Annotated in this window: 103 protein-coding genes and 1 pseudogene (1 of these 104 running past the window's edge); 59 read left to right on the forward strand and 45 right to left on the reverse strand. The window is 70.5% G+C overall.

The features are described from left to right. Together ngg and RC1_RS16965 are read right to left on the reverse strand one after the other, a co-directional pair. Nucleotides 1-1,320, reverse strand: the 5' portion of a protein-coding gene (gene ngg, locus RC1_RS16960; protein ID WP_184446455.1) for an N-acetylglutaminylglutamine synthetase. It extends 507 nt beyond the left edge of the window; 1,320 of the gene's 1,827 nt are visible here — the first part of the coding sequence; its start codon is at nt 1,318-1,320; its stop codon lies beyond the left edge, outside the window. Next, a complete protein-coding gene (locus RC1_RS16965; RefSeq protein WP_012568675.1) occupies nt 1,317-3,095 on the reverse strand; it encodes an N-acetylglutaminylglutamine amidotransferase in 1,779 nt (592 codons plus the stop codon). The genes ngg and RC1_RS16965 overlap by 4 nt, the downstream gene beginning before the upstream one ends. A gap of 298 nt (nt 3,096-3,393) precedes the next feature. On the opposite strand from RC1_RS16965, the gene RC1_RS21880 reads away from it, so the two are divergent. Together RC1_RS21880 and hemH are read left to right on the forward strand one after the other, a co-directional pair. Beyond that, nucleotides 3,394-3,564 carry a hypothetical protein gene (locus RC1_RS21880; RefSeq protein ID WP_184446457.1) on the forward strand — a complete coding sequence of 57 codons (171 nt, stop codon included), beginning with the start codon at nt 3,394-3,396 and terminating at the stop codon, nt 3,562-3,564. A gap of 69 nt (nt 3,565-3,633) precedes the next feature. Continuing rightward, on the forward strand, nt 3,634-4,785 hold the full coding sequence (hemH, locus tag RC1_RS16970) for a ferrochelatase (protein ID WP_012568678.1): 1,152 nt from the start codon (nt 3,634-3,636) through the stop codon (nt 4,783-4,785). 507 nt (nt 4,786-5,292) lie between these two features. Here hemH and RC1_RS16975 read toward each other — a convergent pair. Beyond that, nucleotides 5,293-6,756, reverse strand: a complete 1,464-nt coding sequence (locus RC1_RS16975) for a catalase (RefSeq protein WP_012568679.1) — start codon at nt 6,754-6,756, stop codon at nt 5,293-5,295. Nucleotides 6,757-6,946: 190 nt separating this feature from the next. On the opposite strand from RC1_RS16975, the gene RC1_RS16980 reads away from it, so the two are divergent. The 5 genes from RC1_RS16980 (at nt 6,947) to RC1_RS17005 (ending at nt 14,235) form a co-directional block, all read left to right on the forward strand. Further along, nucleotides 6,947-7,885, forward strand: a complete 939-nt coding sequence (locus RC1_RS16980) for a LysR substrate-binding domain-containing protein (RefSeq protein ID WP_012568680.1) — start codon at nt 6,947-6,949, stop codon at nt 7,883-7,885. A gap of 82 nt (nt 7,886-7,967) precedes the next feature. Beyond that, nucleotides 7,968-8,714 (forward strand): phosphatase PAP2 family protein, encoded by a 747-nt coding sequence (locus RC1_RS16985; RefSeq protein ID WP_012568681.1) that lies wholly within the window; start codon nt 7,968-7,970, stop codon nt 8,712-8,714. A gap of 643 nt (nt 8,715-9,357) precedes the next feature. Then, nucleotides 9,358-11,304, forward strand: a complete 1,947-nt coding sequence (locus tag RC1_RS16995) for a PrkA family serine protein kinase (protein WP_012568683.1) — start codon at nt 9,358-9,360, stop codon at nt 11,302-11,304. 52 nt (nt 11,305-11,356) lie between these two features. Further along, nucleotides 11,357-12,673: a YeaH/YhbH family protein gene (locus tag RC1_RS17000; protein ID WP_012568684.1), complete on the forward strand. Its 1,317-nt coding sequence runs from the start codon at nt 11,357-11,359 to the stop codon at nt 12,671-12,673. Further along, nucleotides 12,670-14,235 (forward strand): SpoVR family protein, encoded by a 1,566-nt coding sequence (locus RC1_RS17005; RefSeq protein ID WP_012568685.1) that lies wholly within the window; start codon nt 12,670-12,672, stop codon nt 14,233-14,235. The genes RC1_RS17000 and RC1_RS17005 overlap by 4 nt, the downstream gene beginning before the upstream one ends. Nucleotides 14,236-14,284: 49 nt before the next feature. On the opposite strand, the gene RC1_RS17010 is transcribed toward RC1_RS17005, so the two are convergent. Together RC1_RS17010 and RC1_RS17015 are read right to left on the reverse strand one after the other, a co-directional pair. Further along, a complete protein-coding gene (locus RC1_RS17010; RefSeq protein WP_012568686.1) occupies nt 14,285-15,061 on the reverse strand; it encodes an enoyl-CoA hydratase-related protein in 777 nt (258 codons plus the stop codon). A 242-nt stretch (nt 15,062-15,303) separates the two neighbouring features. Further along, nucleotides 15,304-16,644, reverse strand: a complete 1,341-nt coding sequence (locus tag RC1_RS17015) for a DUF1329 domain-containing protein (RefSeq protein WP_012568687.1) — start codon at nt 16,642-16,644, stop codon at nt 15,304-15,306. Between the two features lie 237 nt (nt 16,645-16,881). Between RC1_RS17015 and RC1_RS17020 the strand changes: the two genes are divergently transcribed. Continuing rightward, complete coding sequence (locus RC1_RS17020; RefSeq protein WP_012568688.1) at nt 16,882-17,121, forward strand: hypothetical protein; 240 nt, start codon at nt 16,882-16,884, stop codon at nt 17,119-17,121. 11 nt (nt 17,122-17,132) lie between these two features. Then, nucleotides 17,133-18,068 (forward strand): NAD(P)/FAD-dependent oxidoreductase, encoded by a 936-nt coding sequence (locus tag RC1_RS17025; protein WP_012568689.1) that lies wholly within the window; start codon nt 17,133-17,135, stop codon nt 18,066-18,068. Between the two features lie 10 nt (nt 18,069-18,078). Here RC1_RS17025 and RC1_RS17030 read toward each other — a convergent pair whose 3' ends face one another. The 7 genes from RC1_RS17030 to trxC form a co-directional block, all read right to left on the reverse strand. Then, nucleotides 18,079-21,054 carry a tetratricopeptide repeat protein gene (locus RC1_RS17030; RefSeq protein ID WP_012568690.1) on the reverse strand — a complete coding sequence of 992 codons (2,976 nt, stop codon included), beginning with the start codon at nt 21,052-21,054 and terminating at the stop codon, nt 18,079-18,081. A 112-nt stretch (nt 21,055-21,166) separates the two neighbouring features. After that, nucleotides 21,167-22,381, reverse strand: coding sequence for an SAM-dependent methyltransferase (locus RC1_RS20415; protein ID WP_012568691.1), 1,215 nt, complete (start codon nt 22,379-22,381; stop codon nt 21,167-21,169). 109 nt (nt 22,382-22,490) lie between these two features. Continuing rightward, nucleotides 22,491-22,868, reverse strand: a complete 378-nt coding sequence (locus RC1_RS20420) for a hypothetical protein (RefSeq protein ID WP_012568692.1) — start codon at nt 22,866-22,868, stop codon at nt 22,491-22,493. 410 nt (nt 22,869-23,278) lie between these two features. Beyond that, on the reverse strand, nt 23,279-25,705 hold the full coding sequence (gene ppsA / locus RC1_RS17045; protein WP_012568693.1) for a phosphoenolpyruvate synthase: 2,427 nt from the start codon (nt 25,703-25,705) through the stop codon (nt 23,279-23,281). Between the two features lie 238 nt (nt 25,706-25,943). Beyond that, entirely contained in the window at nt 25,944-26,300 is a 357-nt protein-coding gene (locus tag RC1_RS17050; RefSeq protein WP_012568694.1) for a chaperone modulator CbpM, read from the reverse strand. Beyond that, on the reverse strand, nt 26,297-27,262 hold the full coding sequence (locus RC1_RS17055) for a DnaJ C-terminal domain-containing protein (protein WP_012568695.1): 966 nt from the start codon (nt 27,260-27,262) through the stop codon (nt 26,297-26,299). Before RC1_RS17055 ends, RC1_RS17050 begins: the two co-directional genes overlap by 4 nt. A gap of 39 nt (nt 27,263-27,301) precedes the next feature. Then, nucleotides 27,302-27,790: a thioredoxin TrxC gene (gene trxC / locus RC1_RS17060; RefSeq protein ID WP_012568696.1), complete on the reverse strand. Its 489-nt coding sequence runs from the start codon at nt 27,788-27,790 to the stop codon at nt 27,302-27,304. Nucleotides 27,791-28,226: 436 nt separating this feature from the next. Between trxC and RC1_RS20425 the strand changes: the two genes are divergently transcribed. After that, the gene (locus RC1_RS20425) at nt 28,227-28,649 is read left to right on the forward strand and encodes an RT0821/Lpp0805 family surface protein (protein WP_049766749.1); all 423 of its coding nucleotides are present in this window, start codon (nt 28,227-28,229) and stop codon (nt 28,647-28,649) included. Between the two features lie 31 nt (nt 28,650-28,680). Then, nucleotides 28,681-29,934, forward strand: a complete 1,254-nt coding sequence (locus RC1_RS17070) for a serine hydrolase domain-containing protein (protein ID WP_012568698.1) — start codon at nt 28,681-28,683, stop codon at nt 29,932-29,934. A 50-nt stretch (nt 29,935-29,984) separates the two neighbouring features. Here RC1_RS17070 and RC1_RS17075 read toward each other — a convergent pair whose 3' ends face one another. Both RC1_RS17075 and RC1_RS17080 read right to left on the reverse strand, forming a co-directional pair. Continuing rightward, on the reverse strand, nt 29,985-30,857 hold the full coding sequence (locus tag RC1_RS17075) for a helix-turn-helix domain-containing protein (RefSeq protein WP_012568699.1): 873 nt from the start codon (nt 30,855-30,857) through the stop codon (nt 29,985-29,987). A 102-nt stretch (nt 30,858-30,959) separates the two neighbouring features. After that, nucleotides 30,960-31,274 carry a hypothetical protein gene (locus RC1_RS17080; protein WP_012568700.1) on the reverse strand — a complete coding sequence of 105 codons (315 nt, stop codon included), beginning with the start codon at nt 31,272-31,274 and terminating at the stop codon, nt 30,960-30,962. 489 nt (nt 31,275-31,763) lie between these two features. Between RC1_RS17080 and RC1_RS17085 the strand changes: the two genes are divergently transcribed. After that, complete coding sequence (locus RC1_RS17085) at nt 31,764-33,287, forward strand: methyl-accepting chemotaxis protein (RefSeq protein ID WP_234703791.1); 1,524 nt, start codon at nt 31,764-31,766, stop codon at nt 33,285-33,287. Nucleotides 33,288-33,465: 178 nt separating this feature from the next. Further along, a complete protein-coding gene (locus RC1_RS17090; protein ID WP_012568702.1) occupies nt 33,466-34,080 on the forward strand; it encodes a hypothetical protein in 615 nt (204 codons plus the stop codon). 100 nt (nt 34,081-34,180) lie between these two features. Here RC1_RS17090 and RC1_RS17095 read toward each other — a convergent pair whose 3' ends face one another. After that, nucleotides 34,181-34,855, reverse strand: a complete 675-nt coding sequence (locus tag RC1_RS17095; protein WP_012568703.1) for an orotate phosphoribosyltransferase — start codon at nt 34,853-34,855, stop codon at nt 34,181-34,183. A 93-nt stretch (nt 34,856-34,948) separates the two neighbouring features. After that, the gene (gene pyrC, locus RC1_RS17100) at nt 34,949-36,007 is read right to left on the reverse strand and encodes a dihydroorotase (protein WP_012568704.1); all 1,059 of its coding nucleotides are present in this window, start codon (nt 36,005-36,007) and stop codon (nt 34,949-34,951) included. A 170-nt stretch (nt 36,008-36,177) separates the two neighbouring features. Here pyrC and hisS point away from each other — a divergent pair, with 170 nt between their 5' ends. The 3 genes from hisS (at nt 36,178) to RC1_RS22305 (ending at nt 40,794) form a co-directional block, all read left to right on the forward strand. Further along, on the forward strand, nt 36,178-37,530 hold the full coding sequence (hisS, locus tag RC1_RS17105; RefSeq protein WP_012568706.1) for a histidine--tRNA ligase: 1,353 nt from the start codon (nt 36,178-36,180) through the stop codon (nt 37,528-37,530). 233 nt (nt 37,531-37,763) lie between these two features. Further along, nucleotides 37,764-39,323 carry a transglycosylase domain-containing protein gene (locus RC1_RS22560; RefSeq protein ID WP_272912048.1) on the forward strand — a complete coding sequence of 520 codons (1,560 nt, stop codon included), beginning with the start codon at nt 37,764-37,766 and terminating at the stop codon, nt 39,321-39,323. A 4-nt stretch (nt 39,324-39,327) separates the two neighbouring features. After that, nucleotides 39,328-40,794: a penicillin-binding transpeptidase domain-containing protein gene (locus tag RC1_RS22305; protein WP_234703792.1), complete on the forward strand. Its 1,467-nt coding sequence runs from the start codon at nt 39,328-39,330 to the stop codon at nt 40,792-40,794. Nucleotides 40,795-40,802: 8 nt separating this feature from the next. Here RC1_RS22305 and RC1_RS17115 read toward each other — a convergent pair whose 3' ends face one another. Next, the gene (locus RC1_RS17115) at nt 40,803-41,801 is read right to left on the reverse strand and encodes an alpha/beta fold hydrolase (RefSeq protein WP_012568708.1); all 999 of its coding nucleotides are present in this window, start codon (nt 41,799-41,801) and stop codon (nt 40,803-40,805) included. Nucleotides 41,802-41,989: 188 nt separating this feature from the next. On the opposite strand from RC1_RS17115, the gene RC1_RS17120 reads away from it, so the two are divergent. After that, nucleotides 41,990-42,469, forward strand: a complete 480-nt coding sequence (locus tag RC1_RS17120; protein WP_012568709.1) for a MaoC family dehydratase — start codon at nt 41,990-41,992, stop codon at nt 42,467-42,469. Between the two features lie 24 nt (nt 42,470-42,493). Here RC1_RS17120 and RC1_RS17125 read toward each other — a convergent pair whose 3' ends face one another. Continuing rightward, the gene (locus tag RC1_RS17125) at nt 42,494-43,651 is read right to left on the reverse strand and encodes an ISAs1-like element ISRce1 family transposase (protein WP_012566211.1); all 1,158 of its coding nucleotides are present in this window, start codon (nt 43,649-43,651) and stop codon (nt 42,494-42,496) included. Nucleotides 43,652-43,825: 174 nt separating this feature from the next. On the opposite strand from RC1_RS17125, the gene RC1_RS17130 reads away from it, so the two are divergent. The 9 genes from RC1_RS17130 (at nt 43,826) to RC1_RS17170 (ending at nt 53,326) form a co-directional block, all read left to right on the forward strand. Continuing rightward, nucleotides 43,826-44,770 carry a bifunctional riboflavin kinase/FAD synthetase gene (locus RC1_RS17130; protein WP_012568710.1) on the forward strand — a complete coding sequence of 315 codons (945 nt, stop codon included), beginning with the start codon at nt 43,826-43,828 and terminating at the stop codon, nt 44,768-44,770. A gap of 165 nt (nt 44,771-44,935) precedes the next feature. Then, nucleotides 44,936-45,178: a hypothetical protein gene (locus tag RC1_RS17135; RefSeq protein ID WP_012568711.1), complete on the forward strand. Its 243-nt coding sequence runs from the start codon at nt 44,936-44,938 to the stop codon at nt 45,176-45,178. 18 nt (nt 45,179-45,196) lie between these two features. Then, nucleotides 45,197-45,637, forward strand: a complete 441-nt coding sequence (locus tag RC1_RS17140; protein WP_012568712.1) for a type II toxin-antitoxin system VapC family toxin — start codon at nt 45,197-45,199, stop codon at nt 45,635-45,637. Nucleotides 45,638-45,865: 228 nt separating this feature from the next. After that, nucleotides 45,866-48,754, forward strand: a complete 2,889-nt coding sequence (ileS, locus tag RC1_RS17145) for an isoleucine--tRNA ligase (RefSeq protein WP_012568713.1) — start codon at nt 45,866-45,868, stop codon at nt 48,752-48,754. Continuing rightward, nucleotides 48,751-49,296, forward strand: a complete 546-nt coding sequence (lspA, locus tag RC1_RS17150; RefSeq protein ID WP_012568714.1) for a signal peptidase II — start codon at nt 48,751-48,753, stop codon at nt 49,294-49,296. Before ileS ends, lspA begins: the two co-directional genes overlap by 4 nt. A gap of 44 nt (nt 49,297-49,340) precedes the next feature. After that, nucleotides 49,341-49,958 (forward strand): DUF3035 domain-containing protein, encoded by a 618-nt coding sequence (locus RC1_RS17155; protein ID WP_184446473.1) that lies wholly within the window; start codon nt 49,341-49,343, stop codon nt 49,956-49,958. A 166-nt stretch (nt 49,959-50,124) separates the two neighbouring features. Further along, nucleotides 50,125-51,570 carry a M16 family metallopeptidase gene (locus RC1_RS17160; RefSeq protein WP_012568715.1) on the forward strand — a complete coding sequence of 482 codons (1,446 nt, stop codon included), beginning with the start codon at nt 50,125-50,127 and terminating at the stop codon, nt 51,568-51,570. Next, nucleotides 51,567-52,922, forward strand: a complete 1,356-nt coding sequence (locus RC1_RS17165; protein ID WP_012568716.1) for a M16 family metallopeptidase — start codon at nt 51,567-51,569, stop codon at nt 52,920-52,922. Before RC1_RS17160 ends, RC1_RS17165 begins: the two co-directional genes overlap by 4 nt. A gap of 65 nt (nt 52,923-52,987) precedes the next feature. Beyond that, nucleotides 52,988-53,326, forward strand: a complete 339-nt coding sequence (locus RC1_RS17170; protein ID WP_012568717.1) for a hypothetical protein — start codon at nt 52,988-52,990, stop codon at nt 53,324-53,326. Nucleotides 53,327-53,336: 10 nt separating this feature from the next. Here the strand turns inward: RC1_RS17170 and RC1_RS17175 are convergent, their stop codons facing one another. Continuing rightward, nucleotides 53,337-54,272, reverse strand: coding sequence for an SMP-30/gluconolactonase/LRE family protein (locus RC1_RS17175; protein ID WP_012568718.1), 936 nt, complete (start codon nt 54,270-54,272; stop codon nt 53,337-53,339). Between the two features lie 221 nt (nt 54,273-54,493). Here RC1_RS17175 and pgi point away from each other — a divergent pair, with 221 nt between their 5' ends. After that, on the forward strand, nt 54,494-56,140 hold the full coding sequence (pgi, locus tag RC1_RS17180) for a glucose-6-phosphate isomerase (protein WP_012568719.1): 1,647 nt from the start codon (nt 54,494-54,496) through the stop codon (nt 56,138-56,140). 115 nt (nt 56,141-56,255) lie between these two features. Beyond that, nucleotides 56,256-57,569 carry a pentapeptide repeat-containing protein gene (locus tag RC1_RS17185; RefSeq protein ID WP_012568720.1) on the forward strand — a complete coding sequence of 438 codons (1,314 nt, stop codon included), beginning with the start codon at nt 56,256-56,258 and terminating at the stop codon, nt 57,567-57,569. A 15-nt stretch (nt 57,570-57,584) separates the two neighbouring features. Here the strand turns inward: RC1_RS17185 and RC1_RS17190 are convergent, their stop codons facing one another. Continuing rightward, nucleotides 57,585-58,061 carry a nucleoside deaminase gene (locus tag RC1_RS17190; RefSeq protein ID WP_012568721.1) on the reverse strand — a complete coding sequence of 159 codons (477 nt, stop codon included), beginning with the start codon at nt 58,059-58,061 and terminating at the stop codon, nt 57,585-57,587. A 62-nt stretch (nt 58,062-58,123) separates the two neighbouring features. After that, nucleotides 58,124-59,245, reverse strand: coding sequence for an ISAs1 family transposase (locus tag RC1_RS17195; RefSeq protein ID WP_012565724.1), 1,122 nt, complete (start codon nt 59,243-59,245; stop codon nt 58,124-58,126). A 156-nt stretch (nt 59,246-59,401) separates the two neighbouring features. On the opposite strand from RC1_RS17195, the gene RC1_RS17200 reads away from it, so the two are divergent. The 5 genes from RC1_RS17200 (at nt 59,402) to RC1_RS17220 (ending at nt 63,199) form a co-directional block, all read left to right on the forward strand. Further along, nucleotides 59,402-59,956, forward strand: a complete 555-nt coding sequence (locus tag RC1_RS17200) for a pyridoxamine 5'-phosphate oxidase family protein (RefSeq protein ID WP_012568722.1) — start codon at nt 59,402-59,404, stop codon at nt 59,954-59,956. Nucleotides 59,957-60,030: 74 nt separating this feature from the next. Next, a complete protein-coding gene (locus RC1_RS22660; protein ID WP_012568723.1) occupies nt 60,031-61,686 on the forward strand; it encodes a pseudouridine synthase in 1,656 nt (551 codons plus the stop codon). Then, nucleotides 61,667-62,230: an RsmD family RNA methyltransferase gene (locus RC1_RS17210; protein ID WP_012568724.1), complete on the forward strand. Its 564-nt coding sequence runs from the start codon at nt 61,667-61,669 to the stop codon at nt 62,228-62,230. The genes RC1_RS22660 and RC1_RS17210 overlap by 20 nt, the downstream gene beginning before the upstream one ends. Before the next feature lie 92 nt (nt 62,231-62,322). Next, entirely contained in the window at nt 62,323-62,763 is a 441-nt protein-coding gene (locus RC1_RS20430; protein ID WP_012568725.1) for a hypothetical protein, read from the forward strand. A 10-nt stretch (nt 62,764-62,773) separates the two neighbouring features. After that, nucleotides 62,774-63,199 (forward strand): DUF2442 domain-containing protein, encoded by a 426-nt coding sequence (locus RC1_RS17220; RefSeq protein WP_012568726.1) that lies wholly within the window; start codon nt 62,774-62,776, stop codon nt 63,197-63,199. 7 nt (nt 63,200-63,206) lie between these two features. On the opposite strand, the gene mutL is transcribed toward RC1_RS17220, so the two are convergent. The 5 genes and pseudogenes from mutL to RC1_RS17245 all read right to left on the reverse strand — a co-directional run bounded on the left by mutL (nt 63,207) and on the right by RC1_RS17245 (nt 69,542). After that, entirely contained in the window at nt 63,207-65,060 is a 1,854-nt protein-coding gene (mutL, locus tag RC1_RS17225; RefSeq protein WP_012568727.1) for a DNA mismatch repair endonuclease MutL, read from the reverse strand. Nucleotides 65,061-65,158: 98 nt separating this feature from the next. Beyond that, complete coding sequence (locus RC1_RS22315) at nt 65,159-65,842, reverse strand: class I SAM-dependent DNA methyltransferase (protein WP_049766752.1); 684 nt, start codon at nt 65,840-65,842, stop codon at nt 65,159-65,161. A 139-nt stretch (nt 65,843-65,981) separates the two neighbouring features. Continuing rightward, nucleotides 65,982-66,692: pseudogene (locus RC1_RS22320) on the reverse strand (tetratricopeptide repeat protein); the annotation flags it as partial. Nucleotides 66,693-67,102: 410 nt separating this feature from the next. Further along, the gene (purD, locus tag RC1_RS17240) at nt 67,103-68,395 is read right to left on the reverse strand and encodes a phosphoribosylamine--glycine ligase (RefSeq protein ID WP_012568729.1); all 1,293 of its coding nucleotides are present in this window, start codon (nt 68,393-68,395) and stop codon (nt 67,103-67,105) included. Nucleotides 68,396-68,450: 55 nt separating this feature from the next. Further along, nucleotides 68,451-69,542, reverse strand: a complete 1,092-nt coding sequence (locus RC1_RS17245) for a threonine aldolase family protein (protein WP_012568730.1) — start codon at nt 69,540-69,542, stop codon at nt 68,451-68,453. A gap of 154 nt (nt 69,543-69,696) precedes the next feature. Here RC1_RS17245 and RC1_RS17250 point away from each other — a divergent pair, with 154 nt between their 5' ends. The 5 genes from RC1_RS17250 (at nt 69,697) to RC1_RS17270 (ending at nt 75,645) form a co-directional block, all read left to right on the forward strand. After that, nucleotides 69,697-70,050: a zinc ribbon domain-containing protein YjdM gene (locus tag RC1_RS17250; RefSeq protein WP_012568731.1), complete on the forward strand. Its 354-nt coding sequence runs from the start codon at nt 69,697-69,699 to the stop codon at nt 70,048-70,050. Nucleotides 70,051-70,567: 517 nt separating this feature from the next. After that, the gene (locus RC1_RS17255) at nt 70,568-70,915 is read left to right on the forward strand and encodes a helix-turn-helix domain-containing protein (protein ID WP_012568732.1); all 348 of its coding nucleotides are present in this window, start codon (nt 70,568-70,570) and stop codon (nt 70,913-70,915) included. 51 nt (nt 70,916-70,966) lie between these two features. Beyond that, the gene (locus RC1_RS22565) at nt 70,967-72,433 is read left to right on the forward strand and encodes a calcium-binding protein (RefSeq protein WP_012568733.1); all 1,467 of its coding nucleotides are present in this window, start codon (nt 70,967-70,969) and stop codon (nt 72,431-72,433) included. A 129-nt stretch (nt 72,434-72,562) separates the two neighbouring features. Further along, nucleotides 72,563-74,134, forward strand: coding sequence for an exodeoxyribonuclease VII large subunit (gene xseA, locus RC1_RS17265; RefSeq protein ID WP_012568734.1), 1,572 nt, complete (start codon nt 72,563-72,565; stop codon nt 74,132-74,134). A gap of 98 nt (nt 74,135-74,232) precedes the next feature. Beyond that, entirely contained in the window at nt 74,233-75,645 is a 1,413-nt protein-coding gene (locus RC1_RS17270; protein ID WP_012568735.1) for a carotenoid oxygenase family protein, read from the forward strand. Between the two features lie 34 nt (nt 75,646-75,679). On the opposite strand, the gene RC1_RS17275 is transcribed toward RC1_RS17270, so the two are convergent. The 4 genes from RC1_RS17275 to RC1_RS17290 form a co-directional block, all read right to left on the reverse strand. Next, a complete protein-coding gene (locus RC1_RS17275) occupies nt 75,680-76,033 on the reverse strand; it encodes a cupin domain-containing protein (protein WP_012568736.1) in 354 nt (117 codons plus the stop codon). A 96-nt stretch (nt 76,034-76,129) separates the two neighbouring features. Beyond that, entirely contained in the window at nt 76,130-77,032 is a 903-nt protein-coding gene (locus RC1_RS17280) for an LpxL/LpxP family acyltransferase (protein ID WP_012568737.1), read from the reverse strand. Beyond that, complete coding sequence (gene lpxK / locus RC1_RS17285) at nt 77,016-78,029, reverse strand: tetraacyldisaccharide 4'-kinase (protein WP_012568738.1); 1,014 nt, start codon at nt 78,027-78,029, stop codon at nt 77,016-77,018. Before lpxK ends, RC1_RS17280 begins: the two co-directional genes overlap by 17 nt. Next, the gene (locus RC1_RS17290) at nt 78,026-79,312 is read right to left on the reverse strand and encodes a 3-deoxy-D-manno-octulosonic acid transferase (RefSeq protein ID WP_012568739.1); all 1,287 of its coding nucleotides are present in this window, start codon (nt 79,310-79,312) and stop codon (nt 78,026-78,028) included. The genes lpxK and RC1_RS17290 overlap by 4 nt, the downstream gene beginning before the upstream one ends. Before the next feature lie 188 nt (nt 79,313-79,500). Between RC1_RS17290 and RC1_RS21195 the strand changes: the two genes are divergently transcribed. The 3 genes from RC1_RS21195 to RC1_RS17305 all read left to right on the forward strand — a co-directional run bounded on the left by RC1_RS21195 (nt 79,501) and on the right by RC1_RS17305 (nt 81,459). Next, on the forward strand, nt 79,501-80,319 hold the full coding sequence (locus tag RC1_RS21195; RefSeq protein ID WP_012568741.1) for a glycine zipper 2TM domain-containing protein: 819 nt from the start codon (nt 79,501-79,503) through the stop codon (nt 80,317-80,319). 109 nt (nt 80,320-80,428) lie between these two features. After that, complete coding sequence (locus RC1_RS17300; protein ID WP_012568742.1) at nt 80,429-80,905, forward strand: hypothetical protein; 477 nt, start codon at nt 80,429-80,431, stop codon at nt 80,903-80,905. Further along, on the forward strand, nt 80,902-81,459 hold the full coding sequence (locus RC1_RS17305) for a hypothetical protein (protein ID WP_012568743.1): 558 nt from the start codon (nt 80,902-80,904) through the stop codon (nt 81,457-81,459). The genes RC1_RS17300 and RC1_RS17305 overlap by 4 nt, the downstream gene beginning before the upstream one ends. 79 nt (nt 81,460-81,538) lie before the next feature. Here RC1_RS17305 and RC1_RS17310 read toward each other — a convergent pair whose 3' ends face one another. Beyond that, nucleotides 81,539-82,894 (reverse strand): TldD/PmbA family protein, encoded by a 1,356-nt coding sequence (locus tag RC1_RS17310; protein WP_012568744.1) that lies wholly within the window; start codon nt 82,892-82,894, stop codon nt 81,539-81,541. An 89-nt stretch (nt 82,895-82,983) separates the two neighbouring features. After that, nucleotides 82,984-84,180: a DUF3616 domain-containing protein gene (locus RC1_RS17315; protein ID WP_012568745.1), complete on the reverse strand. Its 1,197-nt coding sequence runs from the start codon at nt 84,178-84,180 to the stop codon at nt 82,984-82,986. Nucleotides 84,181-84,334: 154 nt separating this feature from the next. Between RC1_RS17315 and RC1_RS17320 the strand changes: the two genes are divergently transcribed. Beyond that, nucleotides 84,335-84,616 carry a type II toxin-antitoxin system Phd/YefM family antitoxin gene (locus tag RC1_RS17320; RefSeq protein WP_012568746.1) on the forward strand — a complete coding sequence of 94 codons (282 nt, stop codon included), beginning with the start codon at nt 84,335-84,337 and terminating at the stop codon, nt 84,614-84,616. Here the strand turns inward: RC1_RS17320 and RC1_RS21580 are convergent. The 3 genes from RC1_RS21580 to RC1_RS17330 form a co-directional block, all read right to left on the reverse strand. Continuing rightward, nucleotides 84,613-85,293 carry an AbiU2 domain-containing protein gene (locus RC1_RS21580; protein ID WP_148213493.1) on the reverse strand — a complete coding sequence of 227 codons (681 nt, stop codon included), beginning with the start codon at nt 85,291-85,293 and terminating at the stop codon, nt 84,613-84,615. The genes RC1_RS17320 and RC1_RS21580 overlap by 4 nt on opposite strands. 12 nt (nt 85,294-85,305) lie before the next feature. Beyond that, nucleotides 85,306-86,817 (reverse strand): UbiD family decarboxylase, encoded by a 1,512-nt coding sequence (locus RC1_RS17325; protein ID WP_041786836.1) that lies wholly within the window; start codon nt 86,815-86,817, stop codon nt 85,306-85,308. A gap of 79 nt (nt 86,818-86,896) precedes the next feature. Beyond that, on the reverse strand, nt 86,897-87,556 hold the full coding sequence (locus tag RC1_RS17330; RefSeq protein WP_012568748.1) for a class I SAM-dependent methyltransferase: 660 nt from the start codon (nt 87,554-87,556) through the stop codon (nt 86,897-86,899). A gap of 152 nt (nt 87,557-87,708) precedes the next feature. Between RC1_RS17330 and RC1_RS17335 the strand changes: the two genes are divergently transcribed. Beyond that, nucleotides 87,709-88,152, forward strand: a complete 444-nt coding sequence (locus RC1_RS17335) for a VOC family protein (protein WP_012568749.1) — start codon at nt 87,709-87,711, stop codon at nt 88,150-88,152. Between the two features lie 60 nt (nt 88,153-88,212). Here the strand turns inward: RC1_RS17335 and ubiA are convergent, their stop codons facing one another. Then, the gene (gene ubiA, locus RC1_RS17340) at nt 88,213-89,274 is read right to left on the reverse strand and encodes a 4-hydroxybenzoate octaprenyltransferase (RefSeq protein WP_012568750.1); all 1,062 of its coding nucleotides are present in this window, start codon (nt 89,272-89,274) and stop codon (nt 88,213-88,215) included. A 263-nt stretch (nt 89,275-89,537) separates the two neighbouring features. Here ubiA and RC1_RS17345 point away from each other — a divergent pair, with 263 nt between their 5' ends. The 3 genes from RC1_RS17345 to RC1_RS17355 all read left to right on the forward strand — a co-directional run bounded on the left by RC1_RS17345 (nt 89,538) and on the right by RC1_RS17355 (nt 92,934). Then, nucleotides 89,538-90,701: an MFS transporter gene (locus RC1_RS17345; protein WP_041785508.1), complete on the forward strand. Its 1,164-nt coding sequence runs from the start codon at nt 89,538-89,540 to the stop codon at nt 90,699-90,701. Next, nucleotides 90,698-91,480: a 16S rRNA (uracil(1498)-N(3))-methyltransferase gene (locus tag RC1_RS17350; protein ID WP_012568752.1), complete on the forward strand. Its 783-nt coding sequence runs from the start codon at nt 90,698-90,700 to the stop codon at nt 91,478-91,480. Before RC1_RS17345 ends, RC1_RS17350 begins: the two co-directional genes overlap by 4 nt. An 86-nt stretch (nt 91,481-91,566) precedes the next feature. Next, nucleotides 91,567-92,934 (forward strand): glutamate--cysteine ligase, encoded by a 1,368-nt coding sequence (locus RC1_RS17355; protein WP_012568753.1) that lies wholly within the window; start codon nt 91,567-91,569, stop codon nt 92,932-92,934. Nucleotides 92,935-92,953: 19 nt separating this feature from the next. On the opposite strand, the gene tldD is transcribed toward RC1_RS17355, so the two are convergent. Then, nucleotides 92,954-94,390, reverse strand: coding sequence for a metalloprotease TldD (tldD, locus tag RC1_RS17360; protein WP_012568754.1), 1,437 nt, complete (start codon nt 94,388-94,390; stop codon nt 92,954-92,956). Between the two features lie 432 nt (nt 94,391-94,822). On the opposite strand from tldD, the gene coxB reads away from it, so the two are divergent. From coxB to RC1_RS17400, 8 genes are all read left to right on the forward strand, one after another. Next, nucleotides 94,823-95,680, forward strand: coding sequence for a cytochrome c oxidase subunit II (coxB, locus tag RC1_RS17365; RefSeq protein WP_012568755.1), 858 nt, complete (start codon nt 94,823-94,825; stop codon nt 95,678-95,680). Nucleotides 95,681-95,708: 28 nt separating this feature from the next. Then, nucleotides 95,709-97,316: a cytochrome c oxidase subunit I gene (gene ctaD / locus RC1_RS17370; RefSeq protein ID WP_012568756.1), complete on the forward strand. Its 1,608-nt coding sequence runs from the start codon at nt 95,709-95,711 to the stop codon at nt 97,314-97,316. A 108-nt stretch (nt 97,317-97,424) separates the two neighbouring features. After that, on the forward strand, nt 97,425-98,333 hold the full coding sequence (gene cyoE, locus RC1_RS17375) for a heme o synthase (protein ID WP_012568757.1): 909 nt from the start codon (nt 97,425-97,427) through the stop codon (nt 98,331-98,333). Between the two features lie 14 nt (nt 98,334-98,347). After that, nucleotides 98,348-98,536: a hypothetical protein gene (locus tag RC1_RS17380; RefSeq protein ID WP_012568758.1), complete on the forward strand. Its 189-nt coding sequence runs from the start codon at nt 98,348-98,350 to the stop codon at nt 98,534-98,536. Beyond that, a complete protein-coding gene (locus tag RC1_RS17385) occupies nt 98,533-99,180 on the forward strand; it encodes a cytochrome c oxidase assembly protein (RefSeq protein WP_012568759.1) in 648 nt (215 codons plus the stop codon). The genes RC1_RS17380 and RC1_RS17385 overlap by 4 nt, the downstream gene beginning before the upstream one ends. After that, on the forward strand, nt 99,173-100,045 hold the full coding sequence (locus tag RC1_RS17390) for a cytochrome c oxidase subunit 3 (RefSeq protein ID WP_012568760.1): 873 nt from the start codon (nt 99,173-99,175) through the stop codon (nt 100,043-100,045). The genes RC1_RS17385 and RC1_RS17390 overlap by 8 nt, the downstream gene beginning before the upstream one ends. Next, entirely contained in the window at nt 100,023-100,424 is a 402-nt protein-coding gene (locus RC1_RS17395; protein ID WP_012568761.1) for a DUF983 domain-containing protein, read from the forward strand. The genes RC1_RS17390 and RC1_RS17395 overlap by 23 nt, the downstream gene beginning before the upstream one ends. Then, complete coding sequence (locus tag RC1_RS17400) at nt 100,421-101,188, forward strand: SURF1 family protein (protein WP_012568762.1); 768 nt, start codon at nt 100,421-100,423, stop codon at nt 101,186-101,188. Before RC1_RS17395 ends, RC1_RS17400 begins: the two co-directional genes overlap by 4 nt. A gap of 24 nt (nt 101,189-101,212) precedes the next feature. On the opposite strand, the gene RC1_RS17405 is transcribed toward RC1_RS17400, so the two are convergent. The 3 genes from RC1_RS17405 to RC1_RS17415 all read right to left on the reverse strand — a co-directional run bounded on the left by RC1_RS17405 (nt 101,213) and on the right by RC1_RS17415 (nt 103,163). After that, on the reverse strand, nt 101,213-101,752 hold the full coding sequence (locus tag RC1_RS17405) for a hypothetical protein (RefSeq protein WP_012568763.1): 540 nt from the start codon (nt 101,750-101,752) through the stop codon (nt 101,213-101,215). Then, nucleotides 101,739-102,341, reverse strand: coding sequence for a hypothetical protein (locus tag RC1_RS17410; protein WP_012568764.1), 603 nt, complete (start codon nt 102,339-102,341; stop codon nt 101,739-101,741). The genes RC1_RS17405 and RC1_RS17410 overlap by 14 nt, the downstream gene beginning before the upstream one ends. Nucleotides 102,342-102,584: 243 nt before the next feature. Next, the gene (locus tag RC1_RS17415; protein ID WP_012568765.1) at nt 102,585-103,163 is read right to left on the reverse strand and encodes a hypothetical protein; all 579 of its coding nucleotides are present in this window, start codon (nt 103,161-103,163) and stop codon (nt 102,585-102,587) included. A gap of 213 nt (nt 103,164-103,376) precedes the next feature. On the opposite strand from RC1_RS17415, the gene thrC reads away from it, so the two are divergent. From thrC to RC1_RS17430, 3 genes are all read left to right on the forward strand, one after another. Further along, nucleotides 103,377-104,792: a threonine synthase gene (thrC, locus tag RC1_RS17420; protein WP_012568767.1), complete on the forward strand. Its 1,416-nt coding sequence runs from the start codon at nt 103,377-103,379 to the stop codon at nt 104,790-104,792. An 80-nt stretch (nt 104,793-104,872) separates the two neighbouring features. Beyond that, nucleotides 104,873-106,132, forward strand: a complete 1,260-nt coding sequence (locus RC1_RS17425; protein ID WP_012568768.1) for a M16 family metallopeptidase — start codon at nt 104,873-104,875, stop codon at nt 106,130-106,132. Then, nucleotides 106,129-106,743, forward strand: coding sequence for a GNAT family N-acetyltransferase (locus RC1_RS17430; protein ID WP_234703793.1), 615 nt, complete (start codon nt 106,129-106,131; stop codon nt 106,741-106,743). Before RC1_RS17425 ends, RC1_RS17430 begins: the two co-directional genes overlap by 4 nt. A 19-nt stretch (nt 106,744-106,762) precedes the next feature. Here RC1_RS17430 and RC1_RS17435 read toward each other — a convergent pair whose 3' ends face one another. Then, nucleotides 106,763-107,335 carry a YqgE/AlgH family protein gene (locus RC1_RS17435; protein ID WP_012568770.1) on the reverse strand — a complete coding sequence of 191 codons (573 nt, stop codon included), beginning with the start codon at nt 107,333-107,335 and terminating at the stop codon, nt 106,763-106,765. 321 nt (nt 107,336-107,656) lie between these two features. On the opposite strand from RC1_RS17435, the gene RC1_RS17440 reads away from it, so the two are divergent. Then, nucleotides 107,657-108,139 carry a peroxiredoxin gene (locus RC1_RS17440; RefSeq protein ID WP_012568771.1) on the forward strand — a complete coding sequence of 161 codons (483 nt, stop codon included), beginning with the start codon at nt 107,657-107,659 and terminating at the stop codon, nt 108,137-108,139. Between the two features lie 190 nt (nt 108,140-108,329). On the opposite strand, the gene RC1_RS21590 is transcribed toward RC1_RS17440, so the two are convergent. The 4 genes from RC1_RS21590 to RC1_RS17450 all read right to left on the reverse strand — a co-directional run bounded on the left by RC1_RS21590 (nt 108,330) and on the right by RC1_RS17450 (nt 112,060). Then, nucleotides 108,330-109,448 (reverse strand): nucleotidyltransferase-like protein, encoded by a 1,119-nt coding sequence (locus RC1_RS21590; protein WP_148213494.1) that lies wholly within the window; start codon nt 109,446-109,448, stop codon nt 108,330-108,332. Next, nucleotides 109,438-110,067 (reverse strand): Cap15 family cyclic dinucleotide receptor domain-containing protein, encoded by a 630-nt coding sequence (locus RC1_RS21595; protein WP_148213495.1) that lies wholly within the window; start codon nt 110,065-110,067, stop codon nt 109,438-109,440. Before RC1_RS21595 ends, RC1_RS21590 begins: the two co-directional genes overlap by 11 nt. A 554-nt stretch (nt 110,068-110,621) precedes the next feature. Further along, on the reverse strand, nt 110,622-111,083 hold the full coding sequence (rnhA, locus tag RC1_RS17445; protein ID WP_012568772.1) for a ribonuclease HI: 462 nt from the start codon (nt 111,081-111,083) through the stop codon (nt 110,622-110,624). Further along, on the reverse strand, nt 111,080-112,060 hold the full coding sequence (locus tag RC1_RS17450) for a homoserine kinase (RefSeq protein WP_041786842.1): 981 nt from the start codon (nt 112,058-112,060) through the stop codon (nt 111,080-111,082). The genes rnhA and RC1_RS17450 overlap by 4 nt, the downstream gene beginning before the upstream one ends. A 321-nt stretch (nt 112,061-112,381) precedes the next feature. Here RC1_RS17450 and RC1_RS21890 point away from each other — a divergent pair, with 321 nt between their 5' ends. Continuing rightward, complete coding sequence (locus tag RC1_RS21890) at nt 112,382-112,549, forward strand: hypothetical protein (RefSeq protein WP_184446427.1); 168 nt, start codon at nt 112,382-112,384, stop codon at nt 112,547-112,549. Nucleotides 112,550-112,591 lie beyond the last annotated feature (42 nt).

The raw sequence follows: 112,591 nt of genomic DNA on the forward strand, positions 1-112,591 counted from the left end.
GACGACGATGCGCAGATCCTGCCCCTCGACGAACTCCTCCAGCAGCACGGTCGCATCCTGCCGCCGGGCCTCCTCGATGGCGCGGGTCATGGCGCCCGGGTCGCGCACGTCCACGGTGATGCCGCGCCCCTGTTCACCGCGGGCCGGCTTCACGACGATGCGGCCGTACCGGGCCAGGAAGGCGGCATCGGCGCCCGCATCGCCTGCCACCTGCTGCGCCGGCACCGACAGGCCGGCGCGGGCCAGGACGCGCCGGGTCACCGCCTTGTCGTCGCAGCGGCTCATGGCGACGGCGCTGGTCAACTCGCTCAGGGATTCGCGGCAGACGATGCTGCGGCCCCCGGCGGTCAGGCTGACATAGCCCGCCTCGGCGTCCAGGACCTCGACCCCGATCCCCCGCCGGCGCGCCTCGCGCACGATGATCCCGGCATAGGGGTTCAGCCGGTCCTCCCCGTCGCAGGCGGGACCGATGAACAGCGGCTCGTTGATCGGGCTGCGCGTCTTCACGGCGAAGGCCGGGATGCGGCGGAATCCCAGCTTCTCGTAGAGTGCGATGGCGTGCTCGTTGTCATGCAGGACGGACAGATCCATGAAGGACCGGCCGCGCTCCCGGAACCGCGCCGCCAGCCCGCGCACCAGCCCCTCGCCGATGCCGGGCAGCGAGGCCTGGGGATCGACGGCCAGGCACCAGAGGGAACTGCCGTTCTCCGGATCGGCGAAGGCGCCGTGATGGTCCACGCCGGTGACGCAGCCGAGCACCTGCCCGGTCGCATCGTCCAGCGCCACCAGATGCAGCAGCGCGCCTCCGTTCCGGGATCGCGGGCTGTGCCGGGCCTCCAGCAGGAACGCCGGCGATGGCGCCACCATGCCGCGGCTGGCATGGATGCGGGCGACGGCCTCGGCCTCCGCGGCGGTCTCCAGGGGGCGGAGGGCGCAGCCGGGCGGGCGGCGCTCCTCCGGCATGCCGGGGCCGAGATCCAGCCGGAAGGTGTGCGAGGGGTCGAGGAACAGCTCCTGCGGCGCCAGCGCCAGCGCCACATGCGGGTCCTGGAGGTAGAGCGCGATGTCGCGCTTGCCCGGCTCCTCCGCGCGCAGGCAGCGGACCAGCCGGTCCAGGTCGGTGAAGGTCTGGGCGAAGACCAGCCGCCCCCAGCCGCAGTCGATCCAGGCTTCGGCGCGGGCATCCTCGGGTGCGGTCGCGGCCGGGGATGCCTCGTCCCCAGCCGGCCGGGCGCCGGCGGCGGGGCGGGCGGCAGAGGGCGACAGCGACGGGGGCGAGGGGGGCGGGACATCGGTCCCGGGCATCCGCAGGACACTCATAGGCCATGCTCCTGGAACCAGAATTCCAGCAGGGCGACCTGCCAGAGCTTCGATCCGCGCAAGGGCGTGAGATGGGCTTCGGGATCGGCCAGCAGGCGCTCGACATGGGCCGGATTGAACAGGCCGCGCCGCCGCGCCCGTTCCCCCGTCGCCAGATCGCGCACCCGTTCCAGGAAGGGGCCGCGCAGGTACTTCAGCGCCGGAACGGGGAAATAGCCCTTGGGCCGGTCGATCACCTCGGCCGGAAGGACGCGCCGGGCCGCCTCCTTCAGCACATGCTTGCCGCCACCGGCCAGCTTCAGTTCGGCCGGGATGCGGGCGGCCAGTTCCACCAGTTCGTGGTCCAGGAAGGGGACGCGCGCCTCCAGCCCGGCCGCCATGGTCATGGTGTCCACCCGCTTCACCGGGTCGTCCACCAGCATCACCGTGGTGTCCAGGCGCAGCGCCTTGTCCACGGGACGCTCGGCGCCGGGCCGGGCGAAGTGCGCGGCGACGAAGGCCCGCGCCTCGTCCTCCCCGGACAGCAGGCCGGGGGACAGGATGTCGGCCATCTCCGCCCGGTCGCGGTCGAAGAAGACGCGCGCATAGTCGTCCACCGCGTCGCGGCTCTCCAGCAGCGGCGGATACCAGTGATAGCCGCCGAACACCTCGTCCGCCCCCTGGCCGGACTGCACCACCTTCACGTGGCGGGCGACCTCGCGGGACAGCAGGAAGAAGCCGATGCAGTCGTGACTGACCATCGGCTCGGCCATGGCGCGGACGCAGTCGGTCAGCGCGGGCAGGGCCTCGGCGCTGTCCACGAACAGGCGGGTGTGGTCGGTGCCGAAGCGCCGGGCCACGATGTCGGAATACTGGAACTCGTCACCGGCCTCGCCGCCGACGCTCTCAAACCCGATGGAGAAGGTCTTGAGGCCGGTCTGGCCCTGTTCGGCCAGCAGTGCGGTGATGAGGGAGCTGTCCAGCCCGCCGGACAGCAGCACCCCCACCGGCACGTCCGCCACCGTGCGGCGGCGCACCGCCGTGCGCAGGGCGTCCAGCACCGCCTCCTGCCACTCGGCCGCGCTGCGTCGGGCATCCCCGTCGTGCGGGCCGAAGGTCAGCGACCAGTACGGCGTCTCCCGCCGGGAGCCATCGGGCTCCAGCGTCAGCAGGGTGGCCGGCGGCAGCTTGCGCACGCCCTTCAGGATGGTGCGGGGCGCCGGCACGACGGCATGGAAGCTCATGTAGTGCTGCAACGCCACCGGATCGACGGCGGTGTCGATCCCGCCGCCCGCCAGCAGGGCCGGCAGGGTGGAGGCGAAGCGGAAGGCGCCGTCCACCTCCGCCCAGTAGAGCGGTTTGATGCCCAGCCGGTCGCGTCCCAGGACGGCACGGCCGCTGTCGCGTTCCACGATGGCGAAGGCGAACATGCCGTGCAGCCGCTCGACGAAGCGGTCGCCCCAGGCGTGATACGCCTTCACCAGGACTTCGGTGTCGCCCTTGGAGAAGAAGCGGTATCCCTTCGCCTCCAGTTCGGCGCGCAGGTCGGCATGGTTGTAGATGCAGCCGTTGAAGACGATGGCGAGCCCCAGTTCCGGGTCCACCATCGGTTGCTGCGACGCCTCGGACAGATCGATGATCTTCAGGCGCCGGTGCCCCAGGGCGGCGCGCCCCTGCACATGAAGGCCGTGGCCGTCCGGCCCCCGGTCCGTCATCCGGCCGCTCATGGCGGCAACGGCTGTCACGTTCGGAGGCCCCGCGTCGGCGCCCCGGATCTCCCCACTTATTCCACACATCGGCGGTCAGTTCCCCGGCCGGTTCCAGAAACGGACCATGGCGGCGTTCTGGGCGCCGGCATGGTCTGGCTCGTGACGCGGAACGGCCTCAGGACGGTTCAGCCGGGAGCCTGCCGACCGATGCGGCCGTCCGGAGGCGGTGCCGCGCCGGGGAAGAAACAGCCGAAAGTCGGATTTGTGCCCCGAAAGGTGCAAACGATAGGCGGAAACGATTACAGGGATCGTGACAATCGATTTCACCCTTGATCCGGGTCCCGGTAGGCTGATGGGGTGGATAACCGCCAGGGGCAATGCAGCCATGTCACCGCGCAAGCAAGTCCGCGAGCTGATCGACCGACTGGAGACCGCCGGGGTCCGACTCGAGGTCACCGGCGAGCGCCTTCTCATTCATGGCGATGCCCCGCCGGCCCTGCTGATGCGGGTGCAGCGTCACCGCCGGGCCTTGCTGGCTGCGGCGCGGAGGACCTGACCGATGGATACTCTTGCTTTTCCGCGGGAATGCCCAATCTCTGAACGGTCCTCGGATAGAATCAGGACCATGGCCGATCTCCGCACCCACCCCACCGCCGCCGAAACCCGGCACCGCCCGCCCGGTCATGTGACCGTGCCGGCCCGCCGTATCGGCGTCCTGCTGCTGAACCTCGGCACGCCGGAGGGCACCGACTACTGGTCGATGCGGCGCTATCTCAAGGAATTCCTGTCCGATCCGCGGGTCATCGAGATCCCGAAGCTGATCTGGCAGCCGCTGCTCCAGACGCTGGTCCTGACCACCCGCCCGCAGAAGAGCGGCAAGGCCTACGCCTCCATCTGGAACCGGGAGCGCAACGAATCCCCGCTCAAGACCATCACCCGCGATCAGGCCGACGGCCTGCGCGCCGCCATCCAGGCGCAGTACGGGGAGACGGTGGTGGTGGACTGGGCCATGCGCTACGGCCAGCCGGCCATCCAGCCGGCGGTGCAGCGGCTGAAGGACGCAGGCTGTGACCGCATCCTGCTGTTCCCGCTCTACCCGCAGTACAGCGCCACGACCACGGCGACGGCCTGCGATCAGGCTTTCCGCAAGCTCATGTCCATGCGCTGGCAGCCGGCCATCCGCACGGTGCCCAGCTATCACGACGATCCCGCCTACATCGACGCGCTGGCGCGCTCGGTGGAGCGGCATCTGACAGAGCTGCCGTGGGTGCCGGACATGCTGCTGGTCTCCTTCCACGGCCTGCCCGAGCGCAACCTGGAACTGGGCGACCCGTACTACTGCTTCTGCCTGAAGACGGCGCGCCTGCTGCGGGAGCGGCTGGGCTGGCCGGAGACGCGGGTGCGCCACAGCTTCCAGTCCCGTTTCGGCCGGACCGAGTGGCTGAAGCCCTACACCGACGCGACGGTGACGGCTCTGGCGGAGGAGGGGGTGAAGCGGCTGGCCGTGATCGCTCCCGGCTTCGCGGCCGACTGCGTCGAGACGCTGGAGGAGCTGGACGGTGAGAACCGGGAGCTGTTCCTGGAGCATGGCGGGGAGGCTTTCTCCTTCGTTCCCTGCCTTAACGCCCATCCGGACCATATCGAGATGCTGAAGGGCATCGTGGAGCGGGAGCTGTCCGGCTGGCTGCCCGCGGCGCGTCAGGCGGCCCACCATCCGGTGGTCCATCCCGTGCCCGCCCAGGCCCTGCCGCGACCCTTGCGCGCCGCCCACGGCTGACGCTCCTCCGCGTCCCTTCCGATCCCGGCCCGACGCCCTTCCCCTCGCGGGGGAGGGCGTTGTGCTGTCTGCCACCGGACAGCGGCGAGCCCGATCCCCGGGGACCTGCCCGGCGCCCACCTGTCGGGGGGCTGGCCAGCCTGGTCCCGGGAGGGGCGCAGGCGCCCTCCGCGGACACGCCCCCCTCGCATCCCTTCGGAAGTCTTCTTGACGACCATCGCTCCCTGGATCGGCTCTGCCCTGCCTCCGCTGCGGCAGGCACCGCCAGGACAGGATGAGACGGGGCAGGAAGGAGCGGGATGGAGTTTGAAGGGGCAAAAGGCCGTCTGCCCGCGGAGCCATGGCGCCGGTCCGGTCCCGGGGGCTGCAAAAGCGAAAGGGGACCGGCGCTGCTGCCGGTCCCCCGTCTCTCAACCCAATGCCTGATACTGACCAATGCCTGACGATGAACTCTTTATCGGGCGGCCTCTGGCGGGCCGTTTCCTCCCCTGCTGGTGACGGGCCGGATCACTCCGCCGCCATCGGGGCCGTCGAGCGGCCGAGGGCGCGGCGGACGCCGGCGCCGTAGGCCGGATCGACGCGGTCGAAATGGCCGAGCTGGCGCTCGATGATGAAGTCCGGAACGCCCGCCATGGCGGCGGCGATGTTCCTGAACAGCCGCTCCTTCTGGTCGGGCGTGAACAGGCGGAAGAGTGCGGCGGGCTGGGTGTAGTCGTCGTTGCCCTCGCGGTGGCTCCAGCGGTCGGCGTCGCCCACGAGGCGGAGCGGCGGCTCCGCCACCGACGGGTCCTGGGCCGGGCCGTTGAAGCTGTTCGGCTCGTAGAAGGCGTCGGGGTTGCCCGGATCGTTGCGGAAGAACCGCATCGCGCCGTCCTTGTGGTAGTGGTGGACGGGGCAGCGCGGCGCGTTGACCGGCAGCGCCTCGTAATGCGTGCCCAGCCGGTAGCGGTGCGCGTCGGCGTAGGAGAAGATGCGGGCCTGGAGCATCCGGTCCGGGCTGAAGCCGATGCCGGGCACGATGTTCGACGGGCTGAAGGCGGCCTGCTCGATCTCCGCGAAATAGTTCTCCGCGTTCCGGTTCAGCTCCATCACGCCGACCTCGATCAGCGGATAGTCGGCATGCGGCCAGACCTTGGTCAGATCGAACGGGTTATAGGGCGTCTTCTCCGCGTCCATCTCCGGCATGACCTGCACGAACAGCGTCCAGCGCGGGAAGTCGCCGCCGGCGATGGCGCCGAACAGGTCTTCCTGGTAGGTCTCGCGGCTTCTGCCGATCACCTCGGCCGACTCCTCGTTCGTCAGGAAGCGGTGGCCCTGCCGGGTCTTGAAGTGGAACTTCACCCAGAACCGCTCGCCGTCCGCGTTCCAGAAGCTGTAGGTGTGGCTGCCGTAGCCGTTCATGAAGCGGGGGCTGGGGGGCAGGCCGCGGTCGCTGAACAGGATGGTGAGCTGGTGCAGGCTCTCCGGGCTGAGCGACCAGAAATCCCACATCGCCGTCGGGCTGCGCAGGTTGGTCTGCGGATGCCGCTTCTGGGTGTGGATGAAATCCGGGAACTTCAGCGGATCGCGGACGAAGAAGACCGGCGTGTTGTTGCCCACCAGGTCCCAGTTGCCCTCCTCGGTGTAGAATTTGAGGGCGAAGCCGCGCACGTCGCGCTCGGCATCCGCGGCGCCCTGCTCACCGGCGACGGTGGAGAAGCGCGCCAGCATCGGCGTCGTCTTGCCCACGCTGTCGAAGATGCGGGCACGGGTGTAGCGGCTGACGTCGTTGGTGACGGTGAAGGTGCCGAAAGCGCCCCAGCCCTTGGCATGCACCACCCGCTCGGGGATGCGCTCGCGGTTCTGATGCGCCAGCTTCTCGATGAGCTGCCAGTCCTGCATCAGGACGGGGCCGCGCGGACCCGCGGTGAGGCTGTTCTGATTGTCGGCGACGGGGGCGCCGGCGGTCGTGGTCAGCCGCGTCGTGCTCATGGCCGTTCTCCCTGTGGTTCTGCGGTTGCGCCTGTGGCGAAATGGAGTGTGGCGTTGTGGCGTGTGGCGTTGGAGAAAGGCTAAGGGAGACGGCGCCTACCGGGAAATCGATAGTTGGGATTGTTGCGATAGTTCCTGCCTATCGAATATGCTGTCGGCCTTCGGGTAATGGTGGGACGGAACGGGTTTCGTGAATCTGCGTGATCTCCGCTATGTCGTGGCGATCGCCGAGCATCGCCATTTCGGCCGGGCGTCGGAGGCCTGCCATGTCAGCCAGCCGACGCTGAGCGGTCAGCTCCGCAAGCTGGAAGACCGGCTGGGCGCGCCCCTGTTCGAGCGCACCAGCAAATGGGTGGTCCCCACCGCGCTGGGCCAGCAGGTGGTGCGCCATGCGCGCGCCGCGCTGGAGCAGGCGGACGCGATCGAGGCGCTGGCCCGCGCCGCCCGCGATCCCCTTGCGGGGCCGCTGCGCCTGGGCGTGATCCCGACCCTGTCGCCCTATCTGATGCCGCTGGTGCTGCCGGAGCTGCGCCAGCGCCATCCGGGCCTGACCCTGGTCCTGTGGGAGGACCTGACCGCCAATCTGATCGAGCGGCTGCGCCGGCACGAGCTGGACGCCGCCCTGATCGCCACCGGCACCGACGGCGAGGACCTGATCGGGGTTGACCTGTTCGTCGAGCCCTTCCTGGCGGCCGTGCCGACGGGGCATCCGCTGGCGGCGCGCGACTGGGTGTCGGAGGACGACCTGCAGCGGGCCGACATGCTGGTGCTGGCGGACGGCCACTGTCTGCGCGAACAGGCGCTGGGCGTCTGCGGGGCGCCGCCGCCGGGCGGCGACGATCTGCGCGCTGCCAGCCTGGACACGCTGGTCAGCATGGTGTCCGCGGGCTATGGCTGCACCCTGGTCCCGGCCCTGGCGGCACCGGGGCTGGAGCGCCGCGGGCTGGTGCTGCGGCCGGTGGATTCTTTCGGGGCCTGCCGCACCGTGCGGCTGGTCTGGCGGCCGACCTTCCCGCGCCAGAAGGCGCTGGACGCCCTGGCGGAGCTGGTGCGCAGCGTGGTCCCGGCGGACCTTGCGGACGGCAGTCCCGAGGACTGCGTGAGCAGCCACGCCCTGGCCCGGGACTGACGCGCCGCCGGCCGGAGCCGGTCCGACTCCCCTCCGGTGGGGTTATGATGCCTGTGTCTCCCCGCTGCCGTCCGTGCCGACCATGCCCCTGCTTCCCGTCCTGTCCCCCTCGGGCCGCCTGATCGATCTGGCCCGCCGCGAGATCGTGCTGCTGGCTGCCGTGCTGATCGCGGCGGCGACGCTGCTGCTGTTCCTGGAGGTGGCGGAGTCCGTGCAGGAGGGGGAGACCCACGCCATCGACCGCGCCCTGATGCTGGCTCTGCGCGACCCGGCCGACCCGGCGGTGCCGCTGGGACCATCCTGGCTGCATGAGGTCGGGCGCGACATCACCGCCCTGGGCGGCAACGCCGTCCTGACACTGGTGACGGCCGGATCGACCCTGTACCTGCTGCTGGTGCGCAAGCGGGCGGCGGCGGTCCTGCTGCTGGTCTCGGTGCTGGGGGGCATGCTGCTCAGCACGACCCTGAAGCTGGGCTTCGACCGGCCGCGGCCCGACCTCGTGCCCCACGGGATGGAGGTCTTCACCGCCAGCTTCCCCAGCGGCCATGCCCTGCTGTCCGCCGTCACCTATCTGACGCTGGGGACGCTGCTGGCCCGGTTGCAGCCGCGCCGGCGGCTGAAGGCCTTCTTCCTGGGTGTCGCCGTCCTGATCGCCGGCATGGTCGGCGTCAGCCGGGTCTATCTGGGCGTCCACTGGCCCAGCGACGTGCTGGCCGGCTGGTGCATCGGGGCGGCCTGGGCCATGCTGTGCTGGACGGTGGCGCTGCTGCTCCAGCGGCGCGGCACGGTGGAGCCGACACCCGCCACCCTGCCCGACGACAGTCCCTGACGGCAGCCCCAGACGGCAGCGCCAAGGCCCGAGTCGCGGCCTCGTTCGCGGGGGCATCGCGGCTCGGGACAACCCGGCGCCGGTGCGGCGGAAATGACGCGGCGGCCGGGATTCGGCAGGGGCGGGGGAGCCGCCGCCGCTTGCCGGGCTGCGCCGGTGCCCCCACTTCGCCATCATGTACTGCGCACGATCATGCATGCGGTCAGGCCGGAGGGCGGAACAGTTCTGCTTCCTTAACCATCCCCCGGCAACATGGTGTCGTGCAGACACGGGAGGCTGGTCCGGTGCCGGAAACGGAAGACCCAGGAGAGCCACGCCGTCCCCGCGGGGGGACCGGACCGATCGGAGCGTGCCATGAGCGGCGCGATCCGCGGTGCCCATCCGAATTCCGGGCCCCGGTAGTCCGCCGGGCAGGCTGCACCGTTTTTATCCAGGAGACCGCGAACCTCCCGGGGTTGCCGTCGTTGTCCAGACAGAGGGACGGGACGTGCCGCGCCTGGACCGGCCAGGACCCGGACGTCCCGGCGTCCTCTCTGGCCCGGCGTCCGGTCCGGCCCGGCCGATGCAAAGCAGGAGCCGCGACGTCCACAGGACGGCCCCCGACGGATACCTCCGCGACACGCCCGCCTAGAGGAGAGTGCCCATGAGCCCGGCCGAAGACCTGTTCAGGAGCTATTCCCAGACCTACGAGACCAGACGCGACGTCGAGATGTCGCTCATTGAATATCTCGAAGGATGCCGCGACGACCCGATGATGTTCGCCACCGCCGCCGAACGCATACTGGAGGCGATCGGCGAGCCCGAAGTGGTCGATACGTCGCGCGACGCGCGCATGGCGCGCATCTTCATGAACCGCACGATCAAGATCTATCCAGCCTTCTCCGAATTCTACGGCATGGAGGAGACGATCGAGCGCATCGTCGGCTTCTTCCGCCATGCCGCCCAGGGGCTGGAGGAACGCAAGCAGATCCTCTACCTGCTCGGCCCCGTCGGCGGCGGCAAATCCTCCATGGCGGAGCGGCTGAAGGCGCTGATGGAGGAATGCCCGATCTATGTGCTGAAAGCCGGCGATCAGGTCAGCCCCGTGTTCGAAAGCCCCCTGGGGCTGTTCGACCCCTCGCAGATGGGGGCGGTGCTGGAGGAACGCTACGGCATCCCGCGCCGCCGCCTGACCGGGCTGATGAGCCCGTGGGCGATCAAGCGGCTGGACGAGTTCGACGGCGACATCCGCCGCTTCAAGGTCGTGAAGCTGCGCCCGTCGCGGCTGCGCCAGATCGCAGTGTCGAAGACCGAACCGGGCGACGAGAACAACCAGGACATCTCTTCGCTGGTCGGCAAGGTCGATATCCGGAAGCTGGAGCTGTACCCGCAGAACGATCCCGACGCCTACAGCTACTCCGGCGGCCTGAACCGGGCGAACCAGGGCATCCTGGAGTTCGTCGAGATGTTCAAGGCGCCGATCAAGATGCTGCACCCGCTGCTGACGGCGACCCAGGAAGGCAACTACATCGGCACCGAGAACATCGGGGCGCTGCCCTACCAGGGCATCATCATGGCGCACTCGAACGAGGCCGAGTGGCAGAGCTTCAAGAACAACAAGAACAACGAAGCCTTCATCGACCGCATCTGCGTCATCAAGGTCCCGTACTGCCTGCGGGTGACGGAGGAGCAGCGCATCTACGAGAAGCTGATCCGCGGCTCCGAACTGGCGGCGGCGCCCTGCGCCCCGGCCACGCTGGAGATGCTGGCCCGCTTCACCGTGCTGTCCCGCCTGCGTGAGCATGAGAACTCCAACCTGTTCTCGAAGATGCGCATCTATGACGGCGAGAGCCTGAAGGAGACGGATCCGAAGGCGAAGACCTTGCAGGAATACAAGGACGCCGCCGGCGTGGACGAGGGCATGACCGGCGTCTCCACCCGTTTCGCCTTCAAGGTCCTGGCCTCCACCTTCAACTACGACAACAACGAGGTCGCGGCCGATCCGGTGCATCTCATGTACGTGCTGGAACAGGCCATCCGGCGCGAGCAGTTCCCGGATGAGACCGAGAAGCGCTATGTCGAGTTCATCAAGGCGGAGCTGGCGCCGCGCTATGCCGAGTTCATCGGCAACGAGATCCAGAAGGCCTATCTGGAATCCTACCACGACTATGGCCAGAACCTGTTCGACCGCTATGTCGATTACGCCGACGCCTGGATCGAGGACCAGGACTTCAAGGACCCCGATACGGGCCAGCTCCTGAACCGCGACCTGCTGAACCAGGAGCTGACGAAGATCGAGAAGCCGGCCGGGATCGCCAACCCGAAGGACTTCCGCAACGAGGTCGTGAAGTTCGTCCTGCGCGCCCGCGCCGCCAACGGCGGCCGCAACCCGCCCTGGACCAGCTACGAGAAGCTCCGCGACGTCATCGAGAAGCGGATGTTCAGCCAGGTCGAGGAACTGCTGCCGGTGATCAGCTTCGGCAGCAAGAAGGACAGCGATACCGAGAAGAAGCACACGGAGTTCCTGTCCCGGATGACCCGCCGGGGCTACACGGAGCGCCAGGTGCGCCGTCTGGTGGAATGGTACATGCGCGTGAAGCAGGCAGGCTGACGGCGGCCGGCGGCGGCACGCCTTACCCGAACTCTTGGGGGCGACCCACGTGATGAACATCATCGACCGGCGGCTGAACCCGAAGGGCAAGAGCCTGGCCAACCGCCAGCGCTTCCTCCGCCGTGCCAAGGCCCAGGTCATGCGCGCGGTGCGGGATGCTTCGGGCAAGCGCCGCATCCGGGACATCGACACGGGCGGCGACGTGACCATCGCCCCGGACGGGGTGAAGGAGCCGACCTTCCACCGGGCCTCGTCGGGCGGCATCCGCGACGTGGTGGTGCCGGGCAACAAGGACTTCATCGAAGGCGACCGGATTCCCCGGCCCCCCTCCGGCGGGGGGCGGGGCGGGCGCGAGGGCAGCCCCGACGGGGAGGGCGAGGACGAGTTCCGCTTCGTCCTCAGCCGCGAGGAATTCATTGACATGTTCCTGGAGGACCTGGAACTGCCCGATCTGGCCAAGCGCAAGCTGGCCACCATCGAGGATTATTCCTGGAGCCGGGCGGGCTATTCGGTCACCGGCTCGCCGGCCAACCTCAACCTCGTGCGCACCATGCGCAACAGCCTGTCGCGCCGGATCGCGCTGAAGCGCCCCAAAGCCGACGAGGTGCAGCGCCTGCGCGAGGAGATCGACGCGCTGGAACGCGCGGACAGCCATGACGCCGAGGCCCTGTCCACGCTGCGCGCGGAGCTGGAGCTGCTGCTCCGGCGCAGCCAGCGCATCCCCTACATCGACCCGATCGACGTCCGCTACAACCGCTTCCAGGCGACGCCGAAGCCGGTGGCGCAGGCGGTGATGTTCTGCCTGATGGATGTCTCGGGCTCCATGACCGAGCACATGAAGGATCTGGCGAAGCGCTTCTTCATGCTGCTCTACCTGTTCCTGACCCGCCGCTACAAGAACGTGGAGGTGGTCTTCATCCGCCATACGCACCGGGCGCAGGAGGTGGACGAGGACACCTTCTTCTACAGCACGGAGACGGGCGGCACCGTCGTCTCCACCGCGCTGGAGGAGATGCTGCGGGTGCTGCGCGAGCGCTACCCGCCGGACGACTGGAACATCTATGCCGCGCAGGCGTCGGACGGCGACAACACCAGCTACGACAACGCCCGCACCCTGCATCTCCTGTCCGAGGAGATCCTGCCGCTCTGCCAGTACTATGCCTATATCGAGGTCGGTTCCGATCCCGAGATGGTGCCGGTGAGCTTCAGCTCCTCCGGCCGCGAGTCCGACCTCTGGCAGACCTACAAGGGCCTGCAACAGTCCGGTGGCCCCTTCGCGATGAAGCGGGTGCGCCACCGGCGCGAGATCTACCCCGTCTTCCGCGAATTGTTCGCCCGCGATCAGGCCGCCACGGGAGTGTCCGCATGACCACCACCGATCTGGCCGTCCGCCCGCTGTATGAGGGCGCAGACTGGGATTTCGACCGGCTGCACACCGTCTTCGCCGCCATCGAGGAAGTGGGGCTGAAGGACCTGGGTCTCGACATCTATCCGAACCAGATCGAGGTCATCACGTCCGAGCAGATGCTGGACGCCTATTCCTCCATCGGCATGCCGCTGCTCTACCGGCACTGGTCGTTCGGCAAGCACTTCGCCCGCGATGAGGTGCTGTACCGCAAGGGCCTGCGCGGTCTGGCCTATGAGATCGTCATCAATTCCAACCCCTGCATCAGCTACATCATGGAAGAGAACACCATGACGATGCAGGCGCTGGTCATCGCGCACGCCGCGTTCGGGCATAACCACTTCTTCAAGAACAACTATCTGTTCAAGCAGTGGACGGATGCCGACGGCATCCTGGATTATCTCAGCTTCGCCAAGGAGTATGTCTCCCGCTGCGAGGAACGCTACGGTCTGACGGCGGTGGAGCGGGTGCTGGACGCCGCGCACGCCCTGATGAACCACGGCGTCCACCGCTATCCGCGGCGCCGCGCTCTGGATCTCCGGCTGGAGGAGAAGCGCCAGAAGGAACGGCGCGAGCACGAGGAGCGGATGTTCAACGACCTCTGGCGGACGGTGCCCGCCAAGGCCGATACCTTCAGCCCCTTCAGCGACCGCGACCGGCGCCGCGCCCTGCTCGGCCTGCCGGAAGAGAACATCCTCTATTTCCTGGAGAAGCGGGCGCCGCGGCTGCAATCCTGGCAGCGGGAGCTGCTGCGCATCGTCCGCCATCTGTCGCAGTATTTCTACCCGCAGCGCCAGACCAAGGTGATGAACGAGGGCTGTGCCACCTACTGCCACTACCGCATCCTGGGCCTGATGCATGAGCGCGGGCTGATCACGGACGGCGCCTGGCTGGAGGTGCTGCACTCCCACACCAACGTGATCTTCCAGCCCGAGTTCGACGACCCGCGCTATGGCGGCATCAATCCCTATGCGCTGGGCTTCGCCATGATGCAGGACATCGAGCGCATCGCCACCGCCCCCACGGCCGAGGACCGCGAGTGGTTCCCGGACTTCGCCGGCCACGGCGACGCCATGGCCGTGCTGCGCGACGCCTGGGCCAACTTCCGCGACGAGAGCTTCGTGCTCCAGTACCTCAGCCCGGCCCTGATCCGGAAGCTGAAGCTCTTCCATGTGCAGGACAATGCCCGCGAACCGACCATGGTGGTGGAGGCGATCCACAACGAGCGGGGGTACCGGGAAATCCGCAAGTCCCTGGCGCGGCAGTACGATATCGCCTGGGCGGAGGCCGATCTCCAGATCGTGGACGTGGACCTGTCCGGCGACCGCAAGCTGGTGCTGGAGCACCGGGCGATGAACCAGGTCGTGCTGGACGAGGACGATGCCCGCGCCGTCCTCCAGCACCTTGCCGACCTCTGGGGCTACGAGGTGGTGCTGGAGGAGATCGACAGCGCCAGCGGGGCGCGGCTGAAGAAGCACACGGTCGGCCCCCGCACCATCATCGGGCAGGCCACCGTCGGGGCCTGATGCGACTGCCGCCGGCCGCCGTCCACCCGGGACGGGGCCGGCGGGTCGATCAGCCCTTCGCGGCGGCCTTCATGAAGAAGGCCTGGAAGGCGGCGACCGCTTCCGGGGAGCGCAGCAGTTCACCGAAGATGCGCCCTTCCGTGGCCATGGTCGCCAGCACGGCGTCGCGGTCGTGCGCGCGCATCAGCGCCTTGGTCCGGCGCAGCGCACCGGGCGGCTTCGCGGCCAGTGCCGCGGCCTTGGCGCGGGCGGTCGCCAGCAGGTCCCCCGACGGGACCACGGCGTTGACCAGCCCGACCGCTGCCGCCTGCTCGCCGCTCAGCGGCTCGCCCAGCATCAGCATCTGCGCCGCCCGCTGGTGGCCGATCAGCTTCGGCAGCAACAGGCTGCTGCCCGCCTCCGGCACCAGACCCAGGTCGATGAAGGGCAGGTGCAGCCGGGCGTCCGGCGTGGCGTAGACCAGATCGCAGTGCAGCAGCATCGTCGTGCCGACGCCCACGGCCGGCCCCTCCACCGCGGCCACGATCGGCACGGCGCAGGTGGCGATGGCCTGGAGGAAGCGGGAGACGGCGCTGTCCTCCGCGATCGGCGGGTTGTTCAGGAAGTCCTTCAGGTCGTTGCCGCCGGTGAAGGCGCCGCCGGCGCCGGCGATCAGCACCACCCGCACGCCCTCGGCGCTGTCGGCACCGGCCAGGGCCGCGGCCAGGGTTTCGTACATCTCCACGGTCAGCGCGTTGCGCTTGTCCGGGCGGTTCAGGGTGATGCTGCGGATGCCGTCGGCATCCTCGACACGCACATGCCCGGTGGCGGACGTCACGGTGGTCATTCGGCGGTTTCCTCCCTTGCTTCGCGCAGAGGAGGCCGCAGGCCCGGCGGGGGCGTCAAGCCCGTTCCGCGTCGGCCGGTGCCCGCCAGGCCGGGCGATCCGCCCTGCGGTGCGGGCCCGTGCAGAGGTGGGAAAAGAGACGGGCGGCCGGTTGTCCGGCCGCCCGCGAGGTTGCGGCTCCTGCCTCTGATCCCAGTGGCCCCTCTGACCTCAGCGGTCTCGGGGTCCAGCGACCTCTGATCTCAACGGATGCCCGCCCGGCGCAGCGAGTCGGGCGAGAAGTCCGACTTGGTGAAGCGCTTGTCCAGCGAGAAGACCTGATCCTCGTTGTCCAGCCCGAAGGCCCAGTAGCGGCCGGACTGGAGATCGTAGCTGGTGACCACGGTCTGCCAGAAGGTCGGGACCTCGTAGTAGTTGATCGCGTGCATCTCCCCCACGCGCCACAGCTCGCCGCGGCCGTCATAGTGATCGGCCACCATGATCTGCCAGCTGTCCTCGTCGATGTAGAAGACGCGGCGGGCATAGATGTGGCTGGTCCCCTGGCGCAGCTTGCCCTCGACCACATGCACACGGTGCAGCTCGTAGCGGGCCAGATCCTGATTGATATGGCGCGGCTTGATCATGTCCGTGTACTTCACGTCCGCGCTGTGCATCTTGTAGGAGTTGTAGGGGATGTACATCTCCCTGGTGCCCAGAAAGGTCCACTCGTAGCGGTCGGGGGCGCCGTTGAACATGTCGAGCTGGTCGGAGGTGCGCAGCCCGTCCGAGGCCGTACCGGGATTGTCGTAGGCGACGTTCGGGGCGCGGCGCACGCGGCGCTGGCCCGGATTGTAGGTCCAGGCCGAGCGCGGTTCCGCCACCTGGTTGATGGTGTCATGGACCAGCAGCATCTCGCCCGCCAGCCGTGCGGGGGAGAGGATCTCCTCCAGGAAGTAGATGGAGGTGTTGCCGTCCGGCCCGTTCTCGGAGGCGTAGACGAAGTCCACCGACTGCTTGACCTTGATCAGGGTGTAGGCCCCGTCGGCCTGCGGGTTGGCGACGCCGATGATCCCTTCACCGGCCACGCCACGCCAGCGCAGCAGGTGGTTCCAGACCATCTCGATCCCGGTTTCCGCCAGCGGGAACGGGATGCCGATCTTGGCGCCGGTCACCCCGTTGCCGCCGTCGGCCAGTTTGGCCCGGGTGGCGTTCGCCTTCGTCTCGTCATAGACGAACTGCGGGGCGGAGGTGGTCCGGCGCGACGGGTAGACGGGCAGCCTGTAGGTATCCGGATAGGCCCGGAGCATGGCCTTCAGCCCCTCCGGCAGCTTGTCCGCATACTGGTCCATGTTCTGTGCCGTGATGGTGAACAGGACCTTGTCGTCGGGGAAGGGATCGGGGTGGTGCGTTCCCTTCACATAGGTCGGCGGCGGCGCGGTGATGCCGCCGGTCCATTCCGGAATGCTGCCGTCGGCATTGCCGGCCCGCTGCGCCCCGAAGGGGGTGAGCGTCTTGCCGAGATCGTCAGCACTCTTGGACCAGGCGGGGAAGGCAAGGCATAGAGCAACGACACCGCCCAGCAGGGCGGTCTTGGCACGGGTCATTGGTTCCTCCCTGTTCACCGCGGCTCTTGAGGCCGCGCATCAGTGGATCATTGAACACGTTGCCCGCGAAGTCATCCCCATCTTTGTGCGTCTCCTGTCCACGCTGCGGTGCCGGCGCGGATTTTCGCGGGCTGTCCACCCAGCGGCGACCCGCGCCGGGGCGCCCCCCGAGACCTTGCCGCCGGCCGGCTGTTGTCCCGCACCATCCGATGACTGGAACCGACAGGAGACCCCCCCATGAGCGAAGCGACGGGAAAGACCGGCAGCGAAGCGACGGGAAAGACCGACAGCGAAGCGACGGGACATCCCGCCAGCGGGAAGCACAAGCCCGGCCCCCCGGCCCGCGACGACGGGCGCCGCCCCGCGGACACCTCCGCCGGGGACGGGGCCATCGGGGACGCGGCCCTGACCGAGAAGTCCGGCCAGGACCCCGAGGTGGACCGGTCGAAGACGCCCGGCCGCGACTACGACGTCTAGGGCGCCGGCCGATGCCCGGTGACGTCCTTGACGCCCTTGTCATCGGTGGCGGTCCGGCCGGGCTGACCGCCGCCATCTATCTGGCCCGCTACCGGCGCAACTTCCTGGTGGTCGATGCCGCCAACGCCCGTTGCGCCTGGATACCGCGCAGCCACAACCATCCGGGATTCCCCGACGGGATCAACGGGGTGGAACTCATCCAGCGGATGCGCTGCCAGGCCGAACGCTACGGTGCCGCCGTGCAGCGGGGCCGTATCGTCCGGCTGGACCGGACGTCAGACGGCTTCGTGGCGGAGGCGGCGGACGGCGATGTCTGGCGGGCGCCGCTGGTGCTGCTGGCCACCGGCGTCATCGACATCGACCCCGGCCTGCCGGACCAGTATGAGAGCGTGCGTAAGGGGCTGGTGCGCTACTGTCCGATCTGCGACGGCTACGAGGTGACGGGAGAGCGGGTCGCCGTCGTCGGCAGCGGCGAGCACGCCGTCCGCGAAGCGGAGTTCATCCGGCCCTATGCCGGCACGCTGACCCTGCTGACCCTGGGCGGGCGTCTGACCGCCGGGCAGCACGACCGGCTGGTCGCCGCCGGGATCGGGCTGGAGCAGGGGCGCCCCCTGCGCGTGACGGTCGAGGCGGGGCGGGTGGAGGCGTTCCATTTCCCCGGCGGCCGCTGTCTGGATTTCGACAGCGTCTATTCCGCCATGGGCATCGCCCCCCGCAACGAACTGGCGCGCGGGCTCGGCGCCGATCTGGCCGAGGACGGGCGGGTGCGGGCCGACCCGCACCAGGAGACCAGCATCCCCGGCCTGTTCGCCGCGGGGGACATCGCCCCCGGTCTGAACCAGATCACCATCGCCCAGGCCCAGGGCGCCATCGCGGCCACCGCCATGCATAACCGCCTGCGGGAGCATCCACGGGGGCGCCTGCGGGAGCATCCGCGGGGGCGGTAGACGCGGCCGGTCAGGCCGCGGGCCGGCGGGGTGGCCGCAGGGCCGCGGAGGCGCTGACCGCGGGGGGCAGGCGCAGGATGACGCAGAGCCTGCCGCAGCCCGTCTCTCCCAGTTCCATCTGTCCCTGCAAGGGACCGGTGACGACGGCGTGGACGATCTGGAGGTCCAGAAGACCGCCGGTGATTTCTCCGTTCAGGGCCCCCGAGGCCAGGGCCCCCGAGGCCAGGACAGAGGCCGCCCCCCCCGGGACCGTTGCCTCCGGGGCCAGCGTGGAGAAGAGGGGGTCGAAGGCACGGGCACGGTTCTCCCGCACCGGGTCCTCGTCGGTGACGGCACCGTCGTCGGCCATGGTGATGCTGGCGCCACCGTCGGGGGTCGGGGTGACGGTCACGCTCAGCACCTGGCTGCCGCTTCCGGGCAATCCGTCGGTTCCGGACAGAGCGCGGCCGGCCGCGTTCTGCACCAGACTGGCCACGGCCTGCGCCAGCAGTCCGGGGCAGGTGGTGATCCGCAGCCCCTCCGGCCCGGCGAGCCGGATCTCCGCGCCCGCGGGACGCAGCAGCGGTTCCGCTGTCGCCAGCACTTCGCGCAGATAGTCCGTCAGGTCGATCTCCCGCGCCCCGTCACTGCCACGGTCGGCAGCGACAGTGTGGAAGGCGTCCAGCAGGCCGATGACGCGGCGGGCGGTGGCGGCCATCATGCGGCTGCTCTCCTCCACCGTGTCCAGGAACTCGCGCAGCACCGGCCGCGGCACCGGACCGGCTCCCGCCCGGTTGCGCAGGCGTCCCACCTCTGCCGCGACGAACCCGGCGAGCCCGGCCACGGTGCCGACCGGCGTCGCCACCTCGCGCGCCATGCCGGCGACGAGCTGGCCGAGCGAGGCCAGCCGCTCCTGCTGCATCAGCCGGCCGCGGGCGTCGCGCAGATCCGCCACCACGGCATCGAGCGAGCGATAGGCTTCGGCGTTCGCCAGCGCGATGGCGCCGTAGGCGCCCAGGGTCCGGATGATCTGAAGCTCGCGCGGGCCATAGGCTTCCGGCCGGTCGGACTGGACCGACAGCACGCCCATCACCCGGTCGCCGACGGCCAGGGGCCGGAACAGCATCGTCAGCATTGCCCGGGTGCCGGGAATGTGGCTGGCTTCCTCGATACCGCGGCCGCGTTTCAGCAGGATCTCCCGGTTCTCCCGCACCGACAGCACGGAATAGGAGATGGGATCGTCCAGTGCCAGGGTGCTGGGCGGCAGCCGCCGCCCGTCCTCGATGCGGAAGCGCATCTCCAGCCGCCGGCTTTCCGGGTCGATCAGCCCGATCAGCATGGCCGGGGCGTGCAGCAGCTCGTTCATGTGCCGGTGCAGCGCCTCGAACACCGCCTCGGTATCCAGGCTCGCGGTGATCGCCTGTCCGATCCGGCCCAGCAGTTCCAGCGTCGTGTTCGCCTCGTCCAGCATGGCCGCCCGCGCCGTCTCGGCCTGGGCCAGGGCCTTCAGGTGCTCGGCCTCCTCGCGGGCCCGCTGCGTCTCGAAACGGAGCTGGGCCGCCAGCAGCCGGTCGTTGGTCTCCTGGTTGTAGACGGCCTGGAAGGACTGCCGCGCCCGCCGTTCGTAGTGCAGAGCCCGGTCCAGGTCGCCGCGCCGCTCATGGTCCGCGGACAGCTCCGCCAGGACCTCCGCCGGCACCGTATAGCCCTCCAGCGTTTCCCCGATGGCGATGGCGCGCTCCAGGTGCTCGGTCGCCTGCCGGGCGGGGTCGGGCACCGCGGGGCCGGGCGGCAGGCGCCGGAGAATGTCCGCCGTCACCCGCAGCACGGCGATTTCCTGATAGCGGTTGTCGTTCTGCCGCGCCCGGTCGAGCGCGGTCCGTGCCGGAACCAGCGCCTCGGCCGGGCGGTCCAGCCGGGCCAGCGCCTCGGCCGTGCCGCGCACGGCGTTCAGTTCCACGTCCGGGTGGCCCAGCTTCACCGCCGTGTCGCGCGCCGTCTCGAACCAGTCCAGCGCCTCCTGGTGCCGGCCGCAGGCCAGATGCAGGTTGCCCAGGGCGATCCCGGTGATGACATAGCGCCGGCTGCGGGACAGCGGCTCCAGATAGTCCAGGGCCCGGTCGAACAGGGTGCGGGCGCGGTCGTGCTGGCCCAGCGCCACCGTCGTCTCTGCCAGTGAGCCCAGGGTGGAGCCCATCAGTTCCGGCCAGCCGGTGTCCAGGGCGACGGCGTGCGCCTTTTCCTTCCATTCGATGGCACTGGCATAGTCGTGCAGGTTGGCGAAGGCCGCCCCGATCACGTTCATGGTGTTGACGGCCAGCCAGAGCTGGCCGATCTCCGTCGCCGCCTCCACGACGCGCTGCCAGTGCCGGATGGCACCGACAAAGTCGCTGCGCTGGAAGCACTGGCCGCCCTCGAAGTTGGCGATCTGCGCCAGCACGGCGGGGTGGCGCACATCGTCGGGACGGTGCAGGTGGTTCCACCAGCGCTGGTACGCCTGCGCCGCGTTGGCATAGGTCTCCAGCCGGGCCGTCCAGGCCTCGACACAGCGCAGCCGCACCGGGTCGCGCGCTGCCCGGAAGAACCCCTGAGCCCGCGCCAGATGGTGGTCCTGGCCGATCCGGTCGCCCTTGAAGGTGCAGAGGTCGGCCATGAAGGTTTCGGTGTCCCCCTGGCCCGTGGGGTCGGAAATGGCGGCGAAGCCGTCGCGCGCCTCCCGCACCGCGGTTTCCGCGTCCTCCAGCCGGGCCAGCAGCCGGTAGGTTTCGGCCGTCGTCAGGCAGAGCCGGCTCGTCATCCGCAGCCGCTCGATCGGCGGTACGTCGGGGCTCAGCGCCAGACGGTGCTGGGTTTCCGCCGCCAGCGCCAGCGCCCGCCGGGTATCCCGCTGGCGCAGATACCAGGACAGGGCGACGCCGGCCCGCAACCCCTCCAGCCCGGACTGTTCCTGCCGGAGCCGGGCTTCCAGGTGCGAAACCTGATCGGGAAGACCGAACGGGTCGAGCATGGCACTCCAGTCGGGCGGACACTCGGGGCCGGGGCGGTCCGCGGGTCGCCCCCCTCTGCCTGAGTATCCTACCCAAGCATCGGGCTTCCACGAACAGACTTTCCCTGTCCGGTCAGGCGGTTTCCCCCTCTGACGGGGCGTCGCCGCCATTGCCGTTGCCTGCTTCGTCCACCGTGGGGGGCGCCCCTTCCGGCGGCGGCGCCGTCACCGCGTTCAGCGGTCCGGCCCGGCGCGAGAGCAGGGCCTTGCGTTCGGCCGGGGTCAGGTCGGGGTGCAGATCCACCAGCCGGGCCGGGTCCTTGCGGTAGACGGCGGCGACCGACGGCGTTCCGGCCAGCAGCGTCATCACCCGTTGCAGCGCCTTCGATGCCGTGCGGGGGCGCCAGGTCGGGGAAGGACGGTAATGGTCCAGCGCGGCGATGGCCTGCGCCTCGAACGGGCCGTAACTGTCGGGGCCGGCGGGGACCGGCGCGTCGGGGCCGACCAGGGCGGACATGCCCAGCTTCTCCGCCATCGCCATGTCGGTCGGCAGCATGTCCTTCGCCGGGATGTAGAGCGTGCCGGCCGGCGGCACCGAGGCCAGCACCTTTGGATCGCGGTAGGCCCCCAGCGGCCGCACCACGGCCTGCCCGTCGAGACCCGGATATGTCGCCGCCAGATAGAGGACGCTGCGGTGTTCCTCGCCATAGGCCTCGATCAGCCGCTCGAACAGCACGGCCCGCTTGGCATGGCGGAAGCCGGCCGTGAAGGAGAAGGCCGAATCGCCCACCGACCCCACCTGGAGGATGATGACGTGGCCGGAGGTGATGATGGGCCGGTTGCGCAGCAGCAGGTCCGTCGCCTCCAGGATCTGGCAGCCGTTGACGCTGGGATCGACCCGCAGGTCGGCCATCAGGCAGTCCAGGGAGGAGATGCCCGGCAGCATCACCGCCCGGTAGCCCTCCTTGCGGGCGATCGAGAGGATGCGACGCGCGGGAAAGACGAAGAAACCCGGATGGCCGTAGAAGACGGCGGTGACGGCGCTGCCCGCGCGCACCTCGCGCAGGATCACCTCCGACATCTGGACATAGGTCTGCTTCCGCCGCTTGTCCTCGCCGTAATACTGCGTCAGGTCCACGGCTTCCGGATTGATGTCCCGGATCTGCCGGGCGGTTACGCCGTCCGGCACGCTGAAGAAGACGCGGTCGGCGTCGCGGATGTGGGAGATCGCCTCCAGCGTCATGTGCGAGAGGGCGCGCAGGCCGGTGCCGACAACGGTCAGGCTGCCGCGGGGCCGCTCGGGCGCCGACGGGGAGGGGGCGGCGGGGGGTGTCTCTGTCTCGGCCATCGGGGCGGCTCTCATGGGGACGGATGATGCAGAAAGGGCGCCCGCAGGGGCGCCCTTCCGTTCATTACGGTGACTCAGTCGGGCCGCACGGCGGGACGGCCGGCCGGTGTCAGAGATCGAAGGTGTTGATGATGCCGATCTCGGCCACGTCCAGCTCGCCGCCGGAGAGTTCGGCCACGTCCAGCTCGCCGCCGGAGAGTTCGGCCACGTCCAGCTCACCGCCGGAAAGCTCGGCCACGTCCAGCTCACCGCCGGAAAGCTCGGCAACATCCAGCTCGCCGCCGGAAAGCTCGGCCACGTCCAGCTCGCCGCCGGAAAGCTCGGCCACGTCCAGCTCGCCACCGGAGAGTTCGGCCACGTCCAGCTCGCCGCCGAAGAGTTCGGCCACGTCCAGCTCGCCACCGGAAAGCTCGGCAACATCCAGCTCGCCGCCGGAGAGTTCGATGACGTCGGGCTGGTCGAGTTCGGTCGGGACGATGGTCGTCATGGGCGCGCTCCGGAGCGAGGGTTCAGCAGGGATGCGCCGGCCGCTTCCTGCAGGGCCGTCCGCGGAAGGGCCGGACCCGTCAGGGCCGTCCGGCCTCTGACCCAGCGCTATACACTCGCCCCCCGTGTAGCGGCAAGTGGATTCACGCGAAAGAGGGTGCGGTTTTCGTGCGGATGGCGAGAAGCCGACCGCTTTGCACGCAACTGTGTGCGGCGACCCTGCGTCCTCGCCTGTCCCTGACCGTCACGGCCGGCGGGGACCCGCAGGGTTCTGGCTGGCTTCTGGCAGGGCCGGGCTGGCAGGGCCGGGCGGCCGGGAGCGGCGGAAGCGCCGACCCGGCCCCGGGGGGACCAACAGGACCGCCGGGCGGGGAAGGTTCCCCGCCCGGACCGGCCTCCCGGTCCTTCAGGTCATCCGGCTGCCTGCGTCCGCGGGGCGATGCCCAGTTCGCGCTCGATCTCCAGGATCGCCGGCAGGGTGCGCAGCACGCTGTCCGGGGTCAGGCTGATGCTGTCGATGCCGTGGCGCACCAGGAACTTGGCGATCTCCGGATAGTCGCTGGGCGCCTGTCCGCAGATGCCGCTGTGCCGGTGGTTGCGCTTGCAGCCCTCCACCGCCAGCCGCAGCATCTCCATCACGCCGGGGTCGTTCTCGTCGAAGCTGGGAGCGACCAGCGGGCTGTCGCGGTCCACGCCGAGCGTGAGCTGCGTCAGGTCGTTCGACCCGATGGAGAAGCCGTCGAACAGCCGGGCGAAGGCGTCGATCTGGATGACGTTGTTAGGGATCTCGCACATCACGTAGATCTCCAGCCCGTCCGCCCCGCGCTTCAGCCCGTGCTGCTCCAGCGTGGCCAGCACCTTCTCCCCTTCCGTCACGGTGCGGCAGAAGGGAACCATCAGCTTCAGGTTGGTCAGGCCCATCTCGTTGCGCACCCGGGCCAGCGCCTTGCATTCCAGCGCGAAGCCGTCGGCATAGGCCGGGTGGGCATAGCGCGAGGCGCCACGGAACCCGATCATCGGGTTCTCCTCGTCCGGCTCGAAGCCGCGGCCGCCGAGCAGGGCGGCATACTCGTTCGACTTGAAGTCGGACAGCCGGATGATGACCGGGCGCGGCCAGAAGGCGGCGCAGATGGTGCCCACGCCCTCCGACAGCTTCTGCACGAAATAGGCCTCGCCCGACGGATAGCCGCGGGTGACGGCGGCGATGGCGGCGCGGTCGGCCGGGTCGGTCACCCGGTCCGGGTGGGCGAGCGCCATCGGGTGGACCTTGATGCTCTCGCTGACGATGAACTCCATGCGCGCGAGGCCGACACCGTCCACCGGCAGGAAGCTGGTCTGGAAGGCCAGTTCCGGGTTGCCCAGATTGACCATCACATGGGTGCGCGGCCGGCCCAGTTTCGACAGGTCCGTCCGCACCACCTCGAAGGGCAGTATGCCTTCGTAGACACGGCCCGCATCGCCCTCGGCACAGGAGATGGTGACCTCCTGCCCGTCGCACAGGGTCTCGGTCGCCGCTTCCGCCCCGACCACGGCGGCGATGCCCAGCTCGCGGCTGACGATGGCCGCGTGGCAGGTGCGGCCGCCCCGGTTGGTGACGATGGCGGCGGCCTTCTTCATCACCGGCTCCCAGTCCGGCGTCGTCGTGTCGGCCACCAGCACCTCGCCGGGCCGGAAGGCGCTCAGCTCCTTGGCGGAGCGCACGATCCGCACGCGGCCCGTCGTGATGCGGGTGCCGACGGCGCGGCCGGTGACCAGCACGGGGCCCTGACCCCGCATCTCATAGGTCTCCAGCACCGCCCCGGTCTTCTGCGAGGCCACCGTCTCCGGTCGCGCCTGGACGATGTAGAGCTGTCCGTCCGTGCCGTCGAGCGCCCATTCCATGTCCATGGGCATCGCGTGGCCGCGGCGGCGGGTATAGTGGTCCTCGATCTTGATGGCATAGTCGGCCAGCGTCAGCACCTGCTCGTCCGTCAGGCAGAAGCGCTGGCGGTCGGCCTTCGGTGTCGGGCGGTTGACCACGGGTTCGCGGGTGCGGCCCTGGGCATAGACCATCTTCATCTGCTTCTCGCCCAGCACCCGCCGCAGCACGGCGCGGTGGCCGCTGCGGAAGGCGGGCTTGTGGACATAGAACTCGTCCACGTCCACGGCGCCCTGCACGACGTTCTCACCCAGGCCCCAGGCGCCGGTGACGAACACCGCGTCCTGGAAACCCGTCTCGGTGTCGATGGAGAACATGACACCGGCGGCCGCGAGGTCGGAGCGCACCATCTTCTGCACACAGACCGACAGCGCCACCTTGAAGTGGTCGAAGCCCTTGTCGATGCGGTAGCTGATGGCGCGGTCGGTGAACAGGCTGGCGTTGCAGCGCTTCACCGCGTCGATCAGCATCTCCTCGCCGTGGATGTTCAGGTAGGTGTCGTGCTGCCCGGCGAAGCTGGCGTTGGGCAGATCCTCCGCCGTGGCGCTGGAGCGCACGGCGACCGACAGCTCGTCCCCGTACTCCTCCCGCATGGTGCGGTAGGCACGCAGGATCTGGTCGCGCGTCTCGTCCGTCAGGCCGGCGGCGTAGACCAGTTCGCGCGCCCGCTGCCCGGCCCGGGCCAGGGCGTCGGTGTCATTCTTGTCCAGCCGGTCGAGCAGCCGGTGCAGCTCGTCCCAGGCCCCGGCGGCCGTCACCGCGGTGCGGTAGGCGTCCGCGATCACGGCGAAGCCATTCGCCTGGCGGACCCCCAGCGGCGTCAGCTCGCGGTACATTTCGCCCAGCGAGGCGTTCTTGCCGCCCACCAGCGGCACGTCGTCGATGGTGAGGTCCTTGAACCAGCGGATGTAGTCGGTCATGGGGGGAACTCCGGGTCAGCTCTATGGATGCCGCAGACGGCACCGGGGGCACTCCCTGTCCGGTGACACCGCCCGACCCCGGTCCAGCCCTGGACCCTTCCCCCGGCGGTGTCTCCGGCGCCGTCCCTCCGGACGCTGCTGACCCCAGCACAGTTGCGAAGGACTTGCGGCCCCGCCTTGACCTGGGTCAAGACGGCCGGCGATCCTCCGGTGCGCGGTTCCCGCCGGGGACCGGCGCTCAGGCCCTGTCCCCGCCGCTGTCCCCGCCGTTGTCCGGGTCGGCCTCCAGCAGGCGGCGGCAGAGTGCCGTCCGGTGCGGTTCCGGCAGCTCCATCAGCGCCTCCGTCAGAAGCCTCATCCGGCGGCGCAGGCCGTGGACCTGATCCAGCAGCGACAGCACCACGGGCATCGCCTCGGGGTCGATGCCCAGGTCCCGCTCCAGCTCGACGATCAACCGGGCGCGGGCCAGATCGGTCTCGCTGAAGCTCGGGCCGGTCTCGTCGCGCAGGGGCAGCAGCCAGCGCCGCTCCACCCAGATGTCCACGTCGCCGGCGGCGACCCCGCAGCGGGCGGCGAATTCCATGATCCGGATCATGGCCTGGTCCCCCCTCCGGACAGTTCCGAGCGGACATCCTGGTCGCCGCCGGCCCAGCCTTCGACGAAGCGGATCAGCTCGGGATCGGGCCTTTCCGGCAGCATCACCTTCAGCCGCACATACTGGTCACCGCCGGGCTGATTCCCGGAAGGCTGGCCGCCCGCCGGTCCGCCTGCGCGGCCGGGCACGCCCTTGCCGCGCAGGCGCAGGGTGGTGCCGGTGTTCGATCCCCTGGGCACGGTCAGCATCACCGGGCCGCTTACCGTGGGCACCTGGATGCGGGCGCCCAGCACCGCCTCCTTCAGGGTCACCGGCACCTCGACATGGATGTCGGAATCCTTGCGGGTGAAGACGGCATGCGGCTGCACATGCACCTCGACATAGGCGTCCCCGGCTGGCCCCCCGCCGAAGCCGGGCTGGCCCTGGCCCTTCAGGCGCAGGGTCTGGCGGTCGTGGGTGCCGGGCGGGATCGCCACCTCCAGTTCCCGCCCGTCGGGCAGGGTCAGCCGCCGCCGGCCGCCGTTCACGGCATCCAGGAAATCGACCCGCAGGGTATAGGACACGTCCGCGCCGCGGGCCTTCACCCCTGCACGCCCGCCGGCCCCGCCCATGCGTCCGAACAGTTCGGCGAACAGGTCCTCGGCCGACAGGTCGGGGCCGCCGGTATAGGTCGCCCCGCCCGGCCCCTCCGCGAAGTCGCGGTAGAAGCCACGGGCCGGCCGTTCCTGCCCGTCCTGGTCGATCTCGCCGCGGTCGAAGCGGGCGCGTTTCTCCGGATCGGAGAGCAGGTCGTGGGCGGCGGCGATCTCGCGGAAACGGTCGGCCGCCGCCGTATCGCCCGGATTCAGGTCGGGATGGTGCTTCTTGGCCAGCTTGCGGTAGGCGGCCTTGATCTGTTCGGGCGTGGCATCGCGCGCCAGCCCCAGCACCGTATAGGGATCGGTCATCGTCGGTCCGGCCATGGGCTTCCGCCCTCCTGCCTTTCTGCCTCTGCTCTGGTGTCAGAGCGTGACGCCGGCCCGGCTCAGCTCCTGCCGGGTCCAGGCGATCAGATGGGCGGCGGGCAGGGCGCCGCTGCTGCGCGCCAGCTCCCGCCCGCCGTGGAACAGCACCAGCGTGGGGATGCTGCGGATACCGAGCTGCTGTGCCGCCGCGGGTTCGGCATCCGAGTCGAGCTTGCCCAGCCGGACATGCGGCTCCAGCTCCGCCGCGGCACGGGCGAAGTCCGGCGCCATGGCCCGGCAGGGACCGCACCAGGGCGCCCACACGTCCAGCAGCAGGGGGATGTCGTCCACCTTCAGGTGATGGACCAGGGCGGCGGCGGTCAGATCGACGGGCCGCCCCTGGAACAACGGCGCCTTGCAGCTTCCGCAGTGACCGCCGGAGTCGAGCCGGTCACGGGGCAGGCGGTTGGTCGTGCCGCAGGACGGGCAGACCAGATGAAGCCGGTCCGCCCTGGGCGGATGGGGGGCAGGGTGATTGTCGCTCATGGCCGTGTCCCCTTCATCGCGCTTCCGGCCTGTCCGCCGTGCCCGTGCCTACCGTGCCCGTGTCTACCGTTCCCGTGTCTACCGCACGGGGCCTGCCGCACGGGGCCGGCCACTCTGCCGCCTTTCTCTCGCCGCCTTCATCCCGCTAAGGATAGACGGTGGCCGGTCGAACCGGCCGGCCCGGCGGCTGCCGGGTCTCCAGTTTCACGAGCGGAATCTATGCCGTCCAGATCGAGCCCGTCCACCCCGGCGTTCCCCGCCTCCCGGTCGCAGGGGGGCTGTGCCGTACCGGCCCGGGGGCCGCATGCCGCCGGTTCCGCTGCGACCGATGCTGTGACCGATGCGGTCCGGGACAGTGGTGCGACCTTGCGCGCCAGGGGTCGGCTGGGGCAAACAGACCCCGGCTTCCAGTGCGCAACAGCGGATGACGGCGACCATGGCATGGCGTCCTGGCCGGGGCGGAGCGATCCCGGCGGCGGTCCTTCTCTTCCTTCTGGCCGGCTGCGCCTCGCGCCCGCCGGAGGCGCCTCCGGCACCGCCGCCCGCGCCGGCGGCACCGACCGCGATCGTGATGGATGCGGCGGACAATGCCGGCCTGCAAGGCGCCCTGCGGCAGGTTGCCGCAAAGCCGGTGGACGAGGTCGTCGGCTGGGCCAACCCGGACAGCGGCAAGCGCGGTGCGGTCAAGATTCTGCGCGACGGCTACGATTCCGACAACCGGCCCTGCCGCGAGTTCCATTCGGTGGTCATCCTGGACAAGCTGTACCAGCACGCCACGGGCTTCCTCTGCCGCCAGCCCGACGGGGCCTGGGAGGTCGCGGACCTGCGCGAATTCCCGCTGTTCCGTCGCCCGGACTGATGGTTCCGGCCTCCGCACGGGGGGGACGGGCATGAGACGGGGGATCATCGGCGCTGCTGCCGTTCTTGCCGCGGGCGCTGCGGCCGCCCTGCTGCTGTGGGAGCGGGGGGACGGGGGGCCGCGGCCGCAAGGTCCGCAGGGAGCCTCGACCGCCATCGTGCTGCCACCCGGCCCGGTGCTGCCGGACGCTGCCTCCGGCCCGGCCCTGGCCGAGGTCGCGGGAACGGAAGGCGCGCTGCTGCCCGTCGCCGCCCCCGATGCCCGCAGCCTGGACGCGGCGGGGCTGGCCGCCATCGCCGAGACTGCCCGGCGCACCGGCACGGATGCCCTGCTGATCTGGCACGACGGCGCCCTGCAGCTTGAACAGTACGGGCCGAACGTCCGCCCCTTCGACCGGCTGCCCGGCCGCGGTCTGGAAGGGGCCGTGCTGGCCATGCTGGCCGGCCGTGCCGTCGCCGACGGGCTGCTGCCCTCGCTGGACGAGCCGCTCTCGCGCTGGCTGCCCGAATGGGCGTCCGATCCGCGCGGGCGGATCACGGTGCGCCAGCTCGCGCTGGGGACCAGCGGCCTCGGCCCGGCCCCGGCGGACCCGGCGGACGATCTCACGGCACGGCTGCTGGCGGCACCGTTGCAGGTGGTGCCCGGCAGCCGTTTCGCGCCCGCCGCGGTGGAGACGGACCTGCTGGGGCTGGTGCTGGCCCGCGCCGGTGGCCGCCCCCTGGCGGATCATCTCTCGGATACGCTGTGGCGGCCGCTGGGGGCCCGCACCGCCGGAATGCGCCTGGACCGGGCCGGGGGCACGGCGCAGGCATCCAGCCTCCAGGCAACGCCGCGCGACTGGCTGCGGCTGGGTCTGCTGTTGCTGGAGGACGGTGCCGTCGGGGGTGCCCCCCTGGTGCCGGCCGACTGGCTGGCAGAGATGCAGCGCCCCACTCCCTATGCCCGCAACGACGGTTACCGGGTGCGACTCGGCTGGCCCCACGACCGTAACGGTCCGCTGCACGCCGCCGAGCCCTTCATCGAGCCCGACATGGTGTTCCTGGCGGGGGAGGGGGGGCAGCGCCTCTATGTCTCCCGCGCGGCGGGACTGGTCGTGCTGCGCCTGGGCGGGCCGGTGGCCGGCTGGGACGAATCGGCGCTGCCGAACCTGATCGCGCGCGCCGTGGTGGCGACGCCCGGCCGGAAGACCTCTGCCCGGCCCGGTGCCGGGCAGGAACTGCCGCCGATCACGAAGCCCCCGCCGGTGCCGGCCGTCGAGGCGGTGCCGCTGGACCCGCAGCCCTGATCCGGGGCCGACGCGTCTCCGACCGGGGCCGACCCGTCAGGAACCGGCGATCAGGCGCGGACGCCTTCGCCCCACTCCGGGTTGGGAATGGTGGCGAGCGCCTCGCCGATGCCGGTCGCCGTCTCCCGCAGGCGGGGGAGATAGGTCGTCACCAGATCCTTGGAGGTGACGGCCGAGGCGATGTACCGCATGGCGAGATAGCCGATCGGGCTGTCTGCGACATGGATCGGCACCGATACCGTCGCCTCCTTGTTGGGCGGACGGTGATAGATGGCGTAGCCCTGGCTGCGGGACAGGTCCAGTTCGCGTTCGAACTCGCCCCGGTTCCGCAGCGGGCTGTCGGGGCGAGTGGACATCCGCTCCAGGATGTCCAGCATCGCCTGCCGGTGGGAGGGCGCGCTGAGCGCCAGATGCAGGCGGCCGGAGGCCGAATAGATCATCGGCACCCGCACGCCTGCGGAATAGCGCTCCAGCGCCAGCGGACTCTGCCTGTCCGTCGTCTCCCGCACCAGCATGGTGAGGCCGGACGGTGTGGCCAGGGCCATCGGGTAGAGCACCTGTCGGCACAAGGCATCCAGGGCCGGCTTGGCGATCTCCCGCACCCAGCTCTGGTCACCGAACCCGTCGGACAGGGACCGCACCAGGATGGTGGCGCGGTAGCGTTCATCCAGCGGGTCACGGATGACATAGCCGCCGTCGCACAGAGTCTCCAGGATCCGGTGGGCGGTGGTGCGGGGCAGCTTCGCCGCGCGGGCGATTTCGCTGACCGTCACACCGTCCCTGGTGTTCAGCACCATCAGACACTGAAGCCCGCGCAACAGCGACCGGATGGGACGCAACGACGGACGTCCCTCGTCGTCGTCGTCCGCATCGCGGCTGTTCGCAGGAAGATCGTCCAAAGCCTTCGGCAGCCGCACGTCCATTGAAAGACCCCTAACCGCAGCAGGAGACTGGATATTTAGCGAGAAGCTTAACCAGTTTCCAGTGCGGTGCGGGACGGTCGTGCGTCCATCCCCCCAGAACGGTCAGCGTGACTTGAAGACCTTGAGCTGCTTGTTGAAATTGGAGGCCAGCTTCTCCATGCGTTCGGATGCTTCGTTGTAGCGGCGGGTCGCGTCGCCCGTCGGCCGTCCCTTGCTCTCGAACTCGATGCACTGCAGGAATTCCTGCGTCTCCGCAACGTAGGCTTTAATGGCCTGCTGCGCGGAGACCATTTCGGCTTCCGTCGCGGAGGTCCCGTCCGGAACGGTAGGCGGATCGCCCACGGTGCAGTCGGCGGCAGCGGTGCCGGCGAATCCGAGCGTCAGCAGCATGGCAGTCGTCGCAAGAGTCTTCTTCACGGTCTTCTCCTCGTCAGCCCTCGCAGAAGCAGACTGCCGCAGAAGTCAGCAACGGCAGTCAATCTTCGCACTCCAGTAGATATCTAAAATTGCAGGTAATGCCCCCGCATTCCTCAAGCGGCTGTCCCGTCGGCGGGTTGCTAACCGCAATCAGATTTTCCTAACATTCTGAGGTATAGCTATGCGAAAGTGGTACACGCAGGCAAGGGCTTCTTGGTGAGCCCTTCTCCTGCACTTTAAGAAGAATTTTATAGGTTGGCTGATCGAACGATCCGCGGTAGGTGCGCTCCCGCTGGTCGGTGCAGACGGAAGACGAGGCGAAAAACTATGGCGACTGTTGCGAACGGTTTGGCAAACAAGGCTGCCGCAGCGGCGGGCGGCGGATTCCTGGGGACCGGAAAATGGTCCATCAGCAAGAAGATCGCTGTCGCGATCGCCATCCCCATCATCCTCGGCCTTGTCCTCGTCATCGTGATGAGCGCATCAGCCATGCGCGGATCGATGCTCAGGCAGGCGGAACTGTCCGACCAGCTCGTGACCGAGATGATGGCCGCGCAGATGAGCGCGGCGGTCCGGTTCAAGCAGCAGGCGGCCATCGCCGACAGCTATGCCGACCTTGCAAAGGCCAAGAGCGCCAGCCTGGCCAGCCTCCAGGTCTATGACGCCGACGGCGAACTGCTGGACGAGTTCAAGTCCACCGCCATCACGCCGGTGGACATCGCCGGTTCCGGTCTGCCCAAGACGGTGAAGGAGATGACCTCGGTCGAACGCGACGGGGTCATGATCATTTCCGCCCCGGTCCGGGCCGGCGCCAACCGCGATCTGGTCGGCACCGTGACCGTGGCCTGGAGCCGCGCCAGCCTGGAGGAGACGATCTCCGGCACCGTGCTGCAGAACGCCATCGTCTCGGTGATCGTGCTGGTGGGCCTGATCGGGCTGCTGGTCTTCCTGCTGCACCGCATGGTCGGCACGCCGCTGAAGACCCTCCAGACGGCCATGACGACGCTCGCCAACGGCGATCTGAGCGTTCAGGTCACCGGCACCGAGCGCGGTGACGAGGTCGGCGCCATGGCCCGGTCGGTCCAGGTGTTCAAGGAGAACGCGCTGGAGGTCGAGCGCCTGAAGCGGGTGCAGCAGGAGGCCGAGCGCCGCGCGGCGGAGGAGAAGCGCCAGTCCATGCAGAAGCTGGCCGGCGCCTTCGAGGCCAGCGTGAAGGGCGTCGTCGCCGAACTGTCCTCCGCGTCGGACCGGATGCAGGAGACGGCGGAAGCCCTATCCACCTCGGCCGAGCAGAGCCGCTCGCAGACCAGCGCCGTCGCCGCTGCCACGCAGCAGGCCAGCGCCAACGTGCAGTCCGTCGCCAGCGCCACCGAGGAACTGGCCGGCTCGCTTGCCGAGATCAGCACCCAGGTCGGCCAGTCCGCCCGCATCGCCAAGGCCGCTGCCGCCACCGCCGAGAAGACCAACGGCACCGTGCAGTCGCTGGCCAGCCGGGCGCAGAGCATCGGCGACGTCGTGAAGCTGATCTCCGACATCGCCAGCCAGACGAACCTGCTGGCGCTGAACGCGACCATCGAGGCCGCCCGCGCCGGCGAGGCCGGCAAGGGTTTCGCCGTCGTGGCGAGCGAAGTGAAGAGCCTTGCCAACCAGACGGCGAAGGCCACGGAGGAGATCGCCTCGCAGATCACCACCATGCAGGATGCGACGCGCGAGGCGGTGGACGCGATCATCACCATCAGCCGCACCATCTCGGAGATCAACGAGATCTCCGACCAGGTCTCCCACTCCGTCGAGGAGCAGGACGCGGCCACCAAGGAGATCGCGCGCAACGTGCAGCAGGCGTCCATGGGCACCATGGAGGTCACCCGCAACATCACCTCGCTGGAAACCGCGGCGCAGGAGACCGGGCAGACCGCCAACGAGATGCTGGACGCGGCGCGCGCCCTGTCCAAGCAGTCGGAGGCCCTGTCGGTGCAGGTCGAGCGCTTCCTGGTGCAGGTCCGCGCCGCCTGAGGACATCCGCGGCCCGCGTCAACGTCTTCCGGACCCCCGCGCCCACGGCGCGGGGGTTCAACTTTAAAGACGTCATTAACCAGAAATCTTAGCCGATTATTACGACACCCCTGCGTATGCAGAAGGTCCTGCGCCCGCCGGCTTGCCCTCGGCGGGCGAACCGTCAAGGGAGGACCTGATGCGTAAATTGCTGGCAGCGGCCCTGGCAGCCCTCTCGCTGGGCGCCGTGCTGCCGTCGGGAAGCGGCCATTCCATGCTGGCACCCGCGGCCGCGATCGACCCCGCGGCCCTGCGGCCTCTGGTCGAGAAATACCTGAAGGAGGAGGCCACGGCCATTGCCGCCGATCCCCGCGTGATCGCTGCGATCACGGCGGCGAACGCGGATCATGCCGCGCTGGACGATGCGGCCATCCAGGCGCTGGACCGGCAGTGGCGGCAGGAGGCGAAGGCCGGCAGCGGCCCCTTGATCAAGGATACCCTGTCCAGACCCGTTTCGGCCGCGCTGCGGGACTACCAGGCGAAATCCCTGGGCCTGATGGCGGAGATCTTCGTCATCTCCGCCAAGGGCCTGAATGTCGGCCAGACCGGCGTGACCAGCGACTATTTCCAGGGCGACGAACCGAAGTGGCAGGAGACCTTCCCGAAGGGGCCGGGCGCCCTGCTGGTGGAAGACCCCAACTTCGACGAGTCCGTCAACACCTTCGTCTCGACCGCCAGCATCACCATCGCCGACCCCGCGACGGGGGCTGCCATCGGCGTGCTGACGGTCAACATCGACCTCGGCCGTCTCTGATCCGGCCCGGCCGGAAAGCGCCGCCGTCGGGCGGGCCGGGTCCTGGCGATCCGGCCCGTCTTCTCCGTGTTCAGGGAGCCCGTGTTCAGGGTCCCCGTGTTCAGGCGGGTTCCGTGCCGCCGTTGGCGGCCGACCACGCCTCGGGCGCGTGCAGGAACTTCTCCACCTCGGCCAGCGTCGCCGGGTCGAAGCGGCCGTCCTCCCGCGCCACGCGCAGCACATCCCACCAGGTGCAGAGCGCGTGCAGCTTCACGCCCAGCCCCGCCATCGTCTCCAGCGAGCGCGGGAAGATGCCGTAGTGGAAGACCACGAAGGCATGCTCCACGACAGCGCCGGCCTGCCGCACGGCGTTCACGAAATTGACCTTGCTGCCGGCATCGGTGGTCAGATCCTCCACCAGCAGGACCCGCGCCCCCTCCTTCAGGTCGCCCTCGATCTGGGCGTTGCGGCCGAAACCCTTGGGCTTCTTGCGCACATAGAGCATCGGCAGGTCCAGCGCCTCGGACAGGAAGGCGGCATAGGGAATGCCCGCCGTCTCGCCGCCGGCCACACAGTCGAACTGCTCGAAGCCGGCGTCGCGCAGCAGCATGTCCTTGGCCGCCTGCACGATGAAGCGCCGCGCCCGCGGGAAGCTGATGATCTTGCGGCAGTCGATGTAGACCGGGCTGGCCCGGCCCGAGGTCAGGATGAAGGGCTGCGCCGCGTTGAAGTGGACGGCCTTGATCTCCAGCAGGATCTTGGCGGTCTCGGTGGCGGCGGTCTGGGCGTCGATCATGGGGCGGGGTCCGTTGCTGGAGTCCGTTGGGGCGTCCGTCGCGGGGCATCGGCGCTCGCAGCGCGTGCCGGCCGCCGGAAGGGCGGGCGTGGTTTACCCTTCCACCACCCGCCAGTCCAGCCGTTCGCCCGAGCGGAAGGGCATGACGGCGATGTTCCCGTCCACGGCGACGGGTTCGGGCGCCACCGTTCCCGACCGCTCCAGCACGATGCGGTCGTCGTTCGGCGGCAGGCGGTAGAAGGCGGGACCGTTCAGGCTGGCGAACGCCTCCAGCCGGTCGAGCGCGCCCTCCTCCTCGAAGACCTGGGCGTACAGCTCGATGGCCGTGGCGGCGGTGAAGATGCCGGCGCAGCCGCAGGCGCTCTCCTTGGCGCCGACCGGGTGCGGCGCGCTGTCGGTGCCCAGGAAGAACCAGGGCTCCCCGCCCGTCGCCGCGCGCCGCAGGGCCAGCCGGTGCTTCTCCCGCTTGGCGATGGGCAGGCAGTAGAGGTGCGGCCGGATGCCGCCGGCGAACAGGTGCGAGCGGTTGATCATCAGATGGTGCGCCGTGATCGTGCAGCCGATCCGGCCCGAGGGGCCGTGCCGGCGCACGAAGGCGACCGCTTCCTCCGTCGTCGCGTGCTCCAGCACCACCCGCAGGGCCGGATAGCGTTGCAGCAGGGGCTCCAGCACCCGGTCCAGGAACACGGCCTCGCGGTCGAAGATGTCCACCGCCGGGTCGGTCACCTCGCCATGCACCAGGAGGGGCAGGCCGATCTCCTGCATCCGCTCCAGCACCGGCGCCACGGTGCGCAGGTCGGTGACGCCGTGGGCGGAATTGGTGGTGGCGTGCTGGGGATAGAGCTTCACCGCCGTGAACAGCCCGTCGCGGAAGCCGGCCGCCAGATCGTCCGCGTCCGTGTGGTCGGTCAGATAGGCCGTCATCAGCGGGCGGAAACCGCTGCCCGGCGGCAGGGCGGCCAGGATCTCGTCACGGTAGGCGCGCGCCCGCGCCGTGTCCGTCACCGGCGGCAGCAGGTTCGGCATGACGATGGCCCGGCCCATCTGCCGCGCGGTGAAGGGCAGCACCGCCCGCAGCATGGCGCCGGAGCGCAGGTGCAGGTGCCAGTCGTCGGGGCGGCGGAGGGTCAGGCGCTGCGGCTGCTCGGTCATGGCGGTCCGTCCGGAGGGGATGTCCCATTCGTAGGCGGTTCCGCGCCGGGGCTCAACCCCCGCCCGGCGCGTCCCCGGCAGCGTGGCCAGCGGGGCAGGGGGTACTGGCGCACGCCGCCCCGAGGGGCTAAACAGTCCCGCCTGAGGTCTCCGAACGAGCAGCCCCCGCGATGTCCCTGATCACCCCCCGCACGCCCCCCGGCACCATGGAACTGCTGCCGCGCCGCCAGATCGCCTTCCAGCGGATGCTGGACACGATCCGCCGCGGCTATGAGCGCTTCGGCTTCCTGCCGGTGGAGACGCCGGTGTTCGAGGTGGCGGACGTGCTGCTCTCCAAGTCCGGCGGGGAGACGGAGAAACAGGTCTATTTCGTGCAGTCCACGGGCGCCATCGAGCAGGGCCACCGGCCCGATCTGGCGCTGCGCTTCGACCTGACGGTGCCGCTCGCCCGCTATGTCGCGGAGCACGAGCGCGACCTCGCCTTCCCCTTCCGCCGCTACCAGATGCAGCGCGTCTACCGCGGCGAGCGGGCGCAGAAGGGCCGTTACCGCGAATTCTACCAGTGCGACATCGACGTGATCGGCAAGGACAGCCTGCCCGTCGTCTTCGACGCAGAGATGCCGGCCGTCATCTACACGATCTTCAGCGAACTGGATGTCGGGCCGTTCCGGATCAACTTCAACAACCGCAAGATCCTGCTGGGCCTGTTCGAGAGCCTGGGCATCAATGAGCCGGAGACGCGGGCGCTGGTGCTGCGGCAGGTGGACAAGCTGGACAAGCTGTCCCGCGACGAGGTGGTCGGGCTGTTGCAGGGCGACGGGATCGGGCTGGACGCCGCCACCGCCGGCCGCGTGCTGGACATGATCGGGTTCGCCGGCCCCGCCGCGGACACGCTGGCGCATCTGGAAGGGCTGGGCGTGGACACCCCGACCTTCCGCACGGGCCTTGCCGAACTGTCGGAGGTCGTCGCGGCCCTGAAGGCGTTCGGCGTGCCGGAGACGCACTGGCGCGTGAACCTCGCCATCGCCCGCGGGCTCGACTACTACACCGGCACGGTCTACGAGACCTTCCTGACCGACCATCCCGGTCTCGGCAGCGTCTGCTCCGGCGGGCGGTACGAGAACCTCGCGGGGCTCTATACGAAGTCGAAGCTGCCCGGCGTCGGCATCTCCATCGGGCTGACCCGCCTGTTCTACGCGCTGGAGCAGGCCGGGATCGTCACGGACGGGCCCAGCACGGTGCAGGTGCTGGTGACCCAGTTCGATTCCGCGCTGCTGCCCGACTATCTCGCCATCGGGGCGGAGCTGCGGGCCGCCGGGATCAACACCGAGATCCAGCTCGAACCCGCAAAGCCGAAGAAGCAGTTCGCCTATGCCGACAAGGCCGGCATCCGCTTCGCCGTCATCATGGGCCCGGACGAGAAGGCCAGGGGCGAGGTCACCGTGAAGGACATGGTGAGCGGCGAACAGGCCGCCGTGGCCCGGGCCGGGCTGGCGGACTGGCTGCGCACCCGCACGGGCTGAGGCCGCTCCCCTTTCTGTCACGGCATCCGTCGGGTGTGCCCGGAATCGTGGATTCCCTGTCACACTTCCGGGGCCTGCGTCGTTCCGTCCGGATGGGCATTGAAAGCGCCCGTCCGGAGGGTCGATACTGCGTCCCGATGCGATGCATCCTTCGAACCGAAAGCGCTTCTTAACCAGGATATCCCATGGTTGCCCGGACGGACTTCTCTTCGGGGGCGGGGGAACGGCGGGTCATGGCTGGAGCGCGGTGGGTCCGGGGACTTGCCTGGGGGGTCGCGCTCGTGCTGGCCGGGGCAGCAGGTGCTGCGGGCTGGTACGAGATGCGGACCTCCGTCCTGCAATCCGCCGTCCTGTCGCGGATCGGGCGCGACCTGACCTACCGGGTGGAGCCCGGCCCCAATCCCGACATCCGGTTCCCCGGCTCCGGCCCCTATGACGTGCGCCTGGGGTACACCCGGCTGCCGGACTTCATCGAGCGGCTGACCGCGGGTTCCTACCGGGTCGAGGCGCAGGCCCGGCCGACGCCGCAGTTCCGCGACTATGTCGAGTTCGGCGGCTTCGCCCCCTATCGGGAGAAGACGAGTGCCGGCCTGCGCATCGCCGACCGCACGGGTGGCCAGCTTCATGGTGCGCGCTTCCCCGAACGCACCTATGCCGGCTTCGCCGAGGTGCCGCCGCTCGTCGTCCGCACCCTGCTCTATATCGAGAACCGGGAGCTGCTGGACACCGCCAACCCGATGCGCAATCCCGCGGTGGAATGGGACCGCTTCGCCCTGGCGCTGGCCAACATTCCGCTCAAGTTCATCGACCCGGACAATCCGCGGGCCGGCGGTTCCACGCTGGCCACGCAGATCGAGAAGTACCGCCATTCGCCCGACGGGCGCACCGCCACGGGCGTGGAGAAGCTGCGGCAGATGATGTCGGCGTCGGTCCGGGCCTATCTGGACGGTCCGGAGACCAGCACGGTGCGCCATCGGATCGTCGTGGACTATCTGAACTCCACGCCGCTTTCCGCCCGCGCCGGCATCGGTGAGGTGAACGGGCTGGGCGACGGGCTGTGGGCGTGGTTCGGCACCGACTTCGCCGTGGCCAACCGCATCCTTTCGACGCCTCCGCGGAACGAGACGGAACTCGCCGTCCAGGCCGTGGTCTACAAGCAGGTGCTCAGCCTGCTGCTGGCCCAGCGCCGCCCCAGCTATTATCTGGCGCAGGACCGTGGCGCGCTGGAGCGGCTGGCGAACGAGCATCTGCGCGTGCTGGACCGCGCCGGGGTGATCGACCCGGCGCTGGCGGACGCCGCGCAGAACTTCCATCTGCGCTTCCATCCGGAACCGCCGGCCCTGCCGGAACCGTCCTTCGTGGCGCAGAAGGCGACCAACGCCATCCGCAGCCGGCTGCTGTCGCTGCTGGGCGTGCGCAGCCTCTATGAGCTGGACCGGCTGGATCTGGCGGTGGAGACGACGCTGGACCAGCCGTCGCAGGAGCGGGTGACGCAGGTGCTGCAACGGCTGCGCGATCCGGCAGCGGCGGCGGAGCTGGGGCTGGTCGGTGACCGCCTGCTGAATCAGGCCGATCCGTCGAAGGTCGTCTACAGCGTGACCCTCTACGAGCGGACGCCGACGGCGAACCTCGTGCGGGTCCAGGTCGATACGCTGGACCAGCCGCTCGATCTCAACGAAGGCGCCAAGCTGGACCTGGGCTCTACCGCCAAGCTGCGCACGCTGGCGACCTATCTGGAGATCGTCGCCAAGCTGCACGGACGGGTTCCGCGACCTCTCCCCGCCCGAGCTTGAGGCCGTGGCGGCCGACGCGCCGGACCGGATGACCCAGTGGGTCGCCCGGACGATGGCGCAGCTCCGCGCCCAGGGGCAGGCCGCCGGCCTCCAGGCGATGCTCGCCCTTGCCATGGAACGGCAGTACTCGGCCAGCCCGGCCGAACGGTTCTTCACCGGCGGCGGCCTGCACACCTTCGGGAACTTCGACGACAAGGACAACGGCCGCGTCATGACCGTGGCGGAGGCGTTCCGCCATTCCGTCAATCTGGTCTTCATCCGGATGATGCGGGACATCGTGAACCACTTCATCGCGGAGGGGCCGGCCCGCAAGGACGACCTGCTGGACGACCCGCGCCATCCGGTGCGGCAGACCTATCTGGCCCGCTTCGCCGATCAGGAGGGGACCGAGTTCCTCAACAGGTTCTGGTCCGACTACAAGGACATGACGCCCGATCAGGCGCTGGACCGTCTGGCCGGCCGGATCGCGGCGCAGCCCGACCGTCTGGCCGCTGCCTTCCGCTCGGTCCGGCCCAATGCCGGCCCGCGCGAACTGGCGGCCTTCCTGGGCAAGCGCCTGCCCACCGGCGCCCCGCCCCAGGCGCAGGTGGAGGCGCTGTACCAGAAGTACGATCCGGCGGCGTGGTCGCTGAACGACCGCGGCTACATCGCAAAGGTGCATCCGCTGGAGCTGTGGCTCGTCGCCTATCTCCAGGACACGCCGCAGGCGCCGCGCCGGCAGATGCTGAAGGAAAGCTCATCCTCCCGGCAGGAGAGCTATGAATGGCTGTTCAAGACCCGGCACAAGAGCGCCCAGGACAGCCGCATCGGCATCGTGCTGGAGGAAGAGGCGTTCGACCGCATCCATGCGGAATGGCGCCGGCTGGGCTATCCCTTCGAAAGCCTGATCGCCAGCTACGCCACGTCGATCGGCAGTTCCGCCGACCGTCCGGGTGCCCTGGCCGAACTGATGGGCATCATCCTGAACGACGGCGTGCGCCTGCCCACGGCCCGCATCACCGGGCTGCACTTCGCTGCCGGCACACCCTATGAAACGCGGTTCGCGCTGACGGACCGGGAGGAGGCAGAGCAGGTGATGCAGCCCGAGGTGGCCGCCACCCTGCGCCGCCACCTCATGGACATCGTGGAGAACGGCACCGCCCGCCGGGTCCGGGGCGCCTTCACGACCGTTGACGGCGCACCGCTCCCCATCGGCGGCAAGACGGGAACCGGCGATCACCGCTTCGAACGCTACGGTGCGGGCGGCGTGGTGCTGGAAAGCCGCGTCGTGAACCGGACGGCGACCTTCGTCTTCTATATCGGGGACCGTTTCTTCGGCGTCATCACGGCCCATGTCCACGGGCCAGACGCCGCGAAGTACCGCTTCACCTCGGCCCTGCCGTCGCAGCTTCTGAAGATCCTGGCGCCGGCGTTGCAGCCGCTGGTCAGCCCCGGCGATCCGCAGACGGCCGACCGGGGGCCCACGCTGTAGCCGCCGCCTCAGGCGGCGGTGGGCGCCGGAACCTCGGCCGGGACCTCGGCGGGGGCGGGCAGTGTCTCCGCCATGAAGGCGTCGATGTCCGCCCAGACGCGGTCACGGATGCTGTCCACCTCCATCATCAGTTCGTGCTGCGCTCCCGGATAGACCCTGACCCGGCCTTGCGGCAGCCGGGTGGCGAAGGCCTGCTGCCGGGCGGACAGAACGATGCGGTCGCCGCCGGCGGACAGCACCAGCACCGGGAGCGTGAGCGACGCCACCCGGGCGTCGCGCCAGAGCCGCCGCATCGAGCGGAAGGCCGCGTCCAGCCAGCCCCAGGTCACGCCGCCCAGGGCCAGCTCCGGGTCGTCGCGGTAGGCGACATGCCCGACCAGGAAGCGCGCGGGGTCGGAGGTCAGGGGATTGCCGGCGAAGGGCGGGTCCGCCGGCAGCCAGTCGGTCTGGCCCAGGGCATAGTGCTCGCCCAGCCCGCGGCGCACCATGGCGGCGGCGACCATGCGGGCCAGGGGTTCCGGCAGGGGGGCGGTGCGGATGCCCAGCATGGGCGCGCAGGCGACGGCGGCGGCGAAGGGGTGCGGCCGTTCCGCCAGGAAGCGCAGCAGGATATGCCCGCCCATGCTGTGCCCGAAAGCGACCGCCGGGCGTGGCGTCCCTGCCGGCAGCAGCACGGGCAGGGCGGCCGCCAGATCGTCCAGGTAGAGGTCGAAGTCGCTGACATGGCCCTTGTGGGCGTTGGGCAGGAAGCGGGAGGACCCGCCCTGACCGCGCCAGTCCAGCCCGACGGTGGCGAAGCCGCGCCGGGTCCAGTCCGCCGCCTGCTCGGCATACTTCTCCAGCGTCTCGCAGCGCCCGGGCAGCAGCAGGACGCTGCCGCGGGGCATGGACGGGGCCGGCCAGAACCCCAGCCGGAGACGCCCGCCATCCGCCGTGGGCAGACGCTGGAAGCGCCAGCGCTCCATGCCGTCCGTCGTGTCGTGGCCGTCCCCGCTTTGCCCGTTCATGCGCCCGCCCTCGCCGATCCGACCCTCGCAGGCTAAGCCGCTGCCCGCGGGGCTTCAAGGCCGCGGCTGTCTTCGGCATAGGTCCCGCGCCCCGGAATGTCCCCGGCTTTGACCGGGTCCCCCTGCGGGCGTACTGTGTGCGCCGCACGCGGTCTTTGCCGCACTGCCGCAAAGGACATCCGGGTTCCATGGACACGATCACGCGCCGCACCGGCCTAGACCCTGCCGACCTCACGGGTTTCTACCTGGAGGACATGCATGTCGGCCTGAAGGGGGTCTATGCCAGGACCATCACGGAAACGGACATCGTCATGTTCGCCGGCATCTCCGGCGACACCAACCCGATGCACCTGAACGAGGAGTATGCCCGTCAGACGCCGTTCAAGGGCCGCATCGCCCACGGCATGCTGTCGGCCTGCTTCATCACCACGGTGCTGGGCACGCGCATGCCGGGGCCGGGCTGCATCTACCTCTCGCAGAACCTGAAGTTCCGCGCCCCCGTGCGGATCGGCGAGACCGTGACCACCACGGTGACGGTGACCGAGATCATGCCGGAGAAGCGGCGGGTGGCGCTGTCCACCAACTGCACCGTCGCCGGCAAGGTGGTGATCGAGGGCGATGCGCTGGTCATGGTGCCCACCCGCGAACCGCCGCCCGTCTCCGCCTGATCCTGCCAGGGCTTCGAATCCAAGTTAAGGGATGGCGGGGTTGAGGAGAGAGGCGAGGTAGTCGTCCGACCATCCTGCCATTTTTCGGCGCGTCTTGAGCGACTTTCGGTCGTTGGCTGCGCGGATGAGGTTGAGGGCGAAGTGGCGGACGACGGCCATGTTTTTGGCACCGTGGCCGGTTCGCAAGCGCGAGAGATCGTCCTTGAAGAGGACGTCGAGCACCCAGTGCAGCCTGTTCTCGATGCCCCAGTGCCCGCGGACGGCGTCGGCGGCGCGTTCGGCGGTGAGCGGGGCGGAGGAGATGAAGTAGCGGGTGTCGGTCCGCGTCCGGTCGCCGATGTGGGCTGTGGTGTGGACGCGGACGATGGCGGCGACGTCGGGCAGGCGCATCTCCCCAGGAAACCGGCGCGTGCCGGAGAGCCAGTCGACCTCACGGATCACGCTCACGTGGCGTTCTTCGACCCGGCCGTGCCCCTTGTCGAGGTCGTGGTGGTGGTCGGCGCCGTCGCCGACGGCGAACGCCACCTCGAGCTCCGCGCGCAGCGTGGGCTGGTTGGCCTTGACGGCGAGGAGGTAGTCGGCGCCCTGGCCCCGGATCGCGGCGGCGATGGTCGGGTTGGTGGCGATGGCGTCGATGGAGACGAGGGCGCCGGCCAACCCGCCGTTCTCGCCGAGCCGGTCGAGCAGCACCGGAATCGCCGCAAGCTCGTTGGCCTTGTCGGGGACCGCCTCCTGGGCGAGCACCAGGCGGGAGGTCGTCGCGAAGGCGGATACGAGGTGGATCGGCGCGGTCCCGGCGCGGCGGTCGTGGCTACGCCGCGAGGTCTTGCCGTCGATGGCGACGAAGTCGGCCCGCCCCGGAAAGGTCGCACGTACCCACGCGGTGAAGGCGGCCGAGAACAGCGCCGGATCGATCCGGTTCATCAGGATCGTCAGCCACCGCTCGCCGGGAACGCCGTGCGCGTAGGGCAGATGCCGACGCAGGAACGGCAGGTGCGCCGCACCCCAGGCCGCGATGTTCTCGTAGTCGTCGCAGTCCGCCATCGTGCCGCACACCACCAAAAGCAGGATCTCCGGCAGCGGATGCAGGATCCGCCGCTCATCCCGCGGGTCCTCTATCCGGCTGAAATGCTCCAAAAGCACCCGAAGCCGCGACTTCGAACCCCAATCGTCCTCGTCCATGACGCCGATCCCGTGCCGTCCGATAACACCGGCCCACAGAATCAGCAGTTCCGCAATCTGTCACCCGCTGTCACATGAGTTCAGTGCCCTGCTGATCCTGCGCCCGGGCTGGACCGCGGGGCGCGGGCCGACTATACCCCGAGATCCGACGTACCGATCCGGACACCGGGCCGCATGAAGCTGTACCGCCACACCACCGACCTCGCCCCGGAACTGCGCGGCTGTGCCGTCGCCCTGGGCAACTTCGACGGCGTCCATCGCGGCCACCGGGCCGTGATCGCGGCGACACAGGAGAAGGCGGCGGCGCTGGGCGGGGCCACCGTGGTGCTGACCTTCGAGCCGCACCCGCGCAGCCTGTTCCGCCCCGGCGATCCGCCCTTCCGCCTGACGCCCTTCCGCATCAAGGCGCGGCTGATCGAGGCGCTGGGCGTGGATGCCCTGTTCGTCATCCATTTCGACGAGGCCTTCTCCCGCCGCACGGCGGAGGAGTTCGTCGAGCATGTGCTGATCCAGGAACTGGGCGCCGCCCATGTCGTCGCCGGCTACGACTTCGTCTTCGGCCACAAGCGGGGCGGCGACATGGCGCTGCTGCGCCGGATGGGGGAGGAGCGGGGCTTCGGCGTGACGGAGGTCCGCCCCGTGGCCGATGCGGGGGGGACCGTCTTCTCCTCCACCCGGGTGCGGGAACTGTTGCAGGCCGGCGAGCCGCAGGCCGCGTCCGGCATCCTGGGCCACCCCTTCGAGCTGGAGGGGCGGGTGGAACACGGCGACAAGCGCGGCCGCACCATCGGCTTTCCCACCGCCAACGTGGAGTTGGGCGAGTATCTCCGCCCCCGCTTCGGGGTCTACGCCGTGCTGGCCGGCATCGACCAGGGCGGCGGCACCGTCTGGCACAAGGGTGTCGCCAACCTGGGCCGCCGCCCGACCGTGGGCGGCCATGTCGAGCGGCTGGAGGTCCATCTGTTCGATTTCGATGGCGATCTCTACGGCCGGCACCTGCGGGTGCAGCTCCTGCACTTCCTGCGCCCGGAGCTGAAGTTCGACGGTCTCGATGCGCTGAAGGCCCAGATCGCCGCCGACGCCCTGGCCGCCCGCGGCCTGCTGGCGGCGGAGGGGTGAGGGCTGCATTCTCCGGTGGTGGACTTCCCGGACCCGAGATACCCTGGTGGCGTCCCCGACGGAGGTGACCATCCGATGGATCGCCATGAACCACGCAGTCCGCTCCCCCACGGACCGAGCTCCCCGGGTTCGGCTCCGCCGGCATCGGGCGACAAGGGCTGGACGATGGATCAGGTGCGGGCCTTCCCCGGGGAGTTGATCGGGCGCGCCCTCGTCGATGGACCGCAGCATATCCTGGGGCCTGAAGGGGAAAGGCTGGAACTGCGCCTGATCGCTCCCGCAAGCACCGGAACGGAGGCAGCGCGCCCTGGCATCGTTGCGGCGATGGCCGCCTGTCCCGACCCGGAGTTCGTCTTCGGTGAGGACGGCCCTTTCCCCGCCGCTCCACCGGAGCCGCTGCATTTCTGACGGCGGGGCCGGCTGGGCATGATCTTTCTTCTGGACACCAATATTCTGTCCGAGCTCGTGCGTCCCCGACCGTCGTCCGCCGTGCTGGCCTGGCTGGGTGCCCGTGGCGACGATTGCTTCCGGATCAGTGTCGTGACCCTGGCGGAGCTGCGTTACGGGATCGACCGTCTGGGAGAGTCAGAGCGCAGGCTGTCCCTGGACCGATGGTACCGGCAGGACGTGCTGGCCGCCTTCGCAGGCCGCATCATGGAAATCGACCTCCCCGTCCTGGTCGAGGCGCGGCACATCATCGACCGGTTGAAGCTGGCCGGCCTGACGGTCAGCTATGCGGACCTCCTCATCGCCGCCACCGCGCGGCGGCACGGGCTGGTGCTGGCGACGCGCAACGTCCGCGATTTCGAGGCGACCGGCGTGACCCTTGCCAATCCCTGGCAGGGGACCGCCGATACGCCGCCTTGACCGCCGCGCGACCGCTGCTATCCTCCGCCCCATGTCGCCGATCCTGCGCCTGACGGCCGCCCGCGCCCCGCGAATTACCGGCCCGGTCCTCTGAGGGGGGCCGGGACAGGGGAGGGTGCGCGCCCGGCCGTGACCGGGCGGTGCGGCCTCCCGCCTTGAGTTTGCCACGCAGGCGATGATAGATGGCCCGCGGCCGAAGTCCGTGCCGGCCCCGTTCGACAGGCGATCATGACCGATACTCCCGAGAAGGCCGCTCCGGCCCGAGACTACAAGACCACCGTCTTCCTGCCGCGCACCGAGTTCCCGATGCGCGCCGGCCTGCCCCAGAAGGAGCCCGGGCTGCTGCAGCGCTGGGACGAGATGGGGCTCTACAGGCGGCTGCGGGAGGAGGCGAAGGAGCGTCCGCTCTATGTCCTGCACGACGGTCCGCCCTACGCGAACGGCAACATCCACATCGGCCATGCGCTGAACAAGATCCTGAAGGACGTGGTCAACCGCTCCCAGCAGATGCTGGGCCGCAACGCGCCCTACGTCCCCGGCTGGGACTGCCACGGTCTGCCCATCGAATGGAAGATCGAGGAGAAGTACCGCGCCGCCGGCAAGGACAAGGACGAGGTGCCGATCGTCCAGTTCCGCGACGAATGCCGCAAGTTCGCCGCCGACTGGGTGCGCGTGCAGGCCGGGGAGTTCCGCCGCCTGGGCGTGGAGGGCGACTGGGACAATCCCTACACCACCATGACCAACCGGGCGGAATCCCGGATCGTCCGCGAGATCCACAGGTTCCTGCTGAACGGCGGACTCTACAAGGGCGCCAAGCCGGTGCTCTGGTCGGTGGTGGAGAAGACCGCCCTGGCCGAGGCGGAGGTCGAGTACCACGACCTGACCAGCACCACCATCTGGGTGCGCTTCCCCGTCGTCACCGCCACCCTGCCGGCGCTGGACGGGGCGTCCGTGGTGATCTGGACCACCACGCCCTGGACCATGCCGGGCAACCGCGCCGTCGCCTACGGCGAGGAGATCGGCTACGGCCTCTACGCGGTGACCGCCGCGGAGGAGGGCAGCCTCGCCCGCGTCGGTGAGCGGCTGGTGCTGGCCCGCACCCTGGCGGACTCGGTCGCCGCCGGGGCCAAGGCCACCCTGTCGCTGGTGCAGGAACTGGACGGTACGGCGCTGGCCGGCACCGTCTGCGCGCATCCGCTGCGCGGCCAGGGCTACGACTTCGACGTGCCGCTGCTGCCCGGCGACCATGTCACCGACGATGCCGGCACGGGCTTCGTCCACACCGCCCCCGGCCACGGCGAGGAGGACTTCGATGTCGGCCGCCGCTTCGGGCTGGAGGTGCCGCAGACCGTCGGCCCCGACGGGCGCTTCTATGACCATGTGCCGCTGTTCGCCGGCGCCTGGGTCTACAAGCCGGATGGCAGGCACGGTGACGCCAACCCGCGCGTGCTGGACGCGCTGAAGGCCGCGGGCGGCCTGCTGGCGCACGGCCGGCTGAAGCACAGCTACCCGCACAGCTGGCGCTCCAAGGCGCCGCTGATCTTCCGCACGACGCCGCAATGGTTCATCTCCATGGAGACGAACGGGCTGCGGCAGACGGCGCTGGCCGCCATCGACCAGACCACCTGGGTACCGCCACAGGGCCGCAACCGCATCCACAGCATGGTCGAGAGCCGGCCCGACTGGTGCATCAGCCGCCAGCGTGCCTGGGGCGTGCCGATCGCGCTGTTCGTGCGCAAGTCCGACGGCCAGCCGCTGAAGGACCCGGCGGTGCTGGAGCGCATCGGCGCCATCTTCGAGGCGGAGGGGTCGGACTCCTGGTATTCCCGCCCGCCGGCGGACTTCCTGGGCGACGGCTACGATCCGGACGAGTTCGAACAGGTCTTCGACATCGTGGACGTCTGGTTCGAGAGCGGATCGACCCATGCCTTCGTGCTGGAGGACCGGCCGGAGCTGAAGCGGCCGGCCGACCTCTATCTGGAAGGCTCGGACCAGCACCGCGGCTGGTTCCATTCCTCGCTGCTGGAATCCTGCGGCACGCGCGGTCGCGCGCCGTATGAGGCGGTGCTGACCCACGGCTTCACGCTGGACCAGAACGGCGAGAAGATGTCGAAGTCCAAGGGCAACACCGTGGCGCCCCAGGACGTCATCAAGGAGTTCGGCGCCGACATCCTCCGCCTCTGGGTCGTCAGCACCGACTTCACGGAGGACCAGCGGATCGGGCCGAAGATCCTCCAGGCCCAGGCCGACCTGTACCGCCGCCTGCGCAACACGCTGCGCTACCTGCTGGGCGCCCTGGCCGACTGGACGGAGGCCGAGCGCCTGCCGGCGGCCGAGATGCCGGAGCTGGAGCGCTGGGTGCTGCACCGGCTGGCGGAAATGGACGGGGCCGTGCGCCAGTCCATTGCGGACTACGATCTGCACCGGCTGGCGACGGAGCTGCACAATTTCTGCGCCGTCGATCTCTCCGCCTTCTATTTCGACGTGCGCAAGGACAGCCTCTACTGCGACCGGCCGGACTCGGTGCGGCGCCGGGCGACCCGCACGGTGATGGTCCACCTGTTCGAGTGCCTGACCGCCTGGCTGGCCCCCGTGCTCTGCTTCACGGCGGAGGAGGCGTGGCTGGAGTGGCTGAAGCAGGGCGGGGCCACGGGCCCGGAGAGCGTGCATCTGCGCCTCTTCCCGGAGGTCCCGGCCGACTGGCGCGACGACGCGCTGGCCGCGAAGTGGCAGAAGGTCCGCGCCGTCCGCCGTGTCGTCACCGGCGCTCTGGAGGTCAAGCGCGCCGACAAGACCATCGGCTCCTCGCTCCAGGCCGCACCGACGCTCCATCTCGGTGGTGCCTGGGTCGAGGGAGTGGGCGACACCGATCTGACGGAGGTCTGCATCACCTCCGGGCTCATCGTGCTGGAAGGCCCGGTTCCGGCCGGCGCCTTCACCCTGCCCGACGTGCCCGACGTGGGCGTCGTCTTCGGCCATGCGCCGGGCGACCGCTGCGACCGCTGCTGGAAGGTGCTGCCGGAGGTCGGATCGGTGGCGGATCATCCCACCCTCTGCACGCGCTGCGCCGAGGCCGTGGACCATCTGGATGCCACGGCGGCGGGAGGGGCGGCATGATCGGAGAGGCCGTGGCGCCGGCGGAGATCCGCCGGCGCATGCTGGGGCTGGGGTTCGCCATCGCCGCCCTGGTGATGCTGGCGGACCAGCTCAGCAAATGGTGGGTGCTCGCCTCCGCCCTGCCGTGCCTGAGCGGCCCGCCGGGGCCGTGGTGCGCCGTGCAGGCGCCGCCCATCGAGGTCACCTCCTTCTTCAACCTCGTCATGGCCTGGAACCGGGGCGTCAGCTTCGGCCTGTTCTCGCACGAGGCGGAGTTCATGCCCTATGTCCTGATCGGCGTGGCGCTGGCCATCAGCGCCGTGCTGGTCCTCTGGCTCCGCCGCACCGACCGCGCCTTCCAGGCGGCCAGCATCGGCCTTGTCATCGGCGGTGCCCTGGGCAACGTGATCGACCGGCTGCGCTTCGGTGCCGTGGCGGACTTCCTGGATTTCCATCTGTCGGGATGGCACTGGCCGGCCTTCAACGTGGCCGACAGCGCCATCGTCGTGGGGGTCGCGCTGATCGTTGCGGACGGGCTGTTCCCGCGGCCCGCGACGCGGTAGGGTGTGGCCCGCCCGGGAGAGCCCCGGGCGAACCCGGAGAGTTAATGCGAAAGGTCATGGATCGGATCATGGTCGAGAGGGTCAAGGGAATTCGGGCGGCCGTGCTGCTGACGGCGGCTGCGGGGCTGCTCTCCGGGTGCGGCCTGGGCAGCTTCCTCGGTCTGGATCGCGCCAGCCCGGACGAGTTCCGGGTCGTCTCGCGCGCCCCGCTGGAGATGCCGCCGGACTACAATCTGCGCCCGCCGCAGCCCGGCAGCCCGCGCCCGCAGGAGCTGGAGCGCGACACCCGCGCGGCGTCCAGCATGTTCGGCGCCGCCAGCCAGGGCGGCCTGTTCGATCCGCGCACCAGCGCGCAGCAGACCCAGGGCGAAGCGGCGCTGCTGTCGCAGGCCGGTGCCGACCAGGCCGATCCGGGGATCCGTGCCATCGTGGACCGGGAGAATCCCGGCGTCGTCGTCGGTGACCGGTCGCTGATCGACCGCCTGATGTTCTGGAAGGATGACCAGCCCCCGGCCCAGACCGTCCACCAGGGCGCTCCGCCGACCATCACCCGGACCGGCAGCACCCAGGCCAACGCTCCGACCGAACCGGCGGCGCAGCCCGCCCCCGGTACGGAGGCGCCGCAGGGCCTGCCGCTCACCCTGCCGGGCATGGGCCAGTAACACGTTCCGCCGGGTCCGTTGCGGCCGCCCGCGGGCGGCTGCCGGCCGGGCGCACCGGGCGGGGGCCCGGAACGATTCCCCCGCCAGCCGCCGAATCCCCGGGGCGCGGCGAGTGTTCCGGAGATCGGTGGCAGCACCGCCAACCCGCACCGCTCCGGAGGTCCGCTTGACCCGGTTCCCCGTTCCCCGTCCGATGCCCCGCCTGCGGTCGGCAGCGGCCGGTGCCGCCCTGCTGGCGCTGGTCGCTCTCTCCCCGCCGGCCGTTGCCAAGGTCTTCGAGCCCGAGACCTTCACCCTGTCCAACGGCATGCAGGTGGTGGTGGTGACCAACCGCCGGGCGCCGGTGGTCAGCCACATGCTCTGGTACAAGGTCGGTGCGGCCGACGAGCCGCCGGGCCGCTCGGGCATCGCGCACTACCTCGAACACCTGATGTTCAAGGGCACGGACGATATCCCGTCGGGCGAGTTCTCCAAGATCATCGCCCGCAACGGCGGGCGCGACAACGCCTTCACCTCCTACGACTACACGGCCTATTTCCAGAACATCGCCCGCGACCGGCTGGACCTGGTGATGAAGATGGAGGCGGACCGCATGGCCGACCTCAGCTTCACCGAGGAGGTCGCCAAGCCGGAACTGGCCGTGGTGATGGAGGAGCGCCGCCAGCGCACGGAGAACGACCCCGCCTCCCGCCTGTGGGAACAGCAGCAGAGCATGCTGTTCGTCCATCACCCCTACGGCGTGCCGATCATCGGCTGGATGCATGAGATCGCCAGGCTGGGCCGGGACGACGCCTTCGCTTTCTACCGGACCTGGTACGCGCCGAACAACGCGGTGCTGGTGGTTTCGGGCGATATCACCGCGGCGGAGCTGAAGCCGCTGGCGGAGAAGTACTACGGCGCCGTCGCGGCCCGTCCGGTGCCGCCGCGCCAGCGCACGGAGGAGCCGCCGACGGAGGGCGAGCGCCGCATCACCCTGCACGACGCGCAGGTCCGGCAGCCGAGCTGGTCGCGCGTCTGGAAGGCGCCGTCCTACACGACCGGCGCCAAGGAGCACGCCTACGCCTTGCAGGTGCTCGAAACCGTCCTGAGCGGCGGCGCCACCAGCCGGCTGTACCGCACCCTGGTGGTGGAGCAGAAGGTGGCGGCCGGCGTCTCCATGTCCTATTCGCCGACCAGCCTCGATCTCGGCACGCTCGGCGTCTCGGCCACGCCGATGCCGGGCACCGACGTCGCAGCCCTGGAGACGGCGGTCGAGGCCGTGCTGGCGTCCGTTCTGAAGGACGGCGTGACGGCCGAGGAGGTGGCGACGGCGAAGACCCGCATGGTACGCGAGGCCACCTTCGCCCGCGACAGCCTGCAGGGTCCGGCCTATGCCTTCGGCATGGCGCTGACGACGGGTCAGACCGTGGCGGACGTGGAGGCGTGGCCCGACCGCATCGCGGCGGTGACGGCCGAGCAGGTGAACGCCGCCGCCCGCGCCGTGCTGGGCCGCGACGACCATGTCACTGGGGTGCTGCTGCCCGAGGCGGCTGCCCCCGCCGGCGCTTCGCCGGCCGCCGCAGCCCCGTCTTCCCCCGTTCCGCCGACCACCGCCGGGAGCCACACCCGATGAGCGCCTTCGCCCGCGTCCTCCGCAGCGGTTTCGCCCTGCTGCTGCTCGGCCTTCTGGCCCTGCCCGCCCGGGCCGCCATCGACATCGAGCGGGTCGTCAGCCCCGGCGGCATCGAGGCGTGGCTGGTCCGGGACGAGAAGAACCCGATCATCGCCGTTCAGTTCGCCTTCGACGGCGGGACGGAACTGGATCCCGCCGGCCGCTACGGACTGGCGACCATGGTGTCCGCACTGCTGGACGAGGGGGCCGGCGACCTGGACAGCCAGGCCTTCCAGAAACGGCTGGAAGACAACTCCATCTCCCTGGGCTTCAGCGCCGGCCGCGACGGCTTCTTCGGCAGCCTGACGACGCTGACGGAGACCCGCGACACCGCCTTCGACCTGCTGCGGCTGGCCCTGACCCGGCCCCGTTTCGATGCGGACGCGGTCGAGCGGATGCGCAGCCAGCTCACTGCCAGCCTGAAGCGCAGCCTGTCCGATCCCGGCTATATCGGTCAGCTCACCTTCGCGGAGACCGTGTTCGGCGACCATCCCTATGCCAAGCCGGCCAGCGGCACGCTGGAGACGCTGGCCGCCGTCACCCGCGATGATCTGAAGGGCTTCGTGGCGGCGCGGCTGGGCCGGGACCGGCTGAAGATCGCCGTGGCCGGCGACATCACCGCGGCCGAGCTGGGCAAGGTGCTGGACCGGGTGTTCGGCGGCCTGCCGGCCAAGGCGGCGCCGTTCCAGGTGCCGGAGATCGTGCCCAAGGGGGCCGGCGCCGTCATCGCCGCCCCGCGTCCGATCCCGCAGACCCTGATGCTCATGGGCCTGCCCGGCATCAAGCGCGACGATCCCGACTGGTTCGCCGCCACGGTGCTGAACTACGTGCTGGGCGGCGGCGGCTTCTCCTCCCGGCTGATGGAGGAGGTGCGGGAGAAGCGCGGCCTGACCTATGGCGTCTCCTCCAGCCTCCAGGCGTTCGACCATGCCGGACTGATGACGGTCAGCGGCTCCACCTCCAACGACAAGGCGGCCCAGGCGATCGACCTGATCCGGCAGATTCTGGGGGATGTCGGCAAGGCCGGCATAACGCAGAAGGAGCTGGATGATGCCAAGACCTACCTGACCGGCTCCTTCCCGCTCCAGTTCACCTCCAACCGGGCGATCGCCAGCATCCTCCTGTCGGTGCAGCGGGACGGGCTGGGCATCGACTACCTGAACCGGCGCAACGGTCTGATCGAGGCGGTGACGCTGGAGGATGTGCAGCGGGTCGCCCGCCGCCTGCTCGATCCCGCACGCATCGCCATCGTGCTGGTCGGCCAGCCCGGCGGCATCAAGCCGACGGCGACGGTCAGCGGCGACCGGAGCTGACGGCTTCTGGCACGGGGGTTGCTTCTTGCCTGCGATCAGTCTTCCGGCAAGAGGCAGCCCCCGCCATGTCCCGCTTGATCCGACCGCGGCCGCAGGCCGCCGACGACCCGTCGCAGCGCGTGTCCGGGTCCCTGTCCGACAGCCTTCCCGACCGTCTGGACGATCTCCGGCTCGGGTCGCTGGTCGCGGCGCTGGCGGGCGACCGCCGGGATGCGGACCAGCGCCTGCACGATGTCGAAGCCGCGATCCGGCACCACTGGACCACCCTGCAGAGCCTCGTGCGCGAGCATGAGACCCTGGTTGCCGCCGCCCGCACCCGGCCCGCGGCCCCCGCCCCGGACAGGCCGCAGGCTCCGGCGTCCGGCAAGCTCCGCCTGCTGGTGCCGCCGCGCCACCACCCCTGATCCGGGCGGTTCAGGCGCTGAATGCCAGGGGCAGGCCGGGACGCGGCCAGTCCAGGGCGACCACGCGGCCCGTGGCGGACAGGGTTACGAAGGCCGTCCGCAGGTCCGGGCCGCCGAAGCAGAGGTTGGTGGTGTAGGGATCGCCTGTGGGCAGGAACTCCGCCAGACGTCCGTCCGGGGCATAGACGCTGATGCCGCCCTCTCCGGGGGTGGCGACGCAGACATGCCCCTCCGCATCGACGGCCAGACTGTCGAAGAAGCGGAACCCTTCCGCCCCCGCCAGAAAGCGGCCGCCATGGGGGAAGAAGCCGGGGGCCGGGCGGATTCTGCCGGGTCCCTCCAGATCGAAGGCCCAGAGTTGCCGGGTATAGGTTTCCGCCACGTAGAGCGTGCCCCCGTCCGGCGACAGGCCGACGCCGTTCGCGCTGTCCAGCCCCCAGGCCACCTCGCGGACTGCGTTGCCGCCAGCATTGCAATAATACACACCCGAGCGGTCGCGCTCCCGCGCGCGGTGCTTGCCCAGGTCGCTGAACCAGAAGCCGCCGGTGGCGTCGAAGACGATGTCGTTGGGACCGTTCAACGGCCGCTCCACCCCGTCGGCTCCCACCGTGCGGGTGAACAGCGTCTCCACCGCGCCTGTGCGCAGGTCCACCCGCTGCACGCTGCCGCCGGCATAGTCGGGCGGCTGTTCGCCCGGGAACAGCAGCCCCTCCATCCGGTGCCAGGCGAAGCCGCCGTTGTTGCAGACATGGACATGCCCGTCCGGCCCGATGGCGGCGCCGTTGGGACCGCCGCCCAGATCCGCCACCACGGACAGGGTGCCGTCCGGGGCGATGCGGGTCAGGGTGCCGCGGGCGATCTCCACCACCAGAAGGCTGCCGTCCGCCAGGGCCACCGGCCCTTCCGGGAATGCCAGTCCCGACGCGACCTCGCGCATCCGCATCATGATGATCCTCCCTGGTCGTTTCTGCATTATGGAGACACCAGTCTGCGCACCCGCCGGCCCGGCCGCACAAGCCCCGGCGCGGAACCCGTCCGCCCGGAGGGCACCCGGCCGCGCCGGCGGGGGGGGAGGGCGCGGCCCTTCCGCCCAGGCCCGCCGGCCGGTTTGAGGCCCCCCGCGGGCGTGTTATCAATGGACTGCCGATCCTCAGTGAAGGAACCGCCATGGTCGCCCACGCCCTGACCCGTTCGCCCGCCTGGATCGCCCTGGCGGAACACCGTGCCGCGCTGGAGGGGACGCCGCTACGGGCGCTGTTCGCCGACGATCCGGACCGGGCCGGACGGTTCACCCTGCGGCTGGGCGACATGCGGCTGGACTATGCGAAGAACCGGATCACCGACCGGACGCTCGCGCTGCTGATGGACCTGGCCCGCGCCCAGGACCTTGAGGGCTGGCGCGACCGCATGTTCGCGGGCGCGCGCATCAACACCACCGAGGACCGGGCGGTGCTGCACACCGCCCTGCGCAACCGTTCCGACCGGCCGGTCCGGGTGGACGGCCATGACGTGATGCCGGAGGTGCGCGCCGTGCTGGACCGCATGGCCGGCTTCGCGGCCCGTGTCCGCGGGGGCGCCTGGACCGGCCGCACCGGCCGGCCCATCACCGACATCGTGAACATCGGCATCGGCGGCTCCGACCTGGGGCCGGCGATGGCGACGCTGGCCCTGACGCCCTGGCACCATCCCCGGCTGACGGCGCACTTCGTCTCCAACGTGGACGGCACCCACATCGCTGAGGTGCTGAAGCGGGTGGACCCGGAGACGACGCTGTTCATCGTCGCCTCCAAGACCTTCACGACGCAGGAGACCCTGACCAACGCGTACAGCGCGCGGGACTGGTTCCTGGGCTCCGGCGCGGCGGAGGACGACATCGCCCGGCACTTCGTCGCCGTCTCCACCAACGAGGCGGAGGTGCGGAAGTTCGGCATCGACCCGGACAACATGTTCGGCTTCTGGGACTGGGTCGGCGGCCGCTACAGCCTGTGGTCGGCCATCGGCCTGCCACTGATGCTGATGATCGGACCGGATGCCTTCGCGGAGTTCCTGGCCGGCGGCCACGCCATGGACGAGCATTTCCGGACGGCACCGCTGGAGCGGAACATGCCGGTGCTGCTGGGCATGCTGGGCGTCTGGTACGTCAATTTCTGGGGAGCCTCGGCCCATGCCGTGCTGCCCTACGACCAGTACCTCGCGCGCTTTCCGGCCTATCTCCAGCAGCTCGACATGGAGAGCAACGGCAAGGGCGTGGACCGCGACGGCAACCCGGTGGACTACGACACCGGCCCGGTCATCTTCGGCGAACCGGGCACCAACGGCCAGCACGCCTTCTACCAGCTCATCCATCAGGGGACGCGGCTGATCCCCTGCGATTTCATCGCCACGGCGGAGACGCTGAACCCGATCGGCCGGCACCACCCGATCCTGCTGTCCAACGCGCTGGCGCAGACCGAGGCGCTGATGCGCGGCAGGACGGCGGAGGAGGCGCGGGCCGAGCTGGCGGCGGAGGGGCGCAGCGGCGCGGACCTGGAGTCCCTGCTGCCGCACAAGCTGTTCCCCGGCAACCGGCCGACCAACACGATCCTGCTGAAGCGGCTGGACCCGCACGCGCTGGGCATGCTGATTGCGCTCTACGAGCACAAGGTCTTCGTCCAGGGCATCGTCTGGAACATCAACAGCTTCGACCAGTGGGGGGTGGAACTGGGCAAGCAGCTCGCCAAGGCCATTCTGCCCGAACTGGAAGGCGGTCCCGCCCGGCCGCACGACGCCAGCACGGCCGGGCTGATCGCCGCGATCCGGGAGGCACGGGGCTGAGGCGGGGACGCATCTCTTCCGGCGCAACGGTTGCAGAGTACGGCCGTTGCCAAGGCCGTCGCGCTTCCGGCATGCTCTCTTCCGGGGAGGTCGGCGGCCCGCCGGCCGGGGCACCATGGCGCGCACCATGATGGAGAGACGCCAGCTCGTCCGCATCACCCAGGACCAGCTCGACCAGGTGATCGAACGGCATGAGATGTTCCGCAACGCCCGCGCGGGCGGGGCGCGCGCGGTGCTGTCCCATTTCGATCTCTCGGGCCTGTCGCTCGCCGGCCGCGACCTTGCCCATGCCGACTTCACCGCAACCGCGCTCAGTGCTGCCGACCTGGCCGGCACGGTGCTGGACTGCGCCACCCTCTATGCCTGCGATCTCCGGCAGGCCGATCTGACCGGCGCCTCGCTGGTGAAGGCCGATCTGCGCGGGGCCAGCCTGCGGGGCGCCGACCTGACCGGCGCCAACCTGTTCGACGCCGACCTCCAGGACGGGTCGCTGGCCTCGAAGCAGAAGGACGGCGGGACCGTCGTGCTGGCGATCGAGAAGCGGCCGTCCGACCTGCAGTGGGCCAATCTTTCCAACGCCAACCTGACCAACGCCCGCCTCTCCGGGGCGGTGGCGCTGCACACGGATTTCAGCGATGCCGTGATGCGGGGGGCCCGGCTGATCCGGGCCAACCTGCGCAACGCCACCCTGAACGGCGCCATCCTGGAGGGGGCGGACCTGTCCGGGGCCGATGCCCGCGGGGCCAGCCTGCGCGGGGCCGTGCTGACCGGCGCCACCATGACGCTGACGGAACTGGCGGGGGCCGATCTCAGCGGGGCGCTGACCGACAGGCCGGCGGGCAAGCCGCTGGACACGCTGCCCCGCCCGTTGGCGGACCTGCTGAAGCAGCATGCCCTCTGGGTCGGCAGCGCCGGGCAGGAGGGGATGCCGCTGGATCTCTCGGGTATCGACGTCCGCGGGGCCGGGTCGCTGTCGCGCCAGTGCCTGACCCGCATGGTCGCCTGCGGGGCCATCTTCTACGGGGTGGACCTGTCCGGTGCGCAGATCCAGGTCGGGCAGCTCCAGGATGCCGACCTGCGGGGGGCCGACCTCTCTGCGGCCGACCTGCGCGGCATCAATCTGCGCAACGCGAAACTGAACAACGCCGATCTTCGCGGTGCCAACCTGGATTTCCTTCAGATCGACGAGACCCGGGCCGTGCCCAGCGATCTGTCGGGGATCCGGATGCGCTATGCGGACCTGACGGGCGCGCGCCTCACCAGGGCGAAGCTGGTGGGCGCCGATCTCTCCTTCGCCGATCTCTCCCAGGCCGATCTGCGGGGGGCCGATCTCGGCCGCGCCATCCTGACGGGGGCGAAGCTGGACCGGACCCAGCTTGCCGGTGCGATGCTGGAAGGTTCGACCGGCCTGCCGCCGGGCGTTGCCTGACCCCGCACGGGGCGCCTACCGCCGCTCCCGGAAGAAGCGGCGCAGCAGGTCCGCCGCCTCCCTCTCCGCGATCCCGCCATAGACATCCGGCGCATGGTGGCAGGTCGTCCGGGTGAAGAAGCGCGGCCCGTGGTCCACGCCGCCGCCCTTGGGGTCGTAGGCGCCGAAATAGACCCGGCGCAGCCGCGCGAAACTGATCGCCGCCGCGCACATCGCGCAGGGCTCCAGCGTGACGTAGAGGTCGAGCCCCGGCAGCCGCGGCGCCCCCAGGACCGCGCAGGCGGCGCGGATCGCCAGCACCTCCGCATGCGCGGTGGGATCGGCCAGTTCCTCCGTCCGGTTGCCGGCCGCGGCGACGACGGCCCCGGTGGCCGGGTCCACGATCACGGCGCCCACGGGCACCTCGCCCCGTTGGCCGGCGGCCTCGGCCTCGGCCAGGGCCTGCCGCATGGCAGGGGTGGGGGCGGGGGAAGGGATGTCGCCGGGGCTCATGGCGCGGCAGGCTGCGCTGCGGCTGCGCCTCCCGTCAAGCCTCCGCCCCCGAGGGACCACGGCTATCGCATTTGCCCGAGGATGGTTCGGGCATAGTCGTCGGACCATCCGGCGCGTTTTCTGCGGAGGCGGATGGAATCCTGGTTGTTGGCGGAGCGGACGACGTTGAGTGCGAGTTTTCGGAGTGTGGCGAGGTTTTCCGGGCCATGGTCCTTGCGGTTACGGGCGCGGTCTTCGTCGAAGGAGGTGTCGAGCACCCAATGGACGGCGGCCTCGATGCTCCAGTGGGCGCGGACGGCGCGGGCGAGCGTCTTGGGCTCCAGCGCGGCGGAGGAGAGATAGAGGGTTCGGGTGGCGGTAGTGCGGCCGTCGGGGCTCGTGACCGTGCGTTCGACCAGGCCCAGGATCTTCAGGCCCGGCAGTACGGCCTCGTCGGGGAAACGTCGGTCGGAGGCGAGCCAGGCCACGTCGTGGCTTACCCAGTGGCGGCGCACCTCGATACGACCGTGGTCGGCATCGGTGGTGACATGGGGCACGGCCAGAACCGTTGCCGGGTCCGCGAAGTAGCGCTCAACCTCGGCCCGTAGCGCAGGGCGGTTGTCTTTCAGCGGAAAAAGCCAGTCGCCGCCCCGCTCCAGGATGGTCTGCGCCGTCCGCTCCTGCGCGTGCAGAGCGTCACCGGTTACCAGCACACCCTTGAGATCGAACAGTTCCAGCAACGCCCGCGCCGCCACGATCTCGTTCTCGCCCGCGGCCACCGCCCGCTGCCCCACGATCATCCGCGCGCCGGACGCAAACGCGCTCACCACATGTAGAGCCGAACGCCCCGCCGCCCGGTCGAAGGAGCGCCGTAGCGTCTTGCCGTCAATGGCCAGGACCCCGGCCCCATCCTCCCCCAGATGATCAAGGAACTGCTGGAAACAGCGGGAAAACGCCACCGGGTCCAGAAGCCGGAATACCCGTGAAAACGTGTCGTGGCTGGGCAGCCCGCCGGGAAGCTCGAGGAACTCCTCGAACAAGGCCCGCCGGTCCCGCGCGAAGGTCGCAAAGTCCACGCAGCTTTCCGCCCCGCAGATCGACGCCGTCAACGCAATCGTCAGAACATCCAGAAGAGCGTGACGCCGCGCATTCCCTGTCCGCGGATCGGGAAGACCTTGAAACGAAATCCGAAAAATTCCAGCCATCGACCCCTCCCATAGATCAGGGCCGACATACAGAATCCATTTCCCAACACCGCGCTACAAAACTTTCCCTAATGCGATTCCCGTGCCCGAGGGACCGGGAACGCCGGCCCCCGGCTCCTGTTGGCGGGGCGGACCGAAACGGAAGAGGAGCCGACCATGGCCCAGCAGGCACAGACCGCGCAGCCGGGGGACGAGCGGGCGGAGAAGCTCTGGCACATGATCAAGGATGTGGACGTCGCCATGATGACCACGCATGACGGGGGGCTGCTGCGGTCCCGCCCGATGTGGACCCTGCAGCAGGGGGGATTCGACGGGAGGCTGCACTTCTTCACCCGTGCCTCCTCCGCCAAGGCGGGAGAGATCGGGCGCGACCACGAGGTGGCGTTGAGCTACGCCGATCCGAAGACCCAGAGCTATGTCAGCGTCTCCGGCACGGCCCGCCTCGGCCGCGACGGGGACCTGATCCGCCGCTTCTGGGCGGAGCCGATGCGGACCTGGTTCCCGCAGGGGCCCGAGGACCCGGACCTCGCGCTGCTGACCGTGGAGGTGGAGGCGGCGGAGTACTGGGACAGCCCGTCCAGCGCCATGGTCCACCTCTACGGCTACGCCAAGGCGGCGCTCACCGGCAGGCCGCCGCATCCCGGTGACACCGCACGACTGGACTTCCAGGGCGGCGGCGCCCCGGCGGGCGGACGCGGCCGGCCGGGCTGATCCGCCTTCCGGACACGGGTGCGGCCGCGGGCGGCGCTTGCCGGGCGGGCGGCCGACGCGTATTGTCCCGCGCCATGTCCCAGGACCCTGCCGACCTGCCCGCTCCGGACCATCCCGAGGATGGCCCGGACGCCACCGCTTCCGCCCCCGACGACCAGGGCGGGGAGCGCATTTCCAAGCGCCTTTCCCGCGCCGGCCTGTGCTCGCGCCGCGATGCCGAACGCTGGATCGCCGAAGGGCGCGTCAGCGTCAACGGCCGCGTGCTGGACACGCCGGCCGTCACCGTCCGCCCCGGCGACCGCATCGTCGTGGACGGCCAGCCCGTGCCCGAGCCGGAGCCGACCCGCGTCTGGCGCTACCACAAGCCCGACGGGCTGGTGACGACGGCGCGGGACGAGAAGGGCCGGCCGACGGTGTTCGACAACCTGCCGCCGGAGTTGCCGCGCGTCGTCTCCGTCGGTCGCCTGGACCTGACCTCCGAAGGGCTGCTGCTGCTGACCAACGACGGCGCGCTTGCCCGCCACCTGGAACTGCCGGTCACCGGCTGGCTGCGGCGCTACCGGGTCCGCGTCCATGGTGCCCCCGACGAGGCGCAGATCGCCAAGCTGGCGCAGGGCATCATCATTGAGGGCATCGAGTACGGCCCGATCGAGACCGTGGTGGACCGCAGCGTCGGCGCCAACACCTGGCTGACCGTCAGCCTGCGGGAGGGCCGCAACCGCGAGGTCCGCCGGGTGATGGAGCATCTGGGGCTGCCCGTCTCCCGCCTGATCCGCGTCGCCTACGGCCCGTTCCAGCTCGGCAAGCTGGAGCCCGGCCAGGTGGAGGAGGTGCCGCGCCGCGTCCTGCGCGACCAGCTTCCGGGTTTCTTCGCCGCCGAGGACGCCGCTGCCGCCGACGGCCGCCCGGCGGCCGGGCCGGTGCGGATGCGTTACGACCGCCTGCCGCGCGCCGCCCGCGACGCGGCCCCGCCGTCCGCCACCAAGGGCGGCCGTGCCCCCGCGCGGGAGGCGGGCGGGCAGGAGCAGGCCCGCCGGGGGCCGCGCGCCAAGCCCAGCGCGCGCTCCGCCCGCGAGGCGGTGCAGCGGCTGCTGGGCGACAGCCGCCCGCCCGAGCGGGAACGGCCCGCCCGCCGGCCCCGGCCGGAGGAGCGTGCGGCTCTGCGCGCCGAAGGGCGCGGCGAGGGGCGTGATCGGGATTTCCGGCGGGACGAGGACTCCCGGCAGGGCGGCGCAGCGCGCGGTCCGCGCCGGCCCGGCGGCTTCCGCGACCGTCCGGAGGCGGCTCCGGGCGGGGAGGAGGCGCGCCAGCCCGGCGCCGGCATCCGCCTGCGCTCCACCCGTCGCACCCGTCCCGGCTACGAGACGGAGCGGCGCGAGCGCGAGGCCGAACGCCGCCAGCAGGACCGGACCCAGGCCGGCCCCGACCGCGCGTCGCGCGGTCCGGACGAGCGGCGTTTCGCTGAACGCTCCGAAGCTCGGGGCGACCGTGGCGGTTTCCAGGAGCCGCGGCGCGAGCGCGGTCCCGGCGGTGCCCCCCGGGGCGGCTCCGACCGGGGGCCGCGCGGCTTCGGCGGGGACCGGCCCGGGGGCGACCGTCCCAGGGGTGACCAGCCGAGGGGCGACAGGTCCGGCCGTGACAGGCCGGGAGGGGACAGGCCGGGCGGCGACCGGCCGGGCAGGCCGCGTCCGGGCGGGCCGGGAGGCAAGGGTGCGGATCGTCGGCGGTAGGCACCGCGGCCGGCGCATCGCGCCGCCCGTGGGCCGCGATGTCCGCCCGACCTCCGACCGCACGCGGGAGAGCCTGTTCAACATCCTGGCCCATGGCGGCTGGGGGATGGGCGGCGCCTCCCCGCTGGTGGATGCGGTCGTGCTGGACGCCTTCTGCGGCACCGGGGCGCTGGGGCTGGAGGCGCTGTCGCGCGGGGCGGCGCAGGCCGTGCTGCTGGACCGCAACCGCGCCTCCCTGGACCTCGCCCGGAGCAATGCCGGGCAGTTGGGGGAGGCGGCGGCCTGCCGCTTCCTGCTGGCGGATGCGCTGAAGCCGCCGCCCGCAGCCGCACCGGCCGACATTCTCTTCCTCGATCCGCCCTACGGCCAGGACCTCGCCCCGCGGGCGCTCGCGGCCCTGGCCGGGGCCGGCTGGGTCCGGCCGGGAACGCTGGCCTGCGTCGAGGTCGGCGACCGCGACCCCTTCGCCCCGCCTGCCGGCTTCGAGCCCCTGGACGACCGCGCCTACAGCCACGCCCGGCTGCTGTTCCTGCGGGCGGGGTGAGGGGACGCCGCGACGACGGCAGGACGATTCCGGGGTATGCTCCGGTCCGCGGGTCTGCGACGGTTGCAAACCCAAGCGCCTGGGTTCATGCTATGCCCAACATCGCCAAGGGACCCGGATTCCGAATCGACGTCCTGACGAATGGGGAGCATTGCCCGCCACACGTCCATGTCGACTGTCCCGGCGAGGGCTGGGTGGCGCGCTTCACCTTCTCCTTCGCTGACGACCGGATCGCTCTCTGGGACATCGTTCCGGTCAGGAAGCGGCCTACCGCGGCGGTGCTGGAGTCCGTCCGGACCATCATCGCGGCGAACCTGAAGCGGGCCAGGGATGCCTGGTGGGGAAACCTGCCCCGGCTCGGCACCTGCCTGGAGAACCGCTGGGTGGATCTTGCCGGCGGGGACATTGTTGTTCTGGACCGGCGTCGGCCGGGGCCGCGCGTGAAACAGGTGGTCCGGGCGGTCTACGATCCGGGGACGGGAACCGTCCGCTGTACGTTCAGCGATGGCTCCGACCGTCTGGTCAGGCCATGAGGAAGGGGACATGGACATCGACGGACCGATCACCGGACAGGACGTGGAGCGGGCGATCACCGCGGGGGAGACGCGCCGGTCCTCGTCCGCCTGGGCCGAGGATGCCGCGGTCGATGCGGCGGGGGGGCGATTGTTGCTGACCCTGTCCTCGGGGGCGGTCCTGGGCATTCCGCTCGCTGCCATCGACGCCTTCCGCGACGTTCCGCCTGCGGATCTGGCGGGTCTCGAACTCGGGACCGGTGGCATGGCCCTCTATCTGGACAGCCGCGACATCCAGCTCGACGTGCTGGCGCTGGTCCGGCCCTTCATCCCGGTGCCGCTGGCCGCTGCCGTCACCGCCAGCCGGGGCGGGCAGGCGACCACGGCCGCGAAGCAGCAGGCGGCTCGCCTCAACGGTGCCAAGGGCGGTCGGCCCCGCAAGGCCGCCAGGCCCTGACAGCCCCTCAGCGCCGGCCGAACAGGCGTTCGATGTCGGCGAGTTTCAGTTCCACGTAGGTCGGGCGTCCGTGGTTGCACTGGCCGGAGTGGGGGGTGGCCTCCATCTGGCGGAGCAGGGCGTTCATCTCGTCCGCGTTCATCGGCCGGCCGGCGCGGACGGAGCCGTGGCAGGCCATGCGGGAGCAGACGGCCTCCAGCCGTTCCTTCAGGGCCAGCGCGTCGCCCAGTTCGGCCAGCTCGTCCGCCAGATCGCGCACCAGCCCCCGCACGTCGGCGCGGGCGCCCAGCAGGGCCGGCACCTCGCGCACGACGACGCAGCCGGTGCCGAACGGCTCCAGCACCAGACCCAGCTCGGCCAGTTCCGCCGCCCGCTCGCCCAGCCGCTCGGCGTCGGCCGGGTCCAGCTCCACCACCTCGGGGATCAGCAGGCCCTGGCGCTTCACGCCGCCGGCCAGCAGGTCGTGCTTCATCCGCTCATAGACCAGCCGCTCGTGCGCGGCATGCTGGTCCACGATGACGATGCCGTCCTCCGTCTGGGCCACGATGTAGGTGGTGTGGAGCTGCGCCCGCGCAGCCCCCAGGGGGAAGGCCCGCGCCGGTTCCGTCCCGGTCGTCGCCTCCACCGGGGCGGCGGGGTGCAGGCCGTCCGGCGGCGCGGACGCCGGGACCGGCGATCCCGGCAGCGGCGCGTTGAAGGCCATCGCCATTTCCGCCAGCCCGCGCGGCACGGCGGCCGGAGCGAAGCCGCCGGCCGGGCGCTGCCAGGGCAGGGCGGACTGCACCGGCGGCGGCAGGGGGGCGTCGTGCGGGGCGAAGCTGGCCAGCGCCGCCGCGGCGACGCCCGTGCTGGCGCGGTGCCCGGCCTGGGCCAGCGCGTGCTTCAGCGCGCCCACGATCAGCCCCCGCACCAGCGCCTGGTCGCGGAAGCGCACCTCCGTCTTGGCCGGGTGGACGTTGACGTCCACCTCCTCCGGCGGCAGTTCCAGGAACAGCGCCAGCATCGGATGACGATCGCGCGCCAGGAAGTCGGCATAGGCGCCGCGCACGGCCCCCACCAGCAGCCGGTCCTTCACCGGGCGGCCGTTGACGAACAGGTACTGCCCGGCTGCGGTGGGCCGGTTCAGGGTCGGCAGGCCGATATGCCCGACCAGCCGCACCGGGCCGCGGGCGGCGTCCACCGGCAGGGCGTTCTCCTGGAACTCCCGGCCCAGCACGGCGCCCAGCCGGACCAGCCGTGCCTCCATCAGGTCGCCCGTGGCGGCGGGCAGGCGCAGCGGCGTGCGGCCCTCATCCGTCAGCAGGAAGGTGACGTGGGGATGGGCCATGGCCAGCCGCTCCACCGCGTCGCGCGCATGCTCGCTCTCGGTCCGGTTGCCCTTCAGAAACTTCAGCCGGGCCGGCGTGGCATAGAACAGGTCGCGCACCTCGATCCGGGTGCCGATGCCGCCGGCCGCCGGCATCACCGGACCTTTGGCCCCGCCCTCCACCAGGATGGCGTGGGCGCTGTCGGCCCCGCGCGGGCGGGAGGTGATGCTGAGCCGGCTGACGGCGCCGATGCTGGGCAGCGCCTCGCCGCGGAAGCCCAGGGTGCGGATGTGGGTCAGGTCGTCATCCGGCAGCTTGGAGGTGGCGTGCCGCTCCACCGCCAGCTCAAGCTCCTCCGGTGCCATGCCGCAGCCGTCGTCGGCGACGCCGATCAGGGCCTTGCCGCCGTCGCGCAGCACCACCTCGATGCGGGAAGCGCCGGCATCGAGCGCATTCTCCACCAGCTCCTTGACGGCGGCGGCGGGCCGCTCCACCACCTCGCCGGCGGCGATGCGGTTGACCAGTCTCTCGGGCAGGCGGCGAAGCGTCGGCATCCCCTACATTTAGCAGCCGGAGCCGGCGCTTTCCAGGGCAGCACGCAAGGGATTGTGTTCCCTGGGGGGCCGGCAGCCGCCCCCTGACCCGGGCGGGACTACCGTGGCCGCTTGCGCGCCACCAGCACGAAGCCGTCCACCGGCACGCCGCCGTCCAGCCGCAGCGTCTCCCGTGCCAGATCGCTGACCGCCAGCCCGGCGGCCTCCGCCGCGCTGCGCAGATGCGCTTCGGAATGGGCGTAGCGGCCGCTGGGCCGAAGCTCCACGCCGCCCGTCGCGGCCAGCGCCTCGGTGGCGGCGGCGAACACGCCGCCCGTCTCCAGCGCCCCGGCCACCGCCGCGAACAGGGGACCCACGTCGCCCAGGGCGGGCAGCAGGTCGCCCGCCACCACCAGATCGTAGGCGGCGGGGGTGTCGGCCAGATGCTCCGCCGGGGCACGCGCCTCCAGCCTGTCATAGAGGCCGCGGTCGCCGGCGCCGGCAACCCGGGCGGGGGACGTGTCCACCCCCACCAGCGTCGCGGCATAGGGCTTCAGCCAGGAGCCCAGCAGCCCGTCGCCGCAGCCCGCGTCCAGCACGGACAGGGCGCCCGCGGCCGGCGGCAGGGCGGCGGCCACCGCCTCCTTCAGCAGCTCCGGCACGCGGCTCTCCGCCGCTTCCGGCGGCGCCTCGACGGTGGGGACGGCGGTCGGGGCGGCGGTCGTCGGGGGGGCGGATACCGTGCCGACCGGGGGTTCGCCGCCGGTCTGCGCCGACAGCCCGTCCGTCAGGGCGGCGACCATGCGGGCCGCGGCGGCATTCTGCGGGAACGCGGTCCGCCACGTTTCCGCCAGGGTGCGGGCCGTCGCGGCATCGCTGCGGGCCAGCGCCCGGAGCGCGAGGGCCGAGCTGGTCGTGGATCGCCTCCACCCCCGGCACCAGCCGCAGCGCCTCCAGATACTGCCCGGCCGCCCCCGCGAAGTCTCCCGCCTCTTCCAGCAGGCGGCCGATGGCGTAGACCGCTTCCGGAAAGCGGGGCTGGCGCTCCAGACAGGCGCGGAAGGCCGCCAGGGCCGCCTCGCGCCGGCCGCTCCGGGCGTAGAGCGTCGCCAGATTGAAGCGCGGCTCCACCAGATCCGGCCGGGCGGCCAGGGCGCGCTCCCATGCCTCCTCCGCGCCGGGCAGGTCGCCGGTGCGCTGGCGCACCAGACCCAGCCCGACCCAGGCGTCGGCGAAGCCGGGGTCCAGGGTCGCCGCCCGCTCCAGCGACTCCGCGGCCTCCGGCAGATCGCCGCGGTTCAGCAGCGCCATGCCCAGATTATGGTGCGGCGCCGGCTGGTCCGGCCGCAGGGCGCGCGCCTTCTTCAGGGCATGCACGGCATCGTCCAGCCGGCCCAGCCCCTGGAGGGCGGCGCCCAGATTGGACCAGGCGATGCGCACCTCCGGATGGTCGGCATAGGCCTTGGTGATGCGGCGGTAGAGATCCGCCGCCTCCCGCACCCGGCCCTGCTTGTGCAGCCCGGTCGCCACCTTCATGTCGGCGGCGAAGCGCTGGGCGATGTCGGGGGCCTTCTGGATGGCCGCGATGCGGCGGCGGCGCTCCTGGCGGTTCGGGCCAGCGGGACGGGCGGGGGACGGGGGCTGGCGGGTCATCGGTCGGCTGTCGCTGCGGGAGAAGGGTGCGCCTTCTTAGCAGCCGCCCGCCGTGGCGGGTAGGCCCTCGCGCACGCCCGACGGGTGCAGCCGGGAAAGGGAAGGGGGGCGGACCGGAAGGGAGCGGAAAAGGAACGGGGCCGGCCGGGATGGTCCCGACCGGCCCCGCCTTCTACGGTAGCCGTAGACGTAGCCGCTTGCGGAGGTGATCCGCCAGCGGACCCCGCCGTCGTCAGTGCGCGCGCACCGCCGGGACGGAGAGATCCGTGCGGGTCCGCGAAGGGGTACGAGACATCGGATCACCTCCTTTCTGCTGGTTTCGCCAGGACCCCAGAGTTGGGCGATCCGGCGCTCGGGTCAAGGGAGATTCATCCGGGCGCGGAATTGTCTCCGGCGCGCCGCCGCCGGGCCTAGGTTCGTTCCAGCGCCCGCCAGCCGATGTCGCGGCGGCAGAAGCCCTCGGGCCAGTCGATCAGGTCCACGGCGGCGTAGGCCTGTCGCTGGGCATCGATAATGGTGCGGGCGCTGGCGGTCACGCCCAGCACGCGGCCGCCGGTCGCCAGCACGCGGCCGTCCGCGGCCCGTGCCGTGCCGGCGTGGAAGACCACCGCGTCCTCGATCTCCGCCGCCCGGTCCAGGCCGCGGATCTCCGTGCCCTTCACATAGTCGCCGGGATAGCCCTCGGCCGCCATGACGACGCACAGCGCCACCTCTTCCCGCCAGCGCAGGGAGACGTGGTCGAGCTGACCGTCCGCCGCGGCGACCAGGGCCGGCAGCAGGTCCGACGCCAAGCGCCGGCAGATCACCTGGCATTCCGGGTCGCCGAAGCGGGCGTTGAACTCCAGCAGCTTCGGCACGGGCTGCCCGTCGGGGCCGGGCACCACCATGATCCCGGCGAACAGCACGCCGGTGAAGGGCCGGCCCTCCGCCGCCATGCCGCGCACGGCGGGCTCCACGATCTCGGCCATGATGCGGCGCTCCAGCTCGGGCGTCAGCACCGGGGCGGGGGAATAGGCGCCCATGCCGCCGGTGTTCGGCCCGCGGTCGCCGTCGAAGGCGCGCTTGTGGTCCTGCGCGCCTGCCAGCGGCAGGGCGGTGGTGCCGTCGCAGAGCGCGAAGAAGCTCGCCTCCTCGCCGTCCAGGAACTCCTCGATCACCAGCTCGGCGCCGGCAGTGCCGAAGCGGCCGCCGACCAGCACGTCGTCCACCGCGGCCTCGGCCTCCGCCACCGTCTGGCAGATCACCACCCCCTTGCCGGCGGCCAGCCCGTCGGCCTTCACGACGATGGGGGCGCCGGTGCGGCGCACGAACGCCTTGGCGGCGGCGGCATCGCGGAAGCGGCCGTAGGCGGCCGTCGGGATGCCGTGCCGGGCGCAGAGATCCTTCATGAAGCCCTTGGAGCCCTCGATCTCGGCGGCCGCCTGCGACGGGCCGAACGCCTTGATCCCGACCTCCGTCAGCCGGTCCACCAGACCCGCGACCAGCGGCTGCTCCGGCCCGACGACGACGAAGTCAACGCCGTTCGCCCGGGCGAAGGCGACCAGCCCGGCCACGTCGTCGGCGGCGACGGGCACGCACTCTGCTGCCTGCGCGATGCCGGCATTGCCGGGCGCACACCAGAGCCTGTCGCACAGGGGAGAGGCCGCGATGGCCCAGCACAGCGCATGCTCGCGCCCGCCGCTGCCCACCACCAGAACCTTCATCGCCGCCTCCCGCCTGAGAAAATCCGTCCGCTCCCCGGCCGGCCTGCCGCCGGGATCAGCGCGGCACCCGCTCTAGCATCCGGGCGCAGAGCTCCGCAACCTCCGCCGGGGTCCAGCCCAGGGTGGCCTCGCCCACCGCCAGTTCGGTGAAGCTCCAGCCCGGCACGGTGGTGCCGCCGACGCGCCCCCCGACCCAGACGCCCTCGTCACGGGCAAGGTCCGTCAGCGCCTGTTCCAGCCCGGCCGGCGGCGCGTCCCACAGGATCTGGAAGCTGTTGCACTGGGGGATGCCGGGACTGACCCGCAGACCCGGCACGCCCTGCAGCGCCTCGGCGATGGCGCGGGCGTGCCGGTGGTAGAGCCCCATGCGCGGCAGATGCCGGTCCAGCCCGTCCAGCGCGCTCAGCACCAGGGGCCAGGCGGTGAACAGGTTGCCGCCGAAGCGCGCGCGCCAGACCCTGGTCGCGGCGATCACGTCCTCCGGCCCGGCCAGCACGCAGCCGCCCAGCCCGCCCAGCCCCTTGTAGAAGGAGACATAGACCGTGTCCGCCAGGGCGGCGATGGCGGCCAGCGGCCGGTCCAGCCAGGGCTGGACCTCCCACAGACGGGCGCCGTCCAGGTGCAGCGGCACGCCGCGGTCGCGGCACCAGCCGGCGATCGCCTCCAGGTCCTCCCAGCCGGTGGCCTGGAAGGCGGCACGGCGCAGCGGCAGTTCCAGGCTGACCGCGGCCAGCGGGTCCGTCACCGCCGCCAGTTCCCCCGGTGTGAAGGGGCGATGGTCCGGCCCGACACGGCAGAGCCGCAGCGGTGTCAGCCGCTCGATGGCGTCGGACTCGTCGCAGGCGATGTGCGCCTTCGGGTGCAGCGCCACCGTCAGTTGCCCGGTCCGGGCGCCATGGACCAGCAGGGCGCCCTGCTGCGCCACCACGCCCTTGTGGAAGAACAGGGCTGCCGGCTTGCCCAGCAGTTCGGCGCAGCGCCGCTCCAGCAGGGCGATCGCCGGCCCCTCGTTGTACTCGTCCGGGCGCAGGTCCAGGTGGGGCGACGCCGCCAGCGCCTCCAGCCAGCGCCGCGCCGTCAAGGGGCCGTGGCCGGGCAGGAAACGGGTGCAGCGGGCGCGCAGGTCGGCGGGGCTTTCGGCGGTCATGGCGGGCACCGGAGTCGGAGGGCACGGCCCTTGCTGGCACGGAACGTCCGGCGGCGCCAGTCATCCGTGCCAGGAGCCCGTCAGCCGGACCTGTCGGGCCGGGCTTCCCGTGGCGGGCGCTTCCGGCCTAGGATCGCGCCCCTTTCAATCGAGGATGATGATGGACACGACCTGCCCCAACTGCGGCTCCGGCCACGCCTACAGCGACGGCACCCTCTGGAACTGCCCGGACTGCGGCCATGAATGGAATCCGCAGACGGAGACGGCCGGGGCGGCGGAGGAGACGGCGCCGGCCGTGCGCGACGCCAACGGCAACGCCCTGGCCGACGGGGACAGCGTCACCGTCATCAAGGATCTGAAGGTCAAGGGCTCCTCCCTTGTCGTCAAGGGCGGCACCAAGGTGAAGAACATCCGCCTGACCGACGGGGCCGACGGCCACAACATCGCCTGCAGGATCGACGGCATCGGCGCCATGAATCTGAAGTCGGAATTCGTGAAGAAGGCCTGAGGCCGGCCCGGCGGGGTCCTCCCGCCGGTTTCCCTTCCGCATCGCTTCCGCAACCAGCGCCTCCCCGGCGCCCGGAACAGACCGGCCGCGGTTCCCCCGCGCCGCCGGAGCGGCTGCGTGCGGAGCGCGCATCATGGGGAAAGGGGGAGGGAGAAGAGCGGGCGGCCTGCGCGGAAGTGGGGTCCGTGGTGCAGGCCGCCCGCCTTTCCGGTCCGCGCAGCCCCCGGTGAGGGGCGGGATTGGGGACGGAGCGGCCGGTCAACCCGGGTTCCTGCGGCGGAGGGGCGGCACCACCGCGGAACCCGTGTACAGTAATCTTGAAACTGCCGTTCAATGTCAATAGGGTTTTCTCCGCGTCGGGGTGGAGGGGCCTGTCCGGGTCTCCGCCCGCGCCGGTGGCCGGGACGGAAACCCCGGTATTGTCGGGGTTTCTGTTGTTTCTCCGCCACCGCTTGCATAGATAGGACTGCGTCTGCGGCAGGGTTCGGCCGCCGGCGCGCGCGATGGGAGAGATGTGATGCCGGCTGAACCGGAACGGGCGGCGGCGATCCGCGACGACCTGCGCAGGCAGGCGGGCCGCTGGCTGAAGGCCCAGCGCGAAGCTGCGGGCCTGACCCAGGCCGACGTGGCCGAGCGTCTGGGTCTGCGCTACTACACCTTCGTCTCGCAGGTGGAAGGGGGCCATGGGCGCATCCCTCCCGAGCATTACGAGGGCTGGGCGCGGGCCGTGGGCATCGACGCGCGTATTTTCGCCAAGATGATCCTGCGCTATTACGATCCGGAAATGCACCGGCTGCTCTTCCCGGAAGAGGCGCAGGTCGCAGTTCCGACCCGAACCGCCGCCGGCGGAGGGTCGGCCGCCTGAGTGCGCCGTCCCTCCGGGCGGTCTGATGCGTTGTTCAGCCTGTAGGTTCCCGTGGGCGACATCGTTCCCTTCATCCGGTCCGCCTTGCAGACCCGCTCCTGGTCCGAACAGGAGAAGGGCGAGCTTTATCTGCTGGCCAGCCGCCTCGGCAGCGGCCTGTCCCCGTTCGAAACGGCGATGGGCGCCGGCGACCAGGGCGACCCCTGGTTCATCGTGAAGTCTGTGGATACGGGCGAGGTTCTGGTCCACATCGCCCGCATCGGCGGACGCTGTGTCGTGCACCATGTCTCCGCCGATCTGGTGTCGGAGGATGCCGACCTCCGCCAGGCCCTGCGCGGTGTCTTCGGCACGTTGATGCCGGAGCAGCGGCGCAACGCCGAAGTGTCGTGGAAGCTGGTCACCCCGGGCCTGCTGGCGATGATCCTGGTGGCCGACTTCCTGGTCCGCACCGAGACGGCCGAGGCCGCCCCCCTGCCGGTGCCGGAGACGGATGCCCTGACGCCCCCGCCGCCCCCGGCGGAGGATGTGTCGGACCGCCCTGCCGATTCGACGGGGCTGATGCCCCTCGTGCTCCCCGTGCGCGGCGGGGACGCCGACGACAGCCGCGGCCTCGCGCTCGCCTCTCTCGTCGCGCTCGCCCCGACCACGGACCGGCCGGCCGTTCCGGTGGCGGACCCGGTGGCGACCCCGCCCGCCGTGCCCGTGGTCGCGCCGCCGGCCGAGGATGCCCTGGACGATGTGGCGGCCGTGCCCGGACTGCACCTGACCGGCGGGGACGGTGACGACAGCCTGACCGGCGGGGCCGGCAACGACACGCTGGAGGGCGGGGCCGGCAACGATACCCTGCTGGGCGGTGACGGTGACGACAGCCTGTCCGGCGGCGACGGGGATGACCTCCTGATCGGCGGTGCCGGCAACGACATGCTGGACGGCGGCGCCGGGAACGACACCCTGCTGGGCGGCCCCGGCGACGATACGCTGGACGGCGGCGGCGGCTTCGACCTGCTGCTCGCCGGGGACGGCGACGACACCCTGATCGTGACGGAAGGTACCGTGGCCGCCGGCGGCCGGGGTGCGGACCGTTTCGTCTTCCGACTGGCGGAGGGCTGGAACGCGGCGCCGGACGCGCCGCATCCCGCCGCGGTGATTCTGGATTTCGACCGGGACGACGGTGACCGCCTGGACTTCGGCGGCGGCCGCCTGATCGACCACAAGCTGCTGGACGCGCTGTCCGGGCCGCTGGCTGACCTGCTGGCCGGGGTGCTGAACGAGTGCGGCAGCGTCGAAGGACGGTCGCAGCAGTCCGGTATGTTCGCCAGCGGCGATCCGGCCGGTGTGGCGGCCGATGACTCCATCGGCACGACCACGACCACCCGCACGACCGCGACCACGGCAGCGCCGCCGTCGCGTCCGGGCTTCATCCATGCCGTGGACGTGGATCTGACGGGCGATGGCATCTCCGACCTGACCGTCATCATCATCGCCAGAGCCGCCCTGACGGAGTCAGACCTGGGCTGACCCGTCGGTTTCCTCCGGGCATCTCCGTCGTCCGGCGGTGTTCCCGTGCGGCAGGGTATCGCCGGACCCCCGGGCGCGGCTATCATCCCGCCCCGCTCCTCCTCCGCCCGTCACCCCCGATCCCCGCCCATGAGCTACGATCCGGCCGACCTGCCGCCCCGCACCGGCTCCAACCTGCCGGAGATGTCGGTGGGCGATCTCGCCCGCGCGCTGAAGCGCACGGTGGAGGACGCCTACGGCTATGTCCGCGTCCGCGGCGAGATCAGCCAGCCGAAGCGCCACAGCTCCGGCCATGTCTATCTGCGTCTGAAGGACGAGACGGCGGTGCTGGAGGCCGTCTGCTGGAAAGGCGTGGCCGCCCGGCTCTCCGTCCGGCCCGAGGAGGGGATGGAGGTGGTCTGCACCGGCCGCCTGACCACCTATCCCGGCCGCAGCCAGTACCAGCTCGTGATCGAGACGATGGAGCTGGCGGGGGAGGGGGCGCTTCTCAAGATGCTGGAGGAGCGCAAGCGCCGACTGGCGGCGGAGGGGCTGTTCGCGCCCGAGCGCAAGAAGCCGCTGCCCTTCCTGCCCGAGGTGATCGGTGTCGTCACCAGCCCCACGGGGGCGGTGATCCGGGACATCCTGCACCGGCTGGCCGACCGCTTTCCCCGCCATGTCCTGCTCTGGCCGGTGGCGGTGCAAGGGGAGGGGGCGGCGGATCAGGTGGCCCGCGCCATCGCCGGCTTCAACGCCATCGCCCCCGGCGGCCCGGTGCCGCGGCCGGACCTCATCATCGTGGCGCGGGGCGGCGGCAGCCTGGAAGACCTGATGCCCTTCAACGAGGAGGCGGTGGTGCGCGCGGCCGCGGCCAGCGCCATCCCCCTGATCTCCGCCGTCGGGCACGAGACGGACACGACGCTGATCGACTTCGCGTCGGACCGGCGCGCGCCGACCCCCACCGCGGCGGCGGAGATGGCGGTGCCGGTCCGGACCGAGCTGCTGGCGCAGGTGCTGGACGATGGCCGTCGGCTGCACCAGTGCCTGTCACGGGCGATCGACACCCGCCGCAGCCATGTGGAGGGGCTGGGCCGGGGCCTGGGCGATCCGCGCGCCCTGCTGGAGGGGTGCATACAGCGCCTGGACGACCGGGCCGAGCGTCTGGAGCTGTCGCTGCGCACGGGGCTGGAGCGCCGGCACGCGGCCGTGCAGCAGCTCGGCATCAGGCTGCGCCACCCGCGTGAGGTGATCGGCCTTGCCGCTGCCCGGGCCGACGCCGCTGGCCGCGCGTTGCGCGCCGGCTTCGACCGGGCCGTGACCGTGGAGCAGGGGCGCTTCCACCGGGTGGCAGACCGTCTGTCCCCGCTGCCGTTGCGCCGGCAGATCGACGCCGGCCGGGACCGGCTGGATGCTCTGCCGCCCCGGCTGGCCCAGGCCCATGCCCGGCGCCTGGATCAGGCGGGGCAGCGGCTCGTGGCGCTGGGCCAGCTCCTGGAGAGCTACAGCTACAAGGGCGTGCTGGAACGCGGCTTCGTCCTGGTCGCCGATGCCGAGGGGCGTCCCGTCACCCGCGCCGCCGACACCGCCCCCGGCCAGCCGGTGGCGCTGCGCTTCGCCGACGGCACCGTCGGCGCGGTGGTGGATGGCGCGGCTCCGGGAGCGTCTCCGGCCGCGAGGACGCGGGCCGGCAAGGCAAAAGCGGACCAGGGCAGCCTGTTCTGACGCGGCGGCATCCCCGGTCGGCAACCTCCGGCCGGGGGGTGGCGTTCATCCGATGTGCATTCTGGATCGGGGCCGGGCCCCGGAAAACGGGAAGGGCGATGCGGGATTACAGGTTGGGCTTTCAGAGCCTTGGTGAGGAACTGTCCGACGTCGTGCTGCCTGTGGAAGGCCGCCTTCCTGACTGGCTGGAGGGGGTGCTGCTGCGCGCCGGCCCGGCCCTGTTCGAGGTGGAGGGGCGGTCCTACCGGCACTGGTTCGACGGGCTGGGCATGCTCTACCGCTTCGGCATCGGCGGCGGGCGCGTCCTCTACAGCAACCGGCTGGTCCGCAGCCGTGGCTACTGCGATGCCATGCGGGAGGGCCGCATCGTCCATGGCGAGTTCGCCACCCCGCCCGATCACGGCCCGCTGGGCCGGATCAAGGAGCTGATGCGGCGGCTGGCGGCTTCGAACAACGCCAACGTCAACGTCCAGCGCACCGCCACCGGCACCTATGCCCTGACGGAGACCCCGGACCGCGTGCGCTTCGATCCGGAGACGCTGGAGACGCTGGGCACCGAACCCTATGCCGACGGCATCCCCGGCCAGGTCACGACCGCCCACCCGCTCTGGGACCCGGAGCGGCGGGAATGGGTCAACTACCTGATCCATTTCGGCCGGCGCTGCTCCTACCGCATCCTGACGCAGGGCGAGGCGGACACAGGACGGCGCGAACTGGCGACGGTGCAGACCGATGCCCCCGCCTACATGCACAGCTTCGGGCTGACCGACCGCTTCGTCATCCTGTTCGAGTCGCCCTTCCGGGTCAGTCCGCTGACCCTGCTGCTGTCGGGCGAGCCCTTCATCGCCAACTACCGCTGGCGGCAGGGGCTGCCGATGCGCTTCCACCTGATCGACCGGCGCGACGGCAGCGTCCGCACGCTGGAGGCGCCGCCGGCCTTCTCCTTCCATCAGATCAACGCCTTCGACCGGCCGGGCGAGGTGGTGATCGACCTCTGCGTCTACCGCGATGCCGAGGTGATCGGGGAGATGACCCTCAGCCGGCTCTGCGGTCCGCACGCGGCCAACCCGCTGGCCGCCGGCCGGCTGGTCCGCTACCGGCTGCCGCTGAACGGCAAGGAGGCGGTGTGCGAGCCGCTCTGGGACGGTGCGCTGGAACTGCCCCGCATCCGTGAGGACCGTGACGCGCGGCGCGACTACACGGTCGCCTGGGGCGTCGGTGCGACGATGGCCGATTCGGGCTTCCTGGACAGCCTGATCCGGTTCGATCCGCGCGCCGGCCGCCCGACCGCCCGCTGGCATGAGCCCGGCACCTGGCCCGGGGAGCCGGTGATCGTGCCGGCCCCGGACGGCACGGGTGCCGTTCTCCTGTCCCTGGTGCTGGACGGCGCTACCGGCCGCTCCTTCCTCCTGGTGCTGGAAGCCGGAACGCTGGACGAGCTGGCCCGGGCCTGGCTGCCGCACCCGGCCCCCTTCGGCTTCCACGGGCAGTTCTATCCGGCCGGGGCGTGAGGGCCGGTAAAGGAGCGGGTGCCTGTGCGTAGCTCTATTCGTAGACGGCGTAGAGCTTGGTCGCCCGCTCCACCACCTCCCAGGTGCCCTCGAAGCCGGCGGGCATGACGAAGGCGTCACCGGCGCGGAAGGTGCGGGCAGGGCCGTCGTCGGCGGTCACGATCAGCACGCCTTCCAGCAGGCGGCAGAACTCGTTCTCGCTGAAGCTCACCCGCCACTTGCCGGGTTCGCCCGACCAGACGCCGCAGTTGAAACGGCCGTCCGCACTGCTGAAGACGTTCGCCACCTGCTGCACCGGGTCCCCGGCCAGTACTTTCGCGGCATCGGGACGGTAGCTCTCGGCGTCGGGCAGCGGGTCCTGGAAGCTCACGACGGGCGGGACGGGCATGGGGCGGGTCTCCGGCAAGGGATCGACCCGCCTTTGTCGCCGCTTCCGCCGGTCGCGGCAAGGGAGCGGGCGGAGCAAGCGGGCGGGAGGGCCGGATCAGTCCGGCCAGCGCCGGTGCTGCCAGAGCCACTGGCCGGGGGCCGCGCGCACCCAGTCTCCCATCAGGGCGTTGACCTGCGCCATGGCGGCGGCCACATCGGCCTGCATGTCACCGCTGCGCGGGAAGACCAGCGGCGGCATCGCCTCCACCCGGAACCGGGCCCCCTTCAGCCGGGTGACGCGGACCGGCACCACCGGCGCATCGAAGCGCAGGGCGAGGTCCGCCATCACGGTGCCGGTCATGGCGTCGCGGCCCAGGAAGGGAACGGGAATGCCCTCGTTCAGTTTCTGGTCCACCAGCAGCCCGACATGCCCGCCGCTGCGCATGGCGGTCAGCAGGCCCTTCGCGGCCGCCCGGCCCTTCGGCACCATGGTGCCGCCCAGGGCCGCCCGCGCCGCCGCCAGCCGGCGGGCGGCATAGGGGTTGTTCGGCTCGCGGAAGACGAAGGTCAGGTCGACGCCGTGGCGGGCACAGGCCATGCCCGCCAGTTCCCAGTTGGCGAAATGCCCGGTGATGGCGATGCCGGGACGGCCGTCCGCGGCCAGCGCCGACAGGTGCTCCCCTCCCGACATCTCCACCCGCCGGTCCCAGTCGCGGGCCAGGGTGTCCAGGTGCGCGTACTCGGCCATGGTGCGGCCGAAATTCTCCCAGGCACCGGCCAGCACCGCCTCCCGCTCCGTCTCCGGCATGTCGGGGAAGCTGCGGGCGATGGCGCGCCGCATCCGGCGGGAGGCGCCCAGCCTCGGCCCCAGCATGCCGGCCAGCCGGCCGCCGAGGGCCGAGGCGGCGTCCAGCGACAAGAGCCGCAGCAGTCCCAACAGCAGGGCGAGGCCCGCGGCCTCCAGTCGGTAACCGACCAGCCGGTTCCAGCGGCGCCTGGCGTTACTGCGCTTGGCCATGGTCATCCTTTCCGGAAAGCAGGGGGGCGAGCAGCCGGTCCAGCGTGTCCGGCTCCTCCCAGGCGATGCTGACGGGCAGGGCGCGGACCTGCCCGCGCAGCTCCGCCGGGAGGCGCACCAGATCCTTCTGCGTCGTCACGGGCAGGGCGTCCAGCGCCGCCGCCCGGTCCAGCAGGGCACGCAGCTCCGCCGCCGTGAAGGGGTGATGGTCGGGGAAGGGCAGCCGGGCCACGACGTCCGCCCCCAGCGCCTCCAGCGTGCGGAAGAGCTTCTCCGGCCGGCCGATCCCGGCGAAGGCCAGCACCCGTCGCCCTTCCAGGTCGGCCGCGGCCTGCGGGTCGGGCACCAGCCGGCCGCGCAGCACCGGCAGCCGGCCGCGGCAGAGGTCGGCCGTGCCGCGGCGGTCCTCGCCCAGCAGCAGCACCGCCTGCGCCCGGGCCAGCCCGTCGGCCACCGGCTCGCGCAGGGGGCCGGCGGGGATGACGCGGCCGTTGCCGAACCCGGCGTCCCCGTCCACCACCAGCAGCGACAGATCCTTGGCGATCCCCGGGTTCTGGAAGCCGTCGTCCAGCACCAGGACGCCGGCCCCGGCGTCGGCCGCGGCGCGGGCGCCGGCCGCGCGGTCCCGCGCGATCCAGGCCGGGGCGGCCGCGGCCAGCAGCAGCGGCTCGTCGCCCACCTCCGCCGCCGTGTGGCGGGCGGGATCGACCCGCAGCGGGCCGGGCAGGCGCCCGCCATGGCCGCGGCTCAGCGCATGCGCGTCCAGCCCGCCGCGGCGCAGACGGGACAGCAGGTCCAGCACGACGGGCGTCTTGCCGGCCCCGCCGGCGACCAGGTTGCCGACGCAGATCACCGGCACCGGCGCGTGCCAGGGACGGGTGCCGGACAGGCGCCGGCGGGTCGCCGCCGTCCAGGCGAGCGCTGCCGGGGTCAGCAGCGCCGACAGCAGGGGCCGGGCCGTGCCCGGCGGGGCGTACCAGAAGGCGGGTGCCTTCATGCCGCGGTCCGGGTGAAGCCGGCCTCGTCCAGCAGCGGCGCCAGTGCCGCCAGCACCCGGTCCACGGCACGCCGGTTGCGCTCCGCCACCGCCGCGGCTGCCGCCGTCCTGGCACTGCGGGCGGGTCCGTCGGCCAGCAGGCGGCCGACCTCCCGCGCCAGGGCGGCCGCGTCGGCCACCCGCAGGGCGCCGCCTTCGGCCTCCAGCTCGTCCGCGATGGCGGCGAAGTTGGTCATGCAGGGGCCGTACAGCACGGCCGAGCCCAGCAGGGCCGGCTCGATCGGGTTGTGGCCGCCGATCCCGACGAAGGAACCGCCGACCGCCGCGACCGGCGCCAGCCGGAAGAACAGGCCCAGCTCGCCCAGCGTGTCCGCGACATAGACCTGGGTGCGCGGGGTGATCGACTGTTGCGCCGCGCGCCGGGCCACCGCGAGGCCCCGTCCGGCCAGCCGGGCGGCGATCTCCGGCCCCCGCTCGGGGTGGCGCGGCACCAGCACCGTCAGCAGGTCCGGCAGGGCCCCGGCCAGCCGCGCGTGCGCCTCGGCCGCGATCTCCTCCTCCCCGGCATGGCTGCTGGCGAAGACCCAGACCGGGCGTCCGCCCACCGCCTCGCGCAGGGACGCCAGCGCGCCCGCATCGGCCGGCAGCGGCTCGGCCGAGTATTTCAGGTTGCCGACGGCGCGGACGTCGGCAATGCCCAGCGCACGCAGCCGCGCCGCCTCGGCGTCCGTCTGCGCCAGCGCCAGCCGGAAGCCGGACAGCAGCCGGCGCGCGGCACCGGGGAAGCGGCGCCAGCCGCGGAAGCTGGTCTCGCTCAGGCGCGCGTTGACCAGGGCGCAGGGCAGCCGGCGGCGACGCACTTCGCCCAGCAGGTTGGGCCAGAACTCCGACTCCACCCACAGCACCAGATCGGGCTGCCAGTGATCCAGGAACTGCCGGCAGGCGCCGGGCAGGTCCACCGGCACGTACTGGTGGACGGCGCGGCGCGGCAGCCGCTTCGCCATCAGCGCGGCGGAGGTGACGGTGCCGGTGGTGACCAGGGCGTGCGCCCCGGCGTCGGCGGCCAGCAGCCGCTCCACCAGGGGCAGGATCGCCAGGGACTCACCGACGCTGGCGGCGTGCAGCCAGACCAGCCGGCCGGCCGGCCGGGGCAGGGTGGGCTCACCCAGCCGCTCGGCCCGGCGGGCCGGGTCCTCCTTGCCGCGGGCGGCACGCCGGTCGAGCAGCCGCCGCACGGCGGGCCCGGCCAGATGGGTCAGGCCACGGTAGAGGGTTTCCAACATGGGACGGTGCGGGTGCTACGGGATGGGCGCAGGATTTACGCCCGACCACCCCTTCGGCGCAACCGGCAAGCCGCCTGCGCCCTTGCCGGGGCGAGACTGCGCGGAAACGCCCCCGACCTGACAAACTCCGGCCGCGATCGGCCCGCAGCCTCAGTCTGGAGACAGCCCCTCGCCATCGAGGCTCACCGATGACCGCCCGCTTTCGCCCGACCGTCCTGGCCGCGCTCCTGCTGGGGAGCCTGTCCGCGGCGCCGGCGCTGGCCGACCCGCCGCCCTGGGCGCCGGCCCACGGCCACCACGACCGGGGACCCGGCCACCCGCCGCGGCACTGGCATCCGGATGACCACCACGACGGCCGCCACCGGGACCGGGACCGCGGCGACTGGCGCCACGACGATCACGGGCACCACGACCACCGGCGCCACGACTACTGGCGGTATGATCCCTGGCGCCACGACCATCGCGGCCGCTGGGACCAGGACGACCGCCGCCATGGCGGCTGGAAGCACGATCACCGTCGCCGGGACGGCAGGGTGGTCGTCCATCCCTATCCGGTCGCGCCGGTCTACGGACGGTTCTATGCGCTGCCCGTCGGGGTCGAGCGCGGCCGCTGCGACCGTGGGCTGGTGGATGCCAGTCTCGGAACCCTGCTGGGAGCGGTGGGCGGCGGACTCGCCGGGTCGCAGATCGGCGACGGCGACGGTCAGGTGGCGGCGACCATCGGCGGCGTGCTGCTGGGGGCCGTCCTGGGCGGCGCGCTGGATGCGCCGGCGGACCGGGGCTGCTTCGTCCAGGCGATGGAGCACGCCCCCGGCGGGAGCGCCATCACCTGGCACAATCCGGACGCCGGCATCGGGTACGAGATCGTGCCGGAGGAGGGCTACGAGCGGACGTCCGGCCGCTACTGCCGCGAATATACGAGCCGTGCCTTCATCGGCAGCCGCCTGGAGGAGGTGACCGGCACCGCCTGCCGCCAGCCCGACGGCACCTGGGAGATCATCAACTGACACCGGCCCTGCGACGACGTCCGGCCCGCCGCCGGCCGCACCGCCCTTGACGCCGGGGCCGCGCGGGCCGATCTTCGGAGAGTACGGAATCCCGCTGGAGACCGAGGCCATGGCCCGCCTGCGTTCCCTTCTCGCCCTTCTGGTGCTGTCCGCCGTCGCTGCCCCGGCGCTGGCCGACGAGCCCGGCGCCGTCCGCGGTTTCGAGCCGATCCGGCGGGCGCCCCTGCCGGGCGAGCGGGTCGGCGCCGCCCTGCCGGGCAGCCTGCCGCCGCCGCTGTTCGAGAGCGGGCGGATGGGCGTGGCCGCCGATCCGCGGGACACGGGCGCCACCGACGACCGTGACGCCGCCGTCACCTTCCACGCCTACGGCTCGCCCCTGCGCTTCGGCAGTTCCACCAACCGCACCAACGATCTGCTGGGCAGCAACTGGGTTCCCTATGAGGAGGGGCTTCAGCGGCCCTACTACCCGTACCGGCTGAACGGCGGGCTCTGGTACAATCAGGCCTGGGTGCGCTCGCTGGCCCCGACCCAGCCGGGCGACCTGCCCTCCGTGCGGGCGCCGGTGGATTTCTGGAACTTCCGATGACCGCCGCGGCGGCCCGGGCGACCCTCTGTGCCGCCCTGGTCCTGCTGTTTGCCGGTCCGGCCTCTGCGGGCGGGACCGGCCCTGACCCCGCTGCCGGAAAACCCGCCGCTGCCGGAAAACCCGTCGTCGTGGGCAACGGCCCTGCCGCCCCTGCGGGCAGCGTCAACACCTTCCGCCGCCTCGATCCGCCGGGTGAACCGTTGCCGGAGCCGCTGCCGGTGCTGCCGGACTGTCCGCGCCAGCGCAGCACGGGCGCCAAGATCGGGCTGGGCCTGGGCACGGTCGCCGGCATCGCCGTCGGCCTGCTGGCCGCGGATGCCGGCAACGACGACCAGCAGGTCGGCGCTGCGGTGCTGGGGGCAGCCGTGGGCTCCACCCTGGGCGATCTGACCGGGCAGGCCCTGGACCCGGAGAAGGGCTGCGGCACCGCCCGGAGCAAGGCCGGACCCCGGGAGGCGATGCGCGAGGAGACGGTGGTGGACCGCCGTCCGGTCGGCAGCGACACGAGCTTCATGACCTATACCCGCGAACGGGCCGCCCGCGACGGGCACTGACCCGGCTGCCACTGGCCCCCGGCAGCGAGTGACCCGGCGGCGACTGGCGCCGCCAGCCCCGCCGCAACCGTGGCTGGCGTCAGGTGCCGGCTACCGTCATCCCCTCGATCCGCACGGTCGGCGCGTCGATGCCGTGGCGCAGTTCCAGGTCGCTGGCCGGGGTCAGGTTGCGGAACATCTCCTTCAGGTTCCCGGCCACGGTCACCTCGCTGACCGGATAGGCGATGCGCCCCCCCTCGATCCAGAAGCCGCTGGCGCCGCGGGAATAGTCGCCCGTCACCCCGTTGACGCCCTGACCCATCAGGGAGGTGATGTAGAAACCCTCCCCGATGTCCGCCATCAGCGCCTCCGGGCTCAGCGTACCGGGGCTGAGGAACAGGTTGGTCGGGGAGGGGGAGGGCGGCCCGCCGGTCCCGCGCGAGGCGTGGCCGGTGCTGGCAAGGCCGAGCTGCCGGGACGAGCGCAGATCCATGATCCAGGTGGTCAGCACGCCGTCCGCGATGATGGCGCGGCGCTGCGGCCGCAGCCCCTCCGCGTCGAACGGCTTGGAACGCAGGCCGCGGCGCACGCCGGGATCGTCCACCACCTCGATGCCGGGGGCGAAGACCGGCTGGCCCAGCCGGTCCTTCAGGAAGCTGGTGCCACGGGCGATGGCGCTGCCGGAGATGGCGCCGGCCAGATGGCCCAGCAGCCCGCCGGCGACGCGCGGGTCGTAGACCACCGGGACCTGCCGGCTGCGGACCTTGCGCGGGTTCAGCCGGGCGACGGCGCGTTCCCCGGCGCGGCGGCCGATCTCCTCCGGTGGGCGCAGGTCGGCGCCGTAGACGGTCGAATGGTAGTCGTAGTCGCGCTCCATGCCGGTGCCGCTGCCGGCCAGCACGGAGACGGAGAGCGAACGGCGGCTGACGGAATAGCCGCCGAAGAAGCCGTTGGAGGCGGCCAGCGCCACGGCGGAGCGCGACCAGCTTCCGTCCGCCCCGTCGGAGTTGCTGACGCCCTCCACCGCCAGGGCGGCTTCCTCCACCCGGCGGGCAGCGTCGATCAGCTCCTCCGCGCTCGGCTCGTAGGCGTCGCACAGGTCCAGGTCGGGCCAGTCATGCGCCAGGGCGCCGGGGTCGGCCAGACCGCAGAAGGGGTCCTCCGGCACCGTCCGCGCCATGGCGACGGCCCGTTCCGCCAGTTCCCGCAGCATCGCCGGGCTGCGGTCGGTGGAGGAGACGACGGCCATCCGCCGGCCGACGAAGACGCGCAGCCCGATGTCGCCGGACTCCGACCGCTCCAGGCTCTCCGGCCGGCCCAGCCGCATGCTCAGGGAGAGCGCGGCACTGTCCACCAGCAGGGCGTCCGCGGCGTCGGCCCCGGCCGTCCGGGCCAGCCGGATCAGGTCCTCCAGGACGGAGGCGGCGTCGGGACGGGAATCGGTCGGTCCTGGCATCGGGTGCCCCTCTCTGTCGCGGTCATCCAAGGTCTAGCAAACGGCCGGCGGCGGTAGAAGTCCTGCCGTGTCCGGCCGGTCGCCATCCGTCAGGGCAGATCGAACAGGTCGAGATCGACCGATGCCTCGTCCGGGTGCATCCGGTCCCGGCCCGGATTGTCGTAGGCCACCAGCAGGCGCCGGCCGCCGCCCGGCCCGGGCAGCAGCGTGAAGCCTTCGGCATGGTCGAAACCCTGGCCGTTCGGCAGGCGCAGCACATGCACCAGTTCCTGGCGGGGGATCACGTCGGCCTGCCGGGTCCGCAGGGCGCCGGGCCAGCGCCACAGATCGACCGGCCCGTCCAGGTCCATGGTCGGGCCGGCCAGCAGCAGCAGATCGTCGCCGTCCACCTTCATGTCGCGGATGCCCAGGCCGTCCAGGTCCAGGAAATGCTTGCGGTAGGGATCGTCGGCATCGGCCGCGTCCTCGCCGCCCTCCGTCTCCCCGATGGGGGCCAGCTTCAGCCGGCCCGCCTTGCCCGGCACCAGCCGCAGTTCCAGCACCACGGCCCAGCCGCGCAGCACCGGCCCGCGCAGCCCCAGGAAGACCCGCTCGCCGCCGCTGCCGGTCGCCGCGGCGATGCCCTCCACGTCGAAGCCGTTCTCCTTGGCGGGGATCTCCAGGAAGCGGGCCAGATGCTCGTCGCCCTTCAGCGCCTTGGTCAGCGGGTTGCCGCCGCCGTCCGTCATCTTCAGGCAGCCGGCCGCGAGGTGCGTGCCGTCGGCCAGCGTCACCTCGCGCCGCAGTTCGAAACCGCCGTCCGCCGCGGGCAGGCAGGGGATGCGGCCCAGCAGCCAGCGGTTGGGATCGGTCTTCACCTCCGTCAGCCGCTCCAGCGCCGCCTCGGCATCATTCTCCCCGACCTTGGGCTTCTTGCGGGCCAGGCTCATGGAGCCGGTGACCCAGAGCCACGGCGCGGCATAGGCGATCCCCTCGATGTCTGCCTCGCCCTCCGGGCCGGCCGGCAGGTCGAAGAAGTCCGCCAGCGGGAACACCGTATGGTCCCCGGCCCCGCCGCCGCCCTTCCCGAGCCCGGCCGCATCCAGGCGCAGCCGCTCGATCTGGCAGGTCTCGTCCGACGCCGTCCACAGGCAGGGACCGCTGGTGTCGAGGACGGAGAGGTTGCGGGCGAGCGCGATGTCCACCCCCTGTCCCAGCGTGCCGTGGTGGGACAGGTGCAGCGACAGGCGACCGATGGGGCGGGCAGGTTGGGGCAGGGCAGACTGTGACCGGGCGGGCTGGGGCATGGGGCTCTTTCCTGGACGGTGGACGGGAGCTGGATAACGCATGGAACGGCATTGCCGGCCAGCACGCCATGGTCTGGCCCCCAGGAAAGGGCGCTATGGACAGCGCACAGCGGATAACCCACCTTCACACAGTATCCCATCAGGGGAGCGGAAGATGAACGTCTCCGTCACCGAGGCGATGGCCCGGCTGGACGATCTTGTCCGCCGTGCCCAGGCAGGGGAAGAGGTCGTGCTGACCGACGGCGACCGTGGCGCCGTGCGGTTGGTGCCCGTCCGTCCGGCGGTGGAAAAGCCCGGCGTGCCTGTGGAACCGGCCGACAGGGAAGCCCGCCTCCGGGAGATCGGCCGGCGGGGTCGCCAGAAGGCGGGGACGGGCCCGACCGGTGCCCGCAGCCAGGATTTTCTCTATGGCGAGGATGGGCTGTTCTCGTTCTAGAATTTTCGCTTCTTTGGGGTGAGTAGTTTTTTGTCGCCAGATCGGATGCGATTTTCTATATCCTCCCGAAAATGTATTGCGTCATCTAGGGTGCAAATAAGGCTGTAAGATTCTGCGGGTTGATATTGAAATCCAATTTCGCAATGAAAATAGTGTTCATGCACTGTATTTACTGATTTAGATATACTATCAAGTGCCCGCCGCATGAGTTCTCTGCTTGCGGGCTTTAGAGGCTCCGCGGATCGTTCAAGTGTCAATTCAAGGTCTCTGTGGGCGATATGGCGGTTGCGCCAATCGCGACAGAAACCTGCATGTGACACGGCTTCATCAACGGATACCTGAACCCGTTCCTGAATCGATGATTCTACTAAAGATGGCAAAGCGAGAATGGTGAGGTTGTTTTTGCCCCTCTGGTGAGGTGGGTCAGTAAGCCTGGCCACGTGAAGGGTCAGTGATTCCCAGAGTCTTTTCTGAATAATTCCAAAGAAATTCGGACATATTGAGTTTATTATATTAATTCTATCCTCGTTTGCTCCAAAAATCTCAACGTATTCTATCCATTCTTTGTAGAGCCCAGAAACCTCTTGGAATATTGCGTGGAAGAAGACCCCAAGATCATTTCCCATTGTCTCAACATAGTCGGCCTTTATCTCATCTGATGTGCGAATATGCGACATGAGGCAGCCTCCCTACTTCCAGATCGGCTTGCCGCTCCCGGGCAGGCCCAGCTTGCCCCAGAGGTCGGTCACCCGGTCCACCACGGTCTGGTCCATGCGCAGGACCTGGCCCCATTCGCGGTGCGTCTCGGGGGGCAGCTTGTCGGTGGCGTCCAGGCCGATCTTGCCGCCCAGGCCGCTCTCGGGGCTGGCGAAATCCAGATAGTCGATCGGCGTGCCCTCGATCACGGTGATGTCGCGGGCCGGGTCCATCTTGGTGGAGATGGCCCACATCACGTCCTTCCAGTCCCGCGCGTTCACGTCATGGTCCACGACGATGACCCACTTCGTGTACATGAACTGGCGCAGGAAGGACCACACGCCCATCATCACGCGCTTGGCGTGGCCCGGATAGGCCTTCTTCATGCTGACGACGGCGATGCGGTAGCTGCATCCCTCCGGCGGCAGCCAGAAATCCACGATCTCCGGGAACTGCTGCTGCAACAGCGGGATGAACACCTCGTTCAGCGCCTCGCCCAGCACGCTGGGCTCGTCCGGCGGGCGGCCGGTGAAGGTGGAGAGGTAGATCGGGTCGCGCCGCATGGTGATGGCGGTGACGGTGAAGACCGGGAACTTCTCCACGCTGTTGTAATAGCCGGTATGGTCGCCGTAGGGTCCCTCGTCGGCGCACTCGTCCAGGCTGACATGGCCTTCCAGCACGATCTCCGCCGTCGCCGGAACCTTCAGCGGCACCGTCCTGCAGTCCACCAGATCGACCTTGCGGCCGCGCAGCAGGCCGGCGAACTGGTATTCGGAGAGCGTGTCCGGCACCGGCGTCACGGCGGCCAGGATGGTGCCGGGATCGGCGCCCAGCACGGCCGCGGCCGGCAGCGGCTCGCGCCGGCCCGCGCCCTTCCAGCGCTGGTGGTGCTGCGCGCCGCCGCGGTGCTTCAGCCAGCGCATGATGGTCTTGTTCCGGCCCAGCACCTGCATCCGGTAGATGCCGAGGTTGAAGTTGTCCTCGCGCGCCTCGCTGGGTCCCTTGGTGACGATCAGCGGCCAGGTGATCAGCGGCGCCGGCTCGCCCGGCCAGCAGGACTGCACCGGCAGCCGGCCGAGATCCACCTCGTCGCCGGTCAGCACCACCTCCTGGCAGGGCGCGCGGCTGACGCTGCCGGGCCGCATCGCCAGCACCTGCTTGGCCAGCGGCAGCAGGTCGAACGCCTCGCGCAGGCCGCGCGGCGGCTCCGGCTGCTTCAGGAAGGCCAGCGTCTCGCCCACCTGCCGCAGCTCGTGCGGCTCCCGGTCCATGCCCCAGGCGACCCGCTCCACCGTGCCGAACAGGTTGATCAGCACGGGCATCTCGCTGCGCGTGCCGTCGGCCCGGATCGGGTTCTCGAACAGCACGGCGGGGCCGCCCTCGGCCAGCAGGCGGGTGTGGATCTCCGTCATCTCCAGCACGGTGGAGACGGGTTCCTTGACCCGGACCAGCCGGCCCGTCTGCTCAAGCTTGGCGATGAAGTCGCGGAGGGAGGAAAAAGGCATCATGTCACCGGGATGGCAACCGGGCGGGGCGCCGGGGTTCGGCAAGGGTCCCCAGAAGATCGGGGAACGCGGGCGAAGGTCAAGCGGCGACACGCCACACGGTCGTCTCCCGCACGTCGCGGTCCTCAAGCTCCCGCGTCGTCGGGACCGCATAGGTCGCCACCGCCTCAAGCCCCTGGTCGGGCAGGTAGGAGCGGCCGGGATCGCCCAGCAGCACCGTCGTCCCGGCCGTGCTCAGGCTGCGGAACCACGCCATCGCCCGCTCCGCGAAGGGGCGCTCGTAACAGATGTCGCCGGCCAGCAGCACGTCCACGCCGGGCAGCGGCCGACCGATCAGGTCGGCGCACCTTCCCTCCACCGCCAGCCCGTTCAGCGCAGCGTTGAGCGCCAGCGCCTCCAGGGCGAAGGGGTCGATCTCCGCCGCCGTCACGGACGCCGCCCCGGCCTTCGCCGCCGCCAGGGCGACCAGCCCCGACCCGGTGGCGAAGTCCAGCACCCGCCGGCCCCGCACCGTCTCCGGCCGGTCCAGCACATGGCGGGCCAGGGCCTGCCCGCCGGCCCAGGCGAACGCCCAGAAGGGCGGCGGCAGGCCGGTGCGCTCCAGCCACGCCTCCGTCGCCAGCCAGAGCGGCGTGATCTCCGTCGCCAGATGCAGCCGCAGCTCCGGCAGCAGCGGCGGGCTGGCGATGGCCGTGTGGGCGCGGATGAAGGCGGGGCGGTCGGCGGGCGGGATCGTCATGGCACCATCATAGGGCGCCACCGCCCGCCGGGGGAGGGGCCGGGGAGCAGACCCTCCCTTGAAGTTCATGGGACAGGAAAGGCCGGTTGTGCGAGACTCCGGACCGCGCCGTCGCGGCGTTTGCGGCGGTGCTCACCAGGAGGGAGGGACCCATGACGACGACCACAGAACCGGCTGCCGGAACCGCCAATGACTCTGCGGCCGCCATGCCGCCCTTCGGCAGCTTCGTCTGGCAGGAGCTGATGACCCCCAACCCGGCGAAGGCCCGGACCTTCTTCGGCGACCTGCTGGGCTGGAGCTTCCGCGAGGTCGATATGGGGGAGCACGGCCTCTACACGATCATCAGCCACGGCGGCAGGGACGTGGGCGGCATGATGAAGATGGACGGCTCGACGTGGGACGGCATCCCGCCGCACTGGATGACTTACGTGAACGTGGCCGACGTGGACGCGGCCTGCGCCAAGGTGACGGACCTGGGCGGCAAGGTCTGCGTGCCGCCGTTCGACGTGACCGGGGTGGGCCGCATCGCCGTCATCAACGATCCAACCGGGGCCGTCATCAGCCTTATCACCTTTGCGATGCCCGACGCCGCCTGAGGCGGACCGGGGGGCAGGTGCCGGCCGCGGGGCCGGCCCTGTCCGTTCTGGCGGATCCGCCTAGCGGATCTCGTTGATCAACTGGTAGGGCGGCTGCGGACGCGGATAGCCGTGACGGTAGCCATCGTCGATGCCGCCCCCGCCGCCGCCCGTGACCGCGATCTCCCGCGGCTGGGCGGCGATGCCGGCGACGATGCCGATCAGCAGCGCCCAGCCCACGAACCGGCTGGCCTTGAAGGCGGCAAGGCTGTCGGCCGGATCGTCGGGATCCCAGCTCCGCACCTGCACGACCAGCAGGGCCGCCGTGGCCAGCAGCGGCACGGTCATCGCCGCCCCGTGGCCGAGCGGCAGCAGGGCCGCGCACCAGAGCACGAAGGCACCGGCATAGAACAGGCCGACGTACCGCTTGCTGGCGGCACCGAACAGCCGGGCGGTGGACTTGATGCCGACGCGGGCATCGTCCTCCTTGTCCTGGTGGGCGTAGATCGTGTCGTAGCCCAGGGTCCAGAGGATGCAGCCGGCGTAGAGGACCAGGGAGGGCCAGTCCAGGCTGCCGCGCACGGCGGTCCAGCCCATGATGGCGCCCCAGTTGAAGGTCAGGCCCAGAAAGGCCTGCGGCCACCAGGTGATCCGCTTCATCAGCGGATAGGTGCCGACCAGCGCCAGCGACGCCACCCCCAGCCAGATCGACAGCCAGTTCAACTGGATCAGCACCAGGAAGCCGAGCAGGAGCTGGAACACCAGGAAGCCCGCCGCCTGGGTCGCCGTGACATCGCCGCTGGGGATCGGGCGCACCCGCGTCCGCTCCACCCGCGCATCCAGGTCGCGGTCCAGCAGGTCGTTGACGGTGCAGCCGGCCCCGCGCATGACGACGGCGCCGATGGCGAACAACGCCATCAGCCAGAGGTCGGGCCAGTGACCCGGCGGGGCCGCCATGGCGATGGCCCACCAGCCCGGGAACAGCAGCAGCCAGGTGCCGATCGGCCGGTCCAGCCGTGCCAGCCGGGCATAGGGACGCCAGGCCGCCGGCAGCCATCGGTCCACCCAGCTTCCGGCGCGGATGTCGGTATGGCCGGTATCGGTCTGGCCGGGATCGCTCCGGCCTTCGAAGGTGTCCACCATGATCGGCAACAGTCTGGCGTTCGGGAACGGGACGCGGGGGCGGATGTTACACGATCGGGTCCCCGGGTAGAAGCCGGTCGCTGGCGGGCGACGACTCCCCGCGCCATGTCGGCGGACTCTTGACCCGGCGGCGGGTGGCAGGGTTTGCTCCCTTAATCATGCCCGCCCCCCTTCCGCCCGACCCGGCCCCGCCGTCCCCCGCCCCGAGCACTGTCCCGACCGCTGCTGTCCCGCCGCCCGCGGCCCCGCCGGTGGCTCCGCCGATGCTGCCGCGCGCGGTCTGGATGCTGGGGCTGGTCAGCCTGTTCATGGACGTCTCCTCGGAGATGATCCTGGCCCTGCTGCCGGTCTTCCTCGTCTCCGGCCTGGGGGCCAGCGCGCTCGTGCTGGGGCTGATCGAGGGCATGGCCGACGCCACCTCCCAGGTCGTCAAGGTCTTCTCCGGCACGCTCAGCGACTGGCTGGGCAAGCGCAAGGCGCTGGCTGTCTTCGGCTACGGCCTGTCCGCCCTGTCCAAGCCGCTGTTCCCGCTGGCCGGCAGCGTCGGCATGGTGGTGGGCGCCCGCTTCATGGACCGGGTGGGCAAGGGTATCCGCGGCGCCCCGCGCGACGCGCTGATGGCCGACATGGTGGCGCCCGGCCAGCGTGGCGCCGCCTTCGGCCTGCGCCAGAGCCTGGACACGGTGGGCGCCATCCTGGGGCCGCTGGTGGCGGCCGGCCTGATGGCCCTGACCGGCGACATCCGGCTGGTCTTCGCCGCGGCCGTGCTGCCGGCGCTGCTGTCGGTCGGGCTGCTCGCCGTCGGGGTGCGCGAGCCCGCCGTCGAACGCCCTGCCGACGGCGGCTTTCCCCTGACCCGGGCCGGACTGGCCCGGCTGGGCCGGCCCTTCTGGCTGGCGGTGGGGGCGGCCGGGTTCCTGCTGCTGGGCCGCTTCGGCGAGGCGTTCCTGCTGCTGCGGGCAGAGGATGTCGGCGTCGCCGCGGCATCCGTGCCGCTGGTCTATGCCTGCATGAACGTGGCCTTCGCTCTCTCCGCCTATCCGGCCGGGCGCCTGTCCGACCGGCTGGGGCGGGAGACGCTGCTGATGGCCGGCTTCGTCCTGCTGGCCGTCGCCCATGCCGTGCTGGCGCTGGCCTCGGGAACCCTGTCGGTCGTGGCGGGCACGGTGCTCTGGGGCCTGCATCTGGGACTGACGCAGGGCATCCTGGCCGCCCTGGTGGCCGACGCGGCCCCGGCCGACCGGCGCGGCACCGCCTTCGGCGTGTTCAATCTGGTGACCGGCCTCTCGCTGCTGCTGGCCAGCCTGGGGGCCGGCGTGCTGTGGACGGCGGCCGGCCCGGCCACCACCTTCGCCACCGCCGGCGGGGTGACCTGCGGGGCGATCCTGCTCACCCTTCTCACCCGCCGGGCCAGGACCCTTCGATGACCGACCGTCCCCGCACCCGTCTCTTCGTCGATGCGCCGCTCTCCGAGGGGGCGGCCGTGCCGCTGGAAGGGGGCCGCGCCCACTATCTCCGCACGGTGCTGCGCATGCAGCCGGGCGAGCGCGTGCTGGCCTTCAACGGCCGTGACGGCGAATGGCTGGCGGAGGTGGCGCAGCTCGGCAAGTCCGGCGGCACGCTGACGGCCCTGCGGCGGGAGCGGGACCAGACCGGGGAGGAGGGGCCCTGGCTGCTGTTCGCGCCGCTGAAGGGCGGCCGCAGCGACTCCGTGGCCGAGAAGGCGACGGAGCTGGGGGCGGCGGTGCTGCACCCCGTCTTCACCCGCCGCACCGACGTGGGCCGGGTCAATCTGGAGCGGCTGGCGGCGAACGCCGTGGAGGCGGCGGAACAGTGCGAGCGGCTGAGCGTGCCGGAGGTGCGGGAGGCGTGCCCGCTGTTCAAGGCGCTGGAAGGCTGGGACCCGGCGCGCGTCCTCTTCGTCGCCGCCGAATCGGGGCAGGCGATGCCGGCTGTGTCGGCCGTCACGGCGCAGCGGGGGCGACCTGCGGCATGGCTTCTCGGGCCGGAAGGCGGCTTCGACCGGGCGGAGCTTGACGGGCTGCTGCACTTGCCTTTTGTTGTGCCCGTCGGACTGGGGCCCCGGGTCCTCCGGGCCGACACGGCGGCCTTCGCGGTGCTCGCCGTGTGGCAGGCCCTGGCCGGGGACTGGACGTCGCAAGGGGGCGCGGACTCGCGCCCGCCCTTCCGCGACGACCGGGGCTGACCGCCTGCCCGGCGGGCGATGCCGTCGCCGGCCTTATGACACCTCGCGTCCTTGCCCCTTGCTGCATCCTTCAGGGAATCCGTCCGATGTCCGCCCCACCGAAGTCGCGTGGCGAACCCATCACCGACCGCCGACAGCTCGTCGAGCATCTGGAGGCGGGCTGCAAGCCGGCCGACCGCTGGCGGATCGGGACCGAGCACGAGAAGTTCGCCTTCCGCCGCGCCGACAAGCGCCCGCTGCCCTATGACGGGCCGGACGGCATCGGCGCCATCCTGAACGCCCTGGCCGACCGTTACGGCTGGGAGCGGGTGATGGAGGGCGACAACGTGATCGCCCTGTCCAAGGGCGAGGCCAGCGTCAGCCTGGAACCCGGCGGCCAGTTCGAGCTGTCGGGCGCGCCGCTCATGACGATCCACCAGACCTGCGGCGAGGTGACGGAGCACCTGGCCGAGGTGAAGGCGATCGGCGCCGATCTGGGCATCGGCATGCTGGGGCTGGGCTTCAATCCGAAATGGCGGCGCGAGGACATCCCCTGGATGCCCAAGGGCCGTTACCGCATCATGCGCGCCTACATGCCCAAGCGCGGGACCCTCGGGCTCGACATGATGACCCGCACCTCGACCGTGCAGGTCAACCTGGACTTCGCGTCCGAGGCGGACATGGTGAAGAAGTTCCGCGTCGGGCTGGCCCTGCAGCCGGTGGCGACGGCGCTGTTCGCCAACAGCCCCTTCACCGAAGGGCGCCCGAACGGCTTCCAGAGCTACCGCAGCCACATCTGGACCGACACCGATCCCGACCGCACGGGCGACCTGCCCTTCGTCTTCGAGGACGGCTTCGGCTTCGAGCGCTATGTGGACTATGCGCTGTCGGTGCCGATGTATTTCGTCTACCGCGACGGGCAGTACCTGGACGCCTCCGGCCTCGACTTCCGCGACTTCCTGGCCGGGCGGCTGTCCGTCCTGCCGGGGGAGATGCCGCTGGCCACCGACTGGAACGACCACCTGACGACGCTCTTCCCCGAGGTGCGGCTGAAGCGCTACCTGGAGATGCGCGGGGCTGACGGCGGCCCCTGGGGTCGGCTCTGCGCCCTGCCGGCGCTCTGGGTCGGGCTGCTCTACGACGGCACGGCGCTGGATGCCGCCTGGGATCTCTGCAAGGGCTGGACGGCACAGGAGCGGGCGGCGCTGCGGCGCGACGTGCCGCGGCTGGGCCTGGACACGCCCTTCCGTGGCGGCACCCTCCAGGCCGTGGCGAAGCAGGTCGTGGAGATCGCGCGCGAGGGCCTGCGCTCCCGCGCCCGCATGGCCGGCATGGGCGACGACGAAAGCCACTTCCTGACGACCCTGGCCGAGACGGCGGAAAGCGGCATCACCCCCGCCACGGAGATGCTGCGGAAGTTCGAAGGTCCCTGGGCCGGGAACATCGACCGCGTGTACGAGGAGTACGCGTACTGAGGCATCGGCGCCCGGCGGCTCACGCCGCCCGGGTGCCGCCCACCGTCAGACCGTCGATCCGCATGGTCGGCTGGCCGACGCCGACCGGCACGCCCTGGCCCTGCTTGCCGCAGGTGCCGACGCCGGGGTCGATCTCCATGTCGTTGCCGATCATGGTGACCTTGGTCAGGGCGTCGGGACCGTTGCCGATCAGGGTGGCGCCCTTCACGGCCGGGCCGATCCGGCCGTCCTCGATCAGGTAGGCCTCGCTGGCCGAGAAGACGAACTTGCCGGACACGATATCCACCTGCCCGCCGCCGAAGTTCACGGCGTAGAGACCACGCTTCACGCCGGCGATGATCTCCTCCTTCGTCCGCTCGCCGGAGCGCATGACGGTGTTCGTCATGCGCGGCATCGGCATGTGGGCGAAGCCCTGGCGGCGGCCGTTGCCGGTGGGCTTCACGCCCATCAGCCGGGCATTCAGCCGGTCCTGCATGTAGCCGACCAGGATGCCGTCCTCGATCAGGGTGGTGCAGCTCGTCGGCGTGCCCTCGTCATCCACCGTCAGGGAGCCGCGCAGACCCTCCAGCGTGCCGTCGTCCACGACGGTGACGCCCGGGGCGGCCACGCGCTGGCCCAGCAGGCCGGAGAAGGCGGAGGTCTTCTTGCGGTTGAAGTCGCCCTCCAGCCCGTGGCCGATGGCCTCGTGCAGCATCACCCCGCACCAGCCGGGACCCAGCACCACCGGCATCTCCCCGGCCGGGGCGTCGATGGCGGAAAGGTTGGTCAGGGCGTTGCGCAGCGCCTCGTCCACATGCGCCTGCCAGACCTCGGGCTCCAGGAAGCGCTCGTAGGTGCGCCGTCCGCCGGAGCCGTGGCTGCCCGACTCCATGCGGTCCCCGTCGGCGACGACGACGGACACGTTCAGCCGCACCAGCGGCCGGATGTCGGAGACACGGTGTCCGTCGGCCCGGATGATCTGCACCGCCTGCCATTCTCCGGACAGCGAGCAGGAGACCTGCCGCACCCGCGGGTCCCTGGCGCGGGCATAGGCGTCCACCGCCTCCAGCAGCTTCACCTTCGCCTCGAACGGGACGAGGCCGAGGGGATTGTCGCTGGCATAGAGCGCCCGGTTGGTGCCGGCCGGCGGCTCGGCATAGGTGCCGCCATGGCCGGCATGGACAGCGCGCACGGTGCCCGCGGCGCGGCGGATCGCGTCCTCCGACAGGGTGGAGGCATGGGCGTAGCCGGTCGCCTCCCCGGCCACGGCGCGCAGGCCGAAGCCCTGCGAGGTGTCGAAGCTGGCGCTCTTCAGCTTGCCGTCATCCCAGACGAATCCCTCCGACTGGGCGTATTCCAGGAACAGCTCGCCGTCGTCCGCACCGTGCAGCGCATCGGCCACGATGTCCGCCGTGCGCGCCAGGTCCAGCCCGGCCCGGGTGAAGAACAGATCGTCGGTCTGGGCGAGGGTGGACATCGGCGTGACTCCAGGCGGCAGTGCGGGGCGGGAGCGCCCCTCATGTCGTGACAATGGCGATCCGGGGCGCACGGGGCAAGATGCCGCTCGCCCGCCGCACCGGGGTCTCCCGCTATCTTCTGCGAGGGGGCTTCCGCCGGGCCGCTGTGGTCGGGACAGGGCGATTCCGCATGCTGACAGAGGCAGGTCACCCGGCCGGAGTGGCTTTACCCCGAATAGGGACAGGTCTATGGTCCAAGATGATGCGACCGAACTATTCTGGGGGCGAGCATATTGTGCCGGCATCCGGCGTGCCTGTAACGTCCCCCGCGCTTCCGCCCGGGGGGGCGGGGCTGCGGATACCGGCCTCCCGGTCGGGACGGGATGCACCGGCCGGGTCACCCGGCCCGCGAAGGGGAGCCAATCCCCGGCAACGATAAGAGAGTGGTAGGGATGTCCGTACGCAAGATCGGCGCCGGCCTGTCGGGCCTTCTCATGACCCTTGCCGTCGGCGCCTGGACGGCGCTGGCGCAGGCACCGTCCCCTGTCGGGGTGCCGCAGCCGGGCGGGCTCGGCCTGCAACAGGCGGCCTCTCCGGTCAAGCAGCAGCTCGACAGCTTCCATGACCTGCTGCTGGTCATCATCACGGCCATCACCCTGCTGGTGCTGGCGCTGCTGATCTACGTGATGTGGCGCTTCCGCGCCTCGAAGAACCCGGTCCCGTCCAGGACCAGCCACAACACCGTGCTGGAGGTGGCCTGGACGGTGATCCCGGTGGTGATCCTGGTGGTCATCGCCATCCCGTCCTTCCAGCTTCTCTACTTCATGGACAGGACGCCCGAGGCGGACATGACCGTGAAGGTCACCGGCCGCCAGTGGTACTGGTCCTACGAATATCCCGACCATGGCAACATCGCCTTCGACAGCTTCATGCTGAGCGAGGACGAGGTGCCGGACCCCAAGCTGCGGCTGCTGGAGGTGGACAACCGTCTGGTCGTGCCGGTGGGAGCCAATGTCCGCGTCCTGGTCACGGCCAGCGACGTCATCCACTCCTGGGCCATCCCGTCCCTGGGGATCAAGAAGGACGCCGTCCCCGGCCGCCTGAACGAGACCTGGTTCCGGGCCGATGCCGAGGGCGTGTTCTACGGCCAGTGCTCGGAGATCTGCGGCACCAATCACGGCTTCATGCCCATCGCGGTGGAAGCCGTGTCGAAGGAGCGGTTCGACGCCTGGGTAGCGGAGAAGACGGTCGCCTTGAACAGGAATGAAGGGGAGCCACGGCAGCTCGCGGAAGAACCTGCTGCCCGATAAGGATTCCCGCAGGAGAGGGTAAGAGACCATGGGTGCAGTGACGGGGGCGCAGGCCCGCGACGATCACGACGATCACCATGACCACCGCCCGGGCTTCGTCCGGCGCTGGCTGTTCTCCACCAACCACAAGGACATCGGGACGCTCTATCTGGTCTTCTCCGTCATCGCCGGGCTGATCGGCGGGATGTTCTCCGTCCTCATGCGGATGGAGCTGCAGAGCCCCGGCATGACCATCGTGGCCGACGGCCAGATGTGGAACGTGCTGATCACGGCCCACGGCCTGATCATGGTGTTCTTCGTCGTCATGCCGGCGCTGATCGGCGGCTTCGGCAACTGGTTCCTGCCGATCATGGTGGGGGCGCCCGACATGGCGTTCCCGCGCCTGAACAACATCAGCTTCTGGCTGCTGGTCCCGGCCTTCCTGCTGCTGCTCGGGTCGGCCTTCGTGCCGCCGGGGGCGGGGACGGGCTGGACGATCTACCCGCCGCTCTCCGGCGGCACCGGGCATGACGGCCCCTCCGTGGACATGGCGATCTTCGCCCTGCATCTGGCCGGGGCCAGTTCGATCCTGGGGGCGATCAACTTCATCACCACCATCTTCAACATGCGCGCGCCGGGCATGACGCTGCACAAGATGCCGCTGTTCGCCTGGGCGATGCTGGTGACGGCGTTCCTGCTGCTGCTGGCGGTGCCGGTGCTGGGCGGCGCCATCACCATGCTGCTGACCGACCGCAACTTCGGCACCCACTTCTTCGAGCCGGCCGGCGGTGGCGACCCGGTGCTGTTCCAGCACCTGTTCTGGTTCTTCGGGCACCCCGAAGTCTACATCATGATCCTGCCGGCCTTCGGCATCGTCAGCCACATTGTCTCCACCTTCAGCCGCAAGCCGGTCTTCGGCTATCTGGGCATGGCCTACGCCATGGTGGCGATCGGCGTGGTCGGCTTCGTCGTCTGGGCCCACCACATGTTCACCGTCGGCCTGGACGTGGACACCAAGGCCTATTTCACGGCGGCGACGATGATCATCGCCGTGCCGACGGGCATCAAGATCTTCTCCTGGATCGCCACCATGTGGGGCGGCTCCATCGAGTTCCGCACGCCCATGCTCTGGGCGGTAGGCTTCATCTTCCTGTTCACCCTGGGCGGCGTCACGGGCGTGGTCCTGTCCAATGCCGGCATGGACATTGCCCTGCACGACACCTACTACGTCGTGGCGCACTTCCATTACGTGCTCAGCCTGGGGGCGGTGTTCGCCATCTTCGCCGGCTACTACTACTGGATCGGCAAGATGAGCGGCCGGCAGCATCCCGAATGGGCCGGCAAGCTGCACTTCTTCACGACCTTCGTCGGCGTGAACCTGCTGTTCTTCCCGCAGCATTTCCTGGGGCTCCAGGGCATGCCGCGGCGCATCCCCGACTACCCCGAAGCCTACGCCTTCTGGAACGCCGTCTCCTCCTACGGCGCCTACATCGCCTTCGCCTCCACGCTCTTCTTCTGCGTGATGGCGGTCTACACCCTGCTGGCCGGCCGCCGGGTGGAGGGCGACTACTGGAACACCGGCGGCACGACGCTGGAATGGACCCTGTCCAGCCCGCCGCCGTTCCACCAGTTCGAGACGCTGCCGCGGCTGAAGTGACCGCGGCGGTGCGCCGCGTCCGGGGTCCGGGCGACCGGACCCCGGGAACGATCCGGGGACATCAGAAGCCCCGGACGCAGAGACCGTAGGGTTGGGAAGGCACGGAAGATGACGGATACCTCGTTCGAGCTGCGCGGCGGGGCCCTGGGCGGCACCGCCAGCGTCGGCGACTACATGGCGTTGCTGAAGCCCCGGGTGATGATCCTGGTCGTCTACTCGGCCATCGCCGGGATGATGGTCGCCCCGGGCGGGCTGCATCCGGTGCTGGCGCTGGCCGCGGTGCTCTGCATCACGGTCGGCGCCGGGGCGTCGGGTGCCATCAACATGTGGTACGACCGCGACATCGACGCCGTGATGAAGCGTACCGCCGCCCGGCCGATTCCGCAGGGTCGGATCGATCCGGACGAGGCGCTGACCTTCGGCATCGTCCTCTCGGTGGTGCCGGTGCTGCTGCTGGGGCTGGCGGTGAACTGGGTCGCGGCGGGGCTGCTGGCCCTGGCCTCGGCCTTCTATGTCTTCGTCTACACGATCTGGCTGAAGCGGCGGACGCCGCAGAACATCGTGATCGGCGGGGCCGCCGGCGCCTTCCCGCCGATGATCGGCTGGGCGGCGGTGACGGGCGACGTGACGCTGGCCAGCGTGATCCTGTTCGCCATCATCTTCTTCTGGACGCCGCCGCACTTCTGGGCGCTGTCGCTGTTCGCCAGCGCCGACTACGAGAAGGCGGGCGTGCCCATGCTGCCGGTCGTCGCCGGTGCGCAGGAGACGAAGCGGCAGATGCTGGCCTACACGCTGATCCTGCTGCCGCTGGCGACGGCCCCCTGGTTCGTCGGGATCGCCGGGACCGCCTATCTGGCGACATCCGTGGTGCTGGGGCTGTTGTTCGTGCTGTGCGCCGTCCGCGTTCTGCGGGCGGACGCGACGGACATGAAGCCGGCCAGGCGGATGTTCGGCTTCTCGATCCTCTATCTCTTCGTGCTGTTCGGCGTGCTGATCGCCGAGCGGCTGGTGGCCTGAGCGGGAGACCCGGCATGAACGCCGAGCACACGACCCGGACCGACCGCACGGACGAGGGGGCGACGGCCCCGACCGTAGACGGCGACGAGATCCGCCGGCGCCAGCGGGGCAAGAACCGCGCCATGCTGGCGGCGCTGCTGGCGCTGGTGGGGCTGATCTATGCCGTCGCCATCGTGCGGATGCAGGGCGGGGGCTTTCCATGAGCGCCGCCCGCCGCAACCGCGTCCTGGCCCTGGCCCTGGGCGGCGTCGTGGCGGGCATGGTCGGCCTGTCCTTCGCCGCGGTGCCGCTCTACGACCTGTTCTGCCGCGTCACCGGCTTCGGCGGCACGCCCCAGGTCGCGCAGGGGCCGGCCGGCCGCGTGCTGGACCGGACGATGACCATCCGCTTCAACGCCGATGTCAACCGGTCCCTGCCCTGGGGCTTCCGCCCGGCGGTCAACACCACCGAGGTGAAGGTGGGCGAGCCGGTGCTGACCACCTACCACGCCCGCAATGACGGCTCCGTGCCCGTCGTCGGCACCGCCACCTACAACGTGACCCCGGACAAGGCGGGCATCTACTTCAACAAGATCCAGTGCTTCTGCTTCACCGAACAGCGGCTGGAGCCGGGGCAGGAGATCGACATGCCGGTCTACTTCTACGTGGACCCGGCGATCGCGGACGATCCCGGCATGGCCGACGTCCACACGATCACTCTGTCCTACACCTTCTTCAAGGCGGTGGAGCAGCCGGACACGGCCGCGCTTTCGGCACCGCCTTCCGGCCAGACCCAGGCGGCGGCCCGGCCTGCCGGCGGCCGGACGCTACCGTCGAACGAAAAGGCGAGGGAAGAGAGACATGGCTGACGTCAAGGTCCACAGCGCCCCGGCCGGGGCCGTACCCGAAGGGGTCAAACAGCCCTACCACCTTGTGGACCCCAGCCCCTGGCCGCTGCTGGGCGCCTTCGCGGGCGGGCTGCTGGCCACGGGCGCCATCCTCTACATGCACGACCATGGCTGGGCCGTGCTGGCCGCCGGCTTCCTGGCCGTGCTGGGGGTCATGGCCGGCTGGTGGCGCGACGTGGTGCGGGAGTCCGTCGTGCAGCGGGCCCACACGCCGGTCGTCAAGATCGGGCTGCGCTACGGCATGGTGCTGTTCATCGCGTCGGAGGTGATGTTCTTCGTCGCCTTCTTCTGGGCCTTCTTCGACGCCAGCCTCTATGCAGCCGAGCCGATGCAGGTGGCGCGGACCGAAGCCACGGGCGGCCAGTGGCCGCCGGCCGGCATCGAGCCGATCAACCCGTTCGACCTGCCGCTGATGATGACGGTGATCCTGCTGCTGTCGGGCAGCACGGTCACCTGGGCGCACCACGCCATCATCGAAGGCAAGCAGGCGCAGGCGGTGAAGGCGCTGGGCATCACCGTGGCACTGGGGGCGCTGTTCACCCTGTTCCAGCTCTACGAGTACAGCCACGCCAGCTTCGGCTTCGCCGACAACATCTATTCGTCCACCTTCTACATGGCGACCGGCTTCCACGGCTTCCATGTCCTGATCGGCACCATCTTCCTGGCCGTCTGCTGGTTCCGGGCCTCCCGCGGGCACTTCACCCCGCAGAGCCATTTCGGGCTGGAGGCTGCCGCCTGGTACTGGCATTTCGTGGACGTGGTCTGGCTGTTCCTGTTCGTGTCCATCTACTGGTGGGGGGCCGGTGGGCAGTACGCCGCACACTGACGGGGCGCCTGCCGCGGTTTCCCCGCTGCGGGCGGGCCTGGGCTGCACCTGTCCGCGCTGCGGCCGGGGGCGGCTGTTCAAGGGCTTCCTCTCCGTCGTCGAGCGCTGCCCCGTCTGCGGCCTGGAACTGGCCTGCAACGACAGCGGCGACGGCCCGGCCGTCTTCCTGATCTTCATCCTGGGTTTCGCGGTGGTGCCGCTGGCGCTCTGGGTGGCGATGAGCGTGGACTGGCCGCTCTGGGTTCACACCATCCTCTGGAGCGCCGTCGTGCTGGGTCTGACGCTGGGCATGCTGCGCCCGGCCAAGGCCTATGTGCTGGCCTTGCAGTACCGCTACCGCCGCTCCGACTTCGAGCAGGGCGGGGGAGACGGCGGATGAGCGGCGCAGGGCCGCGCACCGCCATGCCCGTCCCGGCCGCCGGCCGCCCGCCGGGGCGGGCCAAGGCCGTGGCGGGCGCGGTGCTGGTGCTGATCGGCATCGCCGTCCTGGTCGGGCTGGGAACCTGGCAGATGCAGCGGCTGGCCTGGAAGACGGCCCTGATCGACCGGATCGAGACACGTATGGCGGCAGCCCCGGTCCCGCTGCCGGCCAGGCCGGACGACCCGCAGGACTGGGACTACCGGCCCGTGCTGCTGACCGGACGCTTCGACCATGCCCATGAGCTTTACCTCGGTCCCCGGGTGCGGGCCGGTCAGCCCGGCCTGCATGTCCTGACGCCCTTCGTGCGGGCGGACGGGCAGGGGACCGTGCTGGTGAACCGCGGCTGGGTCCCCGCCGACGGGCGCGATCCGGCCGGCCGGGCAGACGGGCTGCCGGCCGGCACCGTCACCCTGGCCGGCGTCGCCCGGGTGCCCCCGCCGCGGGGCTGGATGCAGCCGGAGAACCGGCCGGAGGAGAACTACTGGTTCTGGATCGACCTGCCGGCCATGGAAGCGGCGACGGGGGCGGGCGGTCTCGCGCCGCTGGTGGTGGAGGCGGCGGCCGGACCCGATGCCGGCGTGCTGCCGGTGGGCGGACAGACGGTGGTCACCCTGCGCAACAACCACCTGTCCTATGCCGTCACCTGGTACGGGCTGGCGGTCACGCTCGCCGCCATGTACGCCGGTTCCCTGCTGCGACGGCGCCGGCCGACCCCGGCGTGACGGGGAAGCGTCAGGCGCGAGGGCTCAGACGGCGCCGGCGTCCGGGGCGGCGGGCTCGGTCCGCTTCGGGCGGGGCACCAGGGCGGTGAGGGTGAAGCCTTCGGGTGCCGGATAGCGCTTGGTGACCTTCGTCCGCGCCACCTCCGCATCCACGCCCCAGACCAGGAAGCGGCGGGCGCCCTCCCAGGCCTGGAGCTGCCGGCCGGGGGCGGCTTCCACCTCGGCCTGCACTGTGGCGATCCAGGCCTGGTCCTGCGGCATCCGCCGTTCGTCCAGCACGAAGACCCGGTTCTCCGGCCGCGCCGCCGCCTTGATGTCCTGTTCCAGCCTGCGGCAGGACTTCAGCAGGTCGGCCCGCGCCAGATCGAGCTGGCGCAGCTCCCGCTTCAGGCCCAGCGTCTCCCGGGCCGCCTTCCGGACCCGGCCGACATACTGGGACTTCTTCGTCATCGCCACCCGGTAGCGGCGCTGCGCCTCCCGCACGCGGAACAGCGCCCGCTCGCCGGAGAAAGCGAAGCCGGTGACGGCGATCAGCAGCGCGAACAGGAACTCAGGCGACGGCATTGCGCAGATCGTCCTCCGGCGCTCCGGCCGCTGCCCCGCCGGTCTCGCCCCCCTCGTCCGGCCGCTCCAGCCGCATGTTCAGGATGGCGAAGCCCAGGGGCAGGGGGTAGAGACGCTGGATCTCGCGGCGGGCCTCGGTCAGCGTCTCGGCCCAGACCTCCACCACCTGCGGCGTCGCCCATTCCGCGTCCAGGGTGGGGTGTGGCTTGCCTTCCATCTGCGCCGCCTGAACCTGCCGGTTCACGACCCAGGCGCGGAAGCGGTAGGCGCCGCCGCCCTCACGACCGACGATGCGGATCGGCGCCTCCGCCTCCCGGTGCGCCTCGGCCAGCTCGCGCTCCAGCAGGTAGCGCTGCCGGCGCAGGCCGGCGACCTCCGTCGTGACCCTGGCGATGCCCGCCTGCACCTCGGCCCGGCGCAGCTCGAACCGGATCTCCATCTGCGCCAGCCGCGGGATGCGCTCCTGCGCCGCCTTCAGGTCATCGCGGCCGTCGATGGAGACCTCGATCAGCTTGCCCAGGAAGAAGGCGAACAGCCAGCCGGCTGCACCGAGCAGCGCCCCCACCAGGATGGCGTTTCCGTAGGTCATCGTGCGTCCTGGACAGCGCGGGGGCGGTGGACCGGAAGCGGGGAGGACGGGGCCGGCAGCGCGAGGGCGAAGGTGGTTGTCAACCAGAAGTTAACCGGCCGGCCTGCCTGCGCAGCCCCCGGGACATCTCCTGTCCGCCGAGGGAACCCAGGGTGGCCGATCCCGCTCAGGATAGCGGCTCTTCCGGAAATGTGGACAGGAATATGCCGTGCGACAAAGAATCTTCATCGATCATCAAGGTTTTTATGCCAGACGCACGCCCACCCGGCGCGCCTCCAGCATGAAGGCGCGGGTCATCTGCACGATGTCCGTGCGCCAGTAGAGCTGGGCCATGGGGTCGATCAGGAAGTCCCGCGGCAGCATGGCATAGCAGTAGGTCTCCACCAGCCGGCGCTCGTGGTCCCAGGGATCGACGGCATCGCGCCAGCCGATGGTCCAGCCGGCATGCCCGGCCCCGGTCTGCCAGCGCTCGAAACGGGGGGCGATGCCCGGCGCGTCCGCCAGATCGTGGGCCGGCACGGTGTAGACGATGACGAAGCGCCAGACATTGAGCTGGAGGCGCATGCGCAGCGTGTCGCCGAAGGCGGCGATCCGGTATTCGGCGTCCGAGGCGCCGGGAACATGGCGCAGCGCCACCCCGGCCCGCGCCGCGGCGGACAGGGGCTCCGTCCCCGGCCCGTCACCCCACTCGGGCACCGCATACTCAACGGCGTGCAGGGCGCGGAACATGGGGCCGGCCAGGAAGGCAGAGGTCAGGTGCTGGCATTCCTCCAGCGACAGGGCGGGAGGGGGCGGAACGGCGGGGGTGGGGGCGGCAGGCATGCGGTCCTCGCTGGGGTCGGACGGTGCGCGGACAACGCGGCGGTGACATCCTTTGTTCGCAGGCCGACCCCTGTCCTGGGGGCAGGGGTCGGACCCGTGTCGGGCGCTTGCGCCGGGACGGGCACGCTCGCTAGTGTAGCCGCCCTGCCGGCCCGCCGTTCCGAAGGATACGGCGCGGGGCCAGGGGTGCCGGCGATGGAGAGGTAGGTCGGGGTGAAGTACATCAGCACGCGGGGACAGGCCCCCGCCCTCCCGTTCGACGAGGTTCTGCTGGCAGGGCTGGCGCGGGACGGCGGCCTTTATGTCCCCGACGCCTGGCCGGCGCTGGGTCCCGATGCGCTGCGCGCCCTGCGCGGCCGGCCCTATGACGAGGTGGCGGCGGCGGTGATGCTGCCCTTCCTGGGCGGCCGCATCGCCGAGGCGGACTTCCGCCGCCTGCTGGCCGACACCTACGGGCCGTCGGTCTTCGCCCACCGGGCGGTGACGCCGCTGGTCCAGCTCGACCAGCGCACCTGGCTGATGGAACTGTTCCACGGCCCCACGCTGGCCTTCAAGGACGTGGCGCTGCAACTGCTCGGCCGCCTGTTCGACCATGTGCTGGCCGTGCGCGGGGAGCGCATGACCGTGGTGGGCGCCACCTCCGGCGACACCGGCTCCGCCGCCATCGAAGCCTGCCGCGACCGCGAGCGGGTGGACATCGTGATCCTGCACCCGCACGGCCGCACCTCGGCCGTGCAGCGCCGGCAGATGACGACGGTGCTCTCGCCCAACGTCCACAACGTCGCCCTGCAAGGGACCTTCGACGACTGCCAGGACGCCGTGAAGGCGATGTTCAACGATGCGGCCTTCCGCGACGGGCTGCACCTCTCGGCGGTCAACTCCATCAACTGGGCCCGGATCATGGCCCAGATCGTCTATTACGTGGCGGCGGCGGTGGCGCTGGGGGCGCCCGACCGGCCGGTCGCCTTCGCCGTGCCCACGGGCAATTTCGGCAATGTCTATGCCGCCTATGCCGCCCGCGCCATGGGCGTGCCGGTGGCGAAGCTGATCGTGGGCAGCAACGCCAACGACATCCTGGCCCGCTTCTTCGCCAGCGGCCGGATGGAGACGCGGGCCGTGGTGCCCACCATCAGCCCCAGCATGGACATCCAGATCTCCAGCAACTTCGAGCGCCTGCTGTTCGACCTGATGGACCGTGACGGCGCCGCCGTGGCCACCAGCATGGCGGAGTTCCGCCGCAGCGGCCGCTTCGCCGTCTCGCAGGGCCAGCTCGCCCGCGCGCTGGAGCTGTTCGAGGGGCACCGCTGCGGCGAGGAGGCGACGCTGGAGACGATGGCGCGGGTCCACCGCGACAGCGGCCTGCTGATCGACCCGCACACGGCCGTGGGCGTGGCGGCCGCGCAGGCCGCCGACCTCGATCCCTCGGTGCCGGTCGTGTCGCTGGCCTGCGCCCACCCGGCCAAGTTCCCCGACGCGGTGGAGAAGGCCACGGGCGTGCGCCCCGGCCTGCCGCGGCATCTGGCGGACCTGTTCGAGCGGGAGGAGCGGGTCACCGTCCTGCCGAACGATCTCGGCACGCTCCAGGACTTCGTGCGGGCGCGCTCCCGCGTCACGGCGGGGGCGGCGTGAGCACACAGCGCAGACGGACCGGGCCGGACCCGGCAGCACGGAAACCCGGCCGCGACAGCGCCGGAAGGACGAAGGTCACCATGAGTGGGGTCAGGGTCACGACGCTGCCGAACGGGCTGCGGGTCGCCACCGATCCGATGCCGGGCGTGCAGACGGCCAGCGTCGGCGTCTGGATCGGCGTCGGCAGCCGGCACGAGCCGGAGGCGGCGAACGGCGTCGCCCATCTGGTCGAGCACATGTTGTTCAAAGGCACTGACCGGCGCGATGCCTTCCGCATCAGCGCCGAGATCGAGGATGTCGGCGGCCATCTGAACGCCTATACCGGGCGCGAGCACACCACCTACTACGCCAAGGTGCTGAAAGAGGACGTGGCGCTGGCGCTCGACCTGCTGGCCGACATGATCCAGCATTCGCGCTTCGATCCCGCCGATCTGGACAAGGAGCGTCAGGTCGTCATCCAGGAGATCGGTCAGGCCGAGGACACGCCCGACGACATCATCTACGACCACTGGCTCGCCACGGCCTTCCGCGGGCAGGCGCTGGGCCGGCCCATCCTGGGCACGGCCGAGGTGGTGGCGGCGCTGCCGCGCGAGGCGCTGACCGGCTATGTCGCGGCGAACTACACGGCCGCCAACATGGTGGTGGCCGCCGCCGGCAACGTGGAGCACGACCGCGTCGTGGACCTTGTCGCCCGGCTGTTCGGCGGGCTGCCGGCCGGCACGGCGCAGAGCGCGGTCCGGGTGGACTGGAACGGGGGCGACTTCCGCGAGGACCGCGACCTGGAGCAGCTCCACATCCTGCTGGGCTTCGACGGCGTTCCCCTGCCGGACCCGGACTACTACGCCAGCCAGGTGCTCTCCACCCTGCTGGGCGGGGGCATGTCCTCCCGCCTGTTCCAGGAGGTGCGGGAGAAGCGGGGCCTGGTCTACAGCGTCCACAGCTTCGCCTGGCCGATGACCGACGCCGGTGTCTTCGGCATCTATGCCGGCACCGGCCCGGAGCGGACGGAGGAGCTGGTGCCGGTCGTCTGCGACCAGGTGCGCGCCATCGCCAACGGCCTGTCGCCGGAGGAGGTCACCCGCGCCCGGGCCCAGCTCAAGGCCAGCCAGCTCATGTCGCTGGAAAGCACGACGAACCGGGCGGAACAGCTCGCCCACGCGCTGCTCGTCTTCGACCGGCCGGTGCCGCCGGAGGAGATCATCGCCAGGGTGGACGCGGTGGATGCCGATGCGCTGCGCCGGGTGGCGGCGCGCATCTTCGGCAGCCGGCCCGTCCTGGCCGCCCTGGGACCGATCGGGAGGCTGGAGCCGTATGAGCGGCTCGCGGCGCGGCTGGCGTGACCTCACGGCTGCCGCCCGTGCCGCTGCGCCTGTTCCAGGCGGGCTTCCTCAGTCCCCCGGCGATCCGGCTGGACGGGGAGGCGGTGTTCATCCGCCCGCCGCAGGCCCGTGACTGGCGTGACTGGGCGGACCTGCGGGAGGCCAGCCGTGAATTCCTCACCCCCTGGGAGCCGACCTGGCCGCCCGACGCCCTGAGCCGCCCGGCCTTCCTGCGCCGGGTGCGGCGGCAGGCGGTGGAATGGCGGGAGGACGAGGGCTACAGCTTCCTGGTCTTCGAGCGCGGCACGGAGGCCCTGGTCGGCGGCATCGGCCTGTCCAACGTGCGCCGCGGCGTGGCCCAGATGGGCACCATGGGCTACTGGGTCGGCCGCCCCTATGCGCGGCGCGGCTACACCAGCGAGGCGGCCCGGCTGGTGCTGGGCTTCGCCTTCGGCCAGCTCGGCCTGCATCGGGTGGAGGCCGCCTGCCTGCCCAGCAACATCCCCAGCCAGGGGGTGCTGGAGAAGGCGGGATTCTCCCGCGAGGGCTATGCCCGCGGCTATCTCCGCATCGACGGCAAGTGGGCCGACCACGTCCTGTTCGGCATCCTGCGCGACGACTGGCGGGGTTAGGCCGCCCGCCCGTCCGGGCTCAGGCGTGGCCGGCGTCGGCGGAGAGCATGGAGAGCGAGACGCCCAGCTTGGCGATGGCGCGCTCCCACTTCGTCTCCAGGTCGCCGTCGAACAGCAGCTCCGGGTCCGCCGGGGCGTGCAGCCAGCCGTTGTTCTGCATCTCGGCATCGAGCTGCCCGGCGCCCCAGCCGGCATAGCCCAGCGCCAGCAGGGCGTGCTTCGGACCCCGCCCCTCGGCGATGGCGCGCAGGATGTCCACCGTGGCGGTCAGGGCCACCTCGTCGTCCACCATCATCGTGGCGTCGCGCGCATAGTCCGTGCTGTGCAGGACGAAGCCGCGTCCGCCCTCCACCGGGCCGCCGTAATGCACGCTCATGTGGTCGAGCGGGTACTCGGTCTCGATGTCGAGCTGTTCCAGCAGGTCGGCGAAGCCGATGCCGCCGAACAGGCGGTTGATCACCAGCCCCATCGCCCCGTCGGCCGTGTGGGCGCAGACATAGATGACCGTGCGGGCGAAACGCGGGTCCGGCATCTGCGGCATGGCGATCAGCAGTTGTCCCGTCAGGAAACGGGGAATCTCCGAATGCTTCATGGTCGCACGCTCGTCGGATCGCGGGAGGCGGTCGTGGAACGGATGGCTCCCTGCCCAGGCTGCCCGCTTGCGCCGGCAGCCTGCCTACGCTGGTCCCCGGCGGCTCCCGGGGACCTGACCGGAGAACAGTACCACAGGACGGCGGGTCCGTCCCCCTTCCGCGGCGGCCGTCGGTGGTAGCGCCGGGTCCCTGGGGAAAACCCGTGCCGGCGGGAAAGGTTGCCGGGGACCCGGCCGACGCCCGCCCTTGCCGGACCCGCCGGCCCGCCCTAGAACCACTGGGGGGAGCGTCCCTTGTCCAATTCACCCGGGAGAAAGAGGATGAGCATCAAGGTCGGCGAGCGGATTCCGTCGGTGACGCTGAAGCACCTGACCGAGTCCGGCATGCAGGAGATCGGCACCGACGAGATCTTCGCCGGCAGGAAGGTGGTGCTGTTCGCCGTGCCGGGTGCCTTCACCCCCACCTGCTCGGCCAAGCACCTGCCCGGCTTCGTCGAACAGGCCGAAGCGATCCGGGCCAAGGGCGTGGACCAGATCGTCTGCATGGCGGTGAACGATCCCTTCGTCATGCATGCCTGGGCCAAGGCGAACAATGTCAACGGCCGCATCCTGATGCTGCCGGACGGTAACGGCACCCTGACCCGCGCGCTGGGGCTGGAGATGGACGGCACGGCCTACAATCTCGGCCTGCGCTGCCAGCGCTTCGCCCTGGTCGCGGAGGACGGGGTGGTCACGGCGCTGAACGTGGAGAAGCCCGGCGCCTTCGAGGTCTCTTCCGCCGAGGCGGTGCTGAAGCTGCTCTGAGCCGGACAGGCAAGCCTCCGGCGCCGCTCGGGCGCCGGCCGGAGCATCAGAGGCTGGAAAGCTCCGCTGCGAAAGCAGCAATCATAAATATCAATCTGGGCGAGTGCCAATATGGGCGTGCCAAAAACAGTAATTGCCATGAAGTAGCTGTCGGTTTCGTAGTCGGCTAAACTGATTTAGGATACGCACATCACCTGATCGACACAGCCTCAAGCGCAGGTCGAATTCTATCGGGGAACCACTGAACCATTGGATCAAGCTCTCTAGCAATATCGCTAGCGATGGCATCCACCTCGGCCGATAACTTTTGCAAGGACGTGAACTTTTCGGGCTTGTCTATGATTTTCCGAGACCCGTCCGGAGTTGTCAGTTTGCAGGTCCCGCTATAATCCCGGCACATGGCGTTCAACTCCGCCCGTGCAACCGCGATTAAGGCAAGTTCCCGGGAAGTGGGTTGGGCTAGGCCACGATCGTTGAAGTGCCAGACCAACGAGGCAATGTCGTAGCTGGATAATGTAATGTCCTGGTCGCAGTCGGCTTTCAGTGTCTTTAGGAAACGGATAACCTTTTTTGTGCCGCCGAGCGTTGCCTTGTCCTTGTCGTTCACCTTCTTTATGTGCAGGAAGGGTAAATTCGGTATCGTTTTTTGCTCGATCTTATCGAGAATCTGCACGACGCGATCGTGCTTCTGGCGGGTGCGCTGGTAGGTGGCCGAGTCGTGCCAGTGTGAGGGCACCACATCCACCTTTCGCTGGAATGAGTCGCCGCTGAGGTTGATAGACTTGGCGCCCGAGGTGTTAACATTGGCTGCAGGGTAAGCCTCTATGAGAATTCGTTCGCAGTTTCTTCGGAGTTCAATTAGATATTGCGCCGCACTCTTCGGTAGTAATTTGCCGTATTGATTGCCCGCTGTTAATGCTGCGGCATGGTCGCATGTCACAAAGCGACTATCAAGCACTAGTAAATCGATGTCGCTGTGGCGCTTGATATGTATGTCAAGGGGAACAGAACCTTGGTACTCGAACTCGGTTGAGATCCCTGATTTATATAGGCCATTGGACAATTTTTGTTTCACCCGATCACCTTCTGCGATACTGACCTTGGTGTATTCGGGATCGACCGCCTGCATTGCGCCCAAGGCATACTTAGTGCTCTCCGACCTACTCCGATTCTCGTAGGCTTCTTTGGTGCTGCCGGTGAAGCCTTCTGAACTATAGGCATAATGCTCGGTAAATTTTCTAGTACTTTCGGCGGTGCCCTGGCGACGCTCCCGCATCTGAACCAGCCGTTTTGAATAATCAATTGCCATTGGCGATTCTCCTGGTTAGGTGTATCTGTCCAGACGTCGTGCGGCCGTGATTATTGAAGTATTCGCCGTCGGCGCTGATCAGATTCTCGCTGAAAATGAATTCGCAAAAGCCGACATGGGACGATAGTTCCGGTTCCCCAATTCTTGGAGAATTACGGTAGCTATACATCAGTCTGTATCCGACGCGCGGTTCATGAATCAGCGATGCGCTAATGCTGTGCGACGACGATTGGTCCGTCTTAATGTGGACTTTGATTTTCTCCCAGCTCTGGTCGATAATTACAGTCCCCGACCATTCTCGATGTGGGGTGATGCTGGTAGTCTTGCCCTTACAGTCCCATTCGCCATTAAGGTCGGGTATCTTCAGCAGCGTTGAGACTCGGCGCCACTTCCATACCCAGCGATCAAAGGCTAGGTGGGCGAATGGGAAGATCAGCGCAGCGGTTACCGGCCAAAAAATGACCTGACCGGTTTCTCCTAGGCCGAGTTCCTGGGCGAACTTGAACCCCGCAACGGCGACCGCAGAGGCGGTACTGGCGACCACGGCAGCTGCTGTCCCAAGATGGCGCCCCCACACAGTCCGGCTGTGACCGATGACGGCGTATTCATGCGGTAGCATGCTTCGCTCCCACCATGCCGCTACATAATGATATACCACCACGGTATACCATCAGCATCTAGTGTGCAATGCGTATGGGCTAACAGGCTGTCTAAGAACAACCCATTGGGCTACGTTCACACCCCATGATGGAGGCAGCGGCCCTATTCTAGGCTTATGTAGCCGGGTAAGAGGATGCCTTAGGCCCCGGAGGTTATGCCAGAGGTAGTTTTAGCGTCGTCAAAGTATGTGATTGGCTGTCGGCTCGAACTCGATCCACCCACTGGCGTTCTTGATTCGCTCCGTCGCCTTCTGACTGGCGCTGTAGCCCTGACGGCAGAGTCCGCTTATCAATGCACGATTGATGTCCGCTGGTGTTCTGGGCCACACGGGTATGAACTTCGGCGCCCAAAGGGCGGCGACAAACGCGGCCGCATTGTGACTCTTGTCTGCTCCCAGCGTAATGCTGTGACAGCCGGGCACGGCCTCAAACGATAGCTATGCCTGCCTTGCGATCGGCCCGCTTTGTCTCCAACGCCAGCTTGGCCGCCACAACCAAGCCAGAGCGGTTCTGACTATGCCGCGGGGGCGGCGAGGGTGTCGCGCATGCCCTCGCGGGCAAGCTGGTCGGCGCGTTCGTTCTCCGGGTGGCCGGCATGGCCCTTGACCCAGTGGAACTCCACCGTGTGGCGGCCGACCAGTTCGTCCAGCCGCTGCCAGAGGTCGGCATTCTTCACCGGGTCACGACCGGCGGTCTTCCAGCCGTTCTTCTTCCAGCCGTGGATCCAGGTGGTGATGCCGTTCTTGACGTACTGGCTGTCGGTGTGCAGCCGCACCGTCACGGGCCGCTTCAGCGCCTCCAGCGCCTGGATGGCGGCCATCAGCTCCATCCGGTTGTTGGTGGTCAGGCGCTCGCCGCCCTTCAGTTCCTTCTCGGTGCCCTTCCAGCGCAGGATGGCGCCCCAGCCGCCCGGGCCCGGATTGCCGCTGCACGCCCCGTCGGTGTAGATGTCCACCAGCAGTTTCTCCGCGCTCATGCGGCCCCCGCCGGCAGCGTGAGCCCGTATTCGCCGATGCCGCGGACCTGCTGGTGGAAACGCAGCTTGTGCAGGTATTCCAGCGGGTCCTTGCGCTTGACCAGCGCCCCCGCCGGCGTGTTCAGCCAGTCATAGAGACGGGTCAGCAGGAAGCGCAGGGCGCTGCCCCGCGCCAGCAGCGGCAGCGCCTCCAGCTCCGCCGCCGACAGCGGGCGCACCTTCATGTAGCTGGCCAGCATCAGCCGCGCCTTCGTCACGTTGAACGAGCCGTCCGCCTCGAAGCACCAGGCGTTCAGGCAGACCGCCACGTCGTAGGCCAGGATGTCGTTGCAGGCGAAATAGAAGTCGATCAGCCCGGACAGCGCGCCGTCGCGGAAGAAGACATTGTCCGGGAACAGGTCGGCATGGATGACGCCGCAGGGCAGGTCCGCCGGCCAGCGCCGTTCCAGCTCCGCCAGTTCCGCCGTCAGCGCCGCGGCAAGGCCGGGCTTCACCGCGTCGGCGCGCCCGTGCGTCGCGTCGTGCAGCGTGCGCCAGCCGTCCAGCGACAGGGCGTTGGCCCGGCGCAGCGGGAAATCCGCCCCGGCCAGATGCAGCCGCGCCAGCCCTTCGCCCAGGGCGGCGCAGTGCTCGGGCTGGATGCGCCGCGGCCACATGCCGGCCAGGAAGGTGACGATCACCGCCGGCCGGCCGCACAGGCTGCGCAACGCCTCCCCGTCGCGCCCGCGCACGGGCAGGGGACAGGTCACGCCGCGGGCCGACAGATGCTCCATCAGCCCCAGGAAGAAGGGCAGGTCGGCCGGGTCCACCCGCTTCTCGTAAAGCGTCAGGATGAAGGGACCCGTCTCCGTCACCAGAAGGTAGTTGCTGTTCTCCACCCCCTCCGCGATGCCCTTGCACGAGACCACCGCGCCCAGATCGTACTGGGCGACGAAGCTGCGCAGATCGTCGTCGGAGACTTCGGTATAGACGGCCATGGCCATCGGGTAGCCGGTTTCCTCCCCCCGGTCAACGGCACCGGCGGCCCGCGCCCGCCGCATCCTGCCGATGGCGCAGGGGGCTCAAGGGCGGTGGCAGGGGATGCTTCGCCGGTTCCGCCAGAAAATGGCGTCAGTCGCCATCGAATGGCGGAAATCCGGCGATCCGCGGGCGCTGCTGCGAGCCTCGTCAGGGAAAATCAATAAAATCAACGGGTTGCGTGTGGGGCAAAAGTTGGCACGGGGGTTGCGATCATGGCGACGTGGCCGCGAAGGCCGATGAGACAGACCCGAACGCAACCGACCCCGATGGAGACCGCCATGACCGACGTCACGTACCTCGCCAAGGCGCGCCAGAGCCGCGACACCACCGGCACGGCGACCGCCTCCTGGACCGACACGCTGCGGGAGTTCGTCCCCGGCATCGACGTGATCCCCGCGCTGGCCTCGGCCGCCGTCATGATCCTGTGCCTGACGCAGCTCTTCTGACGCGCGCCGCGCCGCCGATCCCCTGAAACCCCGAACCGACGG

The sequence above is a fragment of the Rhodospirillum centenum SW genome (genome assembly GCF_000016185.1).
Taxonomy (GTDB): domain Bacteria; phylum Pseudomonadota; class Alphaproteobacteria; order Azospirillales; family Azospirillaceae; genus Rhodocista; species Rhodocista centena.

Coding starts and splice junctions, on each gene's coding strand:
- RC1_RS16965 (WP_012568675.1), bottom strand. CDS start 3,095: ATGTGTGGAATAAGTGGGGAGATCCGGGGCGCCGACGCGGGGCCTCCG.
- RC1_RS21880 (WP_184446457.1), top strand. CDS start 3,394: ATGTCACCGCGCAAGCAAGTCCGCGAGCTGATCGACCGACTGGAGACC.
- hemH (WP_012568678.1), top strand. CDS start 3,634: ATGGCCGATCTCCGCACCCACCCCACCGCCGCCGAAACCCGGCACCGC.
- RC1_RS16975 (WP_012568679.1), bottom strand. CDS start 6,756: ATGAGCACGACGCGGCTGACCACGACCGCCGGCGCCCCCGTCGCCGAC.
- RC1_RS16985 (WP_012568681.1), top strand. CDS start 7,968: ATGCCCCTGCTTCCCGTCCTGTCCCCCTCGGGCCGCCTGATCGATCTG.
- RC1_RS16995 (WP_012568683.1), top strand. CDS start 9,358: ATGAGCCCGGCCGAAGACCTGTTCAGGAGCTATTCCCAGACCTACGAG.
- RC1_RS17000 (WP_012568684.1), top strand. CDS start 11,357: ATGAACATCATCGACCGGCGGCTGAACCCGAAGGGCAAGAGCCTGGCC.
- RC1_RS17005 (WP_012568685.1), top strand. CDS start 12,670: ATGACCACCACCGATCTGGCCGTCCGCCCGCTGTATGAGGGCGCAGAC.
- RC1_RS17010 (WP_012568686.1), bottom strand. CDS start 15,061: ATGACCACCGTGACGTCCGCCACCGGGCATGTGCGTGTCGAGGATGCC.
- RC1_RS17015 (WP_012568687.1), bottom strand. CDS start 16,644: ATGACCCGTGCCAAGACCGCCCTGCTGGGCGGTGTCGTTGCTCTATGC.
- RC1_RS17020 (WP_012568688.1), top strand. CDS start 16,882: ATGAGCGAAGCGACGGGAAAGACCGGCAGCGAAGCGACGGGAAAGACC.
- RC1_RS17025 (WP_012568689.1), top strand. CDS start 17,133: ATGCCCGGTGACGTCCTTGACGCCCTTGTCATCGGTGGCGGTCCGGCC.
- RC1_RS17030 (WP_012568690.1), bottom strand. CDS start 21,054: ATGCTCGACCCGTTCGGTCTTCCCGATCAGGTTTCGCACCTGGAAGCC.
- RC1_RS20415 (WP_012568691.1), bottom strand. CDS start 22,381: ATGGCCGAGACAGAGACACCCCCCGCCGCCCCCTCCCCGTCGGCGCCC.
- RC1_RS20420 (WP_012568692.1), bottom strand. CDS start 22,868: ATGACGACCATCGTCCCGACCGAACTCGACCAGCCCGACGTCATCGAA.
- ppsA (WP_012568693.1), bottom strand. CDS start 25,705: ATGACCGACTACATCCGCTGGTTCAAGGACCTCACCATCGACGACGTG.
- RC1_RS17050 (WP_012568694.1), bottom strand. CDS start 26,300: ATGATCCGGATCATGGAATTCGCCGCCCGCTGCGGGGTCGCCGCCGGC.
- RC1_RS17055 (WP_012568695.1), bottom strand. CDS start 27,262: ATGGCCGGACCGACGATGACCGATCCCTATACGGTGCTGGGGCTGGCG.
- trxC (WP_012568696.1), bottom strand. CDS start 27,790: ATGAGCGACAATCACCCTGCCCCCCATCCGCCCAGGGCGGACCGGCTT.
- RC1_RS20425 (WP_049766749.1), top strand. CDS start 28,227: ATGGCATGGCGTCCTGGCCGGGGCGGAGCGATCCCGGCGGCGGTCCTT.
- RC1_RS17070 (WP_012568698.1), top strand. CDS start 28,681: ATGAGACGGGGGATCATCGGCGCTGCTGCCGTTCTTGCCGCGGGCGCT.
- RC1_RS17075 (WP_012568699.1), bottom strand. CDS start 30,857: ATGGACGTGCGGCTGCCGAAGGCTTTGGACGATCTTCCTGCGAACAGC.
- RC1_RS17085 (WP_234703791.1), top strand. CDS start 31,764: ATGCGCGGATCGATGCTCAGGCAGGCGGAACTGTCCGACCAGCTCGTG.
- RC1_RS17090 (WP_012568702.1), top strand. CDS start 33,466: ATGCGTAAATTGCTGGCAGCGGCCCTGGCAGCCCTCTCGCTGGGCGCC.
- RC1_RS17095 (WP_012568703.1), bottom strand. CDS start 34,855: ATGATCGACGCCCAGACCGCCGCCACCGAGACCGCCAAGATCCTGCTG.
- pyrC (WP_012568704.1), bottom strand. CDS start 36,007: ATGACCGAGCAGCCGCAGCGCCTGACCCTCCGCCGCCCCGACGACTGG.
- hisS (WP_012568706.1), top strand. CDS start 36,178: ATGTCCCTGATCACCCCCCGCACGCCCCCCGGCACCATGGAACTGCTG.
- RC1_RS22560 (WP_272912048.1), top strand. CDS start 37,764: ATGGCTGGAGCGCGGTGGGTCCGGGGACTTGCCTGGGGGGTCGCGCTC.
- RC1_RS17115 (WP_012568708.1), bottom strand. CDS start 41,801: ATGAACGGGCAAAGCGGGGACGGCCACGACACGACGGACGGCATGGAG.
- RC1_RS17120 (WP_012568709.1), top strand. CDS start 41,990: ATGGACACGATCACGCGCCGCACCGGCCTAGACCCTGCCGACCTCACG.
- RC1_RS17125 (WP_012566211.1), bottom strand. CDS start 43,651: ATGGACGAGGACGATTGGGGTTCGAAGTCGCGGCTTCGGGTGCTTTTG.
- RC1_RS17130 (WP_012568710.1), top strand. CDS start 43,826: ATGAAGCTGTACCGCCACACCACCGACCTCGCCCCGGAACTGCGCGGC.
- RC1_RS17135 (WP_012568711.1), top strand. CDS start 44,936: ATGGATCAGGTGCGGGCCTTCCCCGGGGAGTTGATCGGGCGCGCCCTC.
- RC1_RS17140 (WP_012568712.1), top strand. CDS start 45,197: ATGATCTTTCTTCTGGACACCAATATTCTGTCCGAGCTCGTGCGTCCC.
- ileS (WP_012568713.1), top strand. CDS start 45,866: ATGACCGATACTCCCGAGAAGGCCGCTCCGGCCCGAGACTACAAGACC.
- lspA (WP_012568714.1), top strand. CDS start 48,751: ATGATCGGAGAGGCCGTGGCGCCGGCGGAGATCCGCCGGCGCATGCTG.
- RC1_RS17155 (WP_184446473.1), top strand. CDS start 49,341: ATGCGAAAGGTCATGGATCGGATCATGGTCGAGAGGGTCAAGGGAATT.
- RC1_RS17165 (WP_012568716.1), top strand. CDS start 51,567: ATGAGCGCCTTCGCCCGCGTCCTCCGCAGCGGTTTCGCCCTGCTGCTG.
- RC1_RS17170 (WP_012568717.1), top strand. CDS start 52,988: ATGTCCCGCTTGATCCGACCGCGGCCGCAGGCCGCCGACGACCCGTCG.
- RC1_RS17175 (WP_012568718.1), bottom strand. CDS start 54,272: ATGATGCGGATGCGCGAGGTCGCGTCGGGACTGGCATTCCCGGAAGGG.
- pgi (WP_012568719.1), top strand. CDS start 54,494: ATGGTCGCCCACGCCCTGACCCGTTCGCCCGCCTGGATCGCCCTGGCG.
- RC1_RS17185 (WP_012568720.1), top strand. CDS start 56,256: ATGGCGCGCACCATGATGGAGAGACGCCAGCTCGTCCGCATCACCCAG.
- RC1_RS17190 (WP_012568721.1), bottom strand. CDS start 58,061: ATGAGCCCCGGCGACATCCCTTCCCCCGCCCCCACCCCTGCCATGCGG.
- RC1_RS17195 (WP_012565724.1), bottom strand. CDS start 59,245: ATGGCTGGAATTTTTCGGATTTCGTTTCAAGGTCTTCCCGATCCGCGG.
- RC1_RS17200 (WP_012568722.1), top strand. CDS start 59,402: ATGGCCCAGCAGGCACAGACCGCGCAGCCGGGGGACGAGCGGGCGGAG.
- RC1_RS22660 (WP_012568723.1), top strand. CDS start 60,031: ATGTCCCAGGACCCTGCCGACCTGCCCGCTCCGGACCATCCCGAGGAT.
- RC1_RS20430 (WP_012568725.1), top strand. CDS start 62,323: ATGCCCAACATCGCCAAGGGACCCGGATTCCGAATCGACGTCCTGACG.
- RC1_RS17220 (WP_012568726.1), top strand. CDS start 62,774: ATGGACATCGACGGACCGATCACCGGACAGGACGTGGAGCGGGCGATC.
- mutL (WP_012568727.1), bottom strand. CDS start 65,060: ATGCCGACGCTTCGCCGCCTGCCCGAGAGACTGGTCAACCGCATCGCC.
- RC1_RS22315 (WP_049766752.1), bottom strand. CDS start 65,842: ATGGTCGCCGCCCTGACGGACGGGCTGTCGGCGCAGACCGGCGGCGAA.
- purD (WP_012568729.1), bottom strand. CDS start 68,395: ATGAAGGTTCTGGTGGTGGGCAGCGGCGGGCGCGAGCATGCGCTGTGC.
- RC1_RS17245 (WP_012568730.1), bottom strand. CDS start 69,542: ATGACCGCCGAAAGCCCCGCCGACCTGCGCGCCCGCTGCACCCGTTTC.
- RC1_RS17250 (WP_012568731.1), top strand. CDS start 69,697: ATGATGATGGACACGACCTGCCCCAACTGCGGCTCCGGCCACGCCTAC.
- RC1_RS17255 (WP_012568732.1), top strand. CDS start 70,568: ATGCCGGCTGAACCGGAACGGGCGGCGGCGATCCGCGACGACCTGCGC.
- xseA (WP_012568734.1), top strand. CDS start 72,563: ATGAGCTACGATCCGGCCGACCTGCCGCCCCGCACCGGCTCCAACCTG.
- RC1_RS17270 (WP_012568735.1), top strand. CDS start 74,233: ATGCGGGATTACAGGTTGGGCTTTCAGAGCCTTGGTGAGGAACTGTCC.
- RC1_RS17275 (WP_012568736.1), bottom strand. CDS start 76,033: ATGCCCGTCCCGCCCGTCGTGAGCTTCCAGGACCCGCTGCCCGACGCC.
- RC1_RS17280 (WP_012568737.1), bottom strand. CDS start 77,032: ATGGCCAAGCGCAGTAACGCCAGGCGCCGCTGGAACCGGCTGGTCGGT.
- lpxK (WP_012568738.1), bottom strand. CDS start 78,029: ATGAAGGCACCCGCCTTCTGGTACGCCCCGCCGGGCACGGCCCGGCCC.
- RC1_RS17290 (WP_012568739.1), bottom strand. CDS start 79,312: ATGTTGGAAACCCTCTACCGTGGCCTGACCCATCTGGCCGGGCCCGCC.
- RC1_RS21195 (WP_012568741.1), top strand. CDS start 79,501: ATGACCGCCCGCTTTCGCCCGACCGTCCTGGCCGCGCTCCTGCTGGGG.
- RC1_RS17300 (WP_012568742.1), top strand. CDS start 80,429: ATGGCCCGCCTGCGTTCCCTTCTCGCCCTTCTGGTGCTGTCCGCCGTC.
- RC1_RS17305 (WP_012568743.1), top strand. CDS start 80,902: ATGACCGCCGCGGCGGCCCGGGCGACCCTCTGTGCCGCCCTGGTCCTG.
- RC1_RS17310 (WP_012568744.1), bottom strand. CDS start 82,894: ATGCCAGGACCGACCGATTCCCGTCCCGACGCCGCCTCCGTCCTGGAG.
- RC1_RS17315 (WP_012568745.1), bottom strand. CDS start 84,180: ATGCCCCAGCCCGCCCGGTCACAGTCTGCCCTGCCCCAACCTGCCCGC.
- RC1_RS17320 (WP_012568746.1), top strand. CDS start 84,335: ATGAACGTCTCCGTCACCGAGGCGATGGCCCGGCTGGACGATCTTGTC.
- RC1_RS21580 (WP_148213493.1), bottom strand. CDS start 85,293: ATGTCGCATATTCGCACATCAGATGAGATAAAGGCCGACTATGTTGAG.
- RC1_RS17325 (WP_041786836.1), bottom strand. CDS start 86,817: ATGCCTTTTTCCTCCCTCCGCGACTTCATCGCCAAGCTTGAGCAGACG.
- RC1_RS17330 (WP_012568748.1), bottom strand. CDS start 87,556: ATGACGATCCCGCCCGCCGACCGCCCCGCCTTCATCCGCGCCCACACG.
- RC1_RS17335 (WP_012568749.1), top strand. CDS start 87,709: ATGACGACGACCACAGAACCGGCTGCCGGAACCGCCAATGACTCTGCG.
- ubiA (WP_012568750.1), bottom strand. CDS start 89,274: ATGGTGGACACCTTCGAAGGCCGGAGCGATCCCGGCCAGACCGATACC.
- RC1_RS17345 (WP_041785508.1), top strand. CDS start 89,538: ATGCTGCCGCGCGCGGTCTGGATGCTGGGGCTGGTCAGCCTGTTCATG.
- RC1_RS17350 (WP_012568752.1), top strand. CDS start 90,698: ATGACCGACCGTCCCCGCACCCGTCTCTTCGTCGATGCGCCGCTCTCC.
- RC1_RS17355 (WP_012568753.1), top strand. CDS start 91,567: ATGTCCGCCCCACCGAAGTCGCGTGGCGAACCCATCACCGACCGCCGA.
- tldD (WP_012568754.1), bottom strand. CDS start 94,390: ATGTCCACCCTCGCCCAGACCGACGATCTGTTCTTCACCCGGGCCGGG.
- coxB (WP_012568755.1), top strand. CDS start 94,823: ATGTCCGTACGCAAGATCGGCGCCGGCCTGTCGGGCCTTCTCATGACC.
- ctaD (WP_012568756.1), top strand. CDS start 95,709: ATGGGTGCAGTGACGGGGGCGCAGGCCCGCGACGATCACGACGATCAC.
- cyoE (WP_012568757.1), top strand. CDS start 97,425: ATGACGGATACCTCGTTCGAGCTGCGCGGCGGGGCCCTGGGCGGCACC.
- RC1_RS17380 (WP_012568758.1), top strand. CDS start 98,348: ATGAACGCCGAGCACACGACCCGGACCGACCGCACGGACGAGGGGGCG.
- RC1_RS17385 (WP_012568759.1), top strand. CDS start 98,533: ATGAGCGCCGCCCGCCGCAACCGCGTCCTGGCCCTGGCCCTGGGCGGC.
- RC1_RS17390 (WP_012568760.1), top strand. CDS start 99,173: ATGGCTGACGTCAAGGTCCACAGCGCCCCGGCCGGGGCCGTACCCGAA.
- RC1_RS17400 (WP_012568762.1), top strand. CDS start 100,421: ATGAGCGGCGCAGGGCCGCGCACCGCCATGCCCGTCCCGGCCGCCGGC.
- RC1_RS17405 (WP_012568763.1), bottom strand. CDS start 101,752: ATGCCGTCGCCTGAGTTCCTGTTCGCGCTGCTGATCGCCGTCACCGGC.
- RC1_RS17410 (WP_012568764.1), bottom strand. CDS start 102,341: ATGACCTACGGAAACGCCATCCTGGTGGGGGCGCTGCTCGGTGCAGCC.
- RC1_RS17415 (WP_012568765.1), bottom strand. CDS start 103,163: ATGCCTGCCGCCCCCACCCCCGCCGTTCCGCCCCCTCCCGCCCTGTCG.
- RC1_RS17425 (WP_012568768.1), top strand. CDS start 104,873: ATGAGTGGGGTCAGGGTCACGACGCTGCCGAACGGGCTGCGGGTCGCC.
- RC1_RS17435 (WP_012568770.1), bottom strand. CDS start 107,335: ATGAAGCATTCGGAGATTCCCCGTTTCCTGACGGGACAACTGCTGATC.
- RC1_RS17440 (WP_012568771.1), top strand. CDS start 107,657: ATGAGCATCAAGGTCGGCGAGCGGATTCCGTCGGTGACGCTGAAGCAC.
- RC1_RS21590 (WP_148213494.1), bottom strand. CDS start 109,448: ATGGCAATTGATTATTCAAAACGGCTGGTTCAGATGCGGGAGCGTCGC.
- RC1_RS21595 (WP_148213495.1), bottom strand. CDS start 110,067: ATGCTACCGCATGAATACGCCGTCATCGGTCACAGCCGGACTGTGTGG.
- rnhA (WP_012568772.1), bottom strand. CDS start 111,083: ATGAGCGCGGAGAAACTGCTGGTGGACATCTACACCGACGGGGCGTGC.
- RC1_RS17450 (WP_041786842.1), bottom strand. CDS start 112,060: ATGGCCGTCTATACCGAAGTCTCCGACGACGATCTGCGCAGCTTCGTC.
- RC1_RS21890 (WP_184446427.1), top strand. CDS start 112,382: ATGACCGACGTCACGTACCTCGCCAAGGCGCGCCAGAGCCGCGACACC.